The sequence below is a fragment of the Corynebacterium sp. Marseille-P4321 genome, assembly GCF_903645305.1.
Taxonomy (GTDB): Bacteria; Actinomycetota; Actinomycetes; order Mycobacteriales; family Mycobacteriaceae; genus Corynebacterium.
In genome coordinates, this window is the sequence record NZ_CAHJXO010000002.1 from 343154 (window position 1) to 455289 (window position 112136).

Annotated in this window: 113 protein-coding genes, 1 tRNA gene and 1 pseudogene (2 of these 115 running past the window's edge); 60 read left to right on the forward strand and 55 right to left on the reverse strand. The window is 63.2% G+C overall.

The features are described from left to right. Both HWX32_RS06880 and HWX32_RS06885 read left to right on the forward strand, forming a co-directional pair. On the forward strand, window positions 1-226 hold the final stretch of the coding sequence (locus tag HWX32_RS06880; protein ID WP_217702899.1) for a response regulator transcription factor. It extends 443 nt beyond the left edge of the window; the window shows 226 of its 669 coding nt (coding positions 444-669); its start codon lies off the left edge, out of view; the stop codon is at window positions 224-226. After that, window positions 223-1254, forward strand: coding sequence for a HAMP domain-containing sensor histidine kinase (locus HWX32_RS06885; protein WP_175935288.1), 1032 nt, complete (start codon window positions 223-225; stop codon window positions 1252-1254). Before HWX32_RS06880 ends, HWX32_RS06885 begins: the two co-directional genes overlap by 4 nt. Here HWX32_RS06885 and HWX32_RS06890 read toward each other — a convergent pair. The 3 genes from HWX32_RS06890 to HWX32_RS06900 form a co-directional block, all read right to left on the reverse strand. Further along, a complete protein-coding gene (locus HWX32_RS06890; RefSeq protein ID WP_175935289.1) occupies window positions 1237-2337 on the reverse strand; it encodes a Dyp-type peroxidase in 1101 nt (366 codons plus the stop codon). The two genes, HWX32_RS06885 and HWX32_RS06890, sit on opposite strands and share 18 nt — an antisense overlap. A gap of 61 nt (window positions 2338-2398) precedes the next feature. Beyond that, window positions 2399-3283, reverse strand: coding sequence for a chromate efflux transporter (gene chrA / locus HWX32_RS06895; protein WP_368485902.1), 885 nt, complete (start codon window positions 3281-3283; stop codon window positions 2399-2401). A 190-nt stretch (window positions 3284-3473) separates the two neighbouring features. Next, window positions 3474-3815 (reverse strand): hypothetical protein, encoded by a 342-nt coding sequence (locus tag HWX32_RS06900; RefSeq protein WP_175935290.1) that lies wholly within the window; start codon window positions 3813-3815, stop codon window positions 3474-3476. A gap of 221 nt (window positions 3816-4036) precedes the next feature. On the opposite strand from HWX32_RS06900, the gene relB reads away from it, so the two are divergent. Continuing rightward, window positions 4037-4252, forward strand: a complete 216-nt coding sequence (relB, locus tag HWX32_RS06905; protein WP_175935291.1) for a type II toxin-antitoxin system RelB family antitoxin — start codon at window positions 4037-4039, stop codon at window positions 4250-4252. Window positions 4253-4604: 352 nt separating this feature from the next. After that, window positions 4605-5048, forward strand: a complete 444-nt coding sequence (gene arfB / locus HWX32_RS06910) for an alternative ribosome rescue aminoacyl-tRNA hydrolase ArfB (protein WP_175935292.1) — start codon at window positions 4605-4607, stop codon at window positions 5046-5048. A 54-nt stretch (window positions 5049-5102) separates the two neighbouring features. Here the strand turns inward: arfB and HWX32_RS06915 are convergent, their stop codons facing one another. From HWX32_RS06915 to HWX32_RS06925, 3 genes are all read right to left on the reverse strand, one after another. Continuing rightward, a complete protein-coding gene (locus HWX32_RS06915) occupies window positions 5103-5363 on the reverse strand; it encodes a HigA family addiction module antitoxin (protein ID WP_254868356.1) in 261 nt (86 codons plus the stop codon). A 34-nt stretch (window positions 5364-5397) separates the two neighbouring features. Then, window positions 5398-5679 (reverse strand): type II toxin-antitoxin system RelE/ParE family toxin, encoded by a 282-nt coding sequence (locus HWX32_RS06920; RefSeq protein ID WP_175935294.1) that lies wholly within the window; start codon window positions 5677-5679, stop codon window positions 5398-5400. Window positions 5680-5996: 317 nt separating this feature from the next. Then, window positions 5997-6770: a MerR family transcriptional regulator gene (locus tag HWX32_RS06925; protein WP_175935295.1), complete on the reverse strand. Its 774-nt coding sequence runs from the start codon at window positions 6768-6770 to the stop codon at window positions 5997-5999. A 51-nt stretch (window positions 6771-6821) separates the two neighbouring features. Here HWX32_RS06925 and HWX32_RS06930 point away from each other — a divergent pair, with 51 nt between their 5' ends. Both HWX32_RS06930 and HWX32_RS11390 read left to right on the forward strand, forming a co-directional pair. Further along, on the forward strand, window positions 6822-7316 hold the full coding sequence (locus tag HWX32_RS06930; RefSeq protein WP_175935296.1) for a DUF1707 domain-containing protein: 495 nt from the start codon (window positions 6822-6824) through the stop codon (window positions 7314-7316). Between the two features lie 194 nt (window positions 7317-7510). After that, window positions 7511-7756, forward strand: a pseudogene (locus HWX32_RS11390) (LLM class flavin-dependent oxidoreductase); the annotation flags it as partial. A 46-nt stretch (window positions 7757-7802) separates the two neighbouring features. Here HWX32_RS11390 and HWX32_RS06940 read toward each other — a convergent pair. Further along, window positions 7803-8192, reverse strand: coding sequence for a heavy metal-responsive transcriptional regulator (locus HWX32_RS06940; RefSeq protein WP_175935297.1), 390 nt, complete (start codon window positions 8190-8192; stop codon window positions 7803-7805). A 98-nt stretch (window positions 8193-8290) separates the two neighbouring features. On the opposite strand from HWX32_RS06940, the gene merA reads away from it, so the two are divergent. From merA to HWX32_RS11400, 4 genes are all read left to right on the forward strand, one after another. Beyond that, window positions 8291-9712, forward strand: coding sequence for a mercury(II) reductase (merA, locus tag HWX32_RS06945; RefSeq protein WP_175935298.1), 1422 nt, complete (start codon window positions 8291-8293; stop codon window positions 9710-9712). Then, the gene (locus tag HWX32_RS06950) at window positions 9709-10059 is read left to right on the forward strand and encodes a hypothetical protein (protein ID WP_005293255.1); all 351 of its coding nucleotides are present in this window, start codon (window positions 9709-9711) and stop codon (window positions 10057-10059) included. The genes merA and HWX32_RS06950 overlap by 4 nt, the downstream gene beginning before the upstream one ends. A 192-nt stretch (window positions 10060-10251) precedes the next feature. Then, window positions 10252-10641 (forward strand): peptide chain release factor I, encoded by a 390-nt coding sequence (locus HWX32_RS11395; protein ID WP_175935299.1) that lies wholly within the window; start codon window positions 10252-10254, stop codon window positions 10639-10641. Between the two features lie 368 nt (window positions 10642-11009). Continuing rightward, complete coding sequence (locus HWX32_RS11400; protein WP_368485903.1) at window positions 11010-11363, forward strand: type IIL restriction-modification enzyme MmeI; 354 nt, start codon at window positions 11010-11012, stop codon at window positions 11361-11363. Between the two features lie 36 nt (window positions 11364-11399). Here HWX32_RS11400 and erm read toward each other — a convergent pair whose 3' ends face one another. Next, entirely contained in the window at window positions 11400-12287 is an 888-nt protein-coding gene (gene erm / locus HWX32_RS06960; RefSeq protein WP_175935300.1) for a 23S ribosomal RNA methyltransferase Erm, read from the reverse strand. Between the two features lie 2206 nt (window positions 12288-14493). Between erm and HWX32_RS06965 the strand changes: the two genes are divergently transcribed. The 4 genes from HWX32_RS06965 to HWX32_RS06980 all read left to right on the forward strand — a co-directional run bounded on the left by HWX32_RS06965 (window position 14494) and on the right by HWX32_RS06980 (window position 19902). Beyond that, window positions 14494-14802: a helix-turn-helix domain-containing protein gene (locus tag HWX32_RS06965; protein WP_024058948.1), complete on the forward strand. Its 309-nt coding sequence runs from the start codon at window positions 14494-14496 to the stop codon at window positions 14800-14802. A 171-nt stretch (window positions 14803-14973) separates the two neighbouring features. Beyond that, window positions 14974-15273: a hypothetical protein gene (locus HWX32_RS06970; protein WP_175935301.1), complete on the forward strand. Its 300-nt coding sequence runs from the start codon at window positions 14974-14976 to the stop codon at window positions 15271-15273. 1545 nt (window positions 15274-16818) lie between these two features. Continuing rightward, window positions 16819-18150 (forward strand): ATP synthase F0 sector subunit B, encoded by a 1332-nt coding sequence (locus HWX32_RS06975; RefSeq protein ID WP_024058951.1) that lies wholly within the window; start codon window positions 16819-16821, stop codon window positions 18148-18150. A gap of 402 nt (window positions 18151-18552) precedes the next feature. Further along, the gene (locus tag HWX32_RS06980) at window positions 18553-19902 is read left to right on the forward strand and encodes an IS256 family transposase (RefSeq protein WP_175935302.1); all 1350 of its coding nucleotides are present in this window, start codon (window positions 18553-18555) and stop codon (window positions 19900-19902) included. 265 nt (window positions 19903-20167) lie between these two features. On the opposite strand, the gene HWX32_RS06985 is transcribed toward HWX32_RS06980, so the two are convergent. From HWX32_RS06985 to ychF, 8 genes are all read right to left on the reverse strand, one after another. Next, entirely contained in the window at window positions 20168-20593 is a 426-nt protein-coding gene (locus HWX32_RS06985; RefSeq protein ID WP_016456430.1) for a single-stranded DNA-binding protein, read from the reverse strand. 89 nt (window positions 20594-20682) lie between these two features. After that, complete coding sequence (locus HWX32_RS06990; protein WP_005291046.1) at window positions 20683-20826, reverse strand: hypothetical protein; 144 nt, start codon at window positions 20824-20826, stop codon at window positions 20683-20685. 160 nt (window positions 20827-20986) lie between these two features. Next, on the reverse strand, window positions 20987-22009 hold the full coding sequence (locus tag HWX32_RS06995) for a DUF4192 domain-containing protein (protein WP_175935303.1): 1023 nt from the start codon (window positions 22007-22009) through the stop codon (window positions 20987-20989). A 171-nt stretch (window positions 22010-22180) separates the two neighbouring features. Then, window positions 22181-22294, reverse strand: coding sequence for a helix-turn-helix domain-containing protein (locus HWX32_RS07000; protein WP_175935304.1), 114 nt, complete (start codon window positions 22292-22294; stop codon window positions 22181-22183). Window positions 22295-22468: 174 nt separating this feature from the next. Next, a complete protein-coding gene (locus HWX32_RS07005; RefSeq protein WP_175935305.1) occupies window positions 22469-23203 on the reverse strand; it encodes an ATP-binding cassette domain-containing protein in 735 nt (244 codons plus the stop codon). After that, the gene (locus HWX32_RS07010; protein WP_254868325.1) at window positions 23190-24974 is read right to left on the reverse strand and encodes a hypothetical protein; all 1785 of its coding nucleotides are present in this window, start codon (window positions 24972-24974) and stop codon (window positions 23190-23192) included. The genes HWX32_RS07005 and HWX32_RS07010 overlap by 14 nt, the downstream gene beginning before the upstream one ends. A gap of 227 nt (window positions 24975-25201) precedes the next feature. After that, window positions 25202-25351, reverse strand: coding sequence for a recombinase family protein (locus HWX32_RS07015; RefSeq protein WP_175935056.1), 150 nt, complete (start codon window positions 25349-25351; stop codon window positions 25202-25204). A gap of 18 nt (window positions 25352-25369) precedes the next feature. Beyond that, entirely contained in the window at window positions 25370-26458 is a 1089-nt protein-coding gene (ychF, locus tag HWX32_RS07020) for a redox-regulated ATPase YchF (protein WP_075467220.1), read from the reverse strand. A 70-nt stretch (window positions 26459-26528) separates the two neighbouring features. Here ychF and HWX32_RS07025 point away from each other — a divergent pair, with 70 nt between their 5' ends. Genes HWX32_RS07025 through HWX32_RS07035 form a run of 3 tightly spaced genes read left to right on the forward strand, consistent with a single transcriptional unit; the run spans window position 26529 to window position 29626 of the window. After that, window positions 26529-27911, forward strand: a complete 1383-nt coding sequence (locus HWX32_RS07025) for an AI-2E family transporter (protein ID WP_254868326.1) — start codon at window positions 26529-26531, stop codon at window positions 27909-27911. A 30-nt stretch (window positions 27912-27941) separates the two neighbouring features. Then, window positions 27942-28964, forward strand: coding sequence for a DNA recombination protein RmuC (locus HWX32_RS07030; RefSeq protein WP_175935308.1), 1023 nt, complete (start codon window positions 27942-27944; stop codon window positions 28962-28964). A gap of 11 nt (window positions 28965-28975) precedes the next feature. Continuing rightward, complete coding sequence (locus HWX32_RS07035; RefSeq protein ID WP_175935309.1) at window positions 28976-29626, forward strand: DUF6542 domain-containing protein; 651 nt, start codon at window positions 28976-28978, stop codon at window positions 29624-29626. Window positions 29627-29635: 9 nt separating this feature from the next. On the opposite strand, the gene HWX32_RS07040 is transcribed toward HWX32_RS07035, so the two are convergent. Then, on the reverse strand, window positions 29636-30589 hold the full coding sequence (locus HWX32_RS07040) for a 4-hydroxy-3-methylbut-2-enyl diphosphate reductase (protein ID WP_075467178.1): 954 nt from the start codon (window positions 30587-30589) through the stop codon (window positions 29636-29638). A gap of 99 nt (window positions 30590-30688) precedes the next feature. On the opposite strand from HWX32_RS07040, the gene xseA reads away from it, so the two are divergent. Together xseA and HWX32_RS07050 are read left to right on the forward strand one after the other, a co-directional pair. Continuing rightward, entirely contained in the window at window positions 30689-31930 is a 1242-nt protein-coding gene (xseA, locus tag HWX32_RS07045; protein WP_175935310.1) for an exodeoxyribonuclease VII large subunit, read from the forward strand. A 30-nt stretch (window positions 31931-31960) separates the two neighbouring features. Then, entirely contained in the window at window positions 31961-32248 is a 288-nt protein-coding gene (locus HWX32_RS07050; protein WP_175935311.1) for an exodeoxyribonuclease VII small subunit, read from the forward strand. Here HWX32_RS07050 and HWX32_RS07055 read toward each other — a convergent pair. Then, the gene (locus tag HWX32_RS07055) at window positions 32190-32771 is read right to left on the reverse strand and encodes a DUF4245 domain-containing protein (RefSeq protein WP_175935312.1); all 582 of its coding nucleotides are present in this window, start codon (window positions 32769-32771) and stop codon (window positions 32190-32192) included. The two genes, HWX32_RS07050 and HWX32_RS07055, sit on opposite strands and share 59 nt — an antisense overlap. 143 nt (window positions 32772-32914) lie before the next feature. Here HWX32_RS07055 and glpX point away from each other — a divergent pair, with 143 nt between their 5' ends. The 5 genes from glpX to HWX32_RS07080 all read left to right on the forward strand — a co-directional run bounded on the left by glpX (window position 32915) and on the right by HWX32_RS07080 (window position 38212). After that, the gene (gene glpX, locus HWX32_RS07060) at window positions 32915-33928 is read left to right on the forward strand and encodes a class II fructose-bisphosphatase (protein WP_075467167.1); all 1014 of its coding nucleotides are present in this window, start codon (window positions 32915-32917) and stop codon (window positions 33926-33928) included. A 105-nt stretch (window positions 33929-34033) separates the two neighbouring features. Next, a complete protein-coding gene (locus HWX32_RS07065) occupies window positions 34034-35434 on the forward strand; it encodes a class II fumarate hydratase (RefSeq protein ID WP_175935313.1) in 1401 nt (466 codons plus the stop codon). Window positions 35435-35480: 46 nt separating this feature from the next. Further along, window positions 35481-35984, forward strand: coding sequence for a hypothetical protein (locus HWX32_RS07070; RefSeq protein ID WP_175935314.1), 504 nt, complete (start codon window positions 35481-35483; stop codon window positions 35982-35984). A gap of 27 nt (window positions 35985-36011) precedes the next feature. Then, window positions 36012-36623, forward strand: a complete 612-nt coding sequence (locus tag HWX32_RS07075; protein ID WP_175935315.1) for a TetR family transcriptional regulator — start codon at window positions 36012-36014, stop codon at window positions 36621-36623. Next, window positions 36617-38212, forward strand: a complete 1596-nt coding sequence (locus tag HWX32_RS07080) for an MDR family MFS transporter (protein ID WP_175935316.1) — start codon at window positions 36617-36619, stop codon at window positions 38210-38212. Before HWX32_RS07075 ends, HWX32_RS07080 begins: the two co-directional genes overlap by 7 nt. A 19-nt stretch (window positions 38213-38231) precedes the next feature. On the opposite strand, the gene HWX32_RS07085 is transcribed toward HWX32_RS07080, so the two are convergent. Continuing rightward, window positions 38232-38759 carry a GNAT family N-acetyltransferase gene (locus tag HWX32_RS07085; protein ID WP_075467214.1) on the reverse strand — a complete coding sequence of 176 codons (528 nt, stop codon included), beginning with the start codon at window positions 38757-38759 and terminating at the stop codon, window positions 38232-38234. A gap of 405 nt (window positions 38760-39164) precedes the next feature. On the opposite strand from HWX32_RS07085, the gene HWX32_RS07090 reads away from it, so the two are divergent. Next, a complete protein-coding gene (locus HWX32_RS07090; protein WP_254868327.1) occupies window positions 39165-39740 on the forward strand; it encodes an HNH endonuclease signature motif containing protein in 576 nt (191 codons plus the stop codon). Here the strand turns inward: HWX32_RS07090 and HWX32_RS07095 are convergent. From HWX32_RS07095 to HWX32_RS07120, 6 genes are all read right to left on the reverse strand, one after another. Next, window positions 39737-42586: a DNA methyltransferase gene (locus HWX32_RS07095; protein WP_175935318.1), complete on the reverse strand. Its 2850-nt coding sequence runs from the start codon at window positions 42584-42586 to the stop codon at window positions 39737-39739. The genes HWX32_RS07090 and HWX32_RS07095 overlap by 4 nt on opposite strands. A gap of 11 nt (window positions 42587-42597) precedes the next feature. Next, window positions 42598-43611, reverse strand: coding sequence for a GIY-YIG nuclease family protein (locus tag HWX32_RS07100; RefSeq protein ID WP_175935319.1), 1014 nt, complete (start codon window positions 43609-43611; stop codon window positions 42598-42600). 5 nt (window positions 43612-43616) lie between these two features. Continuing rightward, complete coding sequence (locus HWX32_RS07105; RefSeq protein WP_175935320.1) at window positions 43617-43865, reverse strand: Bro-N domain-containing protein; 249 nt, start codon at window positions 43863-43865, stop codon at window positions 43617-43619. Next, on the reverse strand, window positions 43789-43965 hold the full coding sequence (locus HWX32_RS07110; RefSeq protein ID WP_175935057.1) for a hypothetical protein: 177 nt from the start codon (window positions 43963-43965) through the stop codon (window positions 43789-43791). The genes HWX32_RS07105 and HWX32_RS07110 overlap by 77 nt, the downstream gene beginning before the upstream one ends. Window positions 43966-44078: 113 nt before the next feature. Beyond that, a complete protein-coding gene (locus tag HWX32_RS07115; protein WP_175935321.1) occupies window positions 44079-44663 on the reverse strand; it encodes a hypothetical protein in 585 nt (194 codons plus the stop codon). 55 nt (window positions 44664-44718) lie between these two features. Then, a complete protein-coding gene (locus HWX32_RS07120) occupies window positions 44719-45339 on the reverse strand; it encodes a LysR family transcriptional regulator substrate-binding protein (RefSeq protein ID WP_175935322.1) in 621 nt (206 codons plus the stop codon). Between the two features lie 23 nt (window positions 45340-45362). Here HWX32_RS07120 and HWX32_RS07125 point away from each other — a divergent pair, with 23 nt between their 5' ends. Then, window positions 45363-45788 (forward strand): DUF5997 family protein, encoded by a 426-nt coding sequence (locus tag HWX32_RS07125; protein ID WP_175935323.1) that lies wholly within the window; start codon window positions 45363-45365, stop codon window positions 45786-45788. Here HWX32_RS07125 and glyA read toward each other — a convergent pair. Then, the gene (gene glyA / locus HWX32_RS07130) at window positions 45785-47077 is read right to left on the reverse strand and encodes a serine hydroxymethyltransferase (RefSeq protein ID WP_075467208.1); all 1293 of its coding nucleotides are present in this window, start codon (window positions 47075-47077) and stop codon (window positions 45785-45787) included. The genes HWX32_RS07125 and glyA overlap by 4 nt on opposite strands. Before the next feature lie 97 nt (window positions 47078-47174). Here glyA and coaA point away from each other — a divergent pair, with 97 nt between their 5' ends. Then, window positions 47175-48098 carry a type I pantothenate kinase gene (gene coaA, locus HWX32_RS07135; RefSeq protein WP_075467205.1) on the forward strand — a complete coding sequence of 308 codons (924 nt, stop codon included), beginning with the start codon at window positions 47175-47177 and terminating at the stop codon, window positions 48096-48098. A gap of 6 nt (window positions 48099-48104) precedes the next feature. Here the strand turns inward: coaA and HWX32_RS07140 are convergent, their stop codons facing one another. From HWX32_RS07140 to mca, 3 genes are read right to left on the reverse strand one after another with little or no spacing between them, the layout of a single operon-like run. After that, on the reverse strand, window positions 48105-48881 hold the full coding sequence (locus tag HWX32_RS07140; RefSeq protein ID WP_175935325.1) for an isoprenyl transferase: 777 nt from the start codon (window positions 48879-48881) through the stop codon (window positions 48105-48107). A 6-nt stretch (window positions 48882-48887) separates the two neighbouring features. Next, window positions 48888-49166 carry a hypothetical protein gene (locus HWX32_RS07145; RefSeq protein WP_175935326.1) on the reverse strand — a complete coding sequence of 93 codons (279 nt, stop codon included), beginning with the start codon at window positions 49164-49166 and terminating at the stop codon, window positions 48888-48890. Then, complete coding sequence (gene mca / locus HWX32_RS07150) at window positions 49167-50030, reverse strand: mycothiol conjugate amidase Mca (RefSeq protein WP_254868328.1); 864 nt, start codon at window positions 50028-50030, stop codon at window positions 49167-49169. 134 nt (window positions 50031-50164) lie between these two features. On the opposite strand from mca, the gene HWX32_RS07155 reads away from it, so the two are divergent. From HWX32_RS07155 to HWX32_RS07165, 3 genes are all read left to right on the forward strand, one after another. Further along, window positions 50165-50626 carry a DUF4307 domain-containing protein gene (locus HWX32_RS07155; protein WP_254868329.1) on the forward strand — a complete coding sequence of 154 codons (462 nt, stop codon included), beginning with the start codon at window positions 50165-50167 and terminating at the stop codon, window positions 50624-50626. A gap of 96 nt (window positions 50627-50722) precedes the next feature. Then, window positions 50723-51244: a transcription elongation factor GreA gene (greA, locus tag HWX32_RS07160; protein WP_075467137.1), complete on the forward strand. Its 522-nt coding sequence runs from the start codon at window positions 50723-50725 to the stop codon at window positions 51242-51244. A gap of 34 nt (window positions 51245-51278) precedes the next feature. Next, window positions 51279-51788 carry a hypothetical protein gene (locus tag HWX32_RS07165; RefSeq protein ID WP_075467135.1) on the forward strand — a complete coding sequence of 170 codons (510 nt, stop codon included), beginning with the start codon at window positions 51279-51281 and terminating at the stop codon, window positions 51786-51788. Between the two features lie 95 nt (window positions 51789-51883). On the opposite strand, the gene HWX32_RS07170 is transcribed toward HWX32_RS07165, so the two are convergent. Further along, on the reverse strand, window positions 51884-52645 hold the full coding sequence (locus tag HWX32_RS07170; protein ID WP_175935328.1) for an SDR family NAD(P)-dependent oxidoreductase: 762 nt from the start codon (window positions 52643-52645) through the stop codon (window positions 51884-51886). 190 nt (window positions 52646-52835) lie between these two features. Continuing rightward, complete coding sequence (locus HWX32_RS07175; RefSeq protein ID WP_075467129.1) at window positions 52836-53624, reverse strand: Bax inhibitor-1/YccA family protein; 789 nt, start codon at window positions 53622-53624, stop codon at window positions 52836-52838. A 163-nt stretch (window positions 53625-53787) separates the two neighbouring features. Between HWX32_RS07175 and HWX32_RS07180 the strand changes: the two genes are divergently transcribed. Next, entirely contained in the window at window positions 53788-54711 is a 924-nt protein-coding gene (locus HWX32_RS07180; RefSeq protein ID WP_175935330.1) for a suppressor of fused domain protein, read from the forward strand. A 6-nt stretch (window positions 54712-54717) separates the two neighbouring features. Here the strand turns inward: HWX32_RS07180 and HWX32_RS07185 are convergent, their stop codons facing one another. Then, entirely contained in the window at window positions 54718-55191 is a 474-nt protein-coding gene (locus HWX32_RS07185) for an S-ribosylhomocysteine lyase (protein WP_175935331.1), read from the reverse strand. 28 nt (window positions 55192-55219) lie between these two features. Here HWX32_RS07185 and HWX32_RS11405 point away from each other — a divergent pair, with 28 nt between their 5' ends. The 4 genes from HWX32_RS11405 to HWX32_RS07205 are packed head-to-tail and all read left to right on the forward strand — an operon-like array spanning window position 55220 to window position 57358. Beyond that, window positions 55220-55813, forward strand: coding sequence for a deoxyribodipyrimidine photo-lyase (locus tag HWX32_RS11405; protein ID WP_175935332.1), 594 nt, complete (start codon window positions 55220-55222; stop codon window positions 55811-55813). Window positions 55814-55815: 2 nt separating this feature from the next. Beyond that, window positions 55816-56208, forward strand: coding sequence for an FAD-binding domain-containing protein (locus tag HWX32_RS11410; RefSeq protein ID WP_368485904.1), 393 nt, complete (start codon window positions 55816-55818; stop codon window positions 56206-56208). Window positions 56209-56218: 10 nt separating this feature from the next. Beyond that, on the forward strand, window positions 56219-57085 hold the full coding sequence (locus tag HWX32_RS07200) for a GDSL-type esterase/lipase family protein (protein WP_175935333.1): 867 nt from the start codon (window positions 56219-56221) through the stop codon (window positions 57083-57085). A gap of 18 nt (window positions 57086-57103) precedes the next feature. Beyond that, complete coding sequence (locus HWX32_RS07205) at window positions 57104-57358, forward strand: DUF3253 domain-containing protein (protein ID WP_175935334.1); 255 nt, start codon at window positions 57104-57106, stop codon at window positions 57356-57358. 1 nt (window position 57359) lies between these two features. Here HWX32_RS07205 and HWX32_RS07210 read toward each other — a convergent pair. Next, window positions 57360-57436, reverse strand: a tRNA-Leu gene (locus HWX32_RS07210). A gap of 74 nt (window positions 57437-57510) precedes the next feature. Here HWX32_RS07210 and HWX32_RS07215 point away from each other — a divergent pair. After that, a complete protein-coding gene (locus HWX32_RS07215) occupies window positions 57511-58131 on the forward strand; it encodes a CPBP family intramembrane glutamic endopeptidase (protein WP_175935335.1) in 621 nt (206 codons plus the stop codon). 3 nt (window positions 58132-58134) lie between these two features. On the opposite strand, the gene mfd is transcribed toward HWX32_RS07215, so the two are convergent. From mfd to nadC, 4 genes are read right to left on the reverse strand one after another with little or no spacing between them, the layout of a single operon-like run. Next, entirely contained in the window at window positions 58135-61761 is a 3627-nt protein-coding gene (gene mfd / locus HWX32_RS07220; protein WP_175935336.1) for a transcription-repair coupling factor, read from the reverse strand. Continuing rightward, window positions 61754-62383, reverse strand: a complete 630-nt coding sequence (locus HWX32_RS07225) for a TetR/AcrR family transcriptional regulator (RefSeq protein WP_075467110.1) — start codon at window positions 62381-62383, stop codon at window positions 61754-61756. Before HWX32_RS07225 ends, mfd begins: the two co-directional genes overlap by 8 nt. Before the next feature lie 30 nt (window positions 62384-62413). After that, on the reverse strand, window positions 62414-63370 hold the full coding sequence (gene nadA / locus HWX32_RS07230) for a quinolinate synthase NadA (protein ID WP_175935337.1): 957 nt from the start codon (window positions 63368-63370) through the stop codon (window positions 62414-62416). Then, window positions 63367-64224, reverse strand: coding sequence for a carboxylating nicotinate-nucleotide diphosphorylase (gene nadC, locus HWX32_RS07235; protein WP_175935338.1), 858 nt, complete (start codon window positions 64222-64224; stop codon window positions 63367-63369). Before nadC ends, nadA begins: the two co-directional genes overlap by 4 nt. Window positions 64225-64661: 437 nt before the next feature. On the opposite strand from nadC, the gene HWX32_RS07240 reads away from it, so the two are divergent. Together HWX32_RS07240 and HWX32_RS07245 are read left to right on the forward strand one after the other, a co-directional pair. Next, complete coding sequence (locus HWX32_RS07240) at window positions 64662-65279, forward strand: DUF3558 family protein (RefSeq protein ID WP_175935339.1); 618 nt, start codon at window positions 64662-64664, stop codon at window positions 65277-65279. A 203-nt stretch (window positions 65280-65482) separates the two neighbouring features. Further along, window positions 65483-67198 carry a hypothetical protein gene (locus tag HWX32_RS07245; RefSeq protein WP_175935340.1) on the forward strand — a complete coding sequence of 572 codons (1716 nt, stop codon included), beginning with the start codon at window positions 65483-65485 and terminating at the stop codon, window positions 67196-67198. 108 nt (window positions 67199-67306) lie between these two features. Here HWX32_RS07245 and HWX32_RS07250 read toward each other — a convergent pair whose 3' ends face one another. Then, a complete protein-coding gene (locus HWX32_RS07250) occupies window positions 67307-68824 on the reverse strand; it encodes a multicopper oxidase family protein (protein ID WP_175935341.1) in 1518 nt (505 codons plus the stop codon). A gap of 53 nt (window positions 68825-68877) precedes the next feature. Between HWX32_RS07250 and HWX32_RS07255 the strand changes: the two genes are divergently transcribed. The 7 genes from HWX32_RS07255 (at window position 68878) to pth (HWX32_RS07285) (ending at window position 76615) form a co-directional block, all read left to right on the forward strand. Next, the gene (locus HWX32_RS07255) at window positions 68878-70095 is read left to right on the forward strand and encodes an MFS transporter (RefSeq protein ID WP_175935342.1); all 1218 of its coding nucleotides are present in this window, start codon (window positions 68878-68880) and stop codon (window positions 70093-70095) included. A gap of 65 nt (window positions 70096-70160) precedes the next feature. Continuing rightward, window positions 70161-71618, forward strand: coding sequence for a bifunctional UDP-N-acetylglucosamine diphosphorylase/glucosamine-1-phosphate N-acetyltransferase GlmU (glmU, locus tag HWX32_RS07260; RefSeq protein ID WP_082259759.1), 1458 nt, complete (start codon window positions 70161-70163; stop codon window positions 71616-71618). Window positions 71619-71626: 8 nt separating this feature from the next. Next, window positions 71627-72604, forward strand: coding sequence for a ribose-phosphate diphosphokinase (locus tag HWX32_RS07265; RefSeq protein ID WP_175935343.1), 978 nt, complete (start codon window positions 71627-71629; stop codon window positions 72602-72604). A 68-nt stretch (window positions 72605-72672) separates the two neighbouring features. After that, window positions 72673-73983: an amino acid permease gene (locus HWX32_RS07270; RefSeq protein WP_175935344.1), complete on the forward strand. Its 1311-nt coding sequence runs from the start codon at window positions 72673-72675 to the stop codon at window positions 73981-73983. A gap of 5 nt (window positions 73984-73988) precedes the next feature. Then, entirely contained in the window at window positions 73989-75035 is a 1047-nt protein-coding gene (hisC, locus tag HWX32_RS07275; protein ID WP_175935345.1) for a histidinol-phosphate transaminase, read from the forward strand. 232 nt (window positions 75036-75267) lie between these two features. Further along, window positions 75268-75942, forward strand: coding sequence for a 50S ribosomal protein L25/general stress protein Ctc (locus HWX32_RS07280; RefSeq protein WP_075467083.1), 675 nt, complete (start codon window positions 75268-75270; stop codon window positions 75940-75942). 109 nt (window positions 75943-76051) lie between these two features. Continuing rightward, entirely contained in the window at window positions 76052-76615 is a 564-nt protein-coding gene (gene pth / locus HWX32_RS07285) for an aminoacyl-tRNA hydrolase (protein WP_075467197.1), read from the forward strand. A gap of 17 nt (window positions 76616-76632) precedes the next feature. Here pth (HWX32_RS07285) and HWX32_RS07290 read toward each other — a convergent pair whose 3' ends face one another. Together HWX32_RS07290 and HWX32_RS07295 are read right to left on the reverse strand one after the other, a co-directional pair. Beyond that, window positions 76633-77313, reverse strand: coding sequence for a DUF3558 family protein (locus HWX32_RS07290; RefSeq protein WP_175935346.1), 681 nt, complete (start codon window positions 77311-77313; stop codon window positions 76633-76635). Between the two features lie 36 nt (window positions 77314-77349). Further along, a complete protein-coding gene (locus HWX32_RS07295; RefSeq protein ID WP_175935347.1) occupies window positions 77350-77985 on the reverse strand; it encodes a hypothetical protein in 636 nt (211 codons plus the stop codon). Window positions 77986-78038: 53 nt separating this feature from the next. On the opposite strand from HWX32_RS07295, the gene HWX32_RS07300 reads away from it, so the two are divergent. Continuing rightward, on the forward strand, window positions 78039-78869 hold the full coding sequence (locus HWX32_RS07300) for a fumarylacetoacetate hydrolase family protein (protein ID WP_175935348.1): 831 nt from the start codon (window positions 78039-78041) through the stop codon (window positions 78867-78869). Here the strand turns inward: HWX32_RS07300 and HWX32_RS07305 are convergent. Then, window positions 78866-79762: a nitronate monooxygenase gene (locus HWX32_RS07305; protein WP_175935349.1), complete on the reverse strand. Its 897-nt coding sequence runs from the start codon at window positions 79760-79762 to the stop codon at window positions 78866-78868. The two genes, HWX32_RS07300 and HWX32_RS07305, sit on opposite strands and share 4 nt — an antisense overlap. Here HWX32_RS07305 and pth (HWX32_RS07310) point away from each other — a divergent pair. Continuing rightward, window positions 79761-80360: an aminoacyl-tRNA hydrolase gene (pth, locus tag HWX32_RS07310; RefSeq protein ID WP_175935350.1), complete on the forward strand. Its 600-nt coding sequence runs from the start codon at window positions 79761-79763 to the stop codon at window positions 80358-80360. The two genes, HWX32_RS07305 and pth (HWX32_RS07310), sit on opposite strands and share 2 nt — an antisense overlap. Here pth (HWX32_RS07310) and HWX32_RS07315 read toward each other — a convergent pair. Then, on the reverse strand, window positions 80357-80902 hold the full coding sequence (locus HWX32_RS07315) for an NADPH-dependent FMN reductase (RefSeq protein WP_175935351.1): 546 nt from the start codon (window positions 80900-80902) through the stop codon (window positions 80357-80359). The two genes, pth (HWX32_RS07310) and HWX32_RS07315, sit on opposite strands and share 4 nt — an antisense overlap. Before the next feature lie 64 nt (window positions 80903-80966). Between HWX32_RS07315 and HWX32_RS07320 the strand changes: the two genes are divergently transcribed. Then, window positions 80967-82598 (forward strand): peptide chain release factor 3, encoded by a 1632-nt coding sequence (locus HWX32_RS07320; protein ID WP_175935352.1) that lies wholly within the window; start codon window positions 80967-80969, stop codon window positions 82596-82598. A 28-nt stretch (window positions 82599-82626) separates the two neighbouring features. Here the strand turns inward: HWX32_RS07320 and HWX32_RS07325 are convergent, their stop codons facing one another. The 5 genes from HWX32_RS07325 to HWX32_RS07345 all read right to left on the reverse strand — a co-directional run bounded on the left by HWX32_RS07325 (window position 82627) and on the right by HWX32_RS07345 (window position 87156). After that, a complete protein-coding gene (locus HWX32_RS07325; RefSeq protein ID WP_175935353.1) occupies window positions 82627-83778 on the reverse strand; it encodes a type II toxin-antitoxin system HipA family toxin in 1152 nt (383 codons plus the stop codon). After that, window positions 83775-84047 carry a helix-turn-helix transcriptional regulator gene (locus tag HWX32_RS07330; RefSeq protein ID WP_175935354.1) on the reverse strand — a complete coding sequence of 91 codons (273 nt, stop codon included), beginning with the start codon at window positions 84045-84047 and terminating at the stop codon, window positions 83775-83777. Before HWX32_RS07330 ends, HWX32_RS07325 begins: the two co-directional genes overlap by 4 nt. Before the next feature lie 103 nt (window positions 84048-84150). After that, on the reverse strand, window positions 84151-85056 hold the full coding sequence (locus HWX32_RS07335) for a patatin family protein (protein ID WP_175935355.1): 906 nt from the start codon (window positions 85054-85056) through the stop codon (window positions 84151-84153). Between the two features lie 42 nt (window positions 85057-85098). Further along, a complete protein-coding gene (locus HWX32_RS07340) occupies window positions 85099-85983 on the reverse strand; it encodes an SDR family oxidoreductase (protein ID WP_175935356.1) in 885 nt (294 codons plus the stop codon). 9 nt (window positions 85984-85992) lie between these two features. Then, on the reverse strand, window positions 85993-87156 hold the full coding sequence (locus HWX32_RS07345) for a YihY/virulence factor BrkB family protein (RefSeq protein WP_175935357.1): 1164 nt from the start codon (window positions 87154-87156) through the stop codon (window positions 85993-85995). A 142-nt stretch (window positions 87157-87298) separates the two neighbouring features. On the opposite strand from HWX32_RS07345, the gene HWX32_RS07350 reads away from it, so the two are divergent. After that, on the forward strand, window positions 87299-87688 hold the full coding sequence (locus tag HWX32_RS07350; protein ID WP_175935358.1) for a hypothetical protein: 390 nt from the start codon (window positions 87299-87301) through the stop codon (window positions 87686-87688). Window positions 87689-87779: 91 nt separating this feature from the next. Here the strand turns inward: HWX32_RS07350 and HWX32_RS07355 are convergent, their stop codons facing one another. Next, window positions 87780-89363 carry a DASS family sodium-coupled anion symporter gene (locus HWX32_RS07355; RefSeq protein WP_175935359.1) on the reverse strand — a complete coding sequence of 528 codons (1584 nt, stop codon included), beginning with the start codon at window positions 89361-89363 and terminating at the stop codon, window positions 87780-87782. Between the two features lie 149 nt (window positions 89364-89512). Here HWX32_RS07355 and HWX32_RS07360 point away from each other — a divergent pair, with 149 nt between their 5' ends. Further along, entirely contained in the window at window positions 89513-89698 is a 186-nt protein-coding gene (locus HWX32_RS07360) for a hypothetical protein (RefSeq protein WP_175935360.1), read from the forward strand. A 39-nt stretch (window positions 89699-89737) separates the two neighbouring features. Here HWX32_RS07360 and HWX32_RS07365 read toward each other — a convergent pair whose 3' ends face one another. Genes HWX32_RS07365 through HWX32_RS07380 form a run of 4 tightly spaced genes read right to left on the reverse strand, consistent with a single transcriptional unit; the run spans window position 89738 to window position 99063 of the window. Then, a complete protein-coding gene (locus HWX32_RS07365) occupies window positions 89738-90502 on the reverse strand; it encodes an SDR family NAD(P)-dependent oxidoreductase (RefSeq protein WP_254868331.1) in 765 nt (254 codons plus the stop codon). Between the two features lie 43 nt (window positions 90503-90545). Further along, window positions 90546-91328: an enoyl-CoA hydratase gene (locus HWX32_RS07370; protein WP_175935361.1), complete on the reverse strand. Its 783-nt coding sequence runs from the start codon at window positions 91326-91328 to the stop codon at window positions 90546-90548. Between the two features lie 23 nt (window positions 91329-91351). Continuing rightward, complete coding sequence (locus HWX32_RS07375) at window positions 91352-93481, reverse strand: hypothetical protein (RefSeq protein ID WP_175935362.1); 2130 nt, start codon at window positions 93479-93481, stop codon at window positions 91352-91354. A gap of 14 nt (window positions 93482-93495) precedes the next feature. Next, window positions 93496-99063 carry a SpaA isopeptide-forming pilin-related protein gene (locus HWX32_RS07380; RefSeq protein ID WP_175935363.1) on the reverse strand — a complete coding sequence of 1856 codons (5568 nt, stop codon included), beginning with the start codon at window positions 99061-99063 and terminating at the stop codon, window positions 93496-93498. Between the two features lie 220 nt (window positions 99064-99283). On the opposite strand from HWX32_RS07380, the gene HWX32_RS07385 reads away from it, so the two are divergent. Then, window positions 99284-100480, forward strand: a complete 1197-nt coding sequence (locus HWX32_RS07385; protein WP_175935364.1) for an NAD-dependent epimerase/dehydratase family protein — start codon at window positions 99284-99286, stop codon at window positions 100478-100480. Window positions 100481-100506: 26 nt separating this feature from the next. Then, window positions 100507-101649, forward strand: a complete 1143-nt coding sequence (locus HWX32_RS07390; protein ID WP_175935365.1) for a glycosyltransferase family 1 protein — start codon at window positions 100507-100509, stop codon at window positions 101647-101649. A 25-nt stretch (window positions 101650-101674) separates the two neighbouring features. Here the strand turns inward: HWX32_RS07390 and HWX32_RS07395 are convergent, their stop codons facing one another. Both HWX32_RS07395 and HWX32_RS07400 read right to left on the reverse strand, forming a co-directional pair. Further along, window positions 101675-103123 (reverse strand): glyceraldehyde-3-phosphate dehydrogenase, encoded by a 1449-nt coding sequence (locus HWX32_RS07395; protein WP_175935366.1) that lies wholly within the window; start codon window positions 103121-103123, stop codon window positions 101675-101677. 101 nt (window positions 103124-103224) lie between these two features. After that, entirely contained in the window at window positions 103225-104217 is a 993-nt protein-coding gene (locus tag HWX32_RS07400; RefSeq protein WP_175935367.1) for a 3-hydroxyisobutyryl-CoA hydrolase, read from the reverse strand. Between the two features lie 83 nt (window positions 104218-104300). Between HWX32_RS07400 and HWX32_RS07405 the strand changes: the two genes are divergently transcribed. The 3 genes from HWX32_RS07405 to HWX32_RS07415 all read left to right on the forward strand — a co-directional run bounded on the left by HWX32_RS07405 (window position 104301) and on the right by HWX32_RS07415 (window position 106457). Further along, complete coding sequence (locus HWX32_RS07405) at window positions 104301-105107, forward strand: HAD family hydrolase (RefSeq protein WP_175935368.1); 807 nt, start codon at window positions 104301-104303, stop codon at window positions 105105-105107. Beyond that, window positions 105104-105670 (forward strand): DNA-3-methyladenine glycosylase, encoded by a 567-nt coding sequence (locus tag HWX32_RS07410; protein ID WP_075469061.1) that lies wholly within the window; start codon window positions 105104-105106, stop codon window positions 105668-105670. The genes HWX32_RS07405 and HWX32_RS07410 overlap by 4 nt, the downstream gene beginning before the upstream one ends. A 145-nt stretch (window positions 105671-105815) precedes the next feature. Beyond that, a complete protein-coding gene (locus tag HWX32_RS07415) occupies window positions 105816-106457 on the forward strand; it encodes a heme oxygenase (biliverdin-producing) (RefSeq protein ID WP_254868358.1) in 642 nt (213 codons plus the stop codon). 6 nt (window positions 106458-106463) lie between these two features. Here the strand turns inward: HWX32_RS07415 and HWX32_RS07420 are convergent, their stop codons facing one another. Beyond that, window positions 106464-106961, reverse strand: a complete 498-nt coding sequence (locus HWX32_RS07420; protein ID WP_075469036.1) for a hypothetical protein — start codon at window positions 106959-106961, stop codon at window positions 106464-106466. A 90-nt stretch (window positions 106962-107051) separates the two neighbouring features. Between HWX32_RS07420 and HWX32_RS07425 the strand changes: the two genes are divergently transcribed. The 5 genes from HWX32_RS07425 to HWX32_RS07445 all read left to right on the forward strand — a co-directional run. Beyond that, window positions 107052-109112: an HtaA domain-containing protein gene (locus HWX32_RS07425; RefSeq protein ID WP_175935370.1), complete on the forward strand. Its 2061-nt coding sequence runs from the start codon at window positions 107052-107054 to the stop codon at window positions 109110-109112. Between the two features lie 16 nt (window positions 109113-109128). Beyond that, entirely contained in the window at window positions 109129-110196 is a 1068-nt protein-coding gene (locus HWX32_RS07430; RefSeq protein WP_075469038.1) for a hemin ABC transporter substrate-binding protein, read from the forward strand. Continuing rightward, the gene (locus HWX32_RS07435) at window positions 110193-111236 is read left to right on the forward strand and encodes an iron ABC transporter permease (protein WP_254868333.1); all 1044 of its coding nucleotides are present in this window, start codon (window positions 110193-110195) and stop codon (window positions 111234-111236) included. The genes HWX32_RS07430 and HWX32_RS07435 overlap by 4 nt, the downstream gene beginning before the upstream one ends. Next, entirely contained in the window at window positions 111233-112030 is a 798-nt protein-coding gene (locus HWX32_RS07440) for a heme ABC transporter ATP-binding protein (protein WP_175935371.1), read from the forward strand. Before HWX32_RS07435 ends, HWX32_RS07440 begins: the two co-directional genes overlap by 4 nt. Before the next feature lie 69 nt (window positions 112031-112099). Next, a protein-coding gene (locus HWX32_RS07445; RefSeq protein ID WP_075469041.1) for an HtaA domain-containing protein crosses the window boundary here: on the forward strand, window positions 112100-112136 show its beginning. 794 nt of this gene lie beyond the right edge of the window; only the first 37 of its 831 coding nucleotides appear in the window; its start codon is at window positions 112100-112102; its stop codon lies off the right edge, out of view.

Genomic DNA, 112136 nt, shown 5'->3' on the forward strand with positions numbered 1-112136 from the left:
GAGCCTGAGCCCGAAGGAGTTCGCAGTGCTGAAGGTACTCATGGAGGCCGACGGCGGCGTGATTTCCGCCGAAGACCTGCTGGCAGAGGCCTGGGACGAAAACGCCGACCCCTTTACCAACTCCCCGCGCGTGACCGTGTCGCACCTGCGCAAGAAGCTGGGCGAGCCGCGCATCGTGCACACCGTTACCGGCGCCGGGTACTACGTGGCGGAGGCCGAGCGATGAGGCTGAGCCTGCGCGCCCGCATCACGGTGATGTTCGTGGCCACCGTCATCGGCGTCGGCCTCGCGCTGATCGGCCTGGTGTACGCCTATTTGAAGCTCACCCCGGTGCCGGTGATGGCATCGTTTCCGGGTACCGACGACGGCGTGGTCATCGACGGCGCCGTACCCGTGACCGACGAGATCCTGCGCCGCATCCTCTTGGCCTCGCTTGGGGCGCTCGCGTTGCTCACCGCGCTCGCGGGCGTGGTGGGCTGGTTCGTGGCGGGGCCCGTGATCACCCCGCTGCGCTCGATCGCCGACGACGCGCGCACCGTCACCCGCGGCGACCTGAGCGCCCGCATCGACTACGACGGCCCCCGCGACGAGGTCGGCGAGCTGGCCGAGGCGCTCAACGCCATGCTCGACGAGCTCGCCGACGCCGTCGAGCGCCAGCGCCGCTTCGCCGCCAACGCCTCCCACGAGCTGAAGACCCCAATCGCGACCATCCAGACCGTCGCCGACGTGGCGCTTTCCGGCGACGACGCCGACCTGCGCCCCGCGCTGGGCCGGATCCGAGAGGTCAACGCCCGCAACGCCGCGACCGTGTCCTCGCTGCTGCAGCTGGCTAACGTGCAGGTCCGCGACCGCGCGGCCGTGGATCTGGCCGCCGTGTGCCGGGAGGTCGGCGCCGCCCACGGCATGCCGGTGGACGCCACACCGCTGACCGTCGAGGCCTCCCCCACCCTGATCCGCCAGGCGGTGGATAACCTCGCGCGCAACGCCGCCATCCACGGCGCCGACGGATCGATCACGCTCCGGCCGGCCGGCGCCTTCGCCGAAATCACCGTGGTCTCCGGCGGCGAGGTGCTCGACCCGGCGGAGGTGGCCACCTGGACCGAACCGTTCGCCCGCGCCCGCCGCACCTCGGGTTCCGGCCATGGTCTGGGTCTGGCCCTGGTCAAGGCGGTAGCAAAGGCCCACGGCGGTTCGGTTGGGTTGGCGCCGCGGGCCGGGGGCGGGCTCGTCGTAAAGCTACTGCTCCCTGCGTAGCGCGCCCTCGAAGCGCGCCTTGGCCGCCTCGACGTCCTCGGCGTTGTGGGAGGTGGGCACGTCCGCGCGGTCCGGGAAGACCGCCTTGCCTTGCGGCAAGTTGATGGCAGGCTGGTTCGGCTGCGGGTCCTCATCGGGGCGCAGGTGGGCGTGCGCGTAGTCGGCACAGTGGTCCAAGAACACGCGCGGCGGGGCGAAGAAGTTGCAGCCCGTCAGCGCCTCGGAGAAGTCCAGGATGCGGTCGTAGTTGCCCTCCGGCTCGCCGATAAACATGCGGCGCAGCATCACTTCGGTGACGCGGGGGTCGCGGGCGTAGCTCATGAAGAAGGTGCCCTGTTTGCCCAGCGCGTCGCCGAACGAGAGGTTGTTGCGCACGATCTCCAGGCCGTTGCCGTCCTCATCCTCGACCTGATTGACGGCCACGTGGCTGTTCGGGGCCTTCTCATCCAGCTCGATGTCGGAATGCTTCGTGCGGCCGATGACCTGCTCCTGCTCCTCCACCGGCAAGGTGTTCCAGTCCTTGAGGTTGTGCACGTACTTTTGCTCGACGATGTAGCTGCCGCCCTTCCAGATGCCGTCGCGGATGATCGCCACCTCGACGCCCTCCTGGCCGCGGGGGCTCTCGGTGCCGTCGACGAAGCCGAGCGGGTCGCGGAAGTCCTGGTACTGGAAGGCGTGGACCTCGTCGTAGTAGTCGATCGCATCCTCGACGATCGCGTTGATGCGGCGTGCCAGCTCGAAGGCGACGTCGTACTCGTCGGCGCGGATGTGGAAAAACAGGTCGCCCGGCGTGGACGGCGCGTGGTGCTTCGCGCCCCTAAGTTCCAGGAACTCGTGCAGGTGCTCCGGTTTGTCCAGTGCGAAAAGCCGGTCCCACATTGTCGCGCCGATGCCGGCCACCGCGGTCAAGTGCGCCTTCGGGTACCGGAAGCCCACGCCGTTGGTCAGGCTGGACAGGCTGGAAAGCGCCTCCAACGCCGCCTGCTCGCCGCCCTCTTTGAAGCCGAGGGTGATAAAGAACGCATCCTTCGACTGCGGGAGGATCACGGTCTGGGTCACTTCTGCCTGGTTTCTGCTCGTCATAAGCCTCAAGTATTCCCCACTTACGCGGCTGTAGTCGGACCGGGTAGTCCCCTGCCGCCGATTACAGCGCCGCCCACCCCACGATCGCCGCGCCGATGACCACCGCCCACGCGGGGACCTTGAAGTTGCGCAGCGCCGCGGCCAGGATGCCCACCACCGCCGCGTTCGCACCGGCGAGGGCATTGGCGGCGTGCGGATTGGCGCGCAGCCGCTCCCAGAACGGCATGATGCCGACGACCAGCAGCGCCGCGGGCAGGAAGATCGCCACCGTGGCCAGGGCCGCACCCCACAACCAATGCACGCCCTGCGCAGAGGCGCCCAGCAAGCAGGCGAAGGTAAACAGCGGGCCCGGCATCGCCTGGGCGGCGCCGTAGCCGGCGAGGAAGGTGTCGTGGTCCACCATCCCGGTGGGCACCGTGGCCTGCTCTAACAGCGGCAGCACCACGTGCCCGCCGCCGACTACCTGGGCGCCGGAGCGATAGAAGCTGTCGAAGATGCCCCAGCTCGTGCCCATGCGTTCCGCCAGCGGCAGCAGCGCGAGCAGAGCCGCGAACACCGTCAGCGCCCCCAGGCCGACGGTGCGGCTGGCGGCGGGGGAGCGGCAGGGGGCCGAAGGTGCGTCGATAGGCGAAAGCGCGAAGGTGGCCACGAGCATGCCCGCAACGATCGCACCGACCTGGGCCGCAGGGTGCGGCACGAGCAGCACGATGAGGAAGGCCGCGAGCGCGACGCCCGCGCGCAGCCGGTCCGTGACAATGTTCTTCGCCATGCCGGCGACCGCCTGCGCGACGACCGCGACCGCCGCCGCCTTGAGCCCCGCGAGCCAGCCGGCGTCCGAGATGTCGCCGAGGCGCGCCACGCCGAGCGCGAACGCGACCATGAGGACGACGCTCGGCAGCGTGAAGCCTAGGAACGCCGCGAGCATGCCGCCGTACCCGGCGCGCAAACTCGTCCCGGAAGTACCCCAAATGCGCGGTCGGCCCGCCGAACGACGTCAGGCCGAGGCGGGTGAATATGCGTAGTACTTCAAACACAAGCGCGATGGTAGCGGACGGCGCCTACCTACGGACCGCTGGGAAGCTGTGCGCCGAGACCGCTCCCGTCATCGATGGGTTGCGCGAAGTTTTAGTTGACGCTTACCAACGCTTCTTGCGCAAAAAATCGATCATTCCCCGCCCGTCACGAATCTCGTGGGAGCTTTCGCCGGTCATGCCGTCATCATCTGTGAATGAGTAATCGACCCGCACGCCCGGTGAGTCGAGGAAAGTCTCGGTGGTTGTTTCTTTTCGGGTGAACTTCCCGTCAGAGCTAAAACCGTCATAGCTGCTCGTTCTGGTGTGCGAGCTTCCCCGATAGTCGTCGTAGTTATCAACGAAATCCGAAAGCAAACTCGCGTCATCGTCGGACAATCTCGTGTGCTCTAAATCGAGAAACTCGCTAATCTTTTCTCGTAGTTTCTTCTTCTCGTTCCTATCCACCCTGAGTCCATCCTTCGTTGTGCGCCCTGCTCCGTACCATACACCCCGATCCGAGTCCTCGCGGCCAGTACAGCGCTGGTTTCTAAGCAAAATCCACTCCGCCCCGACGTGTCAATTCTAAAATGGGCTATCCGGTTATTGCGACGGACTCTGCCTCATCCAATGCATACTGAGACTGCACTACTGAATACACTGTATTCAGTCATTTCGAAGGAGCACCCATGGCAACGATGACGATCCGGATGGATGACAACGACGCTGAGCGCGTGCGCAAATACGCACGCTTCGAGGGCGTAACTCTTTCGGATTTCGCCCGCAATGCGATACTTGAGAAAATCGAAGATGCGCATGACCTGCAGGAACTTCGAGACGCCATCGCTCACGGCACCGGCGAGCGTTACAGTCTTGACAAGGTTCTGGCCGACCTCGATCAATAGCACCCACGATGACCGCAGCGCCCGTCCACTACAAAGTCGAGTTCACGGCCCGCGCACGTAAGCAGCTGAAAAGACGGACCGCTTCGATGGGCGGCTCATCGCCACCTGGATCAGAGACAACTTGGAAGGCTGCACCAACCCTCGAGCATTCAGGAAAGCGCTCTTCGCAAATCGGTCCGGCGAGTGGCGCTACCGCGTCAACACGTACCGAATTCTCGCTCTCACCACCGCCGACACGATCAAAATCGAGGTGCTTACAAAGGGCCGCCGCGAGATCTATTGCGATTAACGACCAACATTGTTGAACCGGCCGATTCTTCTTCACCCCCAACGCAAACGTAGTGTGGGCGGCATGAACGACCTGACCATCGCTCCCGGACCGGGGATCCCCCGCGGCGTGGTCATCGTCGCCGCCGACTTAACGGAGCGGTTTGCGAAGTCGTCGGGGCCGGGCGGCCAGGGCGTCAACACCACCGACAGCAAGGTGCAGCTCTCCCTCGATATCGCCGCGTGCGCATCGCTTACCGACGCCCAACGCCGCCGCGCCCTTACCAACCTCGAACACCGGCTGGACGGCACCGTCCTCACCGTGGCCGCGTCGAGCCAACGCTCGCAGATCCGCAACCGCGCCGAGGCGCGCGAGCGTTTGGCTACCCTGCTGCGCGAGGCACTCGCCCCGCCGCCTCCCCCGCGCCGGAAGACAAGGCCGACCAGGGGCTCGGTGCGGCGCCGTCGAGAGGCGAAGAAGCGTCGCTCGGAGCTGAAATCCACGCGACGGCGGCCCCAAATTCCCTAGTTCGAACCATCCGCGTGCGTATCCTCACGCTGACGGACCTAGTTCGGGCAACCGCTACGCTGAGACAGCTTGGACCGGTTGAATCCGCTCGATTTCCGAGAGGATCTTGTCTTCCGCCACGTCCAAGTCATATTGAGCCTGTAGCCCGAGCCAGAACTGGGGGCTCATTCCGAAGAACTTAGCCAAGCGGAGAGCAGTGTCCGCGGTTACAGCCCGCTTTCCGTGGACAATCTCGTTGATCCGGCGGGGCGGAACACCGATGGAGACGGCCAGCCTGTGCTGTGTGATTCCCATTCCTTTGAGGAAGTCCTCCATGAGGATCTCTCCTGGGTGAACCGGAGGAAGCTTGTCAGTGGTAGTCAAGGATTTCAACCTCCTCTGGTCCAGCTGCGGTCCACCGAAAACAGATCCGCCACTGGTCGTCGATGCGAATACTATGTTGACCCCTGCGATCGCCTTTGAGCGCCTCAAACCGGTTCCCTGGTGGAATGCGAAGCTCGTCCAAGCTCTGCGCGTAACCAAGCTGGCGCAGCTTCCTCAACGCCACCGAGTGGATCCGGGAATCGATCGAGCGCACGCGATCTCGGTTCCAGAGACGCTCTGTATCTTTGTCGGCGAACGACTGGATCACGACTCCACCCTATCCCCCCATAACGCGAAGCGTCAATAACGTTATACGTTAAATTTGAACTCGACGGCGTGTCGGCGCAAAGAAACCTTTCCGCTAAAGACAGTAGGTAAATCCAGAGAAGTGCCGCAGGATGCGGTCATGGCGCTATCGCTCCCGGAACATCTAGCAACCCAGGAAGCAACAGGGCACGGAAAGATGCGAGTCAATTGTACATATTTTTCATGCTGCAGTGCTACTAGTGAGATTCGCACAAGAAGGGTTCCGGCGGCGGCACAGCGTTTACTTCAGCAAGAGTTGGAAGGATTACTGCTCCATTTCTAACCCCACTGCGGGTTGCCCACGTCCACACCTTCGGCCGCCGCGTGGGCGGTGACCAGCTCGAGCAGGTAGTCCTGCGCGCCGCCGTAGGCTTCGTGGAAGCGCGCGTCGTCAACGTACATGCGCGCGAGAATGAGCTGGCGAGCCGGGGTCGCCTCGTACCACTGGGCGATGCTTGCACGGTGGCGTTCCACCAGTGCTGCGGCTTCCTCGGAGCCGGGGTCCACGCCGGAATCGCGTGCGGCGATCAGATCCGCGGCGAGCGCGTCCTGTTCTTCCTGCAGGCGTTTGAAGTCACCTTCGCCCATTTGAGCGAGCTTTTCTTGGGACTGCGCCCACTCCGGGGTATCACCCCAGCGCTGCTCAGCCTCCTCCTGGTAGGCGGGCATATCTTTGCCGAGATACTTCTTCATTGCGTCCATGTCGATCGATCCTTTCGTTGCGTTGTCAATGATGTGCTGGACAGATGTGAGTTGGGCGTCGAGGGTGCGCCGTCGAGAAGCGAGTGCTTCCTGGTGGTGCCTGAGGGCGCCGGTGAGGGTGGCTCCCGAGGCGTCGAGAAGCTGCGCGATCTGCGCAAGCGGCACGCCGACTCCACGGTAGAGGGCGATGGCCGCGCCGCGCTCGAGGTCCGCCTCGCTGTAAACGCGGTGGTCGGCCCACGTGCGCGCGGGTGTGATGAGGCCGAGCGCCTCCCAGTGGCGCAGCGCCTTGGTGGAAACGCCGAGGGCTTCTGCGGCCTCGCTGATTGTGTATTCGATACCATCTGCCATGGTTGCGATTGAACAGCTTGCCGCAAGGGCAAGTGCAAGTTGGGAGCGATAATGGACGAAATCCGCGTGGGCAACGCCGAACGTTCGGAAGCGCTGGACCGGCTGGGCACACTGTTCGCAGATGGTTACCTGGATGTGGGAGAGTTCGAAGAACGCACAGGTCAAGCCGCGGTTGCGCGCACTCGCGGGGAGCTTTCAATGCTTTTCGACGACCTCCCGGCCGAACCGGTCGCATTGGAGAAGCGGACGGCGTCCGAGGTCGAGCTGGATGAGAAACTCGCAGCGAAGCGGAAGATGGACACCGCGATCTACACCACCCTCATTGGCGGCTTGGCGGTCTATTTCGTGCTGCAGATTGGGCTGGATCTGGACTTCGCCTGGGTGGTGTGGCCGATGATGGGCGCACTCGCGGCCGCTTGGTACGCCGTCTTCGACATCTCCGACGAGGAAGACAAGATCCTCGAGGAACTGCTGGAGAAGGAACGTTCTGATCGCGCCGAGCGGCTGAAACTCGCCGCCGAGCGACGCAAGGAGCTTGGGAAATAGCCGAGAGTTTCCTGCGCCCGCCGGTTAGGCTCCCGGCAAAACATTCGGCGGTTGGACCGTCATGCAGGACCCGGAAGGCAACGAGTTTTGCGTAGGCAGCCCCGAAGCGTAACTACACGTTGAATTTAAACTCGACGGTATGTCGTTGCAAGGTTACCCCCTCTCGTTAACACCATCAAAAGGAGTGTTATCCAATGAAAGCGTTCGGCATCTTAAGCTTCGGGCATTACACCTTCGGCAGCTAGCGCGGGCCATCTGCGGAAAAGATCGCCAAGACTCATCTGGAGATCACCCAGGCTGCGGACGAAATCGGCGTGAACAACGCGTCCTTCCGAGTCCACCACTTCGCGCTGCAGGCCTCCGCCCCGATGCCGCTGCTGTGCGCTGTCGCGGCCACCACCAAAAACATCGAGGTGGGCACCGGCGGCATCGACATGCGCTAGCGCATATCGCGGTTGTAGCGTTTGAGTCATTGACTCCCGTCGTCTACAAGTACCTACACACTTGATCGGTGCTGCACGTTTCAGGGTCCGGGTGCGCGGCGTCCTGTCTGAGGTCTGCGATAGTGTCGCGCAGCACGGAGAGCTGCGCGATCTGCTGCTCGATCTCAGCGAGGCGCACGTCAAGCAGGTCGCGCACGTGCTCGCAGGGCGCATGGCCGCCGTCGCGGATGTCGAGGATCTGGCGGATCTGGGCGAGGGTGAGGCCCGCGGCCTGGCCGCGGTGGATGAAGTCGATCCGAGCGACCGTCTCGGGCGCGTAGTCGCGGTATCCGGACGGCGTGCGCTCGGTCGGGGGCAGAAGGCCCTGTTCCTCGTAGAAGCGAAGGGTCTTCGCGGTAGTGCCCGCCCTCTCGGCGAGTTCTCCGATCCACATTGCTGTCTCCCTCCGTGGCCACGCTTGACCTTCCCCTGCACTGGAAGGTCCAGTATGGCTGAGACAGAGCAGAAAGCCAAGAGTTGACAGGAGCAGCGATGCCTAAGAAGTACGATCTCGCCATCATCGGATCGGGAGGCGGCGCGTTCGCCGCTGCGATCCGCGCCAGCACGCTCGGGAAGTCGGTGGTGATGATCGAGCGCGGGACGCTCGGCGGCACCTGCGTGAACACGGGCTGCGTCCCGTCGAAGGCGCTCATTGCCGCGACCGGCGCGCGGCACGTCGCGGTCGACGCCGCAACCCGGTTCCCCGGGATCGCGACGACGGCGGATCCCGTCGACATGCCCGCGCTGATCGCTGGGAAGCAAGCGTTGGTGGAGTCGCTGCGCGGCGAGAAGTACGCCGACGTCGCCGACTCCTACGGCTGGCAGGTCCTCCGCGGCGACGCCTCGTTCGTGGGCACCCCTGATGCGCCGGTTCTCGATGTTGCCGGATCCGACGGAAGCGTCGAGACCATCGAGGCCCACCACTACCTAGTCGCGACTGGTTCTCGCCCGTGGGCACCGCCGATCGACGGCCTGGAGGAGACCGGATACCTGACCTCGACCACGGCGATGGAGCTGACGGAGGTCCCCGAGTCGCTGCTGGTGCTCGGCGGCGGCTACGTCGCCCTGGAGCAGGCGCAGCTGTTCGCCCGCCTCGGCTCGCAGGTCACGCTGCTCGTGCGGTCCCGGCTCGCCTCGAAGGAGGAGCCGGAGGTGTCGAAGGCGCTCCAGGAGGTGTTCGCCGACGAGGGCATCCGCGTCGTCAGCCGCGCAGTGCCCACCCGGGTCTCCCGCGGCACGGGAGGCGAGGCCGTCGTGACCGCCGCCTTGTCCGGCGGCTCGCAGGAGTTCCGCGCCGACCAGGTCCTGGTCGCCCTCGGACGCCGTCCCGTCACCGATGGCCTGAACCTCGATGCGGTCGGGGTGAATACCGGAGACTCCGGCGAGGTGGTCGTCTCCGACCGGCTGCAGTCCTCGAACCCGCGGGTCTGGGCCGCGGGCGACGTGACCGGGCACCCCGAGGTCGTCTACGTCGCCGCCCACCACGGCACCCTCGTCGCCGAGAACGCGTTCGCCGACGCCGACCGGTCCGTCGACTACGCCCGCCTGCCGCGGGTGACGTTCACCGGGCCCGCGATCGGCGCGGTCGGGATGACCGAGAAGGACGTCCTCGCCGCGGGGATCCGCTGCGACTGCCGCGTCCTGCCCCTGCACCACGTGCCCCGCGCCTTGGTGAACCGCGACACCCGCGGGTTCATCAAGATCGTCGTGAACGCCGAGACGAACGAGATCCTCGGCCTGACCGCCGTCGCCAAGGACGCCGGGGAGCTCGCCGCCGCAGGCGTCCACGTGCTCGGCAGGACCGTCGCCGAGGTCGCCAACGCCTGGGCCCCCTACCTGACCATGGCCGAGGGCATCCGGATCGCCGCGAAGGCCTTCACCACCGACCCGTCGCTGCTGTCGTGCTGCGCATGAACGGCAACGCAGGCAATCGGGGAGATCTCATCCTGAAGCAGACGATGAGCGCCGATCAGGACCGCGACGAATGGCGCGCCGGTCCCGTCGTCGCTGCAGTGACCGGGCTGCTCTTGCTGGCATGCTGCGCGCTTCCGTCGCTGCTCTGCTGCGGCCTGCCGTTCATCGCGGCGGGCGGAGCACTCGCAGGCGTCGGTGGGCTCCTCGGTAATCCCTGGATCATCGGTGCCGGGACCGCCGTCGTGATGGCCGTCATGGCGGGGATGCTCGTCAGGCTACGGCGGCGGCACCGGCGCCGCAGGTCCGGCTGCTGCGAAAATCCTTCGACCGCTGATCGGAACCGGTAGTTCGAGCGGATCCAGCGATCACTGCCACCTGCGGAGGCCGCTGAAATCGAAGCCCGACGGGAGAAGGAGGAGCAAAAAGCGTTCGAATCAACCGGTGACGAGGATAATACTGAGGCTGGATCCCGGCCGTCGCGACGCGGTCTCCGCTTCCGCCGAGACGAGAAAGGGTTGTGGGCACCTAGGCTGGGCGGCATGAACGACCTGACCATAGCGCCCGGCCCGGGGATCCCCGACGGTGCGGTCATCGCCGCCGATCTCGCGGAGCGTTTCGCGAAATCGTCGACTTCGGGCGGCCAGGGCGTCAACACGACGGACGGCAAAGTCCAGCTTTCCATCGATGTCGCCGAATGCGCATCGCTTACCGACGCCCAGCGTCACCGTATCTCGCGCAACCTCGAGCACCGCCTAGACGGCTCCGTCTTTACCGTGACTGCGTCGACTCAGCGGTCTGTGTTTCGCTCCTGGTCCTCTCGCTTGCACCTGCGACACAGCCTCGTGCCCCCGGGCCGTAGCGTTCGGGGGAGCACAATAGCCCCAGTCCTCATCACGTCCCGGGATCAAAGAGTTCATCGCAGAGGTTAAGCACTACACGTTGAACTTGAACTCGACGGAGTGTCGTCGATAAATGACTATTCGATGCGCAAAGTACAACGAAATACCGCTAGAAACAGACAACATATGGGGGTGCACAGAAACACATATAGGTTCTGCGGAAAACCTATAGGGTGCGTCGCTAAAAACCGCTGTGCGCGAAAAACATAAAGGGTTTACGGACCCGGTCCCAGACCCCTCAATACTCTGAGCCGGAAGAATGGAAAGTGGAAGGTTGATGTATCCCCACTATTTATTTTTTCCGTTTTTCGGAGTACATCGGGAGCTACAACTGCGGACCAGCTCTGTGTGAACTAGATGAGAAGGCGCAGCAGCGAATCATCGACGCTGGACAGTTGGTGCTGCGGGCACGCGAGCGGCACCCCCAGCGGTCACTCGCGGAGCACTACAACCCGTTATCGATGGACCCAATTCCGCTCAAGGCTCACAACAACTTGGACCGGGAAGTCGATAAGGCTTTCGATGTGGCACGCAAACTCACCAACGAGCGCCAGCGCCAGGAGCTACTGTTCGCCAGCTACGGGGAGTTGGCGAGGGGCTATGTCTCCTCGCTTTCATCAAAATCGAAACCACCAGCAGGGTCGTTCCCCGTGCGGGTGATTTTGATCGGTCCCGCTGCTGGGTGTAGAACCCTGTCGCTGGCAACGCCGGGAACTATGACTGTGCCCGACGAGAACACGTCACTGCCATAACGCGGCTCACGGTAGACGAACATGGGTCGTTCACTACTACTGGTGGATTTCGGTTTTGGTGGTGGGGGGATTACCGCCGCCGGCCTCGATTTTCCGTTGAGGAGGGCGTTGACTACTTCCCGATTGTGAAATGGGCCGATGGCGCGGTGAAGAGGAACCAGTCACCTGGAAGAGATCGATCCAGTCGCTGGTGTGCAATCTGGGAGGTAGGGTTGCGGGGTCGATTCCTCGCGAGCGCAACCATGATTGTGTCTCTGAACGTGATGAAAACAACCCTGCCCTTCGGAGAATTTCCCCTATCCCGCGTCCCCGGGCGGTGAAAACGGTGTGCACCATCGCCTGAAAGGCTTTGCGTTGCTCTATCGGGATCTTCGGGTCACCCACCCGGCGGATCACTAAGATCCCCCCGTCAACGTTTGGCTGTGGCCGGAAAGCAGACCTTGGTACTCGGGAACCAAGGTGAAACGTGAACCATGGGGACCACTGAGCTGTCATCATCGTGCTTGCACCTACCCCGGCCCGGCGGCGAGCGACTTCCCACTGCATGAGGAGTACAGCGGCAGTCCATGCCGGCGCATGCAACAACTTTCGAAGAATGGCAGTGGTGAGGTGAAAGGGAATGTTTCCCACAATGACGCAGGGAGTGGCGGGTAACGGGAAGTTGAGGAAATCATCATGGACCACTTCGACCGACGCCGAGGCGGTCTTTTTTGTGAGTTTGGCAGCTAGTTTTGCGTCTACCTCAACTGCCGTTATTGCCCTCCCCAAGTGGGATATCGGGTGAGTGAGGGCACCGCTTCCTGGCCCGATCTCAATGATGGGGCCGGAGGTTTGTTTTACAAGATCGACGATGGAGTTGATGATCTTGTGGTCTGTGAGAAAATTTTGGCCATGTTCGTGACGGCCGTATCCGTATGTAGACATCAGGTGTGCTCCGTGGAGTTGAAACGGAGCCGGGCATGGCAAATGGCCGCCCGGCTAAAGGACCGGAGCGGTTTCTAACCTGCGGGAGGGAGAAAACCGCCTTAGCGGCTGGTGAGCGGCCGCATGAAAACGGAACCTGAAATCAACATGGGCCTATCGTATCCAATTAATTTCGCAGGGTCCAATACGGTGAGAAAGAAGACAACCGCACCGCAACAGTGCAAGACCTCTCTGGATTGGAATTTAATTGAACATGGGTTTGGGGTACGACGCGCCCTACTCGGAGTGGCACGGACACTACGGCTGCGCGCCCACACACAACAGTAAAGAGCTCGGCAATGCACAGACACGTAACGAGAGCGCCACAAATGTATGTACGTTTAAGTTCCAGCATCGACACTGACGCTCCACATGGAGGGACGGCCGCAGCCCTGCAGCAAGCACACGGCAGGGTGTCTGCTTCGGGCGACGTGAAATTACGCAGAAAAATACGAAACACATCACCGCAGGTCACGGTAGGTATTTGCGGGTCATTTCGTAATCCCGTAAACGAAAAGAACAAAACTACGAAACACAAAAACATACGTTGAGCAGCGTAAATGGTTTTCGTTTCGTAATTTTTCCACTTTTTGAAGAAAATCTAAATAAGAAGAGACACCTTGATTGCGATTGTGTCCCGTGTCACATAGCTGCAACCCCTGCAGCGTGCCCTCAACGAGGACGCTCTGTGTCGTAGACATGTGCCTGCAATGCGTGTCTGTGTCTCTCTCTTAAAAGGTTTGGGTCGAAATACCGCAAAATTACGAAACACCGCCGAAATGTGACGTGTCTATGCAGGTCACAGCGTTATCGCGTGTTTCGTAGTTTTGTTCTTTTCGTTTGCGGAAATCACGAAACCGCAGGTAGAGCGTTTCGTAATTTTTTCGTATTTTGATCGGCAAATTACGAAACGAGGTCAAAACTACGAAACGAACACACAACACCTGTGTTGCGTGTCACACAACGGCGCGCCACGGACGTGTTGCAGCGTGGCAGTATCCCGGCCGTGTCACATAGCTGCAACCCCTGCAGCGTGCCCTCAACGAGGACGCTCTGTGTCGTAGACATGTGCCTGCAATGCGTGTCTGTGTCTCTCTCTTAAAAGGTTTGGGTCGAAATACCGCAAAATTACGAAACACCGCCGAAATGTGACGTGTCTATGCAGGTCACAGCGTTATCGCGTGTCTCGTAGTTTTGTTCTTTTCGTTTGCGGAAATCACGAAACCGCAGGTAGAGCGTTTCGTAATTTTTTCGTATTTTGATCGGCAAATTACGAAACGAGGTCAAAACTACGAAACGAGCGCGCTACAGACGTGTCACAGGTCATAAAAAGGCGCGCCCCTTGCGTGTCACCGTGACGCAGCATCCCGGCCGTGTCACATAGCTACAACCCCTGCAGCGTGCCCTCAATGAGGACGGTCTATGTCGTAGACAGGTGCCCGTAATGTGTGTCTGTGTCTCTCCCTTAAAAGGTTTGGGTCGAAATGCCGCAAAATTACGAAACATCCCCGAAATGTGACGCGTCTGTGCAGGTCACAGCGTTATCGCGTGTTTCGTAATTTGGTTTTCCGATTTTCGTAGTTCTACGAAACCGCAGGTAGAGCGTTTCGTAATTTTTTCGTATTTTGATCGGCAAATTACGAAACGAGGTCAAAACTACGAAACGAGCACACTATAGACGTGTCACAGGTCACAAAAAGGCGCGCCCCTTGCGTGTCACCATGCCGCCACACAACAGCTGCCCCACCACAACACCCCAGCCGTGCCACGTGGCGTGTAGAAACGTGCTCGGTTCGATTCGTAAAGATTAGGTCGCAGGCTATTGTGCGCGACGCATAAGTTCCGTACGATGGCCCCCAGACCGTATGTGGCGTTTTAATTCGTTTTTGGTTTAGCCAGCCGCATACGGGGGATAACCCCGAGGATAATTCATAAAGAGACAGCCTCTCGACCGTGATAGGCGCGGTTCCTCCGACGAGATAGACCGGTCGGCAACGGCATTGCCAACCACAAAAGCGGTCAGGTAGGGAGTAAGCGCTCCCGTAAAGCGATGGGACGGCAGACCACCGTTCTAGCGAGTTGAGCACGGCACTCCAAGCCGCCTGAATAGCAAGCCGGTAAAGCACCCCGCTCCGGGACAGATCAATCTGCCCAGGAGCGTTTTTCTATGTCCGAAAAGGACACGACTACCGCCGTCGCGCCACGCTTTTACACGCTGCAGGAACTCGCCGATCTCGGCGTCGGCTCCGAGTCCACGTTGCGAAAAGCTATTAAAGAGGGCCGTCTTTCATTCCACCGTTTCGGCACCGCCTATCGGATTCGCCAAGACGATCTCGACGCCTACCTCGCGGCCGCACGCCGCCCTGCCCCGCAGCTATTCGACGGCTTCGTCGATGCCGTCGTGAATGCAGCGCCCCAACTGACAGATGAGCAGCGCCAGCAGCTCGTCACGGTGCTGGGCGGTGTGAAGCACTAATGCGGACAAACCCGCCTACGACGAGATCCCGCCGCTTAGCTCAGCTAGTCAGGCTGGGTCTTGAACTGAGTGCGAGGGCTGATGGGTGATGGCCGTGCTACTACACACGCGCGCTCCACCGTCGTGCCCCGAGTCCAAATAAACAGTTCATTCAACCAAGGAGAACAAACCATGTCTTTCAGAGACGATTACGCAGCAGCGCTGCGCAATGAGCAGCAAGCAAAAGATACCGTGAACGAGGCGCGCCGTGCACACAAAGCGACAAAGGAGCGCCTTGCGCAGTTGCGCAAGTACGCCGAAGAGTTCGAGGTGAATCTCGACGGTGACAAGTCCGCCAGCACCGAAGGGGACGGTGACAAGTCCGCCAGCACCGAAGGGGACAGCGATACACCTGAGAACGGTGACGGCGACACGCCTGAGAGCACCGAGGGCAGTAAGCCGAAGCGGCATCTAGAAGTTGTACCCGACTAACCCTTTAGCCGTACACGCAATCACCTCATGTGTGTACGGCCACGCGGCGTGACGACGTACAGCCGTCACGTTTGATGTCGCCACACACCCCGCTCGCAAGGGCGGGGTTTTCGCGTGTGTGCGGGTGGCTGCGGCACCGCTACACGTGACACTGTCACGATGCTTGCGCCGGTATCGGCGACGGGGCATATACACGTCTGCCCCGTCGCCTGGATCATCCGCCACATGGCTGGCGGTATGTCGCGCTGCTGTTATGCGCGGTTCTGGCCGGCATAGTCTTGTGTGGACGTCAGATATGCCGAAGACGGGGCCGTGGGTGCAGCAAAGACAGCAGCGTGGACAAAGCAGATTTCAGCAGCTGTGTTGCTGAAGTTGTGACCGCGACGGCAGATGACATGCGGCGCATGCCGCATCATGGACGCGTCGTGAGATACGCCAATATCCATCTCGGCAGGCTTGCCGTGATGGAGCGTTTCGTGATGACCCAAACACGACACATCGATGCTGACATATCCGAATGTATATCGACAAGATATATCGGATTGCCGGCAGTGTCGTTATGCGGAGCATGGGTCATCACACAACGTGCAGCGTCAGCTGCACTATTGGGCATCTTGACCGGAGCGTAAGCGGAGGGCAAGACAGCACCAGCCAGACCGAGCGAGCGAGGTCTGAGACTGGGGCTGTAAGGGGCGGCGCGCCAGCGCCGGGCACCGGGTTATGCGAGCGCCAGCGAGTAGTAACACCCGGTGCAGTGCCTCGGCTATGCCGAGCGCCGGAGCGCAGCGGAGGCGTCGCACCCCCTTATGCCCTTTTCCCCCTTCTACCCCTATAACGACAAACATATAGGGGTTTTGACACAGAAGGGGGCTGCGACCTGCGTGTTTCGGGTTGTGACACGGTCTTCGACCCTTACCCGAAACGGCCCGTTGATGCGCGAAGCGCACATGGTGCCTACGCAAAATCTGCAGGTCGCCACGCTGTGCGCACCACATGCGGCGTCAGCCGTTGTATGTCGGTCTTAAAGTAAGGGCCGATGACGGGTGGAAACGCCGCTTGCGGCGTGTTCCCGCGTCATCGCGCACGCCGTGTGCAACGTGAGCTTGCGAACGTGCCACGGCGTCGAACCGAACGGCAAGACCGACATTGTTTACGTGGTGCGCACAGCCACACCCTGCACTCTGGCACCGCCGCCAGGCGGTTATTGCAGGGTGTTCCAAATCCCGCAGCGAGCCATCCGCCGCAAGGCGGTGTTGATGCTGCTGCGGGTGATAACAACACGGGTCGAATAACACACTCCATATCGGCCCGTGCCATAAGCACAGTATCTGTGCAGACGCATCACGTTCGCGGCGGCCATATGCGCGCAAGCGCATGTAACGAGCACCGCCAGCGACGTGTGTTTCGCAGCGCGTCGCGCTGCAGCAGATCCAGCGGCAGCTGTTGATGCAAATGTGTAGCGCCGCGACTCGATTGGTTCATCTTTGTGGCAGCGGCTGTACGGCCCTGTGGCGGCCGTAGACGCCTCGGATGGACGGAGTGCGCGTGCAGAAGAACAGTTTCAAGACGTCGCTGTTCGTCGTGTATCTGCCGAAGTCGATGTGCAAGGAGATCCCCGACTACTACACCAGTGAGGTGGACGGGCGCGAAGTGAAACGTCCGCGCTATGTCGCCCGCGACTACGAGGAAGCAAAGCAGTACCTCGAAGAGTCAATGCGCTGGCTTGCAGAAAACTTCATCCCCGGCGGTATCGACGCAGTCGCTGGCGGTGATATGAACTTTGACGAATCAACGCCACACATCCAGTTCCAGGCGGATACGTTCTCACCGAAGCCCGAAGATCCCGACAAGCTCCGTTGCCGCCCCGGCATCGCGTACAACACTGACACCTCAGTGCGGTACACATCCGGCCCGAAGAAGGGCAAGCAGATCTCGGGTAACCAGAAGTTCATCGACGCGCAACGGGGCCTGCGCGAACACATGCACTCGCTCGGCTATCCGGTGGAACTAGAAGTCTCCGAACGTCATGACGAGTCACTCAACCTCGACCGCTACACCGAGCAACAAGACCGGGAGCGCGATCTCGCCAAGCGCGAGGATGATGTGGAAGTCAAGAAGCGATCCGTGCAGCGCGACATGGACGCAATTGATCGTGACCGCGAGCAGGCTGCTAAGGAACTTGAACAGGCGCAAGAAGCCCGCGAAGCAGCCCAGCGCGTACAGGAGAATGCTGAAGCACAGGCTCGCGAGGTTGCCGAGCGTGTGCTCAAGGAAGCACGCGAGAAGGCCGAGCAAGAAGCCGAAGAGATCCGCAGCGAAGCACGCAAGGATGCTGAGCAGGAGTTGGGCCTGGCCGAAGCGCAAGCAGACGAGCTGCTCGAACGAGCCGAAGAGACTGCGCGGGCCAAGGCGGGCGATATTACAGCCGCAGCTCGCAGCGAAGCAGAGACGATCACTCGCAAGACCGACGAGGCCCGTAAGCAGGATGAGCGCGACGCCGAGACGATCCGCAGCAAAGCACGAGATGAGGCCACGAGCATCCGCGACGAGGCCACACGCGACGCTGCAGTAACGCGCAAGGATGCCCGCGATGAGGCTGATCAGATCCGCCGCAACGCGCACACGGACGCCGAAGATGAAGCCGCCATCATCATCGAAGAAGCGGTGAAGTCAGGACAACAGTTGGAGCACTTGGATAAGAAGTTCCTGGTGCAAGAACTGCATCGCAGCCCAGAGTTGCTTGAGCGTTACACGCTGTTCAGGCAGTCGCAGACCTCAGGCAAGAAGGGCGGGGCGCAGCAGCGTGCACGCGAGCGCATCGAGAAGCGCCGCCAGCAGCAACAGCAGCGTGATCGTGATGGCGGTATGGAGTTGTAGCACTGCTCTCCCCTGCCCTGTACGGCCTTCTGCGGGCCTAACAGGGGGCCGTCGGCGTCGTAGGTCATTGGCGGCGGGTAAACGGCTGATATTCAGCGAAAATCGAAGAAATCTCGGCTAGGCGGGGCCGGTGTCACTACGTTGCGCAGTGAATTGGCCTGTTGAGTGGCGGAGATAGTGCGCAGCACGTCGGTGTGTACGACGGGGCATGTGCTGCGCAGAAGAGATGTCCGTAGAAGGGCCGACAGAATGTCGTTGTCATTCTGTTGCGTAGTAAAGGTGTCAATAGGATGACAAACCACTTCACTGCCCAATTCACATGTCATTAAAGTGACAGGGCATTTGATGAGGGTGTCAGGAAGTTTGTGTGTGAGGCTCTGATCTGAAGGAGTTTCACCGATAATGACTACGGTGTCACCGAAGAAAGGCCATGACCCGGCGAGGGTCAACGAGATCAGCGAGAAGCTGATGGATAACCCCGAGCTCGCAAAGCTCATCGGGGAGCTGTCTACCTCCACCGACGACGCCAGCGAGCTGGTCAAGGGGCTTTTGCAGGCGTCGATCAACGCCGGCCTGCAGGCGGAGATGGATGCCCATTTGGGCTACGAACACTCCGACCGCAAAGCGAAAGCCCAGGTAACAGATTCTGGTGGCGGCAACCACCGCAACGGGTCGTACACCAAGACCGTCGATTCCGGCTACGGCCCAATCGAAGTGACCATGCCGAGAGACCGGGCGGGAACGTTTCGCCCGCAGATGGTGCCCAAAGGCGCGCGCAGGCTCACTGAACTCGATGACATGATCATCTCGCTGTACGCCGGCGGGATGACGGTGCGTGATATCCAGCACCACCTTGCAACCACCCTGGGTGTGGATATGAGCCCGGATACCATCAGTACGATCACCGACGCGGTACTCGATGAGGTGATGCTGTGGCAACACCGCCAGTTGGACGAGTTTTACCCCGTGATCTTCCTCGACGCGCTGCGCGTGAAAATCCGTGATGGCCACCGCGTGGTCAACAAGTCTTGCTACATGGCTGTCGGTGTGGACATGGACGGCATCAAGCACATCCTGGGATTGTGGATCGCCGATAACGAAGGTGCCGCATTCTGGGCATCAGTCTGCGCGGATCTGGCCAACCGTGGCGTCCAGGACGTGTTCATCGTGTGCTGCGACGGGCTTAAGGGTTTGCCCGATGCGGTGGAAGCGACCTGGCCGAATTCGATGGTGCAGACCTGCATCGTGCACCTGATTCGAGCTGCGAACCGGTGGGTGTCGTATCAGGACCGCAAAGGTGTCTCCCGTGCGCTACGTGAGGTCTACACGGCCGCCAACGAGGACACCGCCCGTGCCGCCTTGGACGCGTTCGAAGCATCTGAGCTTGGGCGGCGCTACCCCCAGTCGGTGAAGGTGTGGCGCGACGCGTGGGATCGGTTTGTGCCGTTTCTGCAGTTCCCGCCGGCAGCCCGCCGGGTGCTCTACACCACGAATTCGATCGAATCACTGAACGCTGAACTGCGTAAAGCCACCCGCAACCGCGGGCAGTTCCCGAACGACACCGCGGCGTTGAAAACGCTGTGGCTGATGATCTGCAACATCGAGGACAAGCGCGCTGCCCAGCGGGCGAAGAAGGCGAAGCGGGATATCGAATGCAACGGCTATATTGAAGGGGCGAAAGCCATAGGCTGGAAACAAGCCATCAACCAACTAGCCGTGGCCTACCCAGACCGATTCGCGGACTACTTGTAAACCAAGCCCCCGCACACAAAGAATCGGACACCCTCCATTTGATTGCGCAGTAAACGTGTCGATGAAATGGGTGCCCAATACACAGTGCAACCTACGTGTTAATGAAATGTCACAGACACTACATAGTGCAGTGAGTTGCGCAGCAGAAACGCCAGTAAAAGCACCGCACCACTGCACCGTAAAACTGCACAAGTGATTCGCAGCAAATTGGCGTGTGAAATGGTTGAAAAAATAACCCCGCAGGTTTCCCTGCGGGGTTTCGTAGTTAGAACGGTACTTCTTCGCCCTCAGCGCCAGCCAGGGCGGCGGTCGCCGCCTCGCCTCCGCGACGGGCAGCGCGAGCAGCGGACTCCTTCTTGGAATCGATCAGCTGCACCGTGTCGATGCGCGCCACCAGCGGGTACTGCTTCACACCGTCCTTGTCGGTGTAGACGTCGGTCTTGAGCGAGTAGCTCACCGCAACGCGATCGCCGGAGCCGATGCAGCCGAACACACCGGGGTTCGCGGCGTCCTGGACGTAGCCGGTCAGCTCCACGATCTCGCTTTCCACCTTGCCGGTGGACTTGTTCTTGAAGGTGTTGCGCGCATAGACGCTGAGCTTCACCGTCGCGCCGCCGTTTGCGTGCTCGAACAGCTTGGGTGCGCGAGCTGCGTTGCCGACGATGGTGCCGTTGTTGAAGGGGTTGGACATGATGGTTCTCCTTACGTGAGTGGGTGTGATTTGCCGTGCAATTTGGGTACTTAAGCAGCGGCTTTGCCGCTGCGGGGGTTGAGCTGTCGTTACAGCACTGCCCAGGGCAGCGGCGTGCCTGCCGCCTCTAGGTCGCGCAGTTCTTGCGCTGCGCCCGGATCGGCGTCCTCGCCGTCGATGCCGTCGGCGAGCTGGTAGAGCAGTTCCAGGTCGGTGTGGATGAAGTCGCGCACCAGGTGCCTCCTTGTTCGGATTGATGGTCAATCCGTCTGTTGGAGACAGCTCTGCTGTCTAGGGGGGTTCTCCCCCGCCCCGCTAGGTGTGCATCTCTGCAGGCCACGGCCCCGCGAGAAAAAGAAACCCCGTTGCATCGCTGCAACGGGGTAGATGGTGCTACTCGGCAAACAAGATCGTGCGAGTCTTCTCGGCGCCCTCGCGGACAAGCTCGACCATCCGCTCGCCCTGGCCGATGTCGGTCAGCTTTGCGACCAACGACGGGAAGTTTTCGTCTGGTCCGATCTCGGTGGCTCGCTGCGCAGCCACGCCAGCTAGTCCCGGCTGGCCGGTGGCGTGGGCGAGCACGGCAACAGTGGCGGTGAGCTGGGCGCGCATCCCCGGCCAGCTGGTCGGGACAGCGCGCATAACCTTCTCTATGAACGCAAGGCCCGCCTGCGGGTCATCGAGCAGTGCCGCAAGCAGCGTGTCTCGCAAGCGCGGCGTGGTGAAGCATTTCAGCGCCGATCGAACAGCGCGAGTGCTCGGCTGGGTGATCCCTGCCGCCGCCTGCTCATACTCACGCTGCAGCATGTCTGAGAACATGGGCGGGACGTAGGCCAGCGCGTCTTCAATAATGTCGGCGTGCTCGGCGGCGTCGATGCCGTGATCGGTGCTGTTCAACCGTGCCTCAATGTCGTCTTTGCTCGGCTCCGGCAGCTCGCCGGTGTGCTCTAGCATCTGCCGCAGCGCCGCCGATGCGGCGACCTCGCCGACAACGCCGTGGCGCGGCTCGTCGATGAGCGGATGCTGATACACAGACCACCACGCAGCCCCGGTAACGATCTCAGGCACCTGCACCACCCCGAGCAGCGGCGGTAGGTGCACTGCCCCGCTGGCGAGGTACGTGGCCGTTTCGTCAAAGATCGGTTGTGCAATGTCGTCGCTGATCATGTACGCGATAACAGCGTCGAGTTCGAGGTGGTGGACCCACGCTGCGAACCGCTCGCGGCTCTCGGTGAGCTTTGCAACAGCTTCGTCCAGGTCGAACCGTGCGACCGGGCCGAGGCGGATGGTGTCGACACCCTCGTCGTCGACGAAGAACGCGAGGATCAGCGAGTTGTTCGGGTAGAAGCCGAGGATGCCGGGGAGGTTCGCGAGGATCTCGCCGTGGGATGCAAGCGTGTGGGAATGAGTGGACATGGCAGTGCTCCTTTGCACGAATACGGGGTGTACGTGGTCAATCCCGTATTCGGCCCGGCTCTGCCGGTCGCAGGCGTATCCCAGCAGTGCAGCACTCATGTGCGCCGAGCGTCGCTAGCGCAGCCTGGTGCTCGGCTTGCCGGGTGCGGGCGCTAGCGACGCAGCCTGTGCCTAAGCGTCGGCTTCGATGCGCTTGAGAGCGCGATAGATCGTCGGCCGCGAGACGTTGAAGGTGCGCGCTACAGCGCTGACGGACTTACCGCCCTCGATAAGCTCCTTTGCCATCTGCGCCTGCTCAGTCAGCTACGCTGACCCAAGCAGCATAGCTAACCCCCGACGTGTCTACTTTCCGGGGGTCAGGCCCGTGCTCGACAACTCCAGCGGACTCAACGCCCACGCCAGCGTCGCGGACCATGCGGCCGGGTACCGGAAGGTGGCCAAGGCCGCGGGCATCGCGATTTAATCCCGCGCAGAGCCGGAGACTGTGACCTGGCGATCATTGATGCGCAAGGTGCTGTCAGCGGCAGCAATAACTGCGGCATCGTGCGTGGCGGCCAGAACGAGTGCGCCCCCGTCCGCAGCTCGCCGCAGGAGCGCGATAACTTGGTCGCGGTTAGTGGGGTCGAGGGAGGCGGTCGGCTCGTCAGCGAACACATAAGCCGCGCCGCGGAGCAGGGCTCGGGCGATCGCCAGCCGCTGCTGCTCGCCTCCGCTGAGAATAGCTGCCGGCCCGTCGAAGGGGACATCAAGACCGACTTCGCCGAGGGAGTGCAGCAATTCTTCTTTGGAGTATTGCTTCCTGGATAGCCCGAGGGTGAGGTTATCTTCGCAGCTTAGTTCGGGAATGATTCCGTGGTCTTGGTGGATTATCGCTGCGCGTTCTCGCCAGAACCTCCGCCTCCGCTTCATCCTCCACGCGGAGGCATTCTCACCGTCTATCCGGAGGAGGCCGTCCGCCGGCGGCAGGAGCCCGGCCAAGGTGTTGAGCAGCAAAGTCTTTCCGGAACCGCTGGCTCCACAGATGGCGACAAAGCCTGGCCCGGGTAGGGAAAACGTTGCATTTTCCACGAGGGACTTCTTCACCATCCGCGTGCTGCGCCCCACAGAAAAAGTCGACTCCGCGGCGAGACAGAGATGAGAGGTGGAAATCTCCGGCGGCAGAGTGGGGGGCTGATTGGGGCTAGCCAATGACATTGTGACTCCTAGGGGAGGCGGACATGTGCTGAGAAATACTGAGACGGACAAAACCGAGGTAGACGATTAAGACAAGGCAGCTTAGCGCGGTGAAGGTGTAGAGGAACGGGTTGGGAAGCAGTAGCGGAGCCAGGACGGACAATATGACGACAACTGTCAGGCTGACCAGTTGGCTTTTGAATAGTCGCCACATCGTTTTGTCCGGTGATTGCCCAGCGCTGTGGAGGAGTACCAGGAGGCGACGGTGAACTCGGAGCTGGATGCGCGCCTGGACTATCAAGGCCGCAAGCGTGGCGAGCAAAGCTCCGAGGGCGCTCAGGATACTCAGCCAGAACAGCGCCGTGCTGGCTACTAGTTCGGCCAGACCGCGATCGGCGGCGCGTACCGGGTAGACGTAGCCTTCGAGGCCGGCAGCGGTAAGTTCTGGACCCAGTTCCGAGAAATCCGCGAAGAGCAAATTTTCACTCGAAGCTGTGGAGCTTAGGAAGTCTGCGTCGAAGCCGGATAGATCGTCCGTTTCAAGCACGTAAAAACAATCGCCGGGAACCAGTTCCCCCGACATTGTTCCACTAATGAATCCGACCGCATGATCGGCACTGACCGGACCAATTTGCGCAGATTTAAGGAGCAGGTCGCCGGATTCCTGAGCCCACAGATCCACGGAAGCTGCGAAATGCTCTTGGGCTGCGGAATAGTCGACCGAGTGGTTGTCGTCTCCGGGACGGAACTGATAATCCTGCAGATCGTGCCATTGGCGGTTAGCAAGTGCCACGGGGCAGGAGTCCGGCACACCGGTACCTTCTTTCGGCAAAGTATGGCTGAGGACAGCCCCGTGCTCCCGTTCCCAGCTGAGCGCGAAGTCGCGGAAGTTCTGCTGCAGACTGGGCGGCAAGAGCTCGCCTCCTTCCACGCGGCCAGCAGGGCCGTCGAAGTTGGCTGAAAAATGCAAGGCTCCAAACTCCGCGAGAGATTTCCAGGTCTGCTGGGCCTCGGATTCCTGCTGGTAGGAGCGGAGCGCAGCCGCTGAGCTAAGACCCGCTGCTACAAAGGTCACGCAGGTAAAGACCGAAATTACTTTCAGCGCTTTTCCCGCCGCCTTCTCTGCGGGGGCACGCTGCCCCAGCAGCGCTACTGCGCGGCGCAACAATGGGGCGGTGACGGCTACGGCCAAACCGGTGGTAGCCAGGGCCAAGCCTATCCCGGCGGCGTAGAACCTGAGGAACAGGAGGGCAAAAGAATAGCTCCCTTGGCGGGCGAGGAATGTACTCGCAAGGCCAATGAGAACTAGGTGCGGGAGGATGACAAAGGTCCATTGCCGCCAATTGCCTTTTTGACTGCGGTGCCCGCCATTTATTGTGCGCAGCGCTGCCAATCTAAGACCGGAAACCCGAAGAACAAATACCAGGGCAAAAAGGGAAACGACAAATAGAAACAGGATCGCCACCAACGCGGGCAGGCGGAATACGACCGATTGGATGAGGTGAAGGAACTGCGTCTTTTCGCTTAGCCTGAGCCCGTCATTCCTGGCCGATTCGTAGAAGTGGTTCGCATTGCCACCCGTTGCTTTGGGAACCAAGACGTAGTCACCGTGGTAATCCAGCGACCCAAGCTCACTGGCCGCTTGGCTCAAGGCATCCGGCCGGTTGAGCCGGGGAATGCGTTCCGGTGCTGGATAATTTTGCTCCAGCGGGATGAAAACCTCGTGGGAAGTCCCGCTTGCGTCATCGGTGCCAGTCAGCCGGTAGATGAAGTAGCCGTTCTGCTCGGCCAATGAAACCAGTGAGTTACGGATTACCGTCGGTGCGTAGTCTGACTCAAGTTCCTCCGCGAGTGAAGTCTTAGGCTCGACGTAGTCAAGACTAAAGGTTGATTCGACCCCTAAGGACAAGGGCTTGGTGGAGTCAACCAGGGCTGTCAGCAGCCACCCAGTAGTCGCGATGACTGCAGCAAGAAGTAGGCTCAAAAGCCCAAGTACTAGGGGTCGAATGCGCATGAGTTCTAGCAGAAGTTGTAGTAGTAGCTATGCACGACGTCCCAGCCGCGTTGCTCGGCGAGGGCTTCGCAGTCCTGACGCTGCCGGTCGATGGCGAGGCCGTCCATGGCAGCATCTAACGAGATACGGAGGTAAATAGCAGCGCGTGTAGTCATACGCTATTCATAGCGCATTTAGGTTACATTGAAACGAAACTCCACGACGTCGCCGTCCACCATCACGTAGTCTTTGCCCTCCTGGCGCACCTTGCCGTGGGCGCGAGCCTCAGCCATGGAGCCGAGCTGGTCGAGGTCGTCGAACGCGACGATCTCCGCCTTGATGAAGCCCTTCTCGAAGTCGGTGTGAATCACGCCTGCGGCCTTCGGGGCGGTGTCGCCCTTGCGGATCGTCCACGCGCGCGCCTCCTTCGGCCCCGCGGTGAGGTAGGTCTGTAGCCCGAGGGTGTCGAAACCGGCTTTGGCCAGCGTCTGCAGTCCCGGCTCGTCCTGTCCGACGGCGGCGAGGAGTTCGGCCGCGTCCTCGTCGTCAAGCTCAAGCAGCTCCGTCTCCGTCTGCGCGTCGAGGAAGACCGCCTCGGCGGGGGCGACGAGCTCGCGCAGCTCCTGCTTCTTCGCCTCGTCGGTGAGCACCGCCTCGTCGGAGTTGAAGACGTAGAGGAAGGGCTTCGCCGTCATGAGGTGCAGGTGGTGCAGCAGCGGCAGGTCAATATCGCCGGTTTTGGAAGCGGCGAAGAGGGTGCGGCCGTCCTCGAGCACCGCCTGGGCCTTCTTGGCTTCCTCGGCCTGGGCGGCGATGTCCTTGTCCTTGCGGCCGTCCTTCTCCAGGCGCGGCAAGGCCTTCTCAATAGTCTGCAGGTCGGCGAGGATGAGCTCGGTGTTAATCACGTCAATGTCGCTCGAGGGGTTGACCTGGCCGTCGACGTGGATCACGTTGTCGTCGCTGAAAGCGCGCACCACCTGGCAGATCGCGTCCGCCTCACGGATGTTGGCCAGAAAGGCGTTACCCATGCCCTCGCCCTCGGACGCACCCTTGACAATGCCGGCGATGTCCACGAAGGACACCGTCGCGGGCAGCACACGCTCCGAGTCGAAGATCTCCGCCAGCCGGTCCAAGCGCGGATCCGGCAGCTCAACCAGGCCCACGTTGGGCTCGATGGTGGCGAAGGGGTAGTTGGCCGCAAGCACCTCGTTGCGCGTCAGCGCGTTAAACAGGGTGGATTTACCAACGTTGGGCAGACCGACAATTCCAAGAGTAAGGCTCACCTCGACCATGCTAGTGCACGCCCGGTAGGCGTCGTCGCAAAGCACCATGCGATGGTGCACAATGGTGCGTGTGAGCGAGACCCAAACCGACACCCACGGCGGCGCGAAGCAGGCCGAAAACTTAAGAGATGACCGCGTGGACCGCAGCGTGGTGTTCGGCGAATGGATCTCTTCCACCGCGAAGTTCACGCTGCAGATGATTGTCATCGCAGTGTTTTTGTACGTGCTGGCGAAGATCATCGGCGCGTTCTGGGCGGGCATCTTGCCGATGACGCTGGCGCTGATCGTGTGCACGGTGCTCTCCCCCATCTCCACCTCGATGCGTCGCGCTGGCCTGCCCTCTGGCCTCGCCGCGTTCTTCACGCTGTTGATATTCGTTGGCGCGCTGGCGGCGCTGGCCATGCTCATCGCTCCCGACATCATTGGCCAGTCCCGCCTGCTCTATCTGCAGGCCCTCGAAGGCGTGCAGCGAATCCAACTGTGGCTGCAGGGCCCGCCACTGAACGTGGACCCGGACAACATCAACACCGCGGTCAATGAAATCGCGCAGTGGATCCAAAACCAGGCGGGCGCCATCGCTGGCGGCGTGTTCTCAGGCATCGGCACCGCGGCCGGCCTGACGGTGACCCTCATGGTGATCTTGGTGGTCACGTTCTTCTTCCTCAAAGACGGCCACCGGTTCCTGCCGTGGCTGCGCTCCGCCACGGGTGGGCGCACCGGCCTGCACGCCACTGAGCTGCTTACCCGCTCGTGGAACACGCTGTCGGGCTACATCCGCGCGCAGGCAGTCGTTTCGCTTATCGACGCTGTCTTTATCGGCGTGGGCATCTCCATCGTCGGCGTGCCGATGGCGTTCACGCTGGCAGTGATCACTTTCGTGGCTGGCTTCATCCCGATCGTCGGTGCCGTGGTCGCCGGCGCGTTGGCAGTGTTGGTCGCCCTGGTGTCGCTGGGCTTTACCGAGGCGCTCATCGTGCTGGCCATCGTCATTGCGGTGCAGCAGCTCGAGGGCAACATCCTCTCCCCGATGCTGCAGTCGCGCGCCATGAATCTCCACCCGGTGATTGTGCTGGTTTCCGTGACCATCGGCGGCGGCCTGTTCGGTCTCGTGGGCGCCTTCCTTGCCGTGCCGGTCGCGGCGATGGTGGCGGTGGCGTACCGCTACCTGCTGGATATGCTGCGCATCAACTCCGGCGAGATGGGGGCGGACGACATCACTTTCGTCACCCCGGAGGGCCAGCTCATCGCTGAGATCGACGAGCAAGAGAGCGTGCACAAGCGTCAGGAGTGGCGTGGGGAGCGCGAGTGGGCGAAGGAACCCGTCACGGACAATGAGCAGGACGAGCGATCGCAGCGCCCGCTCGGCTCGACGAGCTGGAAGCGCATTAAAGAAGCTGGCGAGAGGCTACGCAAGTCCCGCACTATCGAACATCCTTCCGAACCAAGGGAGTAGCGCGTCGGGCCGTGTGCCAGACTGCAGTGCATGTCGACAGCCACTGCCCTACTTTTCCTCATCACCGGCCTTGTGCTGGGCCTTGCGTGCGGGTTCCTCCTCGGCGCCACGCGCCACCCGCCTGAGCCAGCGCCGGATTTCAAGCCGGTCGCCCGCGCGCTGCGGGACATGCGCGACGAGCTGGACGCCATCAGCAAGCAGCAGGCGCTCACCTCGAACAATCTCGCAGGACAGGTACAGGCAATCGGGCGCACCTCGGCCCGCCTACAGGACCGCACGGACCAGCTCATCACCGCGCTGCGCTCGCCGCAGACCCGGGGCCGCTGGGGCGAGGTGCAGCTCGAGCGCGTCGTCGAGCTCGGCGGAATGTTGGAGCATGTGGATTTCGAGGTGCAGGAGCATGTGCTTATCGACGGCTCCGCGGTGCGCCCCGACATGGTCATCCGCCTCACCCAGGATCGCCGCGTGGTGGTGGACGCCAAGGTCCCCTTCGGCGCGTACCTCGACGCGCTGAACACCGACGACCCGGAGGAGCGGCAGGCGTATCTGAACCGGCACGTCAACCTGCTGCGGCACCACGTGGACACGTTGTCGTCGAAGCGCTACCTAGAGGCGTTTCAACCCACCCCTGAGTTCGTGGTGCTCTTCGTGCCGGCCGACCCGTTCCTGGACGCGGCGCTAGCCGTAGACCCGGAGCTTTTGGAGTACGCCTTCGCCCGCGGCGTAGCCATCACCACCCCAACCACCCTGTTTGCCCTGCTGCGCACCGTCGCCCTCGGGTGGCGCCAGGAATCGCTGGCGCAGTCAGCGCAGGAGATCCAGCGGCTGGGGTCGGAGTTGCACCACCGACTGTCAACCATGGCGGAGCACTACAACCGAGTGGGCACCTCCCTGGAGAAGGCCGTCGAAGCGTACAACGCCACGCTCGCCTCGATGGATTCGCGCGTCATGGTCACCGCTCGCAAGCTGGAGCAGGCGCAGGTGCCGGCCTCATCGAAGGCGGCGCCGGAGTTACACCATGTCTCAGCGAGGGCGCGGCGCTTCGACGGGTAAACTAACGCAGCGTGTCTACCCAGTCGTACCGGAACCAGCCCAGCCCGAACGCTACCTTTCTCGGGCTGCCAACCGCGTCCGGCATCGGCATCATCTTCGCGGCGCTGTTCACCGGCGCGCTGATTTCACTGTCCGCCGGGGCCATCTCCTGGCCGCTGCTCGCCTTGTACGCGGTAGCCGTGATTGCCGTGACCACGCTGGTGAACCCGAAGGGGCTGTTCCTCACCGTCACCTCGGCTCCCCTGCTGTTCGTGGTGGCGCTGGTGGCCACGGGGTATCTCATGTCGCTGGATGAAATCTCGAGGGGCGGGTTTTCGTCGAAAACCGCACTGCTCTTCCTCGGCTACCCGGTGGCGCAGTTCTTTCCCCTGCTGTTTAGCGTCACGGTGGGTTCACTGCTCATCGCGGTGCTTCGCATCTGGCTGATCGAGCGGCGCAACGCATCCATCCGCAAGTACGAATCGGCGGAGCGCAGCCAGCGCCAAGCCAGCAACCAACGCACGAACACGCAGGGTCGCAGGGCGCGCGAACGCGCCAAGTCGGTACCGGTGCAGGAGCTGCTGGAGCGCGCCAACTCCGAGCGCACGCGGCAGACCTCGAAGCAGAGCCGGGGCACCACCCGCGTGGTTGAGCGCCTCGGCGACGACCTGTACCGCGGCTAGGAACGCCTGTTAGCGCTTCGGCACGCGCAGGTCGCGCGGCAGCGCAAACGTAATTGTCTCCACCGTGGTGGTGACCTGTTCAACGTCCGCGTACCCGCGCTCGGCGAGATAGTCGAGCACCTCGCGCACCAAAATGTCCGGCACCGAAGCGCCCGAGGTCACGCCGATGGTGGTCACTCCGTCGAGCCACGCGTCGTCGATCTGCGAGGGGTAGTCCACCAGGTGCGCGGCCCCCGCGCCTGCGTCGAGTGCCACCTCCACCAAGCGCTTCGAGTTCGACGAGTTCTGGGAGCCGACTACGATGACCAGATCGCAGCGCGGCGCGATTTCCTTAACCGCGGCCTGGCGGTTCTGGGTGGCGTAGCAAATGTCGTCGCTCGGCGGGTTCTCCAGGTTGGGGTACCGCTCGTGCAGGACGTTGACGATCTCCATGGTCTCGTCGACCGAGAGCGTCGTCTGGGACAGCCACACCAGCTTTTGGTCCTCCGGGAAGTCCGGCAACCGCTTCACCCCGTCGATGCCGTCCACCAGGTGGGTCACCTCGGGTGCCTCGCCCGCGGTGCCCTCGACCTCCTCGTGGCCCTCGTGTCCGACCAGCAGGATGTGGTAGCCGTCGCGGGCGAAGCGCTTCGCCTCGTTGTGCACCTTGGTCACCAGCGGGCAGGACGCGTCGAGGGTGAGCAGGTTGCGCTGGGCGGCGGACTCGCGCACGGCCGGAGACACGCCGTGGGCGGAGAACACGAGGTGGGAGCCCTCGGGCACCTCATCGGTCTCGTCGACGAAGATTACGCCGCGTTGTTCCAGCGTTTCCACGACGTACTTGTTGTGCACGATCTCTTTGCGCACGTAAACGGGGGCACCGTACTTCTCCAGAGCCTTCTCAACGGTCTCCACTGCGCGGTCCACCCCGGCGCAGTAACCGCGGGGGGATGCGAGCAGCACGTTTTTTCCCTGATTTGGCATGGAACCAACACTAACGAATCAACGTCAAAAACATAAGGCGGCCCGCGTCGGGCCGCGATGTAGTCTAAGCCAAGCGCAACAAGCGGAAAGGAGCGTGCTGTGGCGGAATCGAAAAGTAGCCCGGAGGCGCCGTGGTCGGTGGCGCAGCTCAACGCCTCGGTGCGGGGGTGGGTGGAACGGCTGGGGTGGTTGTGGATTGAGGGGCAACTGACCCAAATCAACACGAAGCCGACGTGGAAGTTGTCGTACCTCACGCTGCGGGACACGCAGAAGGACGTCTCGGTGGGTCTCACCGCGGATACCTCGCTGCTCATGGGCATGACTGCCCCGCTCAAAGACGGCGACCGCGTGGTGGTGTTCGGCAAACCCTCGTTCTACGAGGGGCGCGGGTCGTTCTCCATGCGCGTCACCGAGATCCGGCACGTCGGTGCGGGCGAGCTGTTGGCGCGCATCGAGCAGCTGCGTCGCACGCTCGCTTCGGAGGGGTTGTTCGCGGCAGAGCGGAAGAAACCACTGCCCTACTTGCCGAAGAAGGTGGGGTTGATCACCGGCCGCGGCTCGGCCGCCGAACGCGACGTGGTGACGGTGGCGCAGGGACGCTGGCCCGCGGTGCAGTTCGAGATCATCAACACCCCGGTCCAGGGCCCCACCACGGTGCCAGCGGTCATTGAGGCGCTCGGCCAGCTAGACGCAAACCCGGACGTGGACGTGATCATCATCGCCCGCGGCGGCGGGTCGGTCGAAGACCTCCTGCCGTTTTCGGAGGAAGCGCTGCAGCGCGCCGTCGCCGCCGCCAATACCCCGGTCATTTCCGCCATCGGGCACGAGCCGGACAACCCGGTGCTGGACAATGTCGCCGACGTGCGCGCCGCCACCCCCACCGATGCAGCGAAGCGCGTCGTTCCGGATGTGGCGCAGGAGCGGTTGCTTATCGACGAAGCACGTGCCCGCTCAGCCGCCGCCCTCCGCGCCTGGGTGCGCCGAGAGCGGGAAGGCCTTGAGTCCCTCCGGTCCCGCCCCGCGGTGGCGGACCCGATGCTGCCCATCACGCGGCGCCGCGAGGAGGTTCAGCGCGCCCAGATGTTGATCCGGCGCGACATATCTCACGTTTTGCAGTCCGAAACCCAGCGGGTTACGGCGCTGCGGGCCCAGGTGTCCGCGCTCGGGCCGTCGGCTACCTTGGCCCGCGGTTACTCAGTAGTGCAGGTGCTGCCGCGCGATGGCAGCGAGCCAGAGGTGGTGACCACCATCGCCCAGTCCCCACCCGGCGCCCAGCTCCGCATCCGCGTCGGCGACGGCTCGATTACCGCCGCATCCATGGCGGCCACCCCAGCAGACTAGAGAACCCATCAATAAAAGAGGAGAAAGATCATGGCAGAAAACACCTTCGGCTCGGGCGCAGTGCAGGAAAACGCCTTCCCGGACCCGGAAACGCTCACCTACGAACAGGCGCGCGACGAACTCGTGGAAACCGTGAAGATCCTTGAGCTGGGCCAGATGAGCCTGGACGAGTCCCTGAAGTACTGGGAGCGCGGCGAGGCGCTGGCGAAGCGGTGCGAGGTGCTTCTCGACGGAGCCTCGAAGCGCGTCGAAGATGCAATTAGTTCGCGTCAGGTTGCTGGGGAGCAAGCGGAGCCGTCGATAAGCTCTCCGCAATAATCTCCTCGAACTCGCGGTCCTCGCCCGCGCCTGTGAGCAGGAAGCGGGCATCGCCCGCGTCGACGAGCCAGATGTCGCGCTCGTCCGGCGCGGCGTACACCTCGGCCTGCGCGCCGGCGACCTCCACGGTGCGCGCTAGCTCCCGGGCCTGGCCGCCGGATGCCGCAAGCGCCTCATCGGGCGCAGCGCCGGTCTGGGTGAGCTGGATGAAGCCGCCATCGGGGGTGATCCAGCCCACCACCGGCGCAGGCTGCTGGGCGATCATGGCGCGGCGAGCAGAGTTGGTGATCCAGCCCTCCGGCATCTGCGGGTAGCGCACCGGGAAATCCACGCCGCGGGCCTCCAAGTCGAGGAAGGTTTCCGCGTCTACCTCCTGCACCGGGCCCTGCTCCGGCGCGCCTGGGTTGTAGGTGCACAGGCCGGTCGCGCCGACAGCGACGATCATGAGCACGGCGATAAGCGCCGCGTTGATCATCATGTCGCGACCGTCTTGGAAGATGCGGGGTTTACTCTCGTTGGCCACGGGCTTCAGTATGTCACGGGCTCCCGCGCGCCTAGCAATCCCCTCAAAAAGGTGGGCAACGTCGCCAAATCCGGACACGGAGGTGCCACAATGGAGGGGCACTGCGCGTCGCGCGCTTACCCCCGATGAGGAAGGTCTCTTCCATGGCTGAACTTGAAATGTTTCCGGATCGCAACCTGGCAATGGAGCTGGTGCGAGTCACCGAGGCGGCGGCGCTCGCATCCGGCCGCTGGGTGGGCCGCGGCAAGAAGAACGAGGGCGACGGTGCCGCCGTCGACGCGATGCGCAAGATGATTAACTCCGTGAACATGGACGGTGTCATCGTCATCGGCGAGGGCGAAAAAGACGAAGCCCCGATGCTGTACAACGGCGAGAACGTGGGCAACGGGCAGGGCGCCGCGGTAGACCTTGCGGTCGACCCGGTCGACGGCACGCGTCTTATGGCCGAGGGCCGCCCGAACGCGATCTCCGTGATCGCGGCCGCCGACCGCGGCTCGATGTTCGATCCGAAGGACGCGTTCTACATGAACAAGATCGCGGTTGGCCCGGAGGCGAAGGGCGCCATCGACATCCGTGCTTCGGTGGCGGAGAACATCAACGCCGTCGCCAAAGCCAAGGGCATCCGCTCCGACGAGGTCACCGTGGTGGTGCTGGACCGCCCGCGCCACGCTCAGCTGGTCAAGGACATCCGCGCCGCCGGCGCGAAAGTCCGCTTCATCATGGACGGTGACGTCGCCGGCGCGATCGCCGCAGCGCAGAACACCAACTCCATCGACCTGGCCATGGGCATCGGCGGAACCCCGGAGGGCGTGATCACCGCGTGCGCCATGAAGTGCCTCGGCGGCGAGATCCAAGGCATGCTCGCCCCGCAGACGCACGAGGAGAAGGACGCGGTCCTCGCCGCGGGCCACGACCTAGAGAAGGTTATCGGCCTCGACGACCTGGTGTCTTCGGACAACTGCTACTTTGCCGCCACCGGTGTGACCAACGGCGACATGCTGCGCGGGGTTTCCTACCGCAAGTCCGGCGCGACGACGCGCTCGCTTGTCATGCGCTCCAAGTCCGGCACCGTGCGTTTCGTGGAGTCCCAGCACCAGCTGGCAAAGCTGCAGGAGTACTCCGTGGTGGATTACTCGGAGCCAACCGAATCGAAGTAAACACTTCCCGGTTGTCCGAGCAATATCGGCTCCTCAGCATCGGGCAATCGGGCATAATCGCAAGATGTAAGTGTCTACCACAACGGCAAACAGCAAAGGATGATCATGGCTGATCAGGAATACCGTATTGAACACGACACAATGGGCGAAGTGAAGGTGCCGAAGGACGCACTGTGGCGCGCGCAGACCCAGCGTGCGGTGGAGAACTTCCCCATCTCCGGCCGCGGCCTTGAGTCCCAGCAGATCCGCGCGCTCGGCCTGCTGAAGGCCGCCTGCGCACAGGTGAACAAGGACTTGGGCAACCTCGACGCAGAGAAGGCTGACGCCATCATTGCGGCCGCGAAGGAGATCGCGGACGGCAAGCACGACGACCAGTTCCCCATCGACGTATTCCAGACGGGTTCCGGCACCTCGTCGAACATGAACACCAACGAGGTCATCGCGTCGATCTGCAAGGCGAACGGCGTCGAGGTGCACCCGAACGACCATGTGAACATGGGCCAGTCCTCGAACGACACCTTCCCCACCGCCACCCACATCGCGGCGACGGAGGCGGCGGTCGAGGTGCTCATCCCGGCGTTGGAGGTGCTGCACGCTTCCCTGGATAAGAAGGCGAACGAGTGGCACGAGGTGGTCAAGTCCGGCCGCACCCACCTGATGGACGCCACCCCGGTCACCCTGGGCCAGGAGTTTTCCGGCTACGCCCGCCAGATTGAGCTGGGCATCGAGCGCGTGAAGAACACCCTCGAGCACCTTGGCGAGTTGGCTATCGGCGGCACCGCGGTGGGCACCGGCATCAACACCCCGGCTGAGTTCGGCGGGAAGGTGACCGAGGAGCTGGTGAAGCTCACCGGCGTTGAGCAGCTGTCCGAGGCGAAGAACCACTTCGAGGCGCAGGCCAACCGCGACGGTCTGGTCGAGTTCTCCGGCGCGATGCGCTCCGTGGCGGTCTCGCTGTACAAGATCGCCAACGACATCCGCCTGATGGGCTCCGGCCCGCTGGCTGGCATCGGCGAGATCCACCTGCCGGACCTGCAGCCGGGCTCCTCGATCATGCCGGGCAAGGTCAACCCGGTGCTGTGCGAGACTGCGACGCAGGTTTCCGCGCAGGTCATCGGCAACGACGCGGCGGTCGCGTTCGCGGGCACTCAGGGCCAGTTCGAGCTGAACGTGTTCATCCCTGTGATGGCGCGCAACGTGCTCGAGTCCGCTCGCCTGCTGGCTAACACCTCGCGCCAGTTCGCCACCCGCCTCGTGGACGGCATCGAGCCGAACGAGGAGCGCATGCGCACGCTGGCTGAGTCTTCCCCGTCGATCGTGACCCCGCTGAACTCGGCGATCGGTTACGAGAACGCGGCGAAGATTGCGAAGCACGCGGTGAAGGAGGGCATCACCATCCGCCAGGCCACGATTGATCTGGGCTTTGTGGACGGCGAGCAGCTCACCGAGGAGGAGCTGGACAAGCGCCTCGACGTGCTCGCGATGGCGAACACGGACCGCAACTAATTAGCGGCTAAGATCCCCAGCAACGTCTACTTGCTGGGGATTTTTCATGCCTGATTCTTTCTCCGAGCTGCGCGGCGCGGGCGGCTCGAACAAACCGTGGATCGCCGCGGGTGTCTCGGCGCTGGCGGTCGCGCTCGTCCTCATCGCGCTCGCCGGCGCGTATTGGTCCGCGCGGCCCGAGCCGGAAAGCAGCATTCCGGCCACGGTCACGGTCACGGCACTGCCGCCGGAGCAGTTGCTTATCGACGATGCCCTGGCCGGCACCTACACCGGCACCCTTGTCAGCTTGGACGAGCAGGCGAAGACACCCGCGTGGCCGGCTGTGGCGACGTTCGGGGGCGGCACCGCGTCGATCACGTATCCGCAAAGCGGGTGCACTGCGCTCATCGACGGCGAGGGCTTCGCCACCGCCCTGACAAAGCGTTGCCCGGCACCGGGTGGTGAGGGACGCTGGCGCGTCGATAAGCAAGTGCCCGGAATCGTGCACCTGACCTACTCCGAGGGTGGAAAAGACCTGGTTGAAGGCGAGCTTTCCCTCGGCTTGCCTTAAAATGCACCGGGTGTAATATTGCACCCCGTGCAAAATGACGGAATTCGGGATAGGAAGCGACGCGAGACGAAGCGCCGCATCATCGACGAGGCGGTGCGGCTCGTCCAAGAGTCCGGCTTCGACGCCGTGACCGTCGAGGACATCTGCGCCGCCGCCGGGATTTCCCGCCGCACGTTTTTTAACTACATGGACTCCAAGGATGAAGCCGTCCTAGGGGTGTTCCCATTCGTGTTCAGCGCCGAGTCGCTGGAGCGGATCCGCACGACGCCGAGTGGAAACATGCTGGAGCTCATCATCGCGTCGGTGGACACGGTGGACGAGGCCTACGGCCCCACCCCGGAGATTCGTCACGCGCTCCTGGAGGCCAACCCGGAGCTGCTGCACGCGGAGGCAGCCCGCAAACGTCATATGCTCATCGAACTGGGTACGGCACTCAACGATCACTTCCAGCGGTTCCCGAGCGACCTTCGCGCAGGTAGCGAGGCGAAGAGGGAAACCCACATCGTGCTCGGCCTCTTTCGTACCGCGCTGTCGCGGTACCTCTGGAGCCCAGCCGCAAGCGGCTGCGCCGACCCCGTCGAGGGGCTGCGCCGCACCGCCCAGGACATCACTACGTACGCACAGGAGCTGAAATGGTAGAAAACGCCCAAGACGCCGTTGAAAACACCGGGGAAAACGCCGTGGAAAACACCGGAGAAAACACCGCTAAGAAGCCCAACATCGGCCTCGTCTTCTCGGCCCTGCTGCTCACCATGCTGATGAGCTCGCTGGGCCAGATGATTTTCTCCACCGCGTTGCCCACCATCGTTGGCGAGCTCGGCGGCGTGGACCACATGAGCTGGGTCATTTCGGCGTTTTTGGTCACTATGACCATCGCCATGCCTATCAACGGCAAGCTCGGCGACATGGTCGGGCGCAAGTGGCTCTACATCGGCGGCATCGGGCTGTTTGTCATCGGCTCCACCATCGGTGGCTTCGCGCACACCATGGAGCTTTTGATCATCGGCCGCGCCATCCAGGGTTTGGGCGCCGGCGGCATGATGGTCAATTCGCAGTCCATCATCGCGGAGGTCGTGCCCGCCCGGGAGCGCGGCAAGTACATGGGCGTGATGGGCGCGGTCTTCGGCGTGTCCTCCGTGCTCGGCCCGGTACTCGGCGGCTGGTTCACTGACGGCCCCGGCTGGCGCTGGGCGCTGTGGATGAACATCCCGCTGGGCCTACTCGCCATGACGGTGTCTGCGACGGTGCTGCACCTGCGCAGGGGCTCGGCGAAGGACATGGACGTCGACTGGCTGGGCACCATGTTTATGGTCACGGCGACTACCTCACTCATCCTCACCACCACGTGGGGCGGCACGCAGTACGAGTGGACGTCGCCGATCATCCTGAGCACCATCGCGGTGGCGGTGGTGTCGGCGGTGGCGTTTGTGATCGTCGAGAAGCGTGCGCGCGACCCGCTCATCCCCATGGACCTGTTTAAGAACCGCAACATGGTGCTCACCACCACCGCTGGCACCGTGCTCGGCTTCGCCATGACGTCTTCGCTGGCGTACCTGCCGACCTACCTGCAGATGGTGCACGAGCTCACCCCGACCGAGGCTGGCCTGATGATGCTGCCGATGGTCATGGGCATGCTACTCACCGGCATGGGCGTGGGCTTCATCATCTCGAAGACGGGGCGCTACAAGATCTACCCGCTGGTGGGCATGCTGGTCGCCGCCATCGGCCTGTTCCTGTTCTCGCGCCTTGAGCCGTCGACGACGCTCACCACGCTCGGCGTGTACATGTTCATCTTCGGCTTCGGCCTGGGGCTGGTCATGCAGGTGCTCGTGCTCATCGTGCAGAACTCGTTCCCGCTCGCAGTGGTGGGCACCGCGACATCGACGAACAACTTCTTCCGCCAGATCGGCTCGGCGCTCGGCGCATCTCTGTCCGGCTCGCTGTTCATCCACAACATGCGTGGTCACCTCGAAGAGCGACTGCCGGAGGCGCTGGCGAAGCTGGGGCCGGAGGGCGCCAGGCTGGCCAACGAGTTCGGCGACGGTGCCGCGAACAATCTCACCCCAGAGATGGTCGCAGGCCTGCCGGACCCCGTGAAGGAAGTAGTGCTGTCCAGCTACAACGACGGCCTGACGCCGGTGTTCATGCTCATGGTTCCGCTCGCGATCCTCGCGTTCTTCCTGTTGCTGCCGGTGAAGGAGGACCCGCTGAAGGAGGACCTGAGCTAGGCCTGGTGTTTTCAGGCTCTTACCCGCGCGAGCGCGGCAGGATCAGTTCGTAGATGTCGCAGTCGCGCCACTCCCCTTCGCGTTCGCCGTAGGTCATCTTCGCCATCTTGTGGAAGGTGCCCACTTTCTCGAATCCGCGGGACATGTGCAGTCCCGCGGATCCTTCATTTTCGGGGAAGATCCACGAGTGGATGGACCACTTGTGCAACTGAATGCACGTGTCGATGAGCTTGTCCAGCAGTTGCCCAGACACACCCATGCCGCGCGCGTCCGGGTGGGTGTAGATGGAATCCTCCACCACCCCGTGGAAGACACTTCTTGTCGACGCCTTCGCAGCCGCCACCCAGCCAAGCACCTTTGCATCGTCTTCGGCGTCCACGGCGACAAAAACCGTCTCCATGATTTTTTTGCGCGAAAACTGCTCCCAGGTCTGGCCCTGCGTTTCGTAGGATGCGTTGCCAGTCTGCAGGCCCATTTCGTAGATCGCGCGGACCTGCGGGTAGTCCTCAGGCCGAATCGGCCGGATGTAGAAGTCCGATTTTTGCATGCGGCCCATTGTCCACAGCAGCGCCCGGCTTCGTCCAAGTTTCCAGCGAGCAGGGCGTGTCGGCACCGTTTTTTATGATGCAGCAAACGCTGCTCAGGGACACCTATCGCTACCGTATACTCATTCGTTAGTTGATGTATTTTGCCCGTACAATCACTTGCCACTCGTCGATTTGTTCGGTTCCAATGGAACGCATTAGGAGAGGGGAAAACATGACCGCCGTCACTACTGCACCCCCAATGCGTTTTCGCACTCAGCGCGAGGGGGACCCAATCGCCGCCGGGGCACAGCATGTCCGCGACGGCTACTGGGCGGTGTTCGGCCAGTGTGCCGAACCTGGCACGCAGGTCCAGGACTTCGAGCTCACCGTCACCCAGATTCAGGCCGCCACCGGCGAAAAGCCGGATGACCCTCACCACGGACGAGGTCACCCGGGCCCGCATCCAGGCGTATGTCCTCCAGTTCGCCCGCGAGCGCAACATCTCCACGGCCGAGGCCACCATCAGGATGCTCACCGGCCACCGCTCGGTGCTGGACCCCACGCCACCCCCGGTGGTGCACGTTTTTACGCCGAAAGGCCCCTTGCCGGGCGATCTGGTGTACATGCCCACCTCCGGTTGGACCGGGCCGGAGGGCACTGCGGCGTTCGACGATTGGCTAGCGCAGTGTGACCCCAAGGTCGTGGACCTCGATGCCGCTGAGCACCACGAACTTGCGGGGTATGTTCCGAACGATGCGATGAAGGCCTTTGTCCGCGCCCGGGACGGAAAGTGCATCTTCCCGGGGTGCAATGTGCCCGCCACCCGCTGTCAACTCGATCACCGGATCCCCTACGCCGAAGGCGGGCCTACAACCCCCGCTAATCTCCACTGTCTGTGCCAGAAGCACCATAATGTGAAGTCAAACTGCGCTTATGCTGGTTTTAAACATGCAGTTCGTGGCGGTGCAGCCGAACGCTACTCTTTGAGAGCGGTTGCCTAGCTAGTCTCGCCTCTCGTTAGGCGCGCGTAGTTCTCGAAGAGCAGCTCCTGGCGCTGGCGCTCGTTTTGCAACAGCTTCGGTGCTCCGAACACTTTATCAACCTCACGGTCGAGGTCTTTGTGAGCGGCAAGGAGCGCCGGGTCCATAGCCAGCGGGTTGTAGTGCTCAGCCAGTGAGCGCTCCGGGTGCAGAGCTCGAGCAGCAAGCACGCCCTGCCCGGCCTGGATTATACGAGCTCGTTGTTGGCTCGACAGTTCCGGGAGGGGGAAGTTGTTCCAAACGATGGTGCTACTGAAGCTCATGTCCGATTTCAACCTACCGCCCACTGTTTTTTGCCACGTGACAAACATTGCGGAGCTGGCAAGCGCGAATAGTAACCCGTCTGAGTCAGCCCCACCGTAAACCTTGTTCGAGATGATCACGCTAGGGTCCAGTTCATCGACGGGCATGTATGGCCGGTTCGAAGAGCTAACTTCGGGGATTCCGACGAAAGGAACCTCCGACTGAAACCCTATCTGCCGGAACAGATGGTGCGATTCAAAGGTGCTGGTGGAAGACGCCTTCGATTTACTGCGAAACTCACGCACCCCTTCGATACGCCGCTTGAGTTCGGGTGAACGCCCGACATCCGCAGGATCGAGATCTACGAGCCATAGACACCAGCGGCGCTTATTGTTTAGCATCTCGCGAGATCCGATATACGGGCGCAGATAAGCTGCTAGCACGTGATCCGACACCACATCCTTGTACTCCTCTTCGGACACCACCAAATACCCGCCATCAGTTGGTTTAGAACCGTAATCGACCATCGGTAGCTCCGGCGAAAGGGGCTTACTCCTCTTTGTTACGAGAACATCGGGCCCATCTACCAGATAAGCGTTAATACCTGTCTTCACCTCAGACATTTCGGGGGCGGAGAGGGGGCGCGGATAGTCCCACAGCCGTCGCTTGACTGCCGTATTACGAGTGAAGCCGACGATTACGCAGTGCACAGCGGCCTTCCCCGGCGCTTCAGAGTCCCAGGCAAATGTGCGGTGCGCGAATTTGATGATCCACCCAGCCCTGAAAACCTCACCGAACAAACGCGCGGCTTGATCCCCTTGGGTAATTGAGTTTGTTGTCACGAACGCGAACTCCCCGTGGCGATGAGTCAGCAAATTAAGAGATTGCGCATGCCAGCCGGTGACAAAATCTAGGCGGGACAGTTGTTTATCCTTGCCCCAAACTTGCTGGAGCAGAGCTTTCTGTTCTTTGGTTCGTGTATGGTCCCCGAGGAAGGGCGGGTTACCAAAGATGTACGTCTTGCCCTTCGGCAGGGGAAGGAACTGCTCCCAGCACACCTGGAGCGCGTTAGCGTGCAGGATGTGGGCCGCAACTTTGATAGGCAGGCGAACCGGGGCCTGGCCCACCCGGTCCACGAGCTCCTGGTTGGCCTGGTGGTCCACTAGGAACATAGCGATCTCAGCGATACGAGCAGGCCACCAACCTAGCTCGATACCGTAGAACTGCCCGATACTGAGTTTCTGCTCGAGCGCTACGTCCACCACGAACTGAGTATCCCCAGAGCGCTTGCGGATCTCGACGATGATGTCTGTCTCGATCCTGCGTAGCTCCCGGTAGGCCACGATAAGGAAGTTGCCAGAGCCGCACGCGGGGTCGCAGTAAACGTTGTTTGCCAGCGAGTCGCGGAAGGCGGCCAGCTCGCTTACGCGAGTGGACTTGTTGCGAATCAGCCGGTCCGCTTCGGTCCTGAGTTCGTCGAGAAACAGAGGGCCGATTGTCTTGAGGATGTTCGTCTCGCTGGTGTAGTGCTCTCCGGCGGCGCGCCGGGCTTCTTTGGACTTCACGAGCTGGAAGAGAGAGCCGAAGATAGCCGGGGAGATGTTCGACCAGTCGAACCGGCAGGCGCGCAGCAGCGCGCTTCTCATCTCAGCGTCGAAATATTGCGTGCGCATATTCTCTGCGAACAGAGCACCGTTGACGTACGGGAACTTTGCCATGCTCTCCGGTACGCGCACGCGCTTCGATTCCGGGGTGTTGAGCACATCGAACAGTGTGTTGAGCTGAGACCCCAGCGTCTCCGGTGTGGTTGATTCCTCGATGAACCGGGTGAACAGGTCCGGCTCCCACAACCCCGAATCGTCCCCGAACAGCAAGAACAAGATTCTGGTGAGATACATCGAGGTCTCTTGCACAGCGAGATCCTCGTCTCTCATCTCCACGGCGGTTTCGTCAGCGACACCTTCGTCCACATCGTCGCCCACCATCGAGGTAAACAGGTCAGCCATGAGACGCGACGCTCTGATCGACGCTTCGGTCTCCTCAGCCTTCGAGATCGTGTCGTAACCGGCCAGGAACTTCAGCGCGTCCACGTTGGCCGCCAGCTCTGTCAGCGGGAACTGGGTATCAAAGGCCAGCTCAGGATCACCCAGGCGGATCAGGCGGAACTCCTCGAAATTCGTCAGCAGGATGTAGCGGGGCCATTCCGTATCGAGCACGTCGCCACCGTTGAGGTAGTCGAGCACCTGCTGGTAAGCCACGGAAAGATCAACTCCCGGGCGCTTCGCCTCCCCGATAACTACGCCGGGGTAGAACAGGTCGATCCGGCCCCTGCCGCCCGTCGAGGAGCGTTTGACGTTTCGCTCAAACAGGTTCACGCGCTCGCTTCGGATACCGAAGCACCGGAACAGGTCGATCCAGAAACGCTGGGCGCTCTGCTGCTCTTCGCCTGTGAGCCCCTGCTCCTTCCAATCCTCGAGCTCCTTAAGCCAGTGGATCTGGAAGTCGCGAAGCCTGCGAATCATCGTGTCGCGGTCCGGGCGGGTGTTCAGGTGGGAGACAGCCATAACCTTCGAATCTAACGATCCGAAGTACCGTGCGCCCAGTCTTTCCACGAAACAGCGGAGTAAAGCACTTCGCTCGCCAGCTGCTGGTTGTTGTACTTGCGCTGGATCGTGCCCGAGTGACGCATCATCCGAACGTTGAGCTTGTAGGCGGATTCCAACAACTCGGGCATGCGCGAAAACACCAGATCGCCGGTAATCGCCCTCCTGAGACTCTCGAGGTCGAAGGTCCAGCTGGTGGTCTCCGCGATTCGATAACGAACGTTGTACGCGGTGTACCTGCTGAGCTCCCGGAACGATCTCGTAGCCCGCTCGGAGGAGTTAGCGACAGGCTCGGTGTTGATCCGAACGCTGATCGCCCTCTTGCCACCTGTTCGGTGCTCTTCCACCACCAGAGTCTCGAGGTGCCCGCACGAAACAGTGGCGAGCCTTCGATGTCCTGGCCTCCGGCCCGTCGAAGGCAGGCAACTAATCACCCAGAGCAGCTCGTTCGTGCGCACCGGGTCCGGGATGGTTTCGTGCACGTACCATCCGATAACATCGAGAAGGTGAGCGTAGCTCGGGTGCTCTGCGAGCTCTGCCCACTGGAGCCATTTGTTATCCCCGGTAATCCAGCTTCGCCCGGAGATGCTTTCTTCGGGACGAATCCGCTCGGCACGATCCCACGGCAGGCTGATCGAGGGCCGATCTTCGAAGTTGAAGATCATTGTCTCCAGCCCGCCCGGGCGCTGCGCCCAGACGATGTTTCGAACCGAAGTAACTTTCTCGGTTGCCGCCAAGAGCTCCTGCTCGGAGAGCGTGAGCTCGTTCTGCGAAACTGGCGTGAATTCGAAAAACTGAATATCTGAGCCCCACGTTTTCCTGTGGTCCGCGAATCGCCTCACAACGTCTCGCGACTGCCCCACGTACGCATCTCCCCGCTCGAACCAGAGGCGGTAGACCCCGCACCGATCTTTTCCGTCGAAGAGCGCGTTGATGAACGGCAGCTCTCGCACGTCGTACCGTTCACCGGGCTGAAACCTTTTCACGTAACTCAGCCTAGTGAGCGGCGAAACCTCTTTGCCTCCGGCTTGCGGGACTGGAAGATTACGTCGTACAGGCCGGACTCGTTAACAGTGGTTACCTGTTGTGACCTGCCTAAACGGTCGATGGTGCCAGTACTACTTACTTCATCTCCATCTAGTCGATTAAGCCCACCAGTTCGCTTACTCCTCGTCGAACCGGTCGAGGAACCGCCGTACCCCGATCCCCTCTTCCACGACGACGAACGCGGGGACTTCAACCCTTTCCACGAGGAACCAGCCCGCGAAGATCAGCCCCAGACCAAACGGTCGCCGAGGCGTGGGTTCCCACTTTTTCCGCAGCAAATCTTCGAGTTCCAATTCCCGAAAAACGTCAGAGTGGAGTTCTGGCCGTAGGACTAATACGCCGAAACCCCGGCTCCCTGCTCGGGAAACCGGGGTAAAAGGCTTAAATACCTTCGAAAGGCTCAGGCTTAGTTGTTCGGGGTGATGATCGCGGTGAAGGCGTCCTCGGTGCCACCGCGGGTCCACTCGATGGTGCCGTTCTCGAACTCCTGGATCCAGCCGGACTCGTCTTCCTTCTGCTCCTCCGGAGCCAGCGGGAAGCCGAGCACGTTCTCAGACTGGGTGTCGGTGATCCACTCGTTAGCGATCTGGCCGACCAGCGGAGCACCGTTGGTGTTCTCGTTCCAAGCGAAGTAGTTCTCGTTGTCGTAGGTGACAACCCAGCCGTTGTCGATCTCCTCGACGGAGAGCGGCTCGCCCCAGGCCGGGTCAACCTGGTCGTCCATAGCTGCAATCAGGCCAGCCGGAACCATAGCGGTGGTGCCGTCGGCGAGAGCGAGCTCCTCGGTAGCGTCAGCGTTGTCAGCAGCGTCAGCCGAGGTGGACTCGGTCACCGTCTCCTCTGCAGCGGTCTCGGTTGCAGTGTTGGTCTCGGTCGCGGTCTCCTCCACAACCTCGGTGTCGGTCGTGGTGTCTGCGTCGTCGGAGCAGGCTACCAGGCCGGTAGCCAGAGTCAGAGCAGCGGCGGAAGCGGCAAGCTTGCGGGAAAACATTGAGTAATACCTTTCTTCGTTGCGTAATTGCTCCGCCCATTATGCAAACTTTGGGTTAACTCCGGCGTTTCCGCCCACCTGAACGGGGGTGATTTCGTATGGACCTCTTGCGCTGGCGGGGTTTTGTCTTCTCGCGCTTGCCTGCCGTTTTAAGCGTCTGCTTACTCCCCCGCGAGGAACGGGCAGTCCGCCCCTTCGCCACTCCCACGAAGTCCTGCACCGCATCACTGTCGTCGTCCTTTTTCCATACCAAAGCGATTTGCGTCTCGGGCTTGGCGTCCAGCTCGACCGGCACCACTTGTTTCTTCGCCAGATTCTTCAACAGCGGCAGCGGCGCGTAGGCGATGCCGACGTTCGCGGCGACGACCTGGAGGGCGGACCGGAGGTCGTCGATAGGCGTGTGCCCCGAAAAGTTCACAATTTCGTCCGAAAGATCCTCGCGCGTCGGGCGCTCCCCTACGTAGATGGAGTCTTTCGGCACGGCGACGCCGGCGGCCTCGTCGTAAAGGCGAACCACGTGGTAGTCGTCCGTGACCCGCGGGTCCGGCAGCCGCATGAGCGCAAGCGTTGCTTCCTCAACAAACGGATCGTCGGACGGGATCGTGGTCAGCGGCGATTCGTAACGACGGAACCACTTGCCCGGCTCGGTGCCTGTGACGAAAGCGATGGTGAGCATGGCCAAATGCTACCGTTTTGGCCATGACGCAAGAGCAACCATCCGGCACCGCTATGAAGCCCGTAACCGCAGCGAAGAAGCTGGGCATCTACTTGCCCGCCACGCCCGCCGAGTTCCAGGAGGGCGCGGTCACACACGCTGAGCTGCGCGAACTGCAGGACAACCCGCCGGCGTGGCTGCAGGAGCTCAGGCTTACGGGCCCGCACCCGCGCCCGGAGGTGGCGCGAAAACTCGGCATCTCCGTCAACGCGCTGAAGAACGCGGACATGGACAAGGCGCTGACCACCGAAGAGATTCGGGCGCTGCTTGACGACCAGCCGGAATGGTTGCGAAAAGCCCGCGCCACTCAAGCAGAGCAGCGCGGGCACAGCGTGGCCGCAGACGACGACGCAAGCGGTGACGGCGCGAGCGGTGACGGCGCAAGCACCGTCACGGAAGAAAACGACTAGAGCATCTTCCAGTCTTCGAGGTCCGGGTAGAGGGGGAACTTCTCCGCCAGGGCCTCGACGCGGGCGCGCAGGGCCGCGACGTCCGCGCCTTCGCCGGCGATAAGCGCCTCGGCGATGATGTCGGCGACTTCGACGAAGTCCTCGCGCTCGAAGCCACGGGTAGCCAGCGCGGAGGTGCCGATGCGCAGGCCGGAGGTGACCTTCGGCGGGCGCGGGTCGAACGGCACGGCGTTGCGGTTCACGGTGATGCCGGCTGCGTGCAGCAGGTCTTCGGCCTCCTGGCCGTTCATCGGCGAGTTACGCAGGTCGACCAGCACCAAGTGGACATCGGTGCCGCCGGAGACGACGGACACACCGGCGTCGCGGGCATCGTCGCGAAGCAAACGCTCCGCCAGCACTTGGGCACCGTCAATGGTTCGCTGCTGGCGGTCCTTGAACTCCGGGGTGCCCGCGATCTTGAACGCGGTCGCCTTCGCAGCAACCACGTGCATGAGCGGGCCGCCCTGCTGGCCCGGGAACACCGCCGAGTTGAGCTTCTTGTGCAGCTCAAGGTCGTTGGTCAGGATGAAGCCGGAGCGCGGACCGCCGAGCGTCTTGTGCACGGTCGAGGACACCACGTGGGCGTGCGGCACCGGGTTCGGGTGCAGGCCAGCGGCAACCAGGCCGGCGAAGTGCGCCATGTCCACCCACAGGTACGCGCCGACCTCGTCGGCGATGGAGCGGAACTCAGCGAAATCCTCCTGGCGCGGGTACGCCGACCAGCCGCCGATGATCACCTTAGGCTTCACCTCGCGGGCCTGCTCGCGCAGCTTCTCCATGTCGATGAGGTGGGTGTCCTCCTCCACCTGGTACGCCGCGACGTTGTACAGGCGGCCGGAGAAGTTGATCTTCATGCCGTGGGTGAGGTGGCCGCCGTGGGCGAGGTCGAGGCCCAGGATGGTATCGCCCGGCTCCGCGAGCGCCATGAGCACCGCCGCGTTCGCCTGCGCGCCGGAGTGCGGCTGCACGTTCGCGTACTGCGCGCCGAAGACCTCTTTGGCGCGGTTGCGGGCGAGCTCCTCAACCACGTCGACGTGCTCGCAGCCGCCGTAGTAGCGACGCCCCGGGTAGCCCTCGGCGTACTTGTTCGTCAATACCGAGCCCTGGGCCTGCAGTACGGAGCGCGGCACGAAGTTTTCGGAGGCGATCATTTCGAGGGTGTTTCGCTGGCGCGCCAGCTCGTCGACAATCGCTTCGTGCACCTCGGGGTCGAAGGTGGCTAGATCCTGGTAGCGGAGGTCTTCAGACACGTGCACCGGGTCCTTTCTTGCTCGGTTCAAGTTACTCATTGGCAGTATAGGGAAGCAATTGCTTATCGACGCCCCTTTCGGTGCGACAATGGCATTTATGTCCCGCCCCGTGCCCTCCCCATACCTCGACTTCCGCCGCGAAGATTGGCGCCAGCGCCGAGCGAAGATGCCGCAGGTGCTCACCGAAGATGAACTGGCCAAGCTGTCCGGCATCGGCGAGAACCTCGACCTGCAGGAAGTCGAGGAGATTTACCTGCCGCTGTCACGCCTGATCCACCTCCAGGTGCGGGCCCGGCAGAAGCTGACAAAGGCCACCGAGACGTTCATCGGCGACGACCCGGGCCACGTGCCGTTCATCATCGGCCTCGCCGGCTCGGTTGCCGTGGGCAAATCCACTACCGCACGCGTGCTGCAGGTGCTGCTGCAGCGCTGGGATTCGCACCCGCGGGTGGACCTGGTGACCACGGACGGCTTCCTCTACCCCACCGCCGTGCTCAAAGAACGCGGGTTGATGCAGCGCAAAGGGTTCCCGGAGTCATACGACAGGCGCAACCTCATGCGCTTTGTTACCGAGGTGAAGTCCGGCCAGCCGGTGGTACGTGCGCCGATCTACTCGCATAAGGCCTACGACATCCTGCCGGACGAATTCATCGAGGTGCGCCAGCCCGACATCCTCATCCTCGAAGGCCTCAACGTCTTACAGACCGGCCCGACGCTAATGATCTCGGACCTGTTCGACTTCTCCGTCTACGTCGACGCGAAAACCGAGGACATCGAGCGCTGGTACATCGACCGGTTCTTGAAGCTGCGTTCCACCGCGTTCCGCGAGCCGGGCGCACACTTCGCATCTTTCGCAGAGCTTGACGACGCACAGGCCACCTACCGGGCGCGCGAGCTGTGGCAGAACATCAACCTGCCCAACCTGGTGGAAAACATCCTGCCCACGCGCCCGCGCGCGTCGCTCGTGCTGCGCAAAGACTACGACCACACCGTGCAGCGCATCCGCATGCGCAAGATGTAAGGCGTTCTACTTGCCGAAGCGTCGCGAGCGCTGCGAGTAGTCGCGCAGCGCGCGCAAGAAATCGATCTTGCGGAACGCGGGCCAGTACGTGTCGGTGAACCAGATCTCCGAGTACGCCGCCTGCCACAGCAAAAAGCCGGACAGCCGCTGCTCGCCGGAGGTGCGGATCACCAAATCCGGATCGGGCTGGCCCGAGGTGTACAGGTGCTCGGAGAGCGACTCGACGGAGACCTTGGCCGCTATTTCGTCGGCGGGTGTGCCGGCGGCAGCCTCATCGTCGATAAGCGATTGCACCGCCGCGACAATCTCCTGCCTACCGCCGTACCCCACCGCAATGTTCACGGTCAGCCCAGGTTTTTCGGTGGTGGCGGCAGCGGAATCGAGCATGCGCTTTGCGACGTCCTCCGGAAGCAACCCCAAGTTGCCCACAAGCCGCACGCGGCAGGAGTAATCCTCCGTGGCCAAATCCTCGACCACCCCGGAAATGATCTCGAAGAGCAGCTCCACCTCCTCCGAAGTGCGCCGGAGGTTTTCGGTGGAAAGCAGGTAGATCGTCACCACATCCACCCCCATTTCCGCGGACCAGCGGACCAAATCCCCGATCTTCGCGCCGCCGACGCGGTGGCCGTGCGAAATGTCCTCGAAGCCGGATTCGCGCGCCCAGCGACGGTTGCCGTCCGCCATCACAGCGATATGCTTCGGGCGCTTCTTGCCCCGCAGTTCACGCTTCAGGCGCGCCTCGTAGAGCGGGTAGAGAATCTTCGCGACTGACACAGTTGTCAATTCTAGCTAGAAGCTGCGCTTCTTCCGCTGATCCAGCACGCCCGCCTCCGCCATCGCCTGGTTGATGGCCTCTTCGTCGAACGGGTCGATGCCGTGCGCCTCCGCGAACATCTGGCGGCGGCGGAAACGCGAAAACCGGCGGTGGAAGGCGTAGCCGATGGAAAGCACCGCTACCCCAAGCAGCACCAGCAACAGCAGGCCGATCGGCGAGGCCTTGCCGAAGTCGGGCCCGCGCGGCACCTCCGGTGGCGCCTGCGCCACGATGTACCAGAACATTTCCTCCATCTACTTCACCCCTGCAAATAGGTCGGTTTCCGGCAGCTGCGTCTCCACGCGCGATTTCGCCAACTCGAACTCCTCCGTCGGCCACACGCTGCGCTGATCCTCCACCGGGCTGGCCAAGAACGCTCCCGCCGGGTCGATCTGGGTGGCGTGCGCGGTGAGCGCCGCCGCGCGCTGCGGGAAGTACTCGGCGCACTCCACACGCGTAGTCACGCGGTCCATGATGTCGCCTTCGTTTTCCTCCCAGCGCTTGATCATCAGCTCGTACGGGCTCTTCTCACCGCGGGAGATGAGCAGGTCCTGCAGCAGCTTCATGCGCTGCAGGATGAACCCGTGGGAGTAGTAAAGCTTCAGCGGCGTCCACGGCTCCCCCGCCTCGGGTGCGAACTCCGGGTCGCCCGCCTTTTCCCAGGCGATCATGGACACCTCGTGCACCATCAGGTGATCCGGGTGCGGGTAGCCGCCGTTCTCGTCGTAAGTAATGATCACGTGCGGACGGAAACTGCGAATTTCCTCCACCACCACGCGCGCCACCTCGAGCGGGTCCTGCAGCGCGAAGCAACCCTCCGGCAGCGGCGGCAGCGGGTCGCCTTCGGGCAGGCCGGAGTCCTCGTAGCCCAGCCAGGTGTGTTCAACACCCAGCGCTTCCACCGCGCGCGCCATCTCCTCGCGGCGCACGTTCGTGATGTTCTCCAATACCCCGGGGCGGTCCATCGCCGGGTTCAATACGTCGCCGCGGCGCCCGTCGGTGCAGGTGAGCACCTTCACGCGGTGCCCCTGCGCCGCATACCGGGCCATCGTGGCAGCGCCCTTTGAGGACTCGTCGTCCGGGTGGGCGTGGATTGCCAACAGCCGCAAACCAGACACGCGACACCTCCTACTTCCTAGGCAACCGTTACAGGCCGCCCTTTTCGCCTTTCGGGCCATTTCAACAACTCCGGCCCATCTTAGTACCATCGGGGAAGCATCCAATCCCGCGTTAACTGATCGAGGTTTTGCCCGTGTCCACCACGTCTTCGCGCCCCGCCAGCCGCTACGGAAGCGCTAAGCGCGCCACCTCTGGCGGCACCACTGGCGGCAAAGTGATCGCGGTGGTCACCCTCGTCCTGCTTATCGCGGTACTGGTGGTCGGCGGGCGCGCGATCTCGCAGCGCATGAATCGACCGATCACCGCCGATTTTATTTCCGCCGAGCATGTCGACGACTCCACGGGGCGCCTCTGGATCGAAGTGCAGCGCAAAGACCCCTCTGTGCCCTCCTACTGCATTGTTACCGCGGTGGATTACTCGCACGCCGAGGTGGGCCGCCGCGAGGTGGTCATGCCGGCGGGCGGCGAGGAACTCGTGCGCATCCCGGTGGAAATGCCGCTGCGCGCGCCTTTAGTGTCCGGTCACGTGTACGGCTGCTCCACCACAATGCCCAGCTACCTCGACCCGGGGAGCGACTTCTACCAGGCCCGGTAGCCAAAACCGGCCAAACGCCGTGTGCTAAAGTTTTCGCAGTATATCTATTCGCCCGCGCCCGGCGGGCTTGTTTCACGTATGAGGGAAGGACCCCGTATGGCTGACGCCCAGCAGCAGTACATCACCCCGGAAATGAAGGCGAAGCTCGAGGCCGAGCTGCAGCAGCTGATTGATAACCGCCCGGTTATCGCCGCGGAGATTAACGAGCGGCGCGAGGAGGGCGACCTGAAGGAGAACGCGGGCTACGACGCGGCCCGCGAGCAGCAGGACCAGGAAGAGGCCCGCATTAAGCAGATCTCTGAGATCCTGTCGAACTCCACCACGGAGCGCTCCGGTGTTGTGGAGGGCGTGGCCCACGTCGGTTCCGTCGTGCACGTGTACTACGACGGCGACGAGAATGACCGCGAGACCTTCCTCATTGGCACCCGCGCAGCCGCCACCGGCAACGCCGATCTGGAGACCTACTCGGAGAACTCCCCACTCGGCGCAGCGGTGGTAGGCGCTGCCGAGGGCGAGACCCGTACCTACACCGCCCCGAACGGGCGCGAGATTTCGGTCACGGTGGTCAGCGCTGAGCCGTATGATTCAGACAAGGCTTCCACGCCTCGCGCGAAATAGTTCAACTTTCCCAAGATTCGAAGGACCCAATCCCGTGATTGCATCCCGCAAAGCAGTAGCCGGAATCGCCGCCGTCGCAGCCATCGCTCTCGCTGGCTGCACCCCGCCGAACGAGAACCCGTCGACGGAGAAAGTCGACACGGCGACGACCCAGGATCCGAACTCGCTGAAGGGCGCAGGCAGCGCCACCGCTTCGGCCACCAACGTCACCGAGGCGGACGAGCTTTCGCAGGACACCGGCGAGGCAGTCGTGGCCGAGGACGGCACCCCGATGCTGAACAACTGTGGCGTGACCGGCTTGGTGCGCCCCGAGCGTCTCACCGTAGACTGCAAGAAGCAGGACGACTTCTTGGAGGACATCGTCTGGGACAGCTGGGATGACAACTTGGCTACCGGCACCGCCACCCGCGTTGTGCTCGACCCGGACAACCGCGAGGAGGGTGTCCAGGTTGTGCTGGGCAGCCCGCAGATTGTCAACGACGAGTTGGTGTTTACCACCATGTCCGTCGACGGCGCTCCCGTAAACCCGGAGAACGACTACTAAGCCGTTACAAACGCGCATAGAAAAACAGCCCCGGTATCCACCGCGGGCTGTTTTTCTATGCCGATGTACGCAGTCAAGCTGCGCGCGGCACGGTTCTAGCGGTCGACGGAGAGGCGGCCGCCGTCGATGACGAACTCGGCGCCCTGGTAGAACTCGGCGTCGTCCTGCATGAGGAAGGAAACGGTCGCGCCGAGACCCGCCGGGTCTCCGAAGTGGCCGACCGGGTGTCGGCCCAGCTCGGCTTCCTTGAAGCCTTCCGGCAAGTGCGGCAGGGCGTTGATGAGGATCGGGGTCTCATGGGTGCCCGGGTGAATGGTGTTGACGCGGATGTTCAGATTGTGCGCACCGCAGTAGGCAACCGCCGCCTTTGTCAGGCCGATCACGCCAGCCTTTGAGGCGCTATAGGCAGGGGTGGTGTCCTGGCCAACGTAGGCCATCACAGACGACATGTTGATGATGGCGCCGCGCTCGTCCTGATCGCGCATGACCTGCACACCCTTCTGGGTGCCCAGGAACACGCCGTCTAGGTCGATGGACATGACCTTGCGCCAAGTTTCAAAATCCATCATCAGGTCTGCCGGCGGGGCGATACCTGCGTTGTTCACCAGGCAGTGCAGGGTGCCGTACTTTTCGGTGAACCAGCCGAGGATCTCGTCCCAGGATTCCGGGGAGGACACGTCGAGGAAGTGGAACGCGTTGTCTCCGTCGAGCTCCTCGGCGAGCGCCTTGCCAGCCTCCTCGTCCACGTCGGCGATGACCACGTTGGCGCCTTCCTCGGCGAGGCGGCGGCAGATCGCGTCACCCAACCCGCTCGCGCCGCCGGTGACGATGACGTTTTTTCCAGTGTGCTTTGCCATAATCGCTGCTCCTTACCCGTTGTTTTCAACGGTTTCCAATGGGTACACCTCCACCATAGCCACGAACAGCTGTGCTTTTCCTGGTGATGGTGTGCACGCTGAGTACACATCTCGCGCACACTCCCCGCACGCTAAAAGCGCCTCCGAAACATCCGGAGGCGCTTTCCCTCAAACTTGGCTTAGCCGAGCACTACCTGTCGTTCACGTAAGACAGCAGGCGCAGGATCTCGGTGTAGAGCCATACCAAGGTCACCGCGAGACCGAGGGCCACGCCCCATGCCTCACGCTCCGGCGCGCCCATGCGCACGAGGCGATCCGCAAGGTCAAAGTCCTGCAGGAAGGCCAGCGCGGCGAGCACGATGCAGACCACGCCGAAGATGATGGACACAGTGCCACCGTCGCGCAGCGGGGAGTTGCCGGTGAACACGTACAGCAGGAGGTTTCCGAGCGCCATAATGGCTACGCCGAAGATGGCGCCGGTGAGTAGGCGGTTAAAACGCGGGGTGACGCGGATGGCGCCGGTGCGGTACACCACGAGCATGCCCACGAATACGCCGACGGTTCCCAGGATGGCCTGGAAAATCATCTCGCCAGCATCAGCGCCACCGACCGAGAACGCGCCGGCCACCACGAAGGAGAAACCGCCGAGGAAGAGGCCCTCAAATACGGCGTAGAGCAATGTGATGGTGGGGCTGCCGAACTTGGAACCGAATGCGTGGATGAGCACGGTGACAAACGCGGCGATCGCACCGCCGAAGGTGAGGATCATGCCCAGGTTGTAGTTGCCGGAGGCAAACACCATGAAGTTCACGACAGCGGCCACCGCGATCACGGCGAGGGTGATGCCGGTCTTCGTCACAATGTCATCGACCGTCATCGGGCGGTCCTCGCGGACCTCAGGTGCGTAGTTCAGCTGCGCGCCCTGGCCGTACGACTCGGCGTCCGGCAGGTTGCGCAGCACGGGGTTGGAGCTTCTCACAGGAGGTTTTTCCTTTCCGATGTTTCTTGCAACACTTCGGTGCTGGTGTGGCCACTTGGACCACCGTTCACACCCTTCAACGCCCCGTGACCGAAAAAGGTTCCCAGTTTCTTCAGGTTTTCTTGCGTTGGGGCGGGATGACCCGGGATTACTATGACTAAATATGGGCTGGTTTTCACGGCCGCGGCTCGGCGGCGACGCCATCAGGGCCCGGCTCAGCGAAGTCACGGGCGGCGCGGACGCGTTCACGTTCGCCTTCGACGGCGTCGACGTGCTCGCCTTTTTTGTTCAGGAACCGCTGCCCCACGTGCTCTATTGCACGTACGGTGTCTCTGCGGTGAACTCCTCGCAGAAGATCGCCGGCACGCAAACTGAGCTGACAATGAGGGTGCCGGATACAGACCTGCCGGAGAAGTGGCCGGCGGAGCAGCTCGCGCGCATGGCACGCCGAATGCGGCGCACCGGCCGCGAGATCGAGCCCGGGCACCACATGACCACCCCGCGCGGGAGGGTGCCCGCCTACCTGTTTGTCACCGACCCGGTGCTTGGGCTTATCGACGGACCGACCGGCCTCATTCGTTTCACCTACGCAGTCGGTTTGACCGCGGAGGACTACGAAAGCGTGTTGCAGTGGGACCCGGTGAAGTTTGCCGGCGTGCTCGGCGACGTGTTCCCGCTCGGGCTCACGGACCCCGGGCGCGAGCCGCTCGCGGCGCACCCGGAGGCAAAGCGTCGGGTGGAAGAGGCGACGGTTGCCGAGGGGTCGTCGATAAGCGCTGTGCTTGCGAGCTACTTGGAAACCGACGAATCGGGGCGCGTGGACCTGGATATCGTGGCGGCCCGGGCGCTGCTGCGCGGGGCGCGGCACCGGCTGAAGCATTCGCGCCCGTTTGCGCTGGTGCGCGGCGAGACGTGGTTCATGCTCGACCCGCGGGCCGAACGCAGCGAGTTCGCCGCCGACCACATCCTGCTCGCCGCTAGCGGCGATGTGGCGAATGAGCTACTCGCCGTATTCGATGCGGTGCCGGGAACGTACAGGCTTCGTACGTGCCCGGTGACGCTCCAGGTGATCGACCCGGAGCGCTAGGCGACGCTACGCGTCCTCGCGAAAAACGGTGGACCACTCGGAGCGCGCGTCTAGGAACGCCTGGGCGGCCTGCTTCGCCGCTTCGAGGTCGTGGTTTTCGCCCCAGCCGCACTGCTTCTCATTCGCCGCGGGCACCTCGGTAGCGTTGGTGATGTCGCTAAGCGTCTTCTCCACCAGGTCCGCCACGTCAGCCTCGGAAGGGTCGCCGGAAAGCAGCAGGTAGAAGCCGGTCTGGCAGCCCATCGGGCCGAAATCGATCACATTGTCCGCGTGGTTGCGGGCGTGCTCGGCGAACATGTGCTCCAAAGAATGCACCGTGGGCATCTCCAGGTGCTCCTGGTTCGGCTGCTTGAAGCGGATGTCGTACTTCACCAGCGTGTCGCCGTGCGGCAGCTCCTTGCGGTCCGCCAGGCGGATAAACGGGGCGGCTACCTTGGTGTGGTCGAGGTTGAACGATTCAACATTCATGCGATCAGTCATGTACTCGACTGTACTGAAGGAGACACACGTGTCCACCACCATCGTCTGGTTCCGCGACGACCTGCGCACCACCGACAATCCGGCGCTTTCCTGGGCCGCTGAGCGCGGTGATGTGCTGGGCGTGGTCATCGACGGGGATTCGGACCGTCCGCTGGGGCGTGCGGCGAAGTGGTGGAGGTGGCGCAGTGTGTCGTCGTTAAGCGAAAAGCTCCCCCTGATGGTGGAGCGGGGCGATCCGCGTGAGATCATCCCGCGCCTCGCCCGCGGGTGCGACGCCGAGGTGGTGTGGAACCGCCGCTACCACTCCACGGAGATGGACGCGCAGATTAAAGAGGCCGTCGGCGCGCGCTCCTTCCCCAGCTTTCTGCTGGCAGAGCCGTGGGAGGTCACCACCGACGCGGGCACGCCGTACCGCGTGTTCACACCCTTTTTCAAAGCCATGCAGTCGCGTCTGCTGCAGCAGCCTCCCGCGCCACTGCCCGCGCCGAAGGTGGCGCAGGGGCACAAGCTTATCGACGACATCCCGCCGCCAACCTGGACCTTCCCGCTCGCCGAGCACAACACTACGGGCGAAGACGCCGCCCTGGAGCACTTCCATAGCTTTCTGGACCGGAGCGCCTAGGCGTGCCATTGGTAGACGCCGGGATGCGAGAGCTGTGGCTCACCGGCACCATGCACAACCGGGTGCGCATGGTGGCGGGCTCGTGGCTGACGAAGAACCTGGGCATCCACTGGCGCCACGGCGAGGAATGGTTCTGGGACACGCTTGTGGACGCAGACGTGGCGTCCAACCTGTTCAACTGGCAATGGGTCGCGGGATCCCGCGACGACGCAGCGCCGTACTTCCGCATCTTCAACCCGCTGACCCAGCAGGAGAAGTTCGACCCGGACGGCAAGTACGTGACGAAATGGCGCCCCGAGGCGCTCCTGCCCGGGTACCCGGAACCGATGGTGGATGTGAAGGAGTCACGAAAAACCGCCCTGGCCGCTTATGAGGATATGAAAGACACCCGGTAATGTTCCACAGGTGACCGATAAGACGAAACGCATTTTTGCTGCCTTCGCGGCCGCTGCCCTCGCCCTTGTAGCCACCCCCACCTCCCCCGCCGTGGCCCAGCCCCGCGGCAACGTGGTGGTCTTCGGTGACTCGTTTACCGCGAATCCGGACCAGTACAAAAATACGTTTCGCCGCATCTTTAGAACGTCTAGCGAGCGCGTTATCGGCGATTACCCCAACACCGGAAACTGCCTTCAAAGCCCCGACAACTGGCCACGCCAGCTGGCGCGCATGACCGGCCGCCAGGTGGCGGACTGGTCGTGCGCGGGCCTGAACTCTTCACAGCTGCCGGCGCGTGTGGAACGCGCAATCCAAGACGGCGCGGTGAATCCAGGCACCGAAACTGTTGTGCTCTCCCTCGGCTTCAACGATTACTGGCCGGGCGCAGTCGTGGTCTCCGGTACCGGCTACGACCAAGGGCGCGTGCAGGCGCACTACGTAAGCCGCGTGCGCGAATCCGTGGGCAAAGTACGTGCCGTGGCACCGAACGCGCGGATCTTGATGGTCGGTATGCTCTCCATCTCCGAAAGCTTCGGCGGGCAGTCGGTCTGCCCCTTCAACGTCATCCCGAACATGCCGGTCGGCGTGCCGCTGGCGCCGCTGCAAACGTGGGAGAACTGGACCCGTGATAATCAGCGCGCGGCCTCGAAGGCGGTCGGCGCCCGATTCATTGACATCAAAGAACAGTCGAAGTACCACAGCACCTGCGCGCGCAAAGATGCCGAGCGATGGGTCGCCGGCTTCGTTGACACCACCACCCCGGCGTACAACATGGTGTTCCACCCGTCGCGTGCAGGGTCGCGCCACGTGGCCACACAGGTTGCCCGGGCGATTTAACAGGAAGGTTGCTTGGTGATGGATGGGTTGGAACGGGAGATCGTCGAAAAGCTTCAAGCTCGCGACGAGGCCTCCTCCATCTGTCCTTCGGAGGTAGCACGCGACGTGGGCGACGCAGACACCTGGCGCGACCTGATGCAGCCGGTGCGCGACGCGGCCCGGGCGCTGGCGCAACATGGAGTTGTGCGTATCACCCAGGGCGATAACGAGGTAGATATCGATACCGCCAAGGGGCCGATCCGCATCCGCCGCGGAGCGCACTGGGGCGAATAAGTGGTGCCCCCAGTCGGGCTCGAACCGACACTGAACGGATTTTAAGTCCGCTGCCTCTGCCAATTGGGCTATGGGGGCGCGCAGGGACTAATCGTACTTCCCCGCTTCGCCATGGCAGTAATTACGGGTACTGGATTCACGGAGGTGCACCTTTGACCAGGAAGTGGTTGTTCTTGCTGCCGTGCGTGCTTGCGGCGTGCGGCTTCTTCCTATCACGGCAGGCCGGCGACGGATCCCCCGGATTCTTCATCGCAACCGCGTTCACGGCCCTGGTGTACGCGGCGGCCTGGTGGGTGTGGGGCGACCGGGCTGTTCTTGCGGGGCCCGGTAAGGCCGCCGATCTGATCAGGGGCGCGGTCATTGGCGCAGCACTGGCCGCGGTGTTTGTGCTCGGCGCGGTGGTGGTTAGCCGCGTACCGTTCCTCGCCGAACCGGTTGAGCAGATCTTGAGCACGCCCGAGAAAGGCGGCTACTTCCTCACCTTGACCGTGCTGGTGGTCAACGGCATCGGCGAGGAGCTCGTCTACCGCGACGCCCTGCCGCGCCAATTCGTGGCCCGGGGACACAGCGTGGTGCAGGCCGGGGTGTGGTCCACCCTGTTTTACTGCCTGGTCACCGTAGTCATAGGTGTACCGCTGCTGGTCTTCGCAGCCGCCGTGCTCAGCGCGGTGACCTACTTCGAGGCCACACGCACAGGCAGGCTGTACTCCCCCATCGCAGTGCACCTGACGTGGAGCACCGGGATGTTGCTCATTCTGCCGAACTTTTTCTAGCGGCTACTCGCTGACGCTGAAGACCTTCTTCTTCCCCTGTGTTTCCTGAGCCACCGTGGAGCCGGAAACCGAGATTTCGGGGGCACCGAGCAGATCGGCCAGCACGTCCGCGACCCACTGCAGCAGCTCCATGTCTCGCAGGTTCGGGCTGTTAATCGCCTTCGATTCGCGCGGCATGGGCAGCTGGAGCGTCTTCGCCGCGGCGCGGAAGTTCGCCCCCGGGTAGAGGCGCTTGAGCCGCACCTGCTTCGAATCGGGCAGCTCCACCGGGTGGATCTTCACGCGCGTGCCCTGGGTGAGGATGTCGGCGACGCCCACCTGACGGGCCTGGTTGCGCAGCCGCGCCACCGCCATGAGGTGTTCGACTTCCTGCGGCAGCGCACCGAAACGGTCCACCATGTCGTCCGCGGCGGCGGTGAGCGCCTCGTCGTCGCGGGCCTCGGCGAGCTTGCGGTAGACCTCGAGGCGCAGCCGTTCGGAGTTGATGTACGTCTCCGGGATATGCGCGTCCACCGGCAGGTCCACGCGGATTTCCTTCGGACCCTTGTCGGTGGCGTCGATAGCCTCGCCGCTCATCAGGCCCTTGAACGTCTCCACCGCCTCCGACACCAGGCGCACGTACATGTCGAAGCCCACGCCGGCGATGTGACCGGACTGCTCCGCTCCCAGCACGTTGCCGGCGCCTCGCATCTCTAGGTCTTTCTGCGCCACCGCCATGCCGGCGCCCAAATCGTTGTTCTGCGCGATGGTTGCCAGACGGTCGTAGGAGGTCTCCGTGAGCGTCTTGTCCTTCGGGTACAAGAAATACGCGTACGCGCGGTCGCGGGAGCGCCCCACGCGGCCGCGGAGCTGGTGCAGCTGGCTTAGTCCCATGTTCTGGGCGTTTTCCACAATGAGGGTGTTCGCGTTCGCGATGTCTAGGCCGGTCTCCACAATCGTGGTGCACACCAGCACGTCGTACTCGCGGTTCCAGAACCCCTGCACTGTCTGCTCGAGCACCTGCTCGCTCATCTGGCCGTGCGCCACCACCACTCGGGCCTCAGGCACGAGCTCGCGCAGCTGGCGCGCCGTTTTCTCGATGTCGGAGACCTTGTTGTGAATGTAGAACACCTGGCCGTCGCGAAGCAGCTCGCGCCGGATCGCCGCCGCGACCTGCTTGTCCTCTTGTGGGCCGACGTAGGTGAGCACCGGGTGACGGTCCTCGGGCGCAGTGGTGATCGATGTCATTTCGCGGATGCCGGTCAGCGACATCTCCAGGGTGCGAGGAATCGGCGTCGCGGTCATGGTGAGCACGTCGACATGCGACTTCAGCGCCTTGATGTGTTCCTTGTGCTCCACGCCGAAGCGCTGCTCCTCGTCCACAATGATCAGCCCGAGGTTCTTCCACTGCACGCCAGTGGCAAGGAGGCGGTGGGTACCGATGACCACGTCCACGGAGCCGTCGGCAAGCCCCGCGATGATCTTCTTCGAATCGGCCGCGGAGGTAAAGCGCGAAAGCTCTGCGATGTTCACCCCGAAACCGTCCATGCGCTGGCTGAACGTGGCAAAGTGCTGCTGCGCGAGCAGCGTCGTGGGCACAAGCACCGCCACCTGGGCGCCGTCCTGGACCGCCTTGAAGGCGGCGCGGACCGCCACCTCGGTCTTGCCGAAGCCGACGTCGCCCACAATTACGCGGTCCATCGGCGTGGGCTTTTCCATGTCTTCCTTCACCGCTTCAATGGCGGTGAGCTGATCCTCCGTCTCCACGAAGGGGAAAGCGTCTTCCATTTCGTGCTGCCACGGGGTATCCGGCGCGAACGCGTGGCCGGGTGCGGCCTGGCGCTTGGCGTAGAGCTCCACCAGCTCTCCCGCAATCTCGCGGACAGCTGCACGGGCTTTGCGCTTCGTGGATTTCCAGTCCGAGCCTCCCATCTTGCTCAAGTGGGGCTGCTCGCCGCCGGTGTACTTGCTCAAAAGGTCCAACGACTCCATGGGCACCCAAAGCTGGTCGCCGGGCTGGCCGCGTTTCGCGGGCTGGTACTCCAGGACGATGTACTCGCGGCGCGAAGCTTCGTCGCCAGTCTTGATGGTGCGCTCGGCCATCTTCACGAACTTGCCGATGCCATGCGTATCGTGCACCACGAAGTCACCCGGTTGCAGCGCGAGCGGGTCGACGCGGTTGCGGCGGCGCGGGGCGCGTCGCTTCGCCCCGGCAATATCGCCGACGCGGTTGCCGGTGACGTCCGTCTCCGTGACTACCACCAGGTTCGGCCCGCCGAAGACGAGACCGGCGTGCGAAAGCGCCTGGTAGATCGTCACGGCGCCTTCCACCGGTTCAAGCCCCGGGGTGGCGATGCGCGCAGAGATGCCGTGCTCGCGCAGGCGCTCCGCCATTCGTTCGACCGTACCCTTGGCCGGTGCCACAAACGCGGCCTTGCCGGCGTTCTGGCCGATGTGCAGTTTCAACGTGGCGTAGAGCTGCTCGATAGCCTTCGGGTCGCCTTTGGGTGCCGGCGCCGCCTCGAACTCCAGAGGCAAGGTTTCAGTGTCGTCCGCGGCGAACATGCCCGGCGGGGCGAACGTCCACCAAGCGTTGCCCGCCTTGCGCGCCGATATTTCCAGTGACTCGTAGGAGCGATACGACGATGCGGAAACATCCAGGCCTTCAACCGCGACCGGGCCTTCGGCGCCCATGGCTGCGGCTTCCCAGCCAGCCTCGAGGAATTCCTGGTCTGTGGCCTCCAAATCGGCGATGCGGGCGCGGACCTTCTCCGGGTTGGTCACCAGCACGATCGAACCGGACGGCATGAGTTCCGGCAGCACCGCATACTGCTGGTCCGTCAACGCAGGGATGAGCGCCTCCATGCCGTCGGCCGGGGTCTTCTCCGAGACGCGGGCCAGCAAACTCGAAAGGGTCGGGTTCGAAGGGTACTTGCGTGCGAGTTCGTCGGCGCGGGAAGCCACGGCGTCGTCGATAAGCAACTGCCTCGCGGGGAACAGCTCGACGCATGCGACCTCCTCGATGCCGCGCTGATCGGCCACCGCGAAGGTGCGCATATCCGTGACCTCGTCGCCCCAGAACTCGATGCGCACCGGGTTGTCGGCTGTGGTGGGAAAGACGTCGATGATGCCGCCGCGGGTGGCGAACTCACCGCGGGCCGCAACCATATCCACGTGCTTATACGCGAAGTGGGTCATCTCGCGGGCGAGCGACTCAAAATCGTACTCCTGGTCCACTGCGACGCGGATCGGCTCCACCGCCGGCAGCACCGGCTGGCACACAGCGCGCGCCGCCGCGACCACCACTCGCGGCATGTCCCACAGCACCTTCGCGCGACGGCCCACCACATCGGCCGCGGGTGAAAGACGCTCGTGCGGCAGCGTCTCATACGCCGGGAACTGGGCCACCTTGGTGTCGCCAATAAGCGCCTTCAGCTCCGCCGTGAGGTCCTCCGCCTCGTGGCCGGTTGCGGTGACCAGCAGCAACGGGGTCTCCCGGGCCAGCGCACCAGCCGTCCAGGCCCGCGCCTGATCAATGCCGGTGACGTGCAAATGATCGTCACCGACGTGCGCGACCAGCCCCTGCAGCTTGGGGTCCTCCAGCGCCGAGGTGAGCAGACCACCAAGTACCGGCGGGGTCGAATCAGCCATGCGTTGCACCATCTTCCTGGAATTCGCTGAGTTTCGGCTGCGCCTGCATCCCCCGCAACCCGTTCCAACACAGGTTGGACACGTGGGCAGCCACAGTGTGTTTGTCCGGCGAGCGCTCATCCAACCACCACAACGCGGTATTGGACACGGTGCCCACGAGGGCCTGACCGTACAACCCGGCCACCGATTCATCCAACCCGCGGTGCGCGAACGCCTGCGCCAGAAGGTACGACACCTCGGCGGTCACGCGGTTCAAAATGGTGGAGTACGTCCTCTCCTCGCCGCGGAGCTGGCCGTGCACAAGGATGATGAAGCCGTCCGTCTCCTCCTCCACGAACGTCAGGATGGCCAGCACGCCGCGCTCAATGCGTTCGCGCCACGGGCCGTCCTGAATCGCGCCGAGGATCGTTTTCTCCAGCCGCGCCATCTCGGCCTCCACCACCTGGCGGTACAGGCCCTCCTTGTCGCCGAAATGCTCGTACACCACCGGCTTGGTCACCCCGGCGCGCGCGGCGATCTCCTCCATCGAAATGCCGTCAAAGCCGCGTTCAGCAAACGCGGCGCGACCAACGCCTAACAATTGATCGCGCCGCTGCGAGGCGGTCATCCGGGTACGAGCCATGGTTCCCTAGCTTAGAGACCCCGCCGACGTCTATTCTCCGCTACCCGGATTCCCCAACTGAATCATCCGCTCGAGTGAGGCGCGGGCCCTGTCGGCCACCTCCGCCTCCACTGTGACTTCGTCGCGCATCTCGCGCAGGCTGCGCACGAGTTTTTCCGGCGTGATCATCTTCATGTACCTGCACTCTGCCCGCGGGTTCACCGGTTTGAAATCGGTGCCCGGAGCCGCCTGGGCGAGCTGGTGGAGCATCCCGGTTTCAGTAGCCACGAGCACGGTGCTGCTGCCCTCACTGCGTGCCGAGTCGAGCATCCCGCCTGTGGAGAGCATGCGCACGCGCTCCGGCTCCACGATGCCTTCCCCAGCGAGGTAGATCGCGGAATTCGCACAGCCGCATTCCGGGTGGATATACAACGGCGCGTCCGGGTTCGCCTGAGCCTGTTCCGCAAGCTCCTTGCCGTTGATGCCGGCGTGCACGTGGCATTCACCGGGCCAAATTCGGATGTTGTCTCGGCCTGTCTCGCGCTTCACGTGCGCGCCCAGGAACTGGTCAGGGCAGAACAGGATCTCTCGTTGCGGGTCGATGGATTCAACCACGTCCACCGCGTTCGAAGAGGTACAGCAGATGTCGGTGAGCGCCTTGACGTCTGCCGTGGTGTTCACGTAGGAGACCACAACGGCGTCTGGGTGCTCCGCCTTCCATTCAGTAAGCTGCTGCGCGGTGATTGAGTCCGCCAACGAGCACCCCGCGTCCTTATCGGGGATAAGCACAGTCTTGTCCGGGCTCAGGATCTTCGCGCTCTCTGCCATGAAGTGCACACCGCAGAACACGATGACGTCGGCGTCAGTCTCCGCGGCGATTCGCGACAGTGCGAGTGAATCGCCCGTGGAGTCCGCAACGTCCTGAATCTCGGGCACCTGATAGTTGTGCGCGAGGATGACCGCGTTGCGCTGCGCCTTGAGTTCATTCACTTCGTCTTGCCAGCTCATACGTCCAACCCTATATCCAGCACACGCACTGAATGGGTCAGTTCGCCGACCGCGAGGAAATCCACGCCCGTCTCGGCGTACTCGCGCGCCACCTCGAGGGTAAGACCCCCAGAAGCTTCGATCAGCGTGCCAGGAGAAAGGGCATTTCGCTTCTCGACGCCCTCCCGGACCCCAGCCGGATCAAAATTATCCAACATCACCACTTCCGGCCTGAGCTCCAACACCTGCTCCAGCTGGTCGATGGTGTCCACCTCCGTCTCGACGGGGACGTCGGGGAAGCGGTCACGTACTCGTCGATAAGCATCTGCGACCGACCCCACCGCCGCGACATGATTGTCTTTAATCAAAGCCTCATCACCCAAGCTCATCCTGTGATTCACCCCGCCACCCGCGCGCACCGCGTACTTCGCCAACGCGCGGTAGCCGGGCAGCGTCTTGCGGCTATCGCGCACCTTCGCGTTCGTGTGCGCAATCGCGTCGGCCCACTGACGCGTGCGCGTGGCGATACCGCTGGCGTAAGTGAGCAGGTTCAACACAGTGCGCTCCGCCCCCAGAATGTCGATGGCGTTGCCCTCCACCGTGGCGAGCCTAGTGCCCTTCTGCGTACGGTCACCGTCCTGCGCGTGGAACGTGACCTTGATGTCCGGATTGCGCTCGTGCATCGCCCACTCGATGATTGCAAGGCCCGCGACCGTACCCTCCTGCCGCGCCGTGAAATGCGCGGTGAGCTGCTTGCCTTGCGGAATGGTCGCCGTCGCCGTGACGTCCGGCCCGTCCGCGAAGTCCTCCTCGAAACCTCGGCGGATGAGGTTCAGCGTCGTTTCTTTGTTTAAGGGTTCCTTGTTCGTCTGCATGCCCTTCATTTGACCAGTTCCCGGCCCAGTTGGGCGGTTGCCAGACGTGGGCTACAATATTTTCTTGCTGTTCCCCATGGTGTAATCGGCAACACTACGGTTTTTGGTACCGTCATTCTAGGTTCGAGTCCTGGTGGGGAAGCTTCCTTTGACGCCCGTCGCTGGCCATTTCGAGGCTGGTGGCGGGCGTTTCGTGGTTCTGGGGTGTGGGGGTCTGGGGTGTGGGGGTCTGGGGTTTGGCTGGGTGGCCTCGCGGGGTGCTGGGGTCTACATTCCGGGTGGACGTTGCAGAAATCGGGAATTCTGTTCGAAAAAGGGCCCTTTTGAGCCATTTGTCCCGATCTTTGCAACGGCAACCCGTTGTCTTATCTGTTGACCGGCCCACCCCACTCGGGGAATATGTGAGCAGACTTAAAAGTGCCGCTCGAGGGGGAACCATGAAAAAGAAGGCATCGGTTGCGATGACGTTAGTGATCGCCAGTATGTGGGTCGCGGGGTGCTCCAGCGCCGAAGGGGAACAGACAGCGGCGGGCGCCGAAACTCCTGGTGCGGTTTCGGCAGGCGAAGAAACCCCGCAGGCGTTCGTGTTTGAAAGCGGCACTCTGGAAATCGGGGATTTCGACCCAGAAGCCCTCGGCGACGACCTCTTCGACCCCTGCACCGAGATCAGCGCAGCCGAGTTCGCGGCGGCGGGGTTCGAGAATGTGGAGCCGATGCCGGAGGAGATGAAGGGGTTATTAGGTAACCGGAGCGCATGCGAATTGAAAGATCCCCTGGTCGGCATCTCGGCGGTGCTGACTAATAACGATGCGGACGTTGAACACGTGGGGAACCAAACAGAAATATTCGCGAGTTCGATTCCAGATCGCGAACCCTCCATTTTCACGTACGGCCCTAAATCAGGCGTAGGTGAAAGTTGCTGGGCTCAGGTAGATACCTCCAGAGGCGCAATCGCGATTCTGGCGACCGAAATGGCTGATTCTCACGCGAACTGCAATCTCGCCGTTGGTTACATGGACTCATTACTGGGCGTAGGAAAATTGAGTGTTCATTAAAGTGGACATCCCCTTTTCAGAGGCTGCGGGAGTAACTAGATTTGACGGCACGAAACTTCAAATCTTCTGGGGGGAATATGCGTGTCGCGATCGATACAGAATTAATTCGTCAAAGCATTGGTGTTCTGCGTGCAACTAGCAAAAACCTAAAGCTTCAGACAGGCCTGCTCGGTGCAAGCTCCCTATCCAACTTCTCGCCGATCGTGGGGTTCTCAACTTCGGGCAGGACGCTCGGCACGATTGCAGACGTTCACGCACCAGAAGCCACGGAGGCGGTCGCGACCCACTTGCTTGGCATCGCCGACACGCTCCAAACAGCGCTGGACAACACGATCTGGGCGGATGGTTCGTTCTCGGGCATTTTGGCATCGCTGGGTAACTCGTTCCGCAACGTCGCGGCGATGAATCAGAACCACATTCTTGCAACGTCGCAGATTCTGCAGTCTGTGGATCCGCGGACGAACGCCTTCGCCACTCCCCCGGCAGCAGCCGGCCTCGAAGCAAGCCTTATCGCGTTGGATGGAAAGTTCCAGGCAACGGAGCCAGCGCTCGCTTTGGCGGCATCGGAGTTCTGGGCTTCGAACGCGACTCTGCTGTCCCAGGCGATGGACGACCTCAGCGGTGCGACGCACGCGCTTGCGTCCTCAGCTGAAACGGAGTGGGTCTCGCGTGCCATCGACACGATCCAGCAGGTGCAGAACGCGGGCCGGGTCTACTCCGCGAACTCGACGGCGCTCGCTGCACACGCGAAGATGCTTACCGACGTCGCCGCGTCCGAGAAGCTGATGACCCACGCGGCGATGATTGCTTACAACACGGCGCCAAACCCAGCGCTCAAGAAAACGATCGAGATGAGCTACCTCGCGGTGTACCAGCCCCGAGCGACAGGTGGGCTGGCAACAACGGTGCCCCAGTTCAACCGCCTCCTGCCCGACTTTAAGGCGCTTCCCGGCGGCTCGATGCAGGTACCAGAGATCCCGGTGCCGTCGGCGCCAGCGTTCGACCAGTCGCCCATCCCCCAGGTGGCTCACGACGCGCTCATGCAGCGAGGTCTCGGTGACCTGGTACACGCAAAGTCACCCAGCGAGGTTGCCCAGCAGTTCGGCAACGCGAATCCGGATGTTATGCGCTCCATCGCTGCTGGCGCAACGCCCACTCAGGCTGCAAGCGCCGCGGCGCCAACGATGCCTCCGCCGTCCACCTTGCCCCAGCTTGGGCAGGTCGGTGGTGGCGCACCGGTCGGCGCGGCTGGCGCGCCTACTGTCGCTGGTGCAACGAACGGGTTCGTGCCTGCGGCACTCGGCGGCGCGGGCGGGCCGGGCACGGCAGGTAGCCAAGGCCGTCACGGTACAGCGGGCACTCCCGGACTGGGGCAGCTCTCGGGCACGCGACCAAACACGCCGGGTGCTGGTGGAGCTTTCGGGTCAGGCGGAAGCCGTGGTGCGGGAATGGGCGGTATCGGCGCGGGGCGCATCCCGGGAGGTGTCGGAGCGGGCAGTGCCAGCGGGCTCAGCGCTGGCGCGGCAGGTGCGAACGCGGCGATGGGTCGCGGCGGGCTGGGCGGCTTCGGTAGTGGCTTTGGCAACCCCGGCGCGGGCGGCTACGGCGCTGCCAACCCGGGCGGCGTAGGCAGCACCGGCACTGTCACCGGCACCGGAGCCTACGGCTCGGCGGCTGGCACCCACGGCTCGGCCGCTGGCGCAAACGGCGTAAACGGCGCCCACGGTTCCCGCCCGGCGGGCATCGCTGGCGCGCCCATGGGTATGGCTGGCCGGAACCAGGACCGAAAAGAGGGCGGCAAGATCCCGAAGGTCAAGACGGTCACCAGCGCGGTGGAGCGCGAGGGCAACCTCAAGGCATTGCTTGGCGACGCTCCCCTGCTCCTGCCCGAGGTCATCGGCCACAACGTCCGCGGCTAGGCGAGCCCCATCTCGAGCCTCATCTCCAGCCCCACCTCGAACCCCGGCTCAAACGGGGTCTCAGGCGGGAGCCGCAGCAACCGCCTTGTGCCCTTGTGCCCTAGTGCGCTAGTGCCCTGCGTGATCTGCTTGCCCTGCGTGCCCCTCGTACCACTCGGGCACCGCCAGGTCAGGCTCCTGGCCTGGTTCGACCACCACGAACTGTCCCATCATGCCGGAATCCTCGTGGTTGAGCATGTGGCAGTGGTACATGTAGGCGAGCGTCGGGTCGGGGTAGTAGCCGATATCCACAAGCAGGGTGACGGTGGAAAGGGGCGGGATGTCAATGGTGTCGTGCCACCCGTCGGTGAACTCGACGGTGCCGTTTTCCACGCTTTGCACGGCAAAACGCGCGTTGTGGACGTGGAAGTTGTGCAGCATGTCGTCGTTTTCGTTGGTCACGTGCCAGATCTCCGGCGCGTCGTGGTCCACGGCGAAGTCCACGCGGGCCATGTCCATGGTCTTGCCGTTGATCTCGGAGCCGCTCATGCGGAACTCGCGCTCCACGCTGGAGGCTTTGGGAAGTTCGAAGGGGACGAGCTCGTCGGTAAGCGCGGGCGAGGCGGGCGCGTCCTCCGGCGGTGCGGCGATCTCCAGCAGGTCGAATTTGTCGTACACGCCGTACATCTCGGCGGTTTCCTTGTCGGGCAGCCCGGCCTTGTCGGGCAATCCGTCGCTGCGGAGAGTGAGGTCCTTGCCGGGCTCGAGGTCCACGACAATTTCCACGCGCTCGCCGGGGCTGAGCAGCACCGCGTCGACCTCCACGGGGGACGGTAGGAAGCCCTGGTCGGTGGCCACGATCTTGAACGGCACGCCCAGGCTCAGGTGGTGGTAGCGCATGATTGCGCCGTTGAGCACACGCAGGCGGACGCGCCGGGTGGTTGCTTCGAAGCGGGGGTTGGTGATGCCGTTCACCAGTGGGGTGTCGCCGAGGTTGCCGCCGTCTTCGTCGAGCTGTCCGTCCTCGGTGAATTTCACGTCGCCGAGGATGACGGGGATGTCGTCCACGCCGTAGTCGTTGGGCAGGCCGGGGACGACGGAATCGTCGTCGTCGACCACGAGGGCGCCGGCCAGGCCGCGGTACGCGTGCAGCGCGGACTTTTGGTGCGGGTGCGGGTGGTACCAGCAGGTCGCGGCGGCCTGGTCCACGGTCCAGGAGGGCGACCAGGTCTCCCCCGGGTCGAACATGAGGGCCGGGCCGCCGTCAGCGGAGGCCGGCAGGTGCAGGCCGTGCCAGTGCACGATGGTCGGTTCCGGCAGGTCGTTGCGCACCGTCATGTCGATCTTTTCGCCGCGGCGCATGTACAGGGTCGGCCCGAGCCAGGGCCCGTTGAAACCCCACGTTTTGGTCATGGTGCCGGGCACGATTTCGTACTCGCCTTCCTGGGCGGTGAGTTCGAAGCGGCGCACATCGCCCTCGAGGGTGCCTTCGTACAACGGCGGGATGGGCAGTGGGCGCGGGTCGAAGTCGGCGCCGGCCGGTTCTGGTTGGGATGTGGTTGAGCACCCGGCGACCGCGGATGCCGCGGCAGCTGCGGTTGCCGCCACCACCGCTCCTTTGAAGAATGTCCTGCGGGTCACTGCCATGGTTTCTCCTCCAAGTTCGCTCAATTGCGCCAATGATCTTACTATCCGCAGGTATGAAGAACGAGGAAGCGAACGCCCGCAGGTTTATCTGGTCGAACGGGTTGCAAAACATCGGCGACCAGATCGTCGCTCCTAAGACGGTGTTGCCCTGGCTGTTTACGGCCGCCGGGGTGCCGCACGCGTTCACGTCGATGCTGGTCCCGGTGCGTGAATCGCTCTCCATGCTGCCGCAGGCGTTCCTGTCGCCGTGGGTGACGTCGCAGCGCTCGCGCAAGCGGGTTTGGCTCATCGGTTCGTGGGGCCAAGCGATCGCCGCGGGGCTCATCGCATTGAGCGCATTGCTTCTCGACGGCTCCGCGCTCGGCGTCGCCGTCGTCACCCTGCTCGCGGTGCTCGCGCTGTTTCGCTCCCTGTGTTCGATTGCGGGCAAGGACGTGCAGGGGCGAACCATCTCGAAGGGGCGCCGCGGGGAGATCACCGGCCGCGCCACGGCACTCGCCGGCGGGTTCACCCTCGCCGTTGGTTTGGTGCTCATGTTCATGCCGAAGGAGCTGCCGCGCGCCGGGCTCGCGGGGCTCTTGGCGCTCGGCGCATCGACGTGGGCGCTGGCTTCGCTCGTGTTCCGCGGCATCGATGAGCCTGAACCGGAGAACACACGGGGCGAGCGCACCGGGATGCGGCAACTGTGGCAGTTAGTGAAGGGCGACCGCGACCTGCAGGCCTTCCTGCTGGTGCGCTCGCTCATGCTGGTCACCGCACTGTCCACGCCGTTTATCGTGGTGCTGGCAAGCGAGCAGGGCGCGGATCTCACCGGCCTGGGCGCCTTCATCATTGCCTCCGGCGGTGCTTCGCTGGTTGGTGGGAGGATCTCGGGGGTGTTCTCCGACAGGTCGTCGAAAAGCACTATGGCGTGGTCGGCGGGTCTTGCCTCAACGGTGCTGGTAGCGCTGGTGGCCTCGGCGCGCCTTTTCGGCGAAGGCGTGAACGCGTGGGTGATGCCACTCGGCTTCTTCCTGGTCAACCTCGCGCACACCGCGGTGCGCGTGAGCCGAAAGACCTACCTGGTGGATATGGCAGACGGCGATCGACGCACGCTGATCACCGGCGCCTCCAACGCCGTGATGGGCGTGGTGCTGCTGGTTGTCGGTGCGATCTCTTCCGTGGTGTCGATATTCGGCACCCAAGCGACGCTGATTTTCCTGGCGGTTGTGGGCTACGTCGGCGTGGTTGGCGCGGCACGCCTGAAAGACGTCTCGGCGGGCAAAAACTAAACGATATGCTTGGGAGCCGAAACCGCAAATAGCCCGCAATCCCTGCAATACAAGGAGCATCTGTAGTGCCCAACCAACCACAACGCGCAGTAGTCGTGCTGGCCGCCGGCGCCGGGACCCGCATGAAGTCCGACCGGCAGAAAACGCTGCACACCATCGGCGGGCGCAGCCTGCTGTCGCACTCGCTGCACGCCGCTGCGGGTGTGCACCCCGCCTACCTGGTCGCCGTGGTCGGCCACCAGCGCGACCAGGTCTCCCCCGAGGTGGAGCAAATCGCCGAGGCCATGCGGGTGGACATCCGCCAGGCGGTGCAGGAGGAGCAAAACGGCACGGGCCACGCCGTGCAGGTCGGCCTGGATGCCATCCCGGATTTCGACGGCACCGTAGTAGTGACTAACGGTGATGTGCCGCTGTTGACGTCGGAGACGATCGACGCCCTCGTCGCCAAGCATGAGCTCGAGCATGCGGCTGTGACCGTGCTGTCGCTCGAGTTCGACAACCCCACCGGCTATGGGCGCATCATCCGCGACAATGCTGGCGACGTGCGCGAGATCGTCGAGGAAAAAGACGCGACCGACGAGCAGCGCCGCGTGCGCGAGGTCAACTCCGGAGTGTTCGCGTTCGACGCCGCAGTGCTTCGCGACGCGCTGACGCGCATCACCACCGACAACGCCCAGGGCGAGCTGTACATCACCGACGTGCTGGGCATCGCGCGCGGCGACGGCAAGAAGGTCGCCGCGTTTACCGCCCCGGACGCGCGAGAGCTCGCCGGCGTGAACGACCGGGTGCAGCTCGCGGCGGCGGGCAAGGAACTCAACCGGAGGCTCGTCGAGAAGGCAATGCGAAACGGCGCCACCGTCATTGACCCTGCGACCACCTGGATCGGCGTGGAAGTTGAAATCGGGCGCGACGTGATCATCCACCCCAACACGCAGCTGTGGGGCTCCACCGTCATCGGCGACCGCGCGGAAATCGGCCCCGACACCACCCTGACCGACATGGAAGTCGGCGCAGGCGCAACCGTGGTGCGCACCCAAGGCGAGCTCGGCGTAATCGGCGAAGACGCCACCGTCGGACCGTTTACCTACATCCGTCCCGGCACCGAGCTGGGCGCGCGCGGCAAGCTCGGCGGCTTCGTGGAATCGAAGAACGCAAAGATTGGCGACGATTCGAAGGTGCCGCACCTGACCTACATCGGCGACGCCACCGTGGGCGTGGGCTCCAACATCGGCGCCTCCAGCGTCTTCGCCAACTACGACGGGGTGCAAAAACACCACACCACCATCGGAGACCACTGCCGCACCGGATCCGACACCATGTTCGTCGCACCCGTGACCGTGGGTGATGGAGCATACACCGGGGCGGGTACAGTGGTGACCCAGGATGTGCCTGCGGGTGCGCTTGCCATTAAGGAAGGCCGCCAGCGCAACATCGAAGGCTGGGTAGAAAAGAACCGCCCAGGCACCGAGGCTGCCAAGGCCGCGGAAAACGCTCGCGCACAACGCGACAACAAGGAGGATTAAAAACTGTCATGACTGGTTACTCCACCGAAAGCCACAAGGACCTCAAAGTCTTCTCGGGCCGCGCGCACCCGGAGCTTGCCGAAGAGGTGGCCAAGGAGCTCGGCATCGAGCTCGTGCCCACCACCGCGCGTGACTTCGCCAACGGCGAGATCTTCATCCGCTTCGAGGAATCCGTGCGTGGCGCCGACTGCTTCGTCATGCAGTCCCACGCGCAGCCGCTGAACAAGTGGCTCATGGAGCAGCTCATCATGATCGATGCGCTCAAGCGCGGCTCCGCGAAGCGCATCACCGCGATCCTGCCGTTCTACCCCTACGCGCGCCAGGATAAGAAGCACCGCGGCCGCGAGCCGATTTCCGCCCGCCTGATCGCCGACCTGCTTTCGGCTGCTGGCGCGGACCGCATTGTGTCCGTGGACCTGCACACCGACCAGATCCAGGGCTTCTTCGACGGCCCGGTGGATCACATGCACGCGATGCCGATCCTGGTGGATTACATCAAGTCGAAGTACCCGCTGGACAACCTGGCTGTGGTCTCCCCCGACGCTGGCCGCGTGAAGAGTGCGGAGAAGTGGGCGAATGCGCTTGGCGACGCGCCGATGGCGTTCGTGCACAAGACCCGCGACATCGACGCCGCCAACAAGGTGGTCTCCAACCGCGTGGTCGGTGACGTCGAAGGCAAGGACTGCATCCTCATGGACGACATGATTGATACCGGCGGCACCATCGCCGGCGCCGTCGGCGTGCTCAAGGAAGCTGGCGCGAAGTCCGTGGTGATCGCCTGCACCCACGGTGTGTTCTCCGACCCGGCACGCGAGCGCCTCTCCGAGTGCGGTGCGGAGGAAGTTATCACCACCGACACCCTGCCGCAGTCGACGGAGGGCTGGGACAACCTCACCGTTTTGTCCATCGCCCCGCTTTTGGCCAAGACGATCCGCGAGATCTTCGAGAACGGCTCCGTGACCACCCTGTTCGAAGGCCAGGCGTAAAAGCCGTGTCCCAACCCGCTCAAGCCGGTACCTCATTGCAAGACCGGGATGCCGGTTTAAAGCGGGGCATGAAGAGCCGCCAGCTGCGCATGATCGCGCTGGGCTCCGCGATCGGCACCGGCCTGTTCCTCGGCTCAGCCGAATCCATCGGATACGCGGGCCCCGCTGTGCTGGTCACCTTTCTGGTGGTCGGCGCCGTGGTGTACCTGCTGATGCGCATGCTCGGCGAGATGGCGGTGGCCAACCCGGTCTCTGGGTCCTTTGCCGCCTACGCGCGCGACTACATCGGGCCCCGCGCGGGCTTTATCGCTGGCTGGAACTGGTGGTACACCACCATTGTGGTGGGCATGATTGAGCTCACCGCAATGGGCACGTTTCTGGATTTCTGGTTCCCCGACATCCCCCACTGGGTCACCGCGCTGGTCACCCTGTTGGTGGTGCTGGTGATCAACGCCGCGCGCGTGAGCGTGTTCGCCGAGGCCGAGTACTGGCTTTCTCTGGTGAAAGTCGTGGCCCTGATCGCCATGATCATCCTGGGCTTCGTACTGGTGCTCAGCCCTGGCTCGGATGCCGGGTTCCACAACCTCACCGACCACGGCGGGTTCATGCCCAACGGCCTCACAGGGGTGGTGTTCTCGCTTGTCGCTGTGACCTTCACGTTCGGCGGCATCATGTCCATCGGTACCGCCGCGGGTGAAACCGAGGATCCGTCGAGGACCATCCCGAAGGCGATCAACTCGGTGATCTGGCGCATCCTGGTGTTCTACATCGGCGGCATGAGCGTGATTTTGCTGCTCGCGCCGTGGGATGCGCAGGACACCACGGTGAGCCCGTTCGTGCGGGTACTCACCTTCGTCGGCGTGGACGGTGCGGCGCACGTACTCAACTTGGTCATCCTCGCCGCGGTGGCGTCGGTATGCAACACCATGACGTACTCCGGCTCCCGCATGCTGCGCGACCTCGCGCTCAACGGCCAGGCCCCGCGCTACTTCGCGGCAACCACGGCGAAGGGTCTGCCGCTGCGCTCGCTGCTGTGCAACTGCGCGCTGATGGGCTCGGTGGTGCTGTTGAATTACTTCTTTGAGGGCAAGGTGTTCCAGATCCTGCTGGCCGTGGTGGTCGGATCTGAGCTGATCACCTGGGCCGCTGTGAATTTCGCGCATCTGAACTTCCGCAAACAGGGCCTGAGTTCGACCTTCAAGGCGCCGTTGTACCCGGCGGCGAACTACATCTGCGCCGCCTATTTTGCGCTTGTGCTCGTACTCATGGCGGTACTGCCGGATTACCGCGCGGGCCTCATTGCGCTCGCGGTGTGGTCGGCCGGCCTGTTCGTCGCGTCGAATTTCGTGCGAACGCCGAGCGGGCGCGCCGTAGAATAGCGGGCATGTTTCGCCCAGATTTAGACCAGCTGCCTGAGTACCGCCCCGGCGCCCGCAACGACCGCGCCGTGAAGCTTTCCTCCAACGAGTCCGCGGAGGCGCCGCTTCCCACGGTGCGCGAGGCAATGGCCCGCTCGCTTGAGCAGATCAACCGCTACCCGGACAACGGTGCCGCCGAGCTGCGTGAGGCGCTCGCCGCGCACCTAGGTGTGGCCCCGGAGCAGGTTGCGGTGGGCAACGGCTCCTCCGGCCTGTGTCTCCAGTTGGTCAGCGCGACCGCCGGCGCGGGCGATGAGGTGATCTTCCCGTGGCGCTCATTCGAGGCGTACCCCATCTTCGCCCAGGTGGCGGGCGCAACCCCGGTGCCCGTGCCGCTGAACGCCGAGCACGGTCTGGACATGGGCGCACTCGCCGCGGCGGTCACGGAGCGCACCCGCCTGATTTTCGTGTGCAACCCGAACAACCCGACGGGCACCACGATCACCACGCAGGAGTTCGCGGACTTCATGGCGAAGGTGCCCAGCGACGTCGTCGTTGCGTTGGATGAGGCGTACTTCGAGTACAACCGCTCCACCGACACCCCGGTGGCTACCGAGGAGATTGCGAAGTACCCCAACGTGGTGGGCTTGCGCACGTTTTCCAAGGCGTACGGGCTCGCCGGCGCGCGAGTGGGCTACGCGTTTGGCCCCCGCCCCATCATCAGCGCGCTGAACAGGGTCGCGGTGCCGTTCTCGGTGTCTGTGCCCGCCCAGGCGGGTGCAGTTGCATCGCTTGAGCTTGTCGACGAGCTCCGCGCCCGCACCGACACCACCTGCGCACAACGTGCCAGGCTGGAGGACTTTTTCGCCGCGTACGGCACCCCGCACTCGGAGGCGAACTTCGTGTGGGTGCCGGCCGCGCACTTGGGCCGTACGCCACAGGAGGCGGCGAAAGCCCTGGAGCAGGCAGACCTTTTGGTGCGCGCCTTCGACGAGGGCATCCGCATCACCGTCACCGACGAAGCTGAGGCCGACGCGGCGATGCGCGTCTGGGCCGAAGTGCTGCAGGGATAACCCTGGGTTTTCCGGCTGCAGCTCCACCTCAAGGTATTTGGCTCAGAGTATTTTGTGTGGCGGAAGTGCCCTGTTAGGCTATAGCGGTCTCGGCGAGGGCTGCCGCGAGTTTCGCGAAGGCCGTTATCGACGCGATAGATGCGTTTCACGCGATCACTCGACGAGCAATTGACCGTTGAAGTGGTCGCAATTTTTGTTTGCGGCCCTTCCCAACACAGAAGGAGCTGCCATTATGGCTATTACCCCCACCGTTATTCAGGCTGAGCGCCGCGAGGAGTTCGGCAAGGGTTCCGCACGTCGTCTGCGCCGCGACGGCAAAATCCCGGGTGTCCTGTACGAAAAGGGCATCGACAACGTCCACTTCGCAGTCGACCGCATCGAGATGACCGCGATCGTGCGTAACGAGGGCACGAACGCGATTGTGGAGCTCGAGGTTGACGGCGAGAAGCTTTTGTCCATGGTGAAGTACATCGACCAGAACGTGCTCACCCTGGAGATCGACCACATCGACCTGCTGGGCATTAAGCGCGGCGAGAAGGTTGTCGTCGAGGTCCCGGTTGTCACCGAGGGTGAGGCTGCTCCGGACGCCGTGGTGCTGCAGGAGGCGGACGTCGTGGAGATCGAGATCGACGCGCTGAACATCCCGGACGAGATCGCCGTGTCCATCGAGGGCAAGGAGATCGGCGACTCCATCTACGCTTCCGACATCAAGCTGCCGGAGGGCGCGGAGCTCATCTCCGACCCGGAGACCCTGCTGGTCAACGTCACCTACCAGGAGGTCGACGAGGAGCTCGAGGCCGCTGCTGCCGAGGCTGAGGAGGGCGGCGCTGAGGCTGGCGCCGACGCCGACGAGGAGAACGTCGAGATCGCTGACGGCGGCGAGGGCGACGAAGGCGCCAACGAGTAAGCACATTGCTTATCGACGATTAAACGGCCGCGGGTTTTACCCCGCGGCCGTTTTCGTTGCGCCGGTGTCCCCTGCCCCGCCCGTCGCACCCGTCCCTGCTCCGGTGGTTATCCTCTTCGATGTGACTGTTTTAATCGTCGGCCTGGGAAACCCCGGCCCCCAATACGCCGGGACGAGGCACAACGCGGGCGTCGCCGTCGTAGAGGAACTGCTTTCGCGCGCCACCCCGATGCCTGCTCAGCTCAGTTCCCACAAGCGCACGAACACCGAGGTTGCTGAGCTGGCTCCTGGCAGGCTCGTCGCCGACGAACAGGTGGTGCTGGCGCGCACACGCGATTACATGAACCTCTCGGGCGGTCCGGTGAAGGCACTCGCGGACTACTACCGGGCCAAGCCTGCCGATATTTACGTGATCTACGACGAGCTCGACCTCGATCTCGGCGAGGTGAAACTGCGCCAAGGTGGCGGCGACCACGGGCACAACGGTCTGAAGTCGGTGACGAAGTCTCTCGGCGGCGCCCCGTACAACAAGCTTGCTGTGGGAATTGGGCGCCCACCCGGCAGGATGGCGCCGAAAGATTATGTGCTCAAACCGTTCAGCGCGAAAGAGCTCATCGACGTAAGCATTGCCGCGGCGGACGCAGCCGACGAGGTACTCCGCGCCCTCGCCTAACACCTTTCCGAGAGCTGCTAACGGCCCAGCTCGTAGAACCCGTCGAGCATGTCTTCGGCCGCGTGGCAGAGCTGGTCGAAATTCTTGTCCCCGCCGACGTTGGCGGCGCCGGCCATCACTGTGCCGGTGATGGTTTCCACCGCGGCGACGCAGCCGAAGCCCTCCTCGCGATCGACCTCAAACGAGGCGACGCCGGGAATCTTGATCTCTGCATTCGGCGCGCGGTACCTCGCGGCGGCTTCTTCCGCCTTGCCAACGAGGTCTTCCATCGAACCCGGCACCGATGTCATGGCGTAAACCGTGCCCGGCTCATCCCGCCGAGGGTTAAGCGCACAATACGGAACGCCCATGTACTCACCGTTATCGCCCTTGGTGAAGCCGAGCTTGCCCCACTCTGCGTCGGTGAGCTCGGCGCACACGCTGAACGGACCGGTAGCCGCCTTGCTCGGATCCACGGGGCCGAGCGTGATCTGACGGTTCTCGAAAGCGAGAACGTTCGGGGCGGCAGGCTTTTCCTTCTCGCTCGGCGCTGGGGCCGCCGGTTTCTCCTCGGGTTCGGCTGAGTTTTCTTCCTCCACGGAAGGGACGGAGGTGAACTGTTGCTCCGGCAGCTCGCCCGGCGATTGCTCCGTTTCAGCGGAGCAGGAGGCGAGCATCGTAGCAGCGGCGAGTAGTGCGGCGGCGCGGAGAGATTTCATGGGTTCAACTTTAAGCCAGCGCGCCGCCCCCGCTTGCTACTTTCCGAGTTTGTACAGGTCGTCCATCATCCCGGCCGCAACTTTGCAGTGGCGATCGATGTCCGCCCCGCTGATCTCTCCCGCAGCCATCATGATTGTGCCGTGCGTGGTCTCCGCCAAAGCCACACAACCTACTTCCCTGTCTTCCTCGAGCGAGTAGTACCTCAACCCGGGGACTTTACTTTTCGGAACGTTTTCTACTTCCTCGACGCCGATCTCTTTCTCAAAGCCCTCAAGATCTTTTGCCCCGCCGGTGATCGCTCCAGCAAGGTAGGACCCGTCAGGGTTGTTTCGTTTTGGTGCCAACCCGCAGATGAACACTGAGGCAGTCGATTCATCCTCATCTAGTTCGAAGCCCAGTTTGTCCCACTCGTCTTCGGTGAGGTCGGTGCAGACGTTGAACGGGTTCTCCACAGCAAGGTCGATGTCTACCGGCCCCAGCTCAACCTCCCGCTTCTCAAAGGTGAACGCCGCTTTGCCGTCAGCAGGCGCCGACTCGCTCACCTCGGCGCTGGTGTCCGGGGCCTGCTCGGCGGTGAAGCTCGGTTCCGACAACGGCTCCGGCTCGCTGGAGCAGGACACAAGCAAAACGGAGGAGGCGACTACGGCGACTGCGGCGGATACACACTTCATGTGCACCACCTTAGAGCCACGTGAGAACGGCGTGCACTATTACCCTGGCACGCATGCGACTCGCAACGATTCGAACAGGAAACACCACCGCCGCCGCACGTATGGTCAGCGATAGGGAGGCATTGCTTATCGACGACTACGCTGACGTCGGCGCCCTCCTTCGGGAACCCGAATGGGCCACTATCGCGCAGGGTGTTCAAGGTGAACCCCGCGCCGTGGAGGACACCGATTTCGCGCCCCTTATCCCCCGGCCCGGCAAGATCATCTGCGTCGGGTTGAACTACGCCAAGCACATCGCAGAGATGGGGCACGAGCAGCCGGACGTGCCCACCTTGTTCATCAAGTTCCCCGAAGCACTCGTCGGCCCTTTCGACGACGCGGAAGTGCCGGAGTTCAACGCGGATACTTTGGATTTTGAGGGCGAGCTCGCGGTAATCGTCGGCAAGCATGCGCGCCATGTCACGGAAGCCGAGGCGGGTGAGTACATTGCCGGGTACTCCGTGATCAACGACTACTCCCAGCGCCACTACCAAAAGCGCACCCAGCAGTGGCACCAGGGCAAGTCGCTGGAGAAAACGGCCGGGTTCGGTCCCTGGCTGGACACCGAGTGGCGTCCGGGCCCGCGGATCACAACCACCCTCAACGGCGAGCGGATGCAGCACGCCCCCACCGACGACCTGGTGTTCACCCCAGCCAAGCTTGTGGAGTTCATCTCGCACCTTTACCCCCTTCAGCCCGGCGACGTGATTGCCACCGGCACCCCCGACGGAGTGGGTCACGCTCGCGACCCGCAGCGCTACCTCGCAGACGGCGATACGGTGCGTGTGGAAATCGAGGGGATCGGCGCGATCGAGAACACCACGCGAGTCTCTTCGGCCGGCTAGCTGCCGGTCAGGAACGCTTCGATCTCCGAAGCCGGGGCAGCCATGAGCTCGCCGCGGTCGGCCCCGACGAGGCAGTAGTCGTTTTCCGAGGTCATCGGCCGTAGGTACGGGTAGATCGGCGGCAGATCCGGGTGCGCGCGGGTGAACGCGGTTTCCACCCCCCGCGCGTAACGGCCGGAGAACGCCCGCGTGGACACCGACGGCGCACCGGAACGCAGCAGCTCCCGGTTGCGCGCACTGGTGCTGGCCTCGTCCGCGAGCAAGAAGGCGGTCCCGCACGCCACACTCGCAACCCCCAGCGCGTGCAGCTTTTCGACGCCATCCGGCCCCCGCACTCCCCCAGCCGCGATCACCGGCAGCCCCAGCGGCGCGATTGCTTCCACGAGGGATTCCAACGTTTCGATCCCCGGCTCCTCGCGCTGGTCCCAGGTGGCGCGGTGACCTCCCGCGAGAGGGCCCTGGACGATAAGGCCGTCTGCGTACACAGCCGCCTTTGCTTCCTCGACGCTGGTGACCGTCACCCACGCCTCCGAGCCGACAGCGTGCAGCTGCACCACCTGCTCGCGACTGAACGCGCCGAACGTGGAGGACACCACCGCAGGGGCGGCGCCCAGCACGAGTTCGAATTTTTCGCCGAAGCCGGAGGTTGCGTCGGCGGCGGGCACGGTGGTGTGAAGGAGGTGGGCGGTGGCGGAGACGTCGTGAAGCGAAGGCTCCTCGTTCGGCATGAACAGGTTCACGCCAAAGGGCGCACGGCAGGCGGCGAGCCACTCGCTGGCTTGCGCCGCGCTGCACGTGCCGAGCGCGAGGAAACCGAAGGTGACGGCATTCACTAACGCGGGCGTGGTGGGGCCGCCGGCCATGGGTGCCGCGACGATGCGGGGAAGGTGCATGGGTACATTATGGGGCGTGTTCGGATTCTTCAGGCGGAAACGTGCCCCTCAGCAAACCCCAGAATTTTCGGCCGAGTGGCTGGTGGTGGGGTTAGGTAACCCGGGCGCGAAGTACGCGTCGACCAAGCACAACGTGGGCTACATGGTGCTCAACGAGCTGGTGGACGAGCTGGAACCGGTAGCCGGGGTCAAGGCGCACGTGCAGGTCCGCGACGGCGTGGCGTACGCGCGCTCGACTACGTACATGAACACCTCGGGTGAGGCGGTGGGGCCGCTGGCGAAGCGTCTCGGCGTCGCGCCGGAGCGGGTGATTGTGGTCCATGACGAGCTCGATCTGCCCGCAGGAAAGGTGCGCGTGAAAATGGGCGGCAATGAAAACGGCCACAACGGGCTGAGGTCCATCACCGAGCACCTGGGCACGCGCGACTATCTGCGGGTGCGCGTGGGCATCGGGCGCCCGCCGCAGGGGGTGCCGGTTCCGGAGTGGGTGCTTTCCCCCGTCGAGGGCGAAGTCCCGGTGGCCACGGCCGCCGAAGCCGTACGGCTTATCATTTCGGACGGTTTACAAAAGGCGCAGAACACCATCCACTCGCGCTAGGCGCCGAGCTGCTTCTCCAGGTCCCCGAGCACCCGGTCGAGCGCTGCACGCTTGTCGTCGGCCGGGGTAAACGTTCCGCCAACGGCATCCTCGCCGAAGATGCGCAGCGCAACCTGGTTGCGGATGTCGAACATGGAGAGGTTGGACACGATCTGGCGCCAGTGCTCCACCGCGCGCACCCCGCCGTCGCCGCCGTAGCCCACGAAGGCGACCGGCTTTTCCACCCACTCGCCGTACAGCGAATCGAAAGCGTTTTTCATCGTGCCGGGCACCGAGTGGTTGTACTCCGCGGTGACAAAGACGTAGCCGTCGCACTCCTCCACGGCCTGCGACCAGCGGGTGACCACCGGGTCGTCGTACTGCTTGTTCGCCACGCCCGGCATGGTTTCTGCCACGAGGTGCGGCACGTCGAAGTCGTGCAGATCCAGCAGCTTGTACTGCACGCCGTCGCGCTCAGCCGCGGTGTCCATCACCCATTTCGCCACGGCTTCACCGGTGCGACCGCCGCGTACAGAGCCTAAGAAAACACCAATCGTTGTCATGGGTGGTGATGGTACAGGTTCGAGGTTTCGTCGATAAGCAATGTGCCCCCTACACTGCCTTTATATGAGCACCGTTTCCGAGGCCGCCCGCCGCCGCACATTCGCCGTTATCGCCCACCCGGACGCGGGTAAGTCGACGCTGACGGAAGCGCTGGCGCTGCACGCGCACATGATTTCCGAGGCCGGCGCGGTGCACGGCAAGGCGGGGCGCAAGTCCACGGTGTCGGACTGGATGGAAATGGAAAAAGACCGCGGCATTTCGGTCGCGTCGTCGGCCCTGCAGTTCGAATACGCGCCAGAGGGCCACGAGGGCGAGCCCTACGTGGTCAACCTGGTAGACACCCCGGGCCACGCCGACTTCTCCGAGGACACCTACCGCGTGCTCTCCGCCGTCGACGCCGCGGTCATGCTTATCGACGCAGCCAAAGGCCTCGAGCCGCAAACCCTCAAGCTGTTCCGCGTGTGCAAGGCGCGGGGCTTGCCGATTGTCACCGTGATTAACAAGTGGGACCGCGTCGGCCGCGAGCCGCTGGAGCTCGTCGACGAGATTGTCACCGAAATCGACCTGCAGCCCACACCGCTGTACTGGCCCGTCGGCGAAGCCGGCGACTTTCGCGGCCTCGCGCACGTCAACGCCACAGGCTCCGTTGACGAGTACATTCGATTCACCCGCACTGCCGGCGGATCCACCATCGCGCCCGAGGAGCACTTTTCGCCCGCTGACGCAGCCGAAAAGGAAGGTGACGTGTGGGAAACCGCGCTGGAGGAATCGGAGCTTTTGCTTGCCGACGGCGCCGTGCACGACCAAGCCCTCTTCGAGCAGTGCATCACCTCCCCGATCATCTTCGCCTCCGCGATGCTGAACTTCGGCGTGCACCAGATCCTGGACACGCTGTGCGCCATCGCCCCTGCGCCGGAGGGCCGCGCGGCGGACCCGGCGGCGGTGGAGTCGTCGACTACTGCGATGGATGAAACGCGCGAGCTCGACGACGAATTCTCGGGCGTGGTGTTCAAAGTGCAGGCCGGCATGGACAAGAACCACCGCGATACGCTCGCGTTCATGCGCGTCGTCTCCGGCGAGTTCGACCGCGGCATGCAGGTCACCCACGCGCAATCCGGGCGCAGCTTCTCCACGAAGTACGCCCTGACGGTGTTCGGCCGTTCGCGCGACACGGTGGAAACGGCGTACCCGGGCGACATCATCGGCCTGGTCAACGCCGGTGCGCTTGCCCCCGGCGACACCATCTACGCCGGCAAAAAGGTGCAGTTCCCGCCGATGCCACAGTTCGCGCCCGAGCATTTCCGCACCCTGCGCGCGAAGTCCCTGGGCAAGTACAAGCAATTCCGCAAGGCGCTGGAGCAGCTGGACGCCGAGGGCGTGGTGCAGATCCTGCGCAACGACACTCGCGGCGACGCCGCCCCCGTCATGGCCGCGGTCGGCCCCATGCAGTTCGAGGTGATGCAGGCGCGCATGGAAAACGAGTACAACGTGGAAACAGTCACCGAGCCGATCCCCTACTCCGTGGCGCGGCGCACCGACGCCGAAAGCACCCCCGAGCTGGGCCGTCAGCGCGGGGTGGAGATCTTCACCCGCACCGACGGCGAGCTCATCGCCCTCTTCGGCGACAAGTGGAAGCTCGCGTTCGTGGAGAAGGAGCACCCGGAGCTGACCATCGAGCCGCTCATCGCGGATTAGGCGCGGCTTAGGGGCGGATTAGGTCAGGTCACTGCTCCAGCCAAAGGCGGCGGCGCCGTTGCAAAACCCGTCGGAGGTCGCGGGATCGCCGCGGGTCAAACTCGGTGGCCTCGATGATCTGCTCAGGAGCACCTTCCGTTGCTTTGAGTGCTAACTCGATTACTCGTTCCGCGGCTTTACGCGGCAACCCGATCTCTTGACAGAAGGCGATGAAGATCCTGGCGCTGATGTTGTCCTTCTTCCCCTGGACCGAAAGTGCCATCGTTGCGTCGCCGTATGGAACGGTTGAAGGAATGTCATAGATTGGCGCTGGCACCACTGCCCCATTTCGCCAGATCACCGACAGGTTCTTAGCGTGCAGATCACCGTTTCCGGTGAGCCATGCGAGTGCCACCTGAAACGCGATTGAGCGGGCAGTGAGAACGGGAGAGGAGCTCACCGCCTTCAACGCGGCGGCAACCTCTTCCATTGCCGGGTCGTACTTGGCGCTGGGGTACAAGCCCATGACCTGGGCTGCGTCTTCGACGTGGAGTCGTTCGCCTTCGTGCCGGTCGAAGCGGGTGACGAGCAGCCCCGCGCGCCCACGCACGTCGTGAAGCAATTGCGTCTTTGCCAAGGGAAAACCTGCCCCGCGGGCAACTGCGAAGCACGCGGCCTCGTTTTCAACGAGCTTCGGGAACTCGGGTGGCGAAACTTTGAGAATGAATTCGGTTCCTGCACCTGCCACTGGAGCCGCAATTGTGCGCGCCGACGCTTTATCCTGCACGCCGGGCACCGCCACCGGGTCGGCGATCCCCACCTCGGTGAGCGCTCGGGTGAAATCGAGTTCGCCATCGAGGCTGATCGTCGCGGGTGTCCGCGCAGGCGTGCCACCGTGGCGGACGATTTGGATATCTCCGATGGTGTCCGCGCCAACCTCGAGGAGGAGCGCCAGCTCGTCATCAAGCGACGCTTTTACATGGCGTTTGAGTGCCGACAGCCTCCTGCCCTCTGGGAGCAAGTTCGTGAAAAACGGGGGGAGTGCGCCTGCCGCACCGACGTACGGTCCGCCATCCAACGGCAGGGATGTGGCGATCGGGAATTCAGCCGACTTCAGGTACTCAAATTCGACCACGCCCTGTCCGGTTTTTGTGAAGTGGCCAACCAGCGCGCCGTTCCGGTAGACGTCAGCCGCAATCACGCGAGACCACCCTGATGGATCACTGGCTCGAGATCGTAGCCGAGCGTTGCAAGCACCTCGGCCACCTTGCCGATTTCAGCCGACGATTTCCCTTTTTCCAGCTCCCGGACGAATCGATCGGAAACCCCCGAGAGATCTGCGAGGTCTTTCTGCGTGAGTCCGTTTTCCTTTCGGCGTACGCGAATGAAGGCGCCCAGAGCGCTGACATCCAATTGCCCACCTCCCGATAGGAACGATCGATCCGATTTGTCAAATTCAGGGCCGATCATAGCAAGCTATATCCGAGAAGCGGAATGTACGTTCCGTTTCCCGGTGCAGCTAATTCTATAAGTGACAATTTGCGCCCGGAACGGAACGTTCGCTCCTATTGAATCAGCTGGCCCGCGAAACCCCTGACGCCAGCGGAGCCGCGTGGCTGAGGAAGTCGCGCCATGCGCCCCACTCGCGGTCAAACTGGGCCGCGCCCGCTGCGTAATTCTTCAGTAGGCGGGTCAAACGGCGGTCGGTGGATTCCGCGTGCATCGTCTCCGGAAAGAACACCATCGCATCACCTGCGGCCTCAAAGTCGAGGATCTGCTGCTTGGACGCGTTGTACCTGCCCGGGCGCATATCCAGCGCCTCGGCGATGGCCGGGTACTTCCGGAACATCTGGCGCACCGCGGCAGACGACGGAACCGCCTTCTTCCAGTAGTCCCGGGGGCGGGTAGCCAGGACGACGAAGCGGGTGAAGCCGGCGGCGCGGGCTGCGTCGATAAGCAATCCGCCCGAATCCCCGAGGGCACCGTCAACGTACGGTACGCCGTCAATGTGCGCGATCGGCATGACCTTCGGCACGGTGGAAGATGCACGGGCCGCGCGGTTCACCAGCGAGGGGTCGAGCAGGAAGTCGGCGCTCGTCCAATGGACGGTTTCACCCGTGAGCGCGTTCATCGCCTCGACATGCGCCTCGGACTTCGATCGGGCGAAGCGTGCGTGGTCGAAAGGGATGAGCGCATCGGCGCGCTCGTAGATGAACTCGGCGTTGAAATAGCCCTGCCCGCGGACGAGCTTGACCCAGCCGCCGAAGTGCGGGTGCGACGCGAGCTCCGTGAACGCGGCGCGGGTTCGGATCGGGTCAGCTGACGCGTAGTTCAGCGCGTGCACCGCGCCCGCGGAGACGCCGCCCACCCAGCCGAAGCGCACCTCTTCCTCGATGAACTTCACAATCGCGGGAGCGGTGTAGGAATTGCGCATCCCACCGCCCTCAATCACCAGGGCCACGTCGCGAGCGTCAATCACGCCTGCACTGTAACCCGGATGAACCCGGCGCGCTGGGTGACGCTACGGGGTGAGCGCCCCGCCCGTGACAGCCAGGGTCTCGCCGGAGACGTACGACGCATCCTCGGAGGCGAGGAAAACGTACGCGCCGGCGAGCTCCGCAGGCTGGCCGGGGCGGCCCATGTCGGAGCCCTGGCCGAAGTTATCGACAACCTCCTTCGGCTGCCCCTCGGCGGGCTGGATGACCGTCCAGATCGGCCCCGGCGCGACCGCGTTGACGCGGATGCCCCTCGACGGCAGCAGCTCCCCCGACAAGCCCTTCGCCAGGTTGTTGAAAGCGGCCTTGGTCATCGCGTAATCCAGCAGCTCCTTCGACGGGTCGTAGGCCTGGATGGAGGTGGAGAAGATGATGGAGGAACCCGGCTCCATGTGCTTGACCGCCTCCTTGGTCACGCGGAACGCGGAGTAGATGTTCGTCTTCATCGTCGCGTCGAAGTCCTCATCTGAGATGTTGAGGATGCCGTCGTTCCACACCTGTCGCGACGCGTTGTTCACCAGGATGTCAATGCCGCCGAGGCCCTCCACGGTCTTTTCCACCGCTGCGACGCAGTTGTCCAGTTCCTGCAGGTCGCCCGGAATCGCCACGGCCTTGCGTCCGGCTTCCTCGATGGCCTTCACAATGCGGGCTGCGTCCTCCTGCTCCTCCGGCAGGTACGAGATAGCCACGTCCGCCCCTTCGCGCGCGAACGCGATGGCGGTAGCGGCGCCGATGCCGGAATCGCCGCCCGTGATCAGCGCGCGGCGGCCGGTGAGCTTCCCGGAGCCTTCGTAGGTGGATTCGCCCAGGTCCGGCTCGGTTGCCATCTTCACGTCCAGGCCGGGGTTTTCCTGGCGCGGCTCTTCATCGAATGTCTTGGGGTACTTGGTACGTGGATCAATCAAAGCCATGCGCCCACACTACGCGGGATCGTCGTCAAGCCTCTGCGGGATGTTCTCCGCAGCCTTGTCGGCCCAGCGCTGCGTCTTGGCGCGCCACAGCGCGCCCGCGTTCGAGCGGGGCGGGGCCTGGATGAGCCGCGCGGAGTCCAGGCCGATCTGCAGCTCCTTGGCGCGCAGCACTTCGGCGTCGACCTTGACGCCTTCGAGCAACACAATGTTCATCACCCACACCAGGCCGAACACGGCGAGCACGGTCCCGAACGCGCCGTACGTCGACCGAATGCCGATCGTGGACAGGTACCAGCCGAACGCGACCCAAATCAGGGCGATGACCAGCAGCGCAAGCGATGACCCGAGCGTGAGCAGGCGGAACCTGCCGGGTCTCACGTTGGGGGCGAGGTAGTACAGCACGCTCACCAGCGCGACGGCGGTCACCGCGATGACCGGCACGCGGGCGTAATCCCAGATCGGAAGGAAGATGCCGTTGAGGTAGTCCAGCGCGTCCTGCAGCTGGAGCGGCTTCGCGATCGGCCCCAGCACCGCGTTCACGATCGACTCCGTGAGGAAGGTGCCGAGCAAGATGATCACGCCGCCGACGACGAGCACGAGTGTGATCAGCCACATCGTGAGCCACGTGACGACGATGTTGCGCCCCTCAGTGCGCCCGTAGATCAGGTTCGCGTTGCGGGAAAACGAGCGCACGTACGCTGACGCCGACAGCAAGGAAATGATCAGCGAGATCGCCAGCGCCACCGAGGACTGCCCCGGCGTGCCGACGATGGTGCGCAGCAGTTCCACCGCGTCCGCCTGGAGCTCCTTCGGCACGTAGCTGTCGATCAGCCCGTACATCAGCGAATCCGCCGCGTCCTCGTCCCGCGGCAGAAGCAGCGTGACCACGGAGTACGTGGCCAGCAGCATCGGCGCGAGCGACAGCACGGTGTAGTACGTCAGCGTGGCGCCTTTATCCACCATCGCGTCGGTGGGAAAGTCGATGATCGTCCTGCGCAGCACGAGCCTGAACCCGGGCCAGGTGAGTCGGTTGCCGCGCCGCAGCGGGTTACCCTCCTCCCCCTTGTGTGTCACAGTGACCGGGTCCCCCGGACCGTACGGGAGCACGAAGTCCACGCGGCGCGACGTTGCTTGTTCGCGCGTGTCGATTTCCTGTGAGGCTTCGTAATCCATGCCCGCAACTGTAAACGCCGGGCGTGCGAGAACCAGGCTGCGCCACTCCCCACCCAGAGTGGGCGCATCGAGTTCCCCCGCGCTTGCGAATCGTGGTGCCGGCGAGATCAGCTCCGTGCGCGCCGCAATATACTCGGTTGCCATGGGACTCATCGATCGCGTCAAGGCGGCGCTCGGCATGCAACCCACCAAGAAGCTCGTGGAATTGCCGGACGCGTTCGTGCAGGTAGCCGTCGATAAGCTGCATGTGCACACCGCGAACCTCTCGCCCGACACAGACGAAAAGCTGGTCATCGTCACCATGCCTGCGAGCGCAATTTCGCTTATCGACGGCCCCGTGCAACTCACACACCCAACCGAACGGCCCGTGACTTTCGCGCCTGTAGAACGCGACGCCGACCCGCTCCTCGACCCGAACCTGGGGTGGATCATCCCCGTCACCCACGCCACCGCCGAGGAGCTCACGACACTGCCTGAAGGCCCGGGCGAGCACGAGCTGGCCACGCTTCACCTCGGGCTGATTCTGGAGTAGCTCACGAGATGGGGGACGAACACCTCGAGCTCGCCAACGCGGGACGTAAAACTGCGGCGGCGAGCTGGCCGGCGAACCCGGGCGTGTCCTACTAGACCAGGCCGATCCAGCTCCAGTAGGTGGCGGACAGCAGCAGGATAAGCAGGTAGCCGACGATGGTCAGCGGGATACCGGTGCGCAGGAACTGCTTCGGGGTAAACGCGCCGGTGCCGTAGGCCAGCATGTTCTGCGGCGCGGAGACCGGCAGCAGGAAGCCGAAGCAGATCACGAACTGCTGGATGATGACAAAGCCGAGGCCGCCGTTGGGGGCGTCCAGCGTCGCGGCGAGGGCGATGAACACCGGGATGAGCGCAGACGCCAGCGAGGTCGCGGACGCGAAACCCAGGTGGATGATGATGTTAAACAGGCTCACGATCGCGATGGTGGCCAGAAGCGGCAGCTTGTCTAGGCCGACTGCGCCGAAGGTGGCCTCCGAAAGCCATGTCGCGGCACCGGTGTTCAGCAGGAAGGATCCGAGCGAGATACCGGCCGCGAACACGATGAGCGTGCCCCAGTTGATCTTCTCCTGTGCGTACTTCCAGGTCATCACACCGATGCCGGGAAGAAGCATGATGCCGACGGCGACAAGCGTGATCACCGCGGAGCTAATCGGGTGCAGCACGTCCTCCGTCGCCCAGAAGAACAGCAGGGCCACCGCGATGGCGGTGAGGCGCTTCTCGGCCCCGGACATCGGCCCCATCTCTTCAAGTTGTGCTTCGACGAGCTCCCTGCCACCAGTGATCGATTCTGTCTCCGGCTTAATCGCCCAGCGCATGATGAAGTACAGCGCGATGGACATCAGGATCGACCAGGGCGCAGCCCACAAGAACCACTGGCCCCAGGACACGGTCTGTCCCATCTGATCCTCGATGAAGCCGATTGCCACGAGGTTTTGCGCGGCCGCGGTCTTAATGCCAACGTTCCAGATCGACACGGCCTGAGTCGCGGTGATGACAAGCAGGGCACCGAGCTTTGAGTCCGTGGGCAGGCCGAACGCGGCCACCATGCCGAGCAGAATCGGCACGACCGCACCGGCGCGGGCGGTGGCTGAAGGCACGAAGAACGCGAGCACGATCGAGATGACAATCGCGCCGATGACAATGTTGGCTACCTTCTCGCCCGAGAACTTCAGCACGTACAGCGCGAGGCGGCGGTGCAACCCGGTCGCCTGCATGGCGGTGGCGAGTGCGAGCGCCGCCGCCACCAGCGCAACGGCTGAGGAGGAGAACCCGGTCATCGCCGTGGAAAGGGCTTCCTTCGAACCGATGATCTCGCCGCCGTTTTCCGGGTCTGGCGCAAACGTGAGCAGGACGGAAATGAGCCCGACGATGAGGATCGCGGACACCGGGTAGCTCACTGCCTCCGAGACCCACATGATCACGGCGAACGCGAGCATGCCAAGGGCGATCTTGCCTGCCGGGTCTAGGCCAGGAATCGGGATGAGCATCACCGCGACGAGCGCGGCAAAAGACAAGAAGAACGCGACGTTTTGCGCGGTGCTGCGCTCTTTCTGCTTGGGTTGCTTTGCGGCGTTGTCGCCGCCAGGTGCCGCGTCGGGTGCCTTCCCGTCCCCATTTTTATCTTGGACTGCTGTGCGCTTCGGGTCGTTGCCTTGGGCGCCGACTGATGTTGTCACGGTGCTCCTCCTCGATATTCAGGTATTACCTACGACTTTATCCTGGATTATTACCTTCGCGCAAAACAGGAGAATCCGATAAGCCCAGTACAGCGACGTAAGTTTCGTCACGTGGGAGGGCGGCGGCGCGGTGGCCTAGGATAGCGGCTATGTCTTTAAGCTCAATGCTTACCCGCAACATGCACACCGGCGCAGAGGATCTGCGCATCTTCCTCACCACCGACGTGGTGAACAACTTCCTGCCCGCGTCTTGGCAGGCGTCGCTCGTGCAGCTGAGCTACTCGGTGGTGGGGTTGTGGGATTCGGTCATGCGCGCACTGAGCATTTTCGCTTAACGACGGTGCCCAGTACACCTTGTTCTAGTACACCTTGTTCTAGTACACCTTGTTGGTTCCACCGTCCGCCATCACGGTCTGGCCGGTGACGTACTTCGCGTCGTCGCTAAGCAAGAATGCTACGACTGGGGCGACGTCGCCCTCCGGGTCGCCGAAGCGGCCGAGCGGGATGCGCTTGAGCGACTGCTGGTAGAGCTCCGGTGCGGCCTCCGACCACTTTTGCACCCCCTCCGTCATCGCCATCGGCCCGACCACGTTGACGCGGATGTCGTCTTCGGCCCACTCGTTAGCTACCACGCGCGACAGGCCGCGGATGGCCTCCTTCGCCGCGGCGTAGGCGGCCTGGGTGGGCTGACCGTTGATGCCGGCGCCGGAGCAGAAGTTCACAATCGCGCCGCCCTTCTCCTTCAACTGCGGGTGCGCCGCGAGCATGAAGTTCTTCGTCGCCTCGAAGCCGGTGCCGAAGGACAGGTCCCAGTCGGCCTGCTCGAGCTCGGTGAATGGCTTCTGCTTCGACGCGTGCGCGTTGTTCACCACGCTGTTCAGTCCGCCAAAGGTCTCGACAGCAGTGTCGACTGCGGCGCGAGCGGTCTCCGGCTTCGACACGTCGCCGGACAGGAACTTCACGTTTTCGCCGAGGTCCTGCTCGAGGCGCGCGCCCGCTTCCTCGTTGATATCCACCGCGACAACCTTTGCACCGCGCGCTGCGAGGGTGCGGGTGATTCCGCCACCGATACCGGAGGCGCCTCCGGTGACGATGACTACTTGGCCGGACAGTTGCTGGGTCATGTTTTCGTGTGCCATGTCCCCCCACTGTAGGCACTTCCCCCCCAGGTCCCGCAGTGACCTAGCGGTGCTTGAACTCCGGGTCGCGCTTGGACACGAAGGCATCCATACCTTCCTTCTGGTCCTCGGAGGCGAACAGGGCGTGGAAGGTGCGGCGCTCGAACAGGACTCCCTGGGACAAGGTGGTCTCGTAGACTGCGTTGATCTCTTCCTTGATGGCCATGGTGGCTACGAGGGACTTGGTGGCGATGGTCTGGGCGGTGTCCAGGGCTTCGTCGATAAGCTTGCTCGCAGGCACGATCTTCGCGACGAGCCCCGCGCGCTCTGCCTCCTCCGCATCCATCTGGCGCCCGGTGAGGCACATCTCCATCGCCTTCGCCTTGCCCACCGCGCGGGTGAGGCGCTGCGAGCCGCCAATACCCGGTGAAATGCCGAGGTTGACCTCGGGCTGGCCGAACTTCGCGCCGTCGCCGGCGATGATGAAGTCGCACATCATGGCCAGCTCACACCCGCCGCCGAGCGCATAGCCGTTCACCGCCGCGATGATCGGCGTGCGCGCACGTGCAAGCTCGTCCCAGCCTGCGAAGAAGTTCTCGGTGAACATCGCGGTTGCGCCCTTGTCGGCCATCTCCTTGATGTCCGCGCCGGCGGCGAAGGCTTTCTCAGAGCCGGTGATCACGATGCAGCCGATACCGGGATCCGCGTCGAAGGAGGCCACGGCCGCGGTCACCTCACGCATAGTGTCGCTGTTCAGCGCGTTGAGTGCTTTCGGGCGGTTGAGCGTGATCAACCCGACCCGGTCGCGGGTTTCCGTGAGGATGTTTTCGTACGTGGAGGTCTCCATCGCGTGTGTCTCCTTGGTGCGTGTTAGAACGGCAACTTCACAATGCCTTGGTTCACCGCCCAACCGTATGCGAGGGCGCCGAGGCCTACCACCCCGAGCACCGCGGCGATAATGATCGCGACAGTAGACGTGTTGCTTTCGCCCTTCTTCTGGTTCGGTACCTCTTCCTTCTGCTCCAGCATCTGACGGGCGAGCTTCTTCACCGACTCGTCCGCGTCGGAGGCCAGAACTTCCTTCAGCACCTTGTCGGCCTGTTCGCTGTTGTAATCCAGCGCGGAAACCTTGAAGGAATCACTGAACGCGACCGCCCCGCTCGCGTCCTTCACTCGGACGTTGAGCTGCACGACGGGGTTGTTGATCAGGCTGGCAGGGTTCACCGGTATGTCGATCGTCTTTTTCGAGCCGATCGTACCTGCGCTGTTGAGCGTGACCTCCTGCCGCGCCACGGTGCCGTTCTGCTCCACCTCAACCGTGAAATCCTCCTTGGCGGACCCCAAGTTGAGCACCTCCCCGCGCACGGCGTTCTTGCCGGACAGCGTCACAATGCCGTTCCGGCCATCCTCCGTTGGCACCATGCGGAAACCGGCCTTGCCCTGGTTTTCCTCCGCAGCCAGCTCGATGAGCTCCTCCATCCTGAGGTGCTCTTCGAACACCTCAGGTTTCGCCGCCGGTTCGGCGGAATCGCCGCCGACGTAATCCGCCGCGTTGCGGCCGATGTTGATGCCCGGGAAGTTCAGGTTGGGCCAATCGGCTGGAATGTGGTAGCTGTTACTGTTTGTTTCGCTCTGGGCGTAATCGAAATGGGTGAGCTGGTGGTTGTAGCTCATCACGGACTTGTACTCCGACAAGCTATCCACATGTGGCGCGGTGTTATCGGGTGTCTGTGCGCCCCAGTGCTTCAACCCTAAGGTGTGGCCGAACTCGTGCAGGATGGTGTTGCGCAGCTCATCCTGGCGGGTCATGGCGCCGAAGTTGGACACGTAGAACACAGAGTCGCCCGTCAGCGCCACGCCAGTGGAGTAATTACCAGGCGCACGCTGGTCGCCGATGATGCCCACGCGGAACGCGGACTTGCGCGGCCCCAGCAAACGGTCGCGTTCCGCAATCAGACGCTCGGCGATCACCGCGTTTTTGTCTCCATCCAGGCCAAAGAAGTACTGCTGGTAATCCAGCTTCGGCCCGCCCTGTCGCATCGACTTCGGCATCGACGCCATGGATTGGCTCACGTACCCCTCCCCGGCATCAATATGCAGGTTAATGCCGTTGTCGTCGAACTTCTTCTCCAGCTCTTTAAGAGTTTCGATGTCCGGCCCATAGCTGTTCGTGTTGGCCTGGGCGCAACGCGCGAACTCTGTGAAACCCTCCGCGGTGGCGGGGAACGACGTCGGCCTGTCGCAACCCAACGTCTCCCATTCCGACTTCATCCAGTTCAACTGCAGAAACAGGTCGGGGATGTCTTCGTCGGCGCCCCATTTGTGGATGGGCAGCACGGAGCCGTCGGCAAGCATCATGCCCGACCGTTCCCAGGAGTCGCGCAGGCCGTCGCCGTCGCTGTCCAGTGTGTTTTCACGCGCTTTCACGCTCACCGTGGCACGCAGCGTCTTCTCTTCGCCCGGGGCGAGCGTGCCGTCGAAGGTGCGTGCGCCGCCGAGGTAGTCGACTTTAGGCGCGTACGCGAAGTGCGGCTCCGCCTTTACTCCCAGGTCGATCGTGGCCGGCGCGGGCGTGTCGCCCGTGTTGCGCAACGTCACGGCAGTTTCAACCGTGGTGGCGGCGACGGTAAAGGTGCGGGTGACATCAACGCCGTCCACGAACTGGGTGAAGGTGAGCACGTCCGCGCCGTTCACGGAACTGCTCTGCGGGTCGGTTTTCCAATCCGTCGGCACCGGTGCATCGTCGACAGTAACGGTGCTGCGCGCTTCGAATGTGTACGGCTTCGCCGAGGACCCGGGGTGCACGAACTCGAAGTGGCCGCCGGCGCCCCGGTCAATCAGCGCGGTGATGTAGGGCAACTTCGGGTTGTCTCCCCGAGAGTCCACCGCCATTTGCTGCCCGTATTTCGACACGGCCGCCTCAGCGTGCGGTACCGCGATTCCGCTGGTCGTAAGCCCCACACACAGCGCGATAGACAATGCTTTTTGCTTCATACCCATTTGTTCGTTCTCTCCTACCACGTAATTCCGTACTTCTCTAGGACGCGACGGACCTCGCGTTCGTTCATCGCCAGTGCCACCGTCAACCCGCCGATGGCGACAAGTGCGCCAATCAGCACGACAACCCAATCGCTTGTGCTGGATCCTTCGGTTGTTTCAGCGCGCGTGCGTCCATCGGAGGGCTTTTGCTTATCGACGGCCCGCAGCGGCACCTCCACCGTCTCCAACGAACCGTCCGGCAGCGCCACTACCACCGGCAGCAGCACCTGCTCGCCTGCGGGCACAGTATCGTCCGTGCGCACCGTGATCGCGCCGGTGACCGGATCGATGCGCGGGTCCCAGCCGTTCTTGGCGAACGTCTCATCGATGGCGAACCGGGTTCCCGGCTTGACCGGCCCTTGTGGCTTGAGAGTGGTCTGCTCACCGATCTGTGTAACAGTGGAGCCGTAGGTCAACCCTGTCTTGCCACCAACGTTGAAGTCGGCTTTCTGCGCGACAAGCGTGGTAGTGAGTTCGGAGGTCGAGCCGTCGGTGAAGTACGCCACTACCTTCACCTCTGCCGGTGCCGCGTTCTCACTCGGCGGGATGGCGCGCAGGCGGCCGGTGACGCTGTCCACGCTGACAAACCAGTCACCCAACTCGACGTCATCGGCCAACGCGAACCGGGTCCCTTCGGGCACCTGGCCCATTGCCTGCACCGCGGTTGTGCGCTTGTGCGGCGCATTCGCAGTCGCCGGGTAGGTCAGCGGGTACTGCGTTGCCAGCAGCGGCTCGCCGACATTAAATACCACATCGAACGAGGCAGGACTCCCATCCGGGAAAGTCACACTCACCGGGATGCGCACCGGCCCAGGCTTCGCGTTCGCGTCCGGTGTGAAGGTCACCCGCCCGAGCGCGTCCACGGAGGCGCCCTTGTGGTTCACGTCGAAGGTCGTGCCGTTCGGCAGCGGCTGGTTCGCGTGCGTGAACGCGCCTTCACGCACCGAGGCACGGGGCTTGGACGAACGCCGTTCTGAGCCTGCCGGGACCTCTACCGCCTGGGAATCCACTTTGTATCGGTCCTTCATTGACGGCGCCGGGGACACCTCAACGGTGACTGTGTCACGCTCACCGGTAGAGGCAACCACCTCGAGCTGGTAGGTGCCCGGCGCAGTATCGGCCGGAGGGCGTGCCACCACGGTGCCGTCGGACTCTATCTCCAGCCAGCTTTGCCCCGGCGCCACAGTGACCTCGGTGCCGTCTGGCTGGGTGATTTTCTCCGTCTGGAACGTGACCTCCGCGGTTGCCTTAGCAGAGCGATCAGGGGTTACGACCTTCACCTCACCGGGCGCTACACGCAGGTTGTCCCAAGAGAAACTATCGTCAGCTTCACTCGAAGCAATTTCTACAGTGCCGAGCTCTAAGTCTTTCCCCGGCTTGACAGTCACCTCAACCGGCTTAGGCGCCTCGTAACCAGTCGGTGGGGTCACCACCACCGTGTACTCACCCGGCGGGAACGCCTCATCACGAACCACACCCTGCTCGTCGGCCTCGAGCTCACGCACGACCTCATCGCCCTGCTTGAACTCAACCTTCGTCCCCGGCAACGGCTTCTTGTCCTCACCGGTAAACGAACCAGTCACCGTCACCGCATCAGCAGACACCGTCACCTTCGGCTTCGCAGTGGCATCTTTTTCCACCACAACCGGCTTCACACCACTGACGGAATACCCCGTCGGCACACCCAAAAGCTCAAACTTGTACGAACCAGTCGGAATCCGATCAAACTTGAACTCCCCACCGGTAACAGTCGCCTCACGCGGCGTCTCACCCTCAAGCGTCAAACGCGCCGTCAGCGCAACACCAACCGGAGCACCAACAACCTCACCGACAACATTGCCCGTGGAACGAACAACCCGCACCGGATCAAGTGTGAACTCCTCACCCAGATTGACCGTCACCTCAACCGGCTCAGGCGCCTCGTAACCTGTCGGCGGGGTCACCACCACCGTGTAATCACCCGGCGGGAACGCCTCATCACGAACCACACCCTGCTCATCAGACACAAGCTCACGCACGACCTCATCGCCCTGCTTGAACTCAACCTTCGTCTCCGGCAACGGCTTATCACCCTCACCGGTAAACGAACCAGTCACCGTCACCGCATCAGCAGACACCGTCACCTTCGGCCTCGCAGTGGCATCCTTTTCCACCACAACCGGCTTCACACCACTGACGGAATACCCCGCCGGCACACCTAAAAGCTCAAACTTGTACGAACCAGTCGGAATCCGATCAAACTTGAACTCCCCACCGGTAACAGTCGCCTCACGCGGCGTCTCACCCTCAAGCGTCAAACGCGCACGAAGCTTCGCACCATCCGGAGCACCAACAACCTCACCGACAACATTGCCCGTGGAACGCATAACCCGCACCGGATCAAGAGTGAACTCCTCGCCCGGATTGACCGTCACCTCAACCGGCTCAGGCGCCTCGTAGCCTGTCGGCGGGGTCACCACCACCGTGTAGTCACCCGGCGGGAACGCCTCATCGCGAATCTTGCCCTGCGCATCAGAGACAAGCTCACGCACGACCTCATCGCCCTGCTTGAACTCAACCTTCGTCCCCGGCAACGGCTTATCACCTTCGCCGGTAAACGAACCCGTCACCGTCACCGGGTTTTCACCCAGGGTGAACTTCAGGTCCGCCGGGTCGATGCCATTCTCTTTAACCTCCACCGTGGACGGGCCCGACACCGAGTAGCCCTTCGGCGCGTCAACCAGCTCGATCCTGTAGTCACCCGTCGGCACGTTCTTAAACGTGAACGCACCATCAACGATCTGTGCGTGTGTCACCGTCCCGTCATCGGCGACGAGGCGCACGCGCGTCGTCGTGCCTGCCGGGAGGTTCTCAACCGTGCCGGAGAACGTGTAGGTCAAACGCTTCGCTTCGACCGTCACCGTCGACGGCGTATTGCCCTGCGCACCCACCGTCACCTGAGACGGCGCGGCAAACGAATAACCAGCAAGGTCGTCGGCCTTCACGTCGTACGTGCCCGTCGGCACATTCGGAATCGTGAACGCACCATTGACGCCCTCGGCCTTGTACTCAGTGCCACGCGTCTGCGCATCAGCACCCACCAAGCGCAGCGTCACAGTCTTCCCCGCGGGCAAGTTATTCACCCGACCCGAAACAGAACGCTTGACACGGTCAGCGGCGAACTGCACCGACGCGGTCTGATCCTTCTTCACCTCGACCGGGTTCGAGGAACCCTGGGCAAGCTTCACCGAGTAGCCCTTCGGATCAGTCACCGTCACCGTGTAAAAGCCGGTCTTCAACTCGGTCAGCGGAAGCGAACCGGACTTACCTGTAAAGGTCTCGCTGTACCCCTCCGGGCCCTGCACCCGAACCGTCACCGGAACATCCGGCAACCCCACATTCAACACACCAGTGTCACGCCGCGCCTCAATATCCAAAGAGGCAGGATCATTGCGCTCAGCACCAACCTTCACCGAGCCACTGCCGTAGAACGTGAAACCACCAGGCGCACCAACAAGCTCAACGGAGTACGCACCCGTCGGCACATTCGGAATCGTGAACGCACCATTGACGCCCTCGGCCTTGTACTCAGTGCCACGCGTCTGCGCATCAGCACCCACCAAACGCACCGTCACAGTCTTGTCCGTAGGCAACTGCGTCACCACACCAGACACCGCACGCTCATCACGCACAGCATCAAAGCTAACCGAAGCAGTCTCGCCAGTCTTCACCTCAACCGAATCCCGGCCCGAACGCTCCGTAACCGTGTAGCCCTCCGGCCCAGTCAACGTCACCGAGTACTCACCAGTACCCACCGCACGCCACCCGAACGATTCAGTCACACCCGCAAAATCAGCCTTAAAATCATCCGGACCAATCACGGAAACATCCACCGGAACATTACCCGGCACGTACACATTCAACCCACCAGTCAAACGCTTCGCTTCGACCGTCACCGGCGACGGCGTATTGCCCTGCGCACCAACCGTCACCCGCGGCGGAACAGTAAACGAGTACCCCTCAACCTCATCAACTACAACCTTGTACGCACCAGTCGGCACATCCGGAATGGAAAACGAACCATTTACCCCCTGCGCGGACTTACGCACCCCACGCGTCTGCGCATCAACACCCTCAAGATGCACCGTGACAGTCTTACCCGTAGGCAACTTCGTCACCACACCAGAGACCGCACGCTCATCACGCGAGAAGTTAAAGTTTGCCGTCTCCTGCGCATCCTTCTTCACACTCACCGGCACACCCTCAACCGGCGAAGACGAATAACCCTTCCACCCCGACACACGCACCGTGTGATCACCAGTGGGCACACCCGGAATCCGATAGGTACCGCGCACCCCATCCTGCTTGCCAACCTCACGGCCCGAAGCATCAACCACACGCACCGTCACCGACGCGCCCTCAGGAAGACCATCCACAAAACCAGCAACCACACCCGCATCACGCGAGAAGTTAAAGTTTGCCGTCTCCCGAACATTCTTCTTTACGCTCACCGGCACACCCTCAACCGGCGAAGACGAATAACCCTTCCACCCCGACACACGCACCGTGTAGTCGCCAGGGTCTAGCCCATCAATCTCATAGACGCCACGCACCCCATCTCGCTTATCAACCACATCGCCAGCGGCGTTGACCACTGATACTGTCACCGTGGCACCCTCAGGAAGACCATCCACAGAGCCAGCAACCACACCCCCGTCGCGCGAGAACGTGAAGTTCGCCGTCTCCTGCGCGTTCATTTCCACGCTCACAGGCACACCATTGACCGGCGAAAACGAATAACCCTCCCACCCCGACACACGCATCGTGTAATTACCAGGCTGCACGTCCGGAATTTGGTACGCCCCACGCACGCCGTCCTGCTTGAAAAGCTCAGACCCAGAAGCATTAAACGCCGACACCGTCACCGACGCGCCCTCAGGAAGACCATCCACAGAACCAGCAACCGCACCCCCATTCACCCATGCATTGGTGAACCTTGAGGCGCCTAGGTACGGGGTTGGGTACACACCCGCCTTCCCAGGAGCCTGAAGAACCAGGCGATCGCCCTGATCCACTCGAGTGCCCGCTGGCAGTTCGTAGGTCAGGCGGATGGTGTTGCGGCCCGAGCGGGATTTGCCCAAGCTCTTAAAACCGACCACCGGGTACTGCCCAACCTGTGTGGATCCTGACCTGTTCCTTTGCCAGTGGACAACGTTGTATGTGTCTTCCAGTGGAATCTTGTTCAGGATCGGATCATCATCAGCGGCAGAGTCGTTCCTCGAGTTGTTTGCCCCGGTCGATGAGGGTGGCACGAAGTCGAAAGTCACGGATCGGACTTCCATCGGCTTTTCGAAGAACACCGTGGCCTCCCAAGTCGATCCGTTATTGCTCACTTCGGCATTTCGGAGCTCTGGTGGCAGCTGAATGGCCTGCTGCGCCTCCGCCCGCTGCAACCCCACCCCGGGCACCTCCGGCACGGCGACAACGGCAGTGCTCACCGCGAGCGTCGTGGCGGCAGCGACAACGCGGCGGAGGGAACGGGGGTATCGGGCGGCGGGTTCCATGGCAACTCCAAGCGTGTGACTGAATTGTCTAGAGGAAACCATAATCTAAGTCTCGGGGATTTTCGAAGCGGTGTGCGCAACCGGCAGGCGTCGATAAGCATGCGCCCTTTCACCCAACGTTTACCTCCCTTGCCCGGCGCGCGAACCCGTACAGTTGTAACGTGGCTGGGAACCCCGGGCGCGTGCCCGGCGCGAAGCAAAACGAAAGGTCAATGTACAGATGAAGATTGCGGTTTTGGGCGGCGACGGTTTCTGCGGCTGGCCCGCATCCCTCCACCTCTCCGACGCGGGGCACGACGTGACGATTGTGGACAATCTGTCGCGCCGCGCGATCGACGAAGAGCTTGGGGCGCAATCGCTCACGCCAATCGCAACTATCGACGAGCGCCTGGCGGCATGGAAAGAGGTCTCCGGCAAGGAGATCGGCTTTGAAAACATCGACGTCGCGCAGGACTTCGACGGGCTGCTGAACTTCATCAACACGTTCCAGCCGGACGCTGTGATTCACTTCGCCGAGCAGCGCGCCGCGCCGTACTCCATGAAGAACCAGCGCACGAAGCGCTACACGGTGGACAACAACGTCAACGCCACCCACAACCTGCTGGTGGCCATCGTGGAATCCGGGTTGGACGTCCACGTGGTGCACCTGGGCACCATGGGTGTGTACGGCTACGGCACCGCCGGCATGAAGATCCCGGAGGGTTACCTGGATATCCAGGTGGCTACGGACGAAAACGGCATCGTGGAGCAGCAGATCCTCTACCCCACCAACCCGGGCTCGGTGTACCACATGACGAAGGTACTGGATCAAAACCTGTTCGCCTACTACGCGAAGAACGATGAGCTGCGCATCACCGACCTGCACCAGGGCATCATCTGGGGCACGCACACTCCGCAGACGGAGCGTGATGAACGCCTGATCAACCGCTTTGACTACGACGGCGATTACGGCACTGTGCTCAACCGCTTCCTCATGCAGGCCGCAATCGGCTACCCGCTCACCGTGCACGGCACCGGCGGGCAGACCCGCGCATTCATCCACATCCAGGACATGGCGAAGTGCATCGAGCTGGCGGTGGAGAACCCGCCGGCGAAGGGCGACCGCGTGAAGATCTTCAACCAGATGACGGAGACGCACCGCGTGCGCGACCTGGCGGAGCTCATCGGCGAGATCGCAGACGCGGAGGTGCAGATGGTGCCCAACCCGCGCAAGGAATCCGCGGAAAACGAGCTCCACGTGGCCAACGACACCTTCCTCGACCTGGGCCTGCAGCCGACGAAGCTCGCCGAGGGCCTGCTGGTGGAGGTTGAGGACGTAGCGAAGAAGTACGCCGACCGCGTGGACCGCACGAAGATCCCGGCGCGCTCCCTGTGGACCTCGAACCAGGCCGAGGGTGTGCCGGAAGGCGAGAAGTAGCCCCCATCGGGCGCACGTGAGCCACCATGCGGATTGCAGTTTTCACGGAAGTTTTCCTGCCGAAGATCGACGGTGTGGTCACCCGCACCATCCGTCACCTTGACCAGCTGGCCGAGATGGGCCACGAGGTACTCATCTTCGCCACGGGTAACCCGCCGAAGGAGTACGCGGGCTTCGAGGTGGTGAAGGTGCCTAGTTTGAGCCTGCGGCCGGTCTACCCCGAGATCAAGTTCGGCATTATCGGCCCGAAAGTGCCCCGCCGGCTCGCGCAGTTCCAGCCGGACGTAGTCCACGCCATCAGCCCAATCTGGACGGCCGGGTGGTCGACGTACATCGTCGAGCGCCAAGGTCTGCCGCTGCTCGCCTCGTTCCACACCGACGTGCCGGAGTACTGCCTGAAGCTGGGCATCCCGTGGGTGAAGCCGATCGCCGAGTGGGGCCTTCGCACCTTCCACGGCAAGGCACAGGTGAACCTGGTCACCTCCGGCCCGATGCTTCAGAAGGCGCGCGAGTACGGCATTGATAACGTCTTGCTTTGGCCCAAGGCGGTGGACACGGGCGCCTTCACCCCGGAGGCTCGCACCGTGGAGGCCCGCGCGCGCCTGACAAACGGCCACCCGGAGGACCCGTTGGTGCTTTTCGTCGGCCGCATTTCGGCGGAGAAGTCGGTCGAGCGTTGCTTCACCATCATGGAGGAGGTGCGCCGCCGGGTGCCGAACGCTCGCTTGGCGCTCATCGGCGAAGGCCCGCTCTACGAGCGCCTGCGCGCCGAGATGACGCAGGATTGGGTGACGTTCACCGGCTACCTCTCGGGCGAAGAACTGCACGCGGCCTACGCTTCCGGCGATGCGCTGCTGTTTCCCTCCACCACGGAAACGCTCGGCTTCGCAGCCCTCGAGGCGTTCGCTTCCGGTGTGCCGGTGGTGGCCGCCAACGCGGGCGGGCTGCCGTTCGTCGTCGACCACGGCGCGACGGGCTTCCTGGTCGACCCGGATCTGCCCGATTCAGCGTGGGCGGCGCCGATTGAGCAATTGCTTATCGACGCTGCCCTGCACACCTCCACCTCAAAAGCAGCCCGGGCAGAAGCCCAGCGCTGGACGTGGAAAGCCTCCTCGGAGGCCGTGGTCGGCTTTTACGAGGAGGCTATCGCGAGGGCGTGGCGCCGATAAGCGCACCGGCGCCGCGTAAGGGGTGTTACTTGATCTCCTGCGGATCCTTACGGGTCGGGTACACCGTCGGGCGCACGCCCGCGATGTCCTCAACCACGCGGACTACCTGGTGGGAGTAGCCGTACTCGTTGTCGTACCAGACGTAGAGCACGAGGTGGTTGCCGGAGGCGATGGTGGCCAGGCCGTCCACCACGGAGGCGTGGGTGGTGCCCAGAAGATCGGTGGACACGACCTCCGGGGAGTTGATGTAGTCGATCTGCTGGCGCAGGTCGGACTCGGTGGAGATACGGCGGATGTAGTTGTTCACCTCGTCCTTTTCCACCTCGGTCTCCAGGTCGAGGTTCAGCACGGCCATGGAGACGTCCGGCGTAGGCACGCGGATGGCGTTACCGGTGAGCTTGCCGGCGAACTCCGGCAGCGCCTTGGACACGGCCTTCGCCGCGCCGGTCTCGGTGAGCACCATGTTCAGGCCGGCGGCGCGGCCGCGACGCGGGCCCTTGTGGAAGTTGTCGGCCAGGTTCTGGTCGTTGGTGTAGGCGTGGACGGTCTCCACGTGGCCGTGCTTCACGCCGTAGCGGTCGTTGATCACCTTCAGCACCGGGGTGATGCCGTTGGTGGTGCAGGATGCGGCGGAGAGGATCTTGTCGTCGCCGATCATGTCCTCGTTGATGCCGTAGACGATGTTCGGGATGTCGCCCTTGCCCGGCGCGGTGAGCAGCACGCGGTCCACGCCTTTGGACTCGAGGTGCTTCGACAGGCCCTCGCGGTCGCGCCAGGCGCCGGTGTTGTCCACCACGATCGCGTTGTCGATGCCGTACTCGGTGTAGTCGATCTCCGACGGGTCGTTGGCGTAGATCATCTGGATCGGGGTGCCGTTGGCCCAGATGATGTTCTTCTCCTGGTCCACCGTGATGGTGCCGTTGAAAGGGCCGTGGACGGAGTCGCGGCGCAGCAGGGAGGCGCGCTTGATGATGTCCTCGTCGCCCTTCTTGCGCACCACGACCGCGCGCAGGCGCACGCCGCCGTACGTCGCCTCGCGAGCGATGAGGATGCGGGCGAGTAGGCGGCCGATGCGGCCGAAGCCGTAGAGCACGACGTCGCGGCCCTCAAGCTCGGAGGAGGTGCCGATGACGTCGGCGAGCTGCTCCTCCAGGAAGGGGCGCAGCTCCCCGCCGGCCGCGCGGTATTCCGCGGCGAGGCGGCCCAGGTCGACCGACGCGGTGCCCAGGTTCATCTCCACGAGCTCACGCAGGATCGGCAGCGTCTCGTCCAGCGGCAGCTCCTGCTCGTCGATGCGGCGAGCGTAGCGGTGCGCCTTGATGATGTCGATGTCGGTGACTCCCACCAGCAGGCGGCCGTACACCGAGGTCACGGCGTTGTGCTCGCGGTGCAGGCGGCTGATCAGGGGCAGCATCTCCTGCGCCAGGGTCAGCTTGTGGTTCCAATCGTCGCGTTGGGTGGTCGTCTCGGACACAGATGCTCCTTAATACATATGTGGGAATCGGGGGCATTTTTCGCCCCAAACCGCCCCCTACTCTACCGGCCGGTCACTTGCTGCGGGAGCGGTTAGCCGGGTTAGCGGTTGAGGATCTCCCGGTACTTCTCCGGTGACGGCTGCGGCGCGAAATCAGCGTCCTTCGTCTTGTCCACCAGCACCGCGCGCACGCCCTCCGCGAAGTCCGGTTCGCGGTAGATCACCTTGCCCAGCTCCTCCTCGTTCGCGATGGCTTCCTCGAGCGGTTTGCCCGCGTTCGCCGCGAACAGCTCGGTCGCGGCGACGAGTGCGGAAGGCGCAGCACCCACCATGAGCTCGTCCACTTTGGTGCGGAACTCCTCCGGCGCGCGTTCAAGGTTCGCCTGGATCTCCTCCCAGGGGCCGGTGAAGGTGCGCTCGGCGCCGTCGATAAGCTGCTCAAGCTCCGATTCCCCCTGCTCGAGCGCAACCTCGTCGAGGTAGCCGATCCCCTTCTCCACGATTCCGTCGAGCACCCCGTCGAGGGAGGCGACCTTGTGGGAAGCGAGCCCGGTGGCAAGCATGTCGTCGGCGCTCATCCGGTAGCCCGTAAGCCCGAGGAAGGTGCCCAGGCTTTGTGACGGGCGCTTCGGCAAGTTCTGCAACTTCCAGCTCATGCCCACGTCCGTGATGTAAGCGATGAACATCTCCGGCATTGACGCGAACGCGTCCTCGGTGACCACCATGTGGCTCGCGTGCGCGGAGAGGCCCATGCCGCCGCCCATGATCACGCCGTTGCACAGCGCGACGTACGGCTTGGGGTAGTTGGCGATGTCCACGTTCATCGCGTACTCCTCGTTGAAGAAGCGCTCTACCTCCTCCAAGTTGCCCTCGAGGAGGGCCTCGCGCACCGCGCGCACGTCGCCGCCTGCGCAGAAATGCTTGCCGCTGGACTGGACGACCACCTGCTCGATCGCGTCGTCGTCGCTCCACTTCTCGAGCGCTTCTTTGATGATGTCCACCATCTCGGTGTTCAGCGAGTTCAGTGCCTTCGGACGATCGAGGGTGATCACGCCGGTGGTGCCACGAATTTCTGTGAGTACTGGTGCGTTCATGCGCCCCAGTGTTACACATCACACCCCATTCCCGCAGCAGTCCCACAGGGCTTGTTCCGCGCGCGGCAACTACCATGCGGGTAATGAGTTCCACCCCGCAACCGAAGCCCCGCCTCATCGCCCTGGACATGGACGGCACGCTGCTTGACCCGCAAGGTCGCATCCCAGAGCGCTTCTGGCCCGTGCTGCGCCGCGCGAAAGAGCAGGGGGTGATTGTCGCACCAGCGTCCGGACGCCAGCTGGCCACACTACAGGCGATGTTCAAACAGGACACCCCGGAGGCGTTCATCGCGGAAAACGGGGCGACGGTCGCACGCGGCGGTCGCATCGTGTCGACCACGACGCTTCCCGAGGCACCAGTGCGCCGCCTACTGGAGCGCCTCCCCGACGCCCCGTTCACCGCCCACGCCGTGGTGTGCGCGCCCGAGGTCGCATACACCCTCGAGCTGCCCGCGGCAATCAATGCGGAGGTGGATAAGTACTACGCCTCCCGCGCGAAGGTGCAATCGCTTATCGACGCTCCGTTGGCAACCATCATCAAAATCGCCCTCTACGTCGAAAGCGACGCGGAACGCGACGCGTACCCCTGGGTCCGCGACACGGTGCCGGAACTGACCTCTGTAGTCAGCGGCACCCACTGGCTCGACGTCATGCACCCGGAAGCCAGCAAGGGCCGTGCGCTCACCCAACTGGCGGCCTCGCTCGGTATCGATGCCGCGGAAACGGCCGCCTTCGGCGACTACCTCAACGACTACGCACTGCTGCAGGCGGCCGGCTACGCGGTGGCCGTGGGCAACGCGCACGCGGATCTGAAGGCAATCGCGGACGAGGTGGTGGGCACCAACGCCGAGCACGCGGTGGTGCATAAGCTTGAGGAATGGCTGCGTTGATCGACTTTTCCCAGACCGCCGACGTGGTCGCTCCACAGCTTTTGGGCTGCGTGATCACCCACAACGGCGTATCCATCCGGCTTACGGAGGTGGAGGCGTACCTTGGCACCGACGATCCGGCGGCGCACACCTTCAACGGCAAAACCGCGCGCAACGCGGCGATGTTCGGCCCGCCCGGCAGGCTATACGTCTACTTCTCATACGGTATCCACCACAACGGCAACATCGTGTGCGCACCCGAAGGTGTGGGCCAAGGCTGTCTCATGCGCGGCGGCGAAGTGGTGGCCGGCGAAGCACTCGCGCGTGAGCGCAGGCAACGCCCCGATCGCGCCGAAGTGGAGTTTGAGAACCTGGCGCGCGGCCCCGGCAACCTAGGCCAAGCGTTAGGCCTTGGGCTCGGCGATAACGGCACCCCAGTTCAGCTCACCATGCGCGAGATTGAACCGGAATGGGTGGCGGGCCCGCGAATCGGCATTTCCAAGAACGCGGACGCGCCGTGGCGGTTTTGGATCCCGCGGGACAAAACCGTCTCCACCCCGCGCGGGTACCCGAAGAAGCGCTAAGCGGGCGCTTTAAAAGCAGGATCCCCTCCCCAAGATCAACCTTTCGACGGATTGAGGTAAGGCAAACCTACCCTTTAATATCAACTCGCGATTAAGGGTAGCCTAACCGATCATTTCTCACCCGGGAGGACCGATGACCACAACTATGCCCATCAGCGACCAGCTGTCCGCCACCCTCAAGGAACGCACGGCGGCCGCGCACAGCAACGCTGAAAACTCACAATTCATGGCACGCCTAGCCACCGGCGAGCTCGACAAGCACGCAGTAGCGACGTTGACGGTGCAGTACTTCCACATCTACTCGGCACTCGAAGCCGCAGTCCGTCGCGCTGCCGAACACCCCGCAGTCGCGCTGATCGCCGACGAGCGACTCGAACGCGTCGACGCCATCGACACCGACCTCACCGCCATGCTCGGCGCCGACTGGAAGGACACCACCTCACCACTCAGCGCAACGTCTCGTTACGCCGCAGAGCTCGACGGTCTGGACGCAACCGACGGGCCGGAGGTCGTTGCCCACCACTACGTGCGCTACCTCGGCGACATCGCCGGCGGGCAAGTGTTGGCGCGGGTTTTCCGCAACGCGTACGGCCTAGGCGACGACGCGCTGAACTTCTACGACTTCTCCGCTGTGGGCAAGATCCCACCGTACCGCACCGGATACAAGGCGTCCCTTGACACCATGGAATTGACCACAGAAGAGCGTGACCGCCTGATTAACACCGCGCAGCATGCCTTCGAGCTCAACCAAGCGTTGTTCGAGGAGCTCTCCTCAGAGCTACGCTAGCGGTCGCTACCCGGTGGCGGGCCGGTCAGCGTACACGAAAGCACCCCAGATCAGGCCCGCCGCCGCGAATGCCGCCAGAATCCCGCCAGTGAGCGTGAACTGCGCGGGCACGAGAAACAGCACGAGCGCGACCATCACCACGATCGCTGCCCATGCAAGCGCCAGCACAACCCCGGCCCGCTTGCCTGCTTCGCTACCGCGCCCGACACCATTGCTTCGCTTGCGCGAGTGCATCGCAGATAGACCAAAAATCACCGCGACCATCACCACGCAGGCAGGAAACGCGACCCACACGTTGCCGATCGCGCCTCCGAACACGAGGATCCCGGTGATCAGCGCCAGCAGCGCCCGCTCCCACATTTCTAAACGGGGTTCGTACGCATCCCCTCCCTCCACCATGCTTCCGCCGGTTTTCGAGTCGCGTTCCGGTACCACATCCGCCCCGGTGACGCGCGGAATGTACTCAGTCGCAGGCTCTGTCGGCGGATTGGTCCGTGGTGCCATCGAGGCTACCCCCTTATTTCGTAATGCTTACCTTAGTTAAGTAAGGTTATCCTATCCCCACATATGCCCTGTATCCCACCCAAGGAAACCATGACGCTCCGACAGATCTGCTCCGTTGTTGCCTCCGTAAGCCTCCTCGGTTTTTCCGCGGCCTTGTTCAGCCCGGGGTTGGTCACTTCACCCATCGCAGCAGCGCAGGAACCGGCTTCGACGCACCGCACTGTAACGTCCGGAACGATGGACTGGGGTGTGCGAGAGTCGTTCCGCAAGTACATCGAAACGGGCGTGGCCAAGGGCACGATCACCACAGGCGGTGGTGCGACCCGGCCAGGCGGCGCGTTCAGTTTCCCGGTGGAGTCCTCAGCGATCACCTCCGCGTCCGTCGGCCAGCTCAATTTCAAGGGCGAAGTCAACTTCACCGGCCATAACGGCGCGCTGGATATTACGTTCAAAAACCCGATCCTCGTGGTCAACAACACGCAGGCCGAGCTGCGGGTGGATTACGCGTCGCGGAAGTACGAGGGCGTGAACGCCACCGGTGCGATGCGCACGGGACAGCAGGAGGTACTCGCCACTGTCGCACTGAGCTCTGCACCGAATTTCGCGGCCGCGCAGACCACGCTCTCAGGGGCGGTCACCCTCACCTCCTCTGGTGCGGAGATTTTCGGCGGCTTCTACGAGACAGGAGAAGAACTCGACCCCATCAACATCAGGCTTTCGCTTACCGACGCCTCCGGCGCCGCCCCCACCCCGCAGTTCACGCTCGGCTCCGGTGGAGCGGGCACCGGCACAGGCGCCACCCGCTCGAACGCGACCTCCGGTCCCGCCTACCTGCTAGGCAAAGTCAACGACACCCTGGTCGAAGTAAACGGGTTGTTCGTGAACACCGAAAGCATTCTGCGCAGCGGTGAGAATTTGCACAACCGCGTGCTGCCAAACCAACAGACTGGCACCACGAGCACTGGCACCGGCGCCTCCGCCAAGACCACTAACTCCGCGAACACTGCAAACACCGGCTCACGCACCTCGGCAGCCAACACCGGTACCACCAACACCGGCTCCGGTGGCGGAAGCGGCACCACCAACACCGCCTCCGGTGGCGGAAGCGGCACCACCAACACCGGCTCCGGTGGCGGAAGCGGCACCACCAACACCGGCTCCGGTGGCGGAAGCGGCACCACCAACCAGGCGCAACGGGCTGGCGGCACTAACCCCGGTACATCCGGAGCAGCAGCTGGCGGTGGATCCATAGGCGGAGTCTGTGAGGGCAACGCTTCGCGCGGCGTGGTCAGCGCGGAAGCACAATGGGGCATCCGGCAGTCCTTTCGGACGTACATCCGCGGCAACATTGCGAAGGGCAGCTGGGAACTGAAGGGCGTCGGCGACAACGGCAGCACCTTCACTTTCAACGGCGACTCGGGAGCCGTCGACACCGCGGCGCGCACCGGCTCAATCCTCTTTCCCGGCTCCATCAGGTTCACCGGTCACGGTGGCGTGCTGGACACCCGTTTCTCCAACATGGAGATCCAGTTCAACGGCGATGCCGGAAAGATCGTGCTGAACGCGTCATCTAACAGCACAGACGGCACGCCTAACGATTTCGGGCGGGTAGCGATCGCCAACCTTTCGTTCACCAACCTGGACGTTTCAGACTCGACCGTCGCTGGCACCGCGCAGGCGTCACTGACCGAGGCGGGTGCTGAAGCCTTCGGACAGTTCTACCCGCCGGGGGACCCGCTCGACCCGATTAGCTTCTCCGCCCAACTCGGCGGGTCGGCGAACTGCGTCGAGGGACAGGGCGGCAGCTCCTCAGCAGGCTTGACCGGAAAAGGTGGTTCCGCCGCCGACGCGGCCGCACTCCGCAGCGGCGGGGCCAGCACCACGGCACAGACCAAGCTGCAATCTGGCGGCGGTAGCGCTTCTGCCACAACAAGCGGCTCCGGTGGCAGCGTTTTCGACGACCTAGACGATGCCGAAACCATCGAGTCCGCTGGCCAGCCCGAAGGCGGGCAATTCAAGATCAAAAATATGGCGACCGGAGCCGAAGGCGCGGGCGGCTGGGACGACTCCGCCGTAGCCAAACTCTTACTGCTCTTGGCTTCCCTGATCGGGGCGGGCGGTGCACTAACCAGATTCATTGCGACAGCATAGAAAGACACACAACACAATGAAGCTCTCGACACGAGTAGTTGCCTCTGCCACCACCGCGGCGGTGGCGCTTTCCCTCGGCGGCTGCGCCGCGTGGGATAACCCCGTACAGGAACAATCGCAAGCTTTGGCAGACTCTCTCGAGGCCACCGGCGACCCCCACCAGGCCCAAGGGGTGTCCATGGTCAGCGAGATCTCCGAAGTCGAACCAGTCGACACGCCTCGTGAAGAAGCGCTGCCTGTGGAACTCACAGACGCCGATGGCTTCGACGTGACTGTCACCGACACCTCCCGGATCCTGGCGCTAGACCTCTACGGCACCTACACCAAGACGTTGCGCGGAGTCGGCCTCGCAGACAACATTGTTGGCCGCACCGTCAGCTCCGCGGAGCCATCGCTAGCGGAACTACCCGTGGTGACCGAGAACGGCCACTCGCTCAACGTTGAGGCCATCTTGAACTTACGCCCAACCCTGGTCATCGTGGACCACTCCGTCGGCCCGATCGAGGCCATCGACCAGATCCGCGCGGCAGGTGTCACTACCGTAGTAATGGAACTGACCCGCTCGATGAATACAATTGGCGAAGACATCATGAATGTCGCCGCCGTTGTCGGCGAGCCGGAAGCTGGCCGTCTCCTAGCCGAGCGCAGCGAGCGCGAAGTTCAAGAAGCGATCGAGGCGATTGCCGAGGTCGCACCCCCGGAACCACTGCGCATGTCCTTTCTCTACGCCCGTGGCACCGGTGGCGTGTTCTACCTTCTCGGAGGCGGCGAGGGAACCCAAGACCTCATCGAAGCGCTTGGCGGCATCGACGTGAACACAGAAAATGGGATCGGTAAGACCTCGCCGGCCAGCCCGGAGGCGCTTGCCGACGTCAACCCGGAGATCTTCGTCATGATGAACGGTGGCCTGAAATCCACCGGCGATATCGAAGGCTTGTTGCAGCGTCCCGGCGTCGCACAGACCACCGCCGGGCAGCACAAGCGGGTCCTTGCACTACCGGACGGCGACTCACTTGCCTTCGGCCCCCAGACCGGCGAACTGCTGCTGCGCGCCGCGCACGCACTTTACGGGGAGGGTGAGTGAGCGCAAAGCCAAACGCGTTCCACGCCCGCCGGCGCGGCCGGGTGATACTGTTCGCGGTCACCGCAGTGCTGCTCGCCGCCACCGCAGTGGCCTCGATCATGGTGGGGCAGTTCGAGCTCTCGCCTCGTGAGCTCTGGCCGATCATCGCTGCCGGGCCGATGACCGCGACCTCGCTCGACGCAAGCGTGGTGTGGCAGATTCGTCTCCCCCGCCTCGTTCTTGGCCTGTTTGTCGGCGCCGCGCTCGGTGCAGGCGGCGCGCTCATGCAGGCCGTCTTCGCCAACCCGCTCGCGGAACCCAGCGTCATCGGTGTTAGTTCGGGTGCGGGAGTGGGCGCGGCAGCCGCGCTCGTCTTCGGGGTCAGCGCCTTCGGCACAATGACAGTGCCCGTCTTCGCGTTCATCTCCGCAATCTTGGCAACCGTGGTTGTCTATCAGCTGTCGCGCTCCGGGGGCAGGGTACGAGTAATCAACCTCGTGCTAGTCGGTATCGCAGCGAACGCAATCTGCGGAGCGATGATCTCGCTATTGACCTTTATGGCGCCGACGAGCGCCCGCGAACAGATCATCTTCTGGCAGATGGGTACCCTCGCCGGTGCCAGCTGGGCACAGACGGGAGTGGTCGCTGGAGTAAGCACCGTCGCGCTCGTGCTCGCCATGTTCTTGGGCCGCAAGCTCGACTTACTCGCACTGGGCGACCAGGCTGCCTACCACGTCGGGCTCAACGTGTCACGGCTGCGGATGGTGGCCATTGTCTTGTCCACGCTACTCACCGCGGCTGCAGTATCCTTCGCGGGCCTTATCGGGTTCGTGGGGCTTGTCGTCCCGCACATCGTGCGCACCGCGGTCGGCCCCTCCAACGCCGTACTGCTGCCCGCCTCCGCCCTCGGCGGGGCGCTCCTCATCGCGGCCGGCGACATATTCGCGCGCACGATCATTCCGTTCGCAGACCTTCCCATCGGCATTTTCACCGCGCTGATCGGCGGACCGACGTTCTTCTTCCTGCTACGTCAGATGATGCGAAAGAACCACGAGCTATGACAGTCACCGCACACGATGTCACCATCATGAAACAGGGCCGCACGATCCTGGAACGTGTCTCAATGACCGCCTACGCCGGAGAGGTCACAGGCCTTATCGGACCGAACGGAGCTGGTAAATCAACGCTGCTCGCTGCGTTATCCGGCGACACACCGGTCGTGTCCGGGGCTGTGGAGGTGGCGGGCAAGGATGCGTCGACAAGCAATGCCCAAGCTCTCGCGCGAACGCGCGCCGTCATGCTGCAAGATGTCCGCGTCGCCTTTTCCTTCTTGGTCCGCGACGTGGTGGAGATGGGACGTCACCCCTGGGGCTTGGGACCGGACGACGAAGAGATTGTCAACGCCGCTCTAGAAGCAACCGGCATGACTCACCTACAGGACCGCGAGATGGAGACGCTCTCCGGCGGCGAGCGCGCCCGCGCCGCGTTTGCCAGGGTGCTCGCCCAACAGACGCCGGTGGTGTTTCTAGATGAGCCGACCGCAGCGATGGACGTGCGTTTCCAAGAACAGACCATGGGGGTAGTTCGGATGCTTGCGAGACGGGGCGTGACCGTCATTGTAGTGCTGCACGACCTGCAGCTCGCAGCGCGCTACTGCGACCGGGTGGTGTGCCTCAAGCAGGGCAAAGTCGCCGCCGCGGGCACCGTCGACGAAGTTTACGATGACAGCATTTTAAGCGCGGTGTACGACTGGCCAATCACGGTACTGCGCAGCGCTGGCCATGTCTTTGTGGCGCCGCTCGAAGCCGACGGGCAGGCAATCGGGGGCACATCTGCTACCCCCGTAATTGAATAGGCAAGCCTAAGCTGTATATGGTTAGCCTGACCTAAACACGCGCTATGTGCTTGATCGAAAGGACCTTGGATGTCTCGCACCTCCGCCCTCGCAATTGCAACCGCAG

What these genes read in the sequence shown, in the direction of transcription:
- HWX32_RS06885 (WP_175935288.1), top strand. Translation starts at nt 223, where the DNA reads ATGAGGCTGAGCCTGCGCGCCCGCATCACGGTGATGTTCGTGGCCACC.
- HWX32_RS06890 (WP_175935289.1), bottom strand. Translation starts at nt 2,337, where the DNA reads ATGACGAGCAGAAACCAGGCAGAAGTGACCCAGACCGTGATCCTCCCG.
- relB (WP_175935291.1), top strand. Translation starts at nt 4,037, where the DNA reads ATGGCAACGATGACGATCCGGATGGATGACAACGACGCTGAGCGCGTG.
- arfB (WP_175935292.1), top strand. Translation starts at nt 4,605, where the DNA reads ATGAACGACCTGACCATCGCTCCCGGACCGGGGATCCCCCGCGGCGTG.
- HWX32_RS06915 (WP_254868356.1), bottom strand. Translation starts at nt 5,363, where the DNA reads ATGGAGGACTTCCTCAAAGGAATGGGAATCACACAGCACAGGCTGGCC.
- HWX32_RS06925 (WP_175935295.1), bottom strand. Translation starts at nt 6,770, where the DNA reads ATGGCAGATGGTATCGAATACACAATCAGCGAGGCCGCAGAAGCCCTC.
- HWX32_RS06930 (WP_175935296.1), top strand. Translation starts at nt 6,822, where the DNA reads ATGGACGAAATCCGCGTGGGCAACGCCGAACGTTCGGAAGCGCTGGAC.
- HWX32_RS06940 (WP_175935297.1), bottom strand. Translation starts at nt 8,192, where the DNA reads ATGTGGATCGGAGAACTCGCCGAGAGGGCGGGCACTACCGCGAAGACC.
- merA (WP_175935298.1), top strand. Translation starts at nt 8,291, where the DNA reads ATGCCTAAGAAGTACGATCTCGCCATCATCGGATCGGGAGGCGGCGCG.
- HWX32_RS06950 (WP_005293255.1), top strand. Translation starts at nt 9,709, where the DNA reads ATGAACGGCAACGCAGGCAATCGGGGAGATCTCATCCTGAAGCAGACG.
- HWX32_RS11395 (WP_175935299.1), top strand. Translation starts at nt 10,252, where the DNA reads ATGAACGACCTGACCATAGCGCCCGGCCCGGGGATCCCCGACGGTGCG.
- erm (WP_175935300.1), bottom strand. Translation starts at nt 12,287, where the DNA reads ATGTCTACATACGGATACGGCCGTCACGAACATGGCCAAAATTTTCTC.
- HWX32_RS06965 (WP_024058948.1), top strand. Translation starts at nt 14,494, where the DNA reads ATGTCCGAAAAGGACACGACTACCGCCGTCGCGCCACGCTTTTACACG.
- HWX32_RS06970 (WP_175935301.1), top strand. Translation starts at nt 14,974, where the DNA reads ATGTCTTTCAGAGACGATTACGCAGCAGCGCTGCGCAATGAGCAGCAA.
- HWX32_RS06980 (WP_175935302.1), top strand. Translation starts at nt 18,553, where the DNA reads ATGACTACGGTGTCACCGAAGAAAGGCCATGACCCGGCGAGGGTCAAC.
- HWX32_RS06985 (WP_016456430.1), bottom strand. Translation starts at nt 20,593, where the DNA reads ATGTCCAACCCCTTCAACAACGGCACCATCGTCGGCAACGCAGCTCGC.
- HWX32_RS06995 (WP_175935303.1), bottom strand. Translation starts at nt 22,009, where the DNA reads ATGTCCACTCATTCCCACACGCTTGCATCCCACGGCGAGATCCTCGCG.
- HWX32_RS07000 (WP_175935304.1), bottom strand. Translation starts at nt 22,294, where the DNA reads ATGGCAAAGGAGCTTATCGAGGGCGGTAAGTCCGTCAGCGCTGTAGCG.
- HWX32_RS07005 (WP_175935305.1), bottom strand. Translation starts at nt 23,203, where the DNA reads ATGTCATTGGCTAGCCCCAATCAGCCCCCCACTCTGCCGCCGGAGATT.
- HWX32_RS07015 (WP_175935056.1), bottom strand. Translation starts at nt 25,351, where the DNA reads ATGACTACACGCGCTGCTATTTACCTCCGTATCTCGTTAGATGCTGCC.
- HWX32_RS07030 (WP_175935308.1), top strand. Translation starts at nt 27,942, where the DNA reads ATGTCGACAGCCACTGCCCTACTTTTCCTCATCACCGGCCTTGTGCTG.
- HWX32_RS07040 (WP_075467178.1), bottom strand. Translation starts at nt 30,589, where the DNA reads ATGCCAAATCAGGGAAAAAACGTGCTGCTCGCATCCCCCCGCGGTTAC.
- HWX32_RS07050 (WP_175935311.1), top strand. Translation starts at nt 31,961, where the DNA reads ATGGCAGAAAACACCTTCGGCTCGGGCGCAGTGCAGGAAAACGCCTTC.
- glpX (WP_075467167.1), top strand. Translation starts at nt 32,915, where the DNA reads ATGGCTGAACTTGAAATGTTTCCGGATCGCAACCTGGCAATGGAGCTG.
- HWX32_RS07065 (WP_175935313.1), top strand. Translation starts at nt 34,034, where the DNA reads ATGGCTGATCAGGAATACCGTATTGAACACGACACAATGGGCGAAGTG.
- HWX32_RS07070 (WP_175935314.1), top strand. Translation starts at nt 35,481, where the DNA reads ATGCCTGATTCTTTCTCCGAGCTGCGCGGCGCGGGCGGCTCGAACAAA.
- HWX32_RS07080 (WP_175935316.1), top strand. Translation starts at nt 36,617, where the DNA reads ATGGTAGAAAACGCCCAAGACGCCGTTGAAAACACCGGGGAAAACGCC.
- HWX32_RS07085 (WP_075467214.1), bottom strand. Translation starts at nt 38,759, where the DNA reads ATGCAAAAATCGGACTTCTACATCCGGCCGATTCGGCCTGAGGACTAC.
- HWX32_RS07090 (WP_254868327.1), top strand. Translation starts at nt 39,165, where the DNA reads ATGACCCTCACCACGGACGAGGTCACCCGGGCCCGCATCCAGGCGTAT.
- HWX32_RS07095 (WP_175935318.1), bottom strand. Translation starts at nt 42,586, where the DNA reads ATGGCTGTCTCCCACCTGAACACCCGCCCGGACCGCGACACGATGATT.
- HWX32_RS07115 (WP_175935321.1), bottom strand. Translation starts at nt 44,663, where the DNA reads ATGTTTTCCCGCAAGCTTGCCGCTTCCGCCGCTGCTCTGACTCTGGCT.
- HWX32_RS07120 (WP_175935322.1), bottom strand. Translation starts at nt 45,339, where the DNA reads ATGCTCACCATCGCTTTCGTCACAGGCACCGAGCCGGGCAAGTGGTTC.
- HWX32_RS07125 (WP_175935323.1), top strand. Translation starts at nt 45,363, where the DNA reads ATGACGCAAGAGCAACCATCCGGCACCGCTATGAAGCCCGTAACCGCA.
- coaA (WP_075467205.1), top strand. Translation starts at nt 47,175, where the DNA reads ATGTCCCGCCCCGTGCCCTCCCCATACCTCGACTTCCGCCGCGAAGAT.
- HWX32_RS07145 (WP_175935326.1), bottom strand. Translation starts at nt 49,166, where the DNA reads ATGGAGGAAATGTTCTGGTACATCGTGGCGCAGGCGCCACCGGAGGTG.
- greA (WP_075467137.1), top strand. Translation starts at nt 50,723, where the DNA reads ATGGCTGACGCCCAGCAGCAGTACATCACCCCGGAAATGAAGGCGAAG.
- HWX32_RS07170 (WP_175935328.1), bottom strand. Translation starts at nt 52,645, where the DNA reads ATGGCAAAGCACACTGGAAAAAACGTCATCGTCACCGGCGGCGCGAGC.
- HWX32_RS07180 (WP_175935330.1), top strand. Translation starts at nt 53,788, where the DNA reads ATGGGCTGGTTTTCACGGCCGCGGCTCGGCGGCGACGCCATCAGGGCC.
- HWX32_RS07185 (WP_175935331.1), bottom strand. Translation starts at nt 55,191, where the DNA reads ATGACTGATCGCATGAATGTTGAATCGTTCAACCTCGACCACACCAAG.
- HWX32_RS07205 (WP_175935334.1), top strand. Translation starts at nt 57,104, where the DNA reads ATGGATGGGTTGGAACGGGAGATCGTCGAAAAGCTTCAAGCTCGCGAC.
- mfd (WP_175935336.1), bottom strand. Translation starts at nt 61,761, where the DNA reads ATGGCTGATTCGACCCCGCCGGTACTTGGTGGTCTGCTCACCTCGGCG.
- HWX32_RS07225 (WP_075467110.1), bottom strand. Translation starts at nt 62,383, where the DNA reads ATGGCTCGTACCCGGATGACCGCCTCGCAGCGGCGCGATCAATTGTTA.
- nadA (WP_175935337.1), bottom strand. Translation starts at nt 63,370, where the DNA reads ATGAGCTGGCAAGACGAAGTGAATGAACTCAAGGCGCAGCGCAACGCG.
- nadC (WP_175935338.1), bottom strand. Translation starts at nt 64,224, where the DNA reads ATGCAGACGAACAAGGAACCCTTAAACAAAGAAACGACGCTGAACCTC.
- HWX32_RS07240 (WP_175935339.1), top strand. Translation starts at nt 64,662, where the DNA reads ATGAAAAAGAAGGCATCGGTTGCGATGACGTTAGTGATCGCCAGTATG.
- HWX32_RS07250 (WP_175935341.1), bottom strand. Translation starts at nt 68,824, where the DNA reads ATGGCAGTGACCCGCAGGACATTCTTCAAAGGAGCGGTGGTGGCGGCA.
- HWX32_RS07255 (WP_175935342.1), top strand. Translation starts at nt 68,878, where the DNA reads ATGAAGAACGAGGAAGCGAACGCCCGCAGGTTTATCTGGTCGAACGGG.
- HWX32_RS07265 (WP_175935343.1), top strand. Translation starts at nt 71,627, where the DNA reads ATGACTGGTTACTCCACCGAAAGCCACAAGGACCTCAAAGTCTTCTCG.
- HWX32_RS07270 (WP_175935344.1), top strand. Translation starts at nt 72,673, where the DNA reads ATGAAGAGCCGCCAGCTGCGCATGATCGCGCTGGGCTCCGCGATCGGC.
- hisC (WP_175935345.1), top strand. Translation starts at nt 73,989, where the DNA reads ATGTTTCGCCCAGATTTAGACCAGCTGCCTGAGTACCGCCCCGGCGCC.
- HWX32_RS07280 (WP_075467083.1), top strand. Translation starts at nt 75,268, where the DNA reads ATGGCTATTACCCCCACCGTTATTCAGGCTGAGCGCCGCGAGGAGTTC.
- HWX32_RS07290 (WP_175935346.1), bottom strand. Translation starts at nt 77,313, where the DNA reads ATGAAATCTCTCCGCGCCGCCGCACTACTCGCCGCTGCTACGATGCTC.
- HWX32_RS07295 (WP_175935347.1), bottom strand. Translation starts at nt 77,985, where the DNA reads ATGAAGTGTGTATCCGCCGCAGTCGCCGTAGTCGCCTCCTCCGTTTTG.
- HWX32_RS07300 (WP_175935348.1), top strand. Translation starts at nt 78,039, where the DNA reads ATGCGACTCGCAACGATTCGAACAGGAAACACCACCGCCGCCGCACGT.
- pth (WP_175935350.1), top strand. Translation starts at nt 79,761, where the DNA reads ATGGGTACATTATGGGGCGTGTTCGGATTCTTCAGGCGGAAACGTGCC.
- HWX32_RS07305 (WP_175935349.1), bottom strand. Translation starts at nt 79,762, where the DNA reads ATGCACCTTCCCCGCATCGTCGCGGCACCCATGGCCGGCGGCCCCACC.
- HWX32_RS07315 (WP_175935351.1), bottom strand. Translation starts at nt 80,902, where the DNA reads ATGACAACGATTGGTGTTTTCTTAGGCTCTGTACGCGGCGGTCGCACC.
- HWX32_RS07320 (WP_175935352.1), top strand. Translation starts at nt 80,967, where the DNA reads ATGAGCACCGTTTCCGAGGCCGCCCGCCGCCGCACATTCGCCGTTATC.
- HWX32_RS07330 (WP_175935354.1), bottom strand. Translation starts at nt 84,047, where the DNA reads ATGATCGGCCCTGAATTTGACAAATCGGATCGATCGTTCCTATCGGGA.
- HWX32_RS07340 (WP_175935356.1), bottom strand. Translation starts at nt 85,983, where the DNA reads ATGGCTTTGATTGATCCACGTACCAAGTACCCCAAGACATTCGATGAA.
- HWX32_RS07345 (WP_175935357.1), bottom strand. Translation starts at nt 87,156, where the DNA reads ATGGATTACGAAGCCTCACAGGAAATCGACACGCGCGAACAAGCAACG.
- HWX32_RS07350 (WP_175935358.1), top strand. Translation starts at nt 87,299, where the DNA reads ATGGGACTCATCGATCGCGTCAAGGCGGCGCTCGGCATGCAACCCACC.
- HWX32_RS07360 (WP_175935360.1), top strand. Translation starts at nt 89,513, where the DNA reads ATGTCTTTAAGCTCAATGCTTACCCGCAACATGCACACCGGCGCAGAG.
- HWX32_RS07365 (WP_254868331.1), bottom strand. Translation starts at nt 90,502, where the DNA reads ATGGCACACGAAAACATGACCCAGCAACTGTCCGGCCAAGTAGTCATC.
- HWX32_RS07370 (WP_175935361.1), bottom strand. Translation starts at nt 91,328, where the DNA reads ATGGAGACCTCCACGTACGAAAACATCCTCACGGAAACCCGCGACCGG.
- HWX32_RS07375 (WP_175935362.1), bottom strand. Translation starts at nt 93,481, where the DNA reads ATGGGTATGAAGCAAAAAGCATTGTCTATCGCGCTGTGTGTGGGGCTT.
- HWX32_RS07380 (WP_175935363.1), bottom strand. Translation starts at nt 99,063, where the DNA reads ATGGAACCCGCCGCCCGATACCCCCGTTCCCTCCGCCGCGTTGTCGCT.
- HWX32_RS07385 (WP_175935364.1), top strand. Translation starts at nt 99,284, where the DNA reads ATGAAGATTGCGGTTTTGGGCGGCGACGGTTTCTGCGGCTGGCCCGCA.
- HWX32_RS07390 (WP_175935365.1), top strand. Translation starts at nt 100,507, where the DNA reads ATGCGGATTGCAGTTTTCACGGAAGTTTTCCTGCCGAAGATCGACGGT.
- HWX32_RS07400 (WP_175935367.1), bottom strand. Translation starts at nt 104,217, where the DNA reads ATGAACGCACCAGTACTCACAGAAATTCGTGGCACCACCGGCGTGATC.
- HWX32_RS07405 (WP_175935368.1), top strand. Translation starts at nt 104,301, where the DNA reads ATGAGTTCCACCCCGCAACCGAAGCCCCGCCTCATCGCCCTGGACATG.
- HWX32_RS07415 (WP_254868358.1), top strand. Translation starts at nt 105,816, where the DNA reads ATGCCCATCAGCGACCAGCTGTCCGCCACCCTCAAGGAACGCACGGCG.
- HWX32_RS07420 (WP_075469036.1), bottom strand. Translation starts at nt 106,961, where the DNA reads ATGGCACCACGGACCAATCCGCCGACAGAGCCTGCGACTGAGTACATT.
- HWX32_RS07425 (WP_175935370.1), top strand. Translation starts at nt 107,052, where the DNA reads ATGACGCTCCGACAGATCTGCTCCGTTGTTGCCTCCGTAAGCCTCCTC.
- HWX32_RS07430 (WP_075469038.1), top strand. Translation starts at nt 109,129, where the DNA reads ATGAAGCTCTCGACACGAGTAGTTGCCTCTGCCACCACCGCGGCGGTG.
- HWX32_RS07440 (WP_175935371.1), top strand. Translation starts at nt 111,233, where the DNA reads ATGACAGTCACCGCACACGATGTCACCATCATGAAACAGGGCCGCACG.